The sequence below is a fragment of the Pseudomonas sp. NPDC090592 genome, assembly GCF_044769185.1.
Taxonomy (GTDB): Bacteria; Pseudomonadota; Gammaproteobacteria; order Pseudomonadales; family Pseudomonadaceae; genus Aquipseudomonas.
Map to the genome: position 1 here is coordinate 115,343 of NZ_JBIVXJ010000007.1, position 113,249 is coordinate 228,591.

At 63.5% G+C, this 113,249-nt stretch carries 92 protein-coding genes and 6 pseudogenes (1 of these 98 cut by a window edge); 42 read left to right on the forward strand and 56 right to left on the reverse strand.

Features of this window, described 5'->3' with window-relative positions; genetic code table 11:
- Positions 1 to 1,251: the 3' portion of a 3-dehydroshikimate dehydratase QuiC gene (quiC, locus tag ACIQUI_RS08130; protein ID WP_403196923.1), read on the forward strand. 657 nt of this gene lie to the left of the window's left edge; only the last 1,251 of its 1,908 coding nucleotides appear in the window; its start codon lies beyond the left edge, outside the window; it ends in the stop codon at positions 1,249 to 1,251.
- A 143-nt stretch (positions 1,252 to 1,394) separates the two neighbouring features.
- Here the strand turns inward: quiC and ACIQUI_RS08135 are convergent, their stop codons facing one another.
- From ACIQUI_RS08135 to ACIQUI_RS08145, 3 genes and pseudogenes are all read right to left on the reverse strand, one after another.
- Positions 1,395 to 2,063 carry a class I SAM-dependent methyltransferase gene (locus ACIQUI_RS08135; RefSeq protein WP_403196925.1) on the reverse strand — a complete coding sequence of 223 codons (669 nt, stop codon included), beginning with the start codon at positions 2,061 to 2,063 and terminating at the stop codon, positions 1,395 to 1,397.
- 88 nt (positions 2,064 to 2,151) lie between these two features.
- On the reverse strand, positions 2,152 to 3,015 hold the full coding sequence (locus ACIQUI_RS08140) for a diguanylate cyclase domain-containing protein (protein WP_403196928.1): 864 nt from the start codon (positions 3,013 to 3,015) through the stop codon (positions 2,152 to 2,154).
- Between the two features lie 303 nt (positions 3,016 to 3,318).
- Positions 3,319 to 3,729 (reverse strand): annotated as a pseudogene (locus ACIQUI_RS08145) (TolC family protein); the annotation flags it as partial.
- Here ACIQUI_RS08145 and ACIQUI_RS08150 point away from each other — a divergent pair.
- Positions 3,723 to 5,906 (forward strand): annotated as a pseudogene (locus ACIQUI_RS08150) (heme peroxidase); the annotation flags it as partial. The pseudogenes ACIQUI_RS08145 and ACIQUI_RS08150 overlap by 7 nt on opposite strands.
- 40 nt (positions 5,907 to 5,946) lie before the next feature.
- On the opposite strand, the gene ACIQUI_RS08155 reads toward ACIQUI_RS08150, so the two are convergent.
- From ACIQUI_RS08155 to ACIQUI_RS08165, 3 genes are all read right to left on the reverse strand, one after another.
- Entirely contained in the window at positions 5,947 to 8,364 is a 2,418-nt protein-coding gene (locus ACIQUI_RS08155; RefSeq protein ID WP_403196930.1) for a TonB-dependent siderophore receptor, read from the reverse strand.
- A gap of 95 nt (positions 8,365 to 8,459) precedes the next feature.
- Positions 8,460 to 9,428 (reverse strand): FecR domain-containing protein, encoded by a 969-nt coding sequence (locus ACIQUI_RS08160; protein ID WP_403196932.1) that lies wholly within the window; start codon positions 9,426 to 9,428, stop codon positions 8,460 to 8,462.
- Positions 9,425 to 9,943: a sigma-70 family RNA polymerase sigma factor gene (locus tag ACIQUI_RS08165; protein ID WP_403196935.1), complete on the reverse strand. Its 519-nt coding sequence runs from the start codon at positions 9,941 to 9,943 to the stop codon at positions 9,425 to 9,427. The genes ACIQUI_RS08160 and ACIQUI_RS08165 overlap by 4 nt, the downstream gene beginning before the upstream one ends.
- A 518-nt stretch (positions 9,944 to 10,461) precedes the next feature.
- On the opposite strand from ACIQUI_RS08165, the gene ACIQUI_RS08170 reads away from it, so the two are divergent.
- Positions 10,462 to 12,858, forward strand: a complete 2,397-nt coding sequence (locus ACIQUI_RS08170) for a hypothetical protein (RefSeq protein WP_403196938.1) — start codon at positions 10,462 to 10,464, stop codon at positions 12,856 to 12,858.
- An 85-nt stretch (positions 12,859 to 12,943) separates the two neighbouring features.
- On the opposite strand, the gene ACIQUI_RS08175 is transcribed toward ACIQUI_RS08170, so the two are convergent.
- The 8 genes from ACIQUI_RS08175 to ACIQUI_RS08210 form a co-directional block, all read right to left on the reverse strand.
- The gene (locus ACIQUI_RS08175) at positions 12,944 to 15,391 is read right to left on the reverse strand and encodes a TonB-dependent receptor plug domain-containing protein (RefSeq protein WP_403196940.1); all 2,448 of its coding nucleotides are present in this window, start codon (positions 15,389 to 15,391) and stop codon (positions 12,944 to 12,946) included.
- Positions 15,392 to 15,531: 140 nt separating this feature from the next.
- Positions 15,532 to 17,775 (reverse strand): TonB-dependent receptor, encoded by a 2,244-nt coding sequence (locus tag ACIQUI_RS08180; protein ID WP_403196942.1) that lies wholly within the window; start codon positions 17,773 to 17,775, stop codon positions 15,532 to 15,534.
- A 296-nt stretch (positions 17,776 to 18,071) separates the two neighbouring features.
- Complete coding sequence (locus tag ACIQUI_RS08185) at positions 18,072 to 19,130, reverse strand: ABC transporter substrate-binding protein (protein ID WP_016486035.1); 1,059 nt, start codon at positions 19,128 to 19,130, stop codon at positions 18,072 to 18,074.
- Positions 19,127 to 20,191 (reverse strand): ABC transporter substrate-binding protein, encoded by a 1,065-nt coding sequence (locus ACIQUI_RS08190; RefSeq protein ID WP_403196945.1) that lies wholly within the window; start codon positions 20,189 to 20,191, stop codon positions 19,127 to 19,129. Before ACIQUI_RS08190 ends, ACIQUI_RS08185 begins: the two co-directional genes overlap by 4 nt.
- Positions 20,192 to 20,205: 14 nt before the next feature.
- Positions 20,206 to 21,357, reverse strand: a complete 1,152-nt coding sequence (locus ACIQUI_RS08195; protein ID WP_403196948.1) for an LLM class flavin-dependent oxidoreductase — start codon at positions 21,355 to 21,357, stop codon at positions 20,206 to 20,208.
- A gap of 253 nt (positions 21,358 to 21,610) precedes the next feature.
- Positions 21,611 to 23,461: an ABC transporter ATP-binding protein gene (locus tag ACIQUI_RS08200; RefSeq protein ID WP_403196951.1), complete on the reverse strand. Its 1,851-nt coding sequence runs from the start codon at positions 23,459 to 23,461 to the stop codon at positions 21,611 to 21,613.
- Positions 23,454 to 25,229 (reverse strand): ABC transporter ATP-binding protein, encoded by a 1,776-nt coding sequence (locus ACIQUI_RS08205; protein WP_403196954.1) that lies wholly within the window; start codon positions 25,227 to 25,229, stop codon positions 23,454 to 23,456. Before ACIQUI_RS08205 ends, ACIQUI_RS08200 begins: the two co-directional genes overlap by 8 nt.
- Before the next feature lie 92 nt (positions 25,230 to 25,321).
- Complete coding sequence (locus tag ACIQUI_RS08210) at positions 25,322 to 26,554, reverse strand: acyl-CoA dehydrogenase family protein (RefSeq protein WP_403196957.1); 1,233 nt, start codon at positions 26,552 to 26,554, stop codon at positions 25,322 to 25,324.
- Between the two features lie 367 nt (positions 26,555 to 26,921).
- On the opposite strand from ACIQUI_RS08210, the gene ACIQUI_RS08215 reads away from it, so the two are divergent.
- The 7 genes from ACIQUI_RS08215 to ACIQUI_RS08245 all read left to right on the forward strand — a co-directional run bounded on the left by ACIQUI_RS08215 (position 26,922) and on the right by ACIQUI_RS08245 (position 35,363).
- Complete coding sequence (locus ACIQUI_RS08215; RefSeq protein WP_403196960.1) at positions 26,922 to 27,983, forward strand: ABC transporter substrate-binding protein; 1,062 nt, start codon at positions 26,922 to 26,924, stop codon at positions 27,981 to 27,983.
- 18 nt (positions 27,984 to 28,001) lie between these two features.
- The gene (locus tag ACIQUI_RS08220) at positions 28,002 to 28,733 is read left to right on the forward strand and encodes a class II aldolase/adducin family protein (protein WP_403196962.1); all 732 of its coding nucleotides are present in this window, start codon (positions 28,002 to 28,004) and stop codon (positions 28,731 to 28,733) included.
- Between the two features lie 166 nt (positions 28,734 to 28,899).
- Positions 28,900 to 30,087: an LLM class flavin-dependent oxidoreductase gene (locus ACIQUI_RS08225; RefSeq protein ID WP_403196965.1), complete on the forward strand. Its 1,188-nt coding sequence runs from the start codon at positions 28,900 to 28,902 to the stop codon at positions 30,085 to 30,087.
- A 10-nt stretch (positions 30,088 to 30,097) separates the two neighbouring features.
- Positions 30,098 to 31,672: an ABC transporter substrate-binding protein gene (locus tag ACIQUI_RS08230; RefSeq protein ID WP_403196967.1), complete on the forward strand. Its 1,575-nt coding sequence runs from the start codon at positions 30,098 to 30,100 to the stop codon at positions 31,670 to 31,672.
- A complete protein-coding gene (locus ACIQUI_RS08235) occupies positions 31,665 to 32,741 on the forward strand; it encodes an ABC transporter permease (RefSeq protein ID WP_403196970.1) in 1,077 nt (358 codons plus the stop codon). Before ACIQUI_RS08230 ends, ACIQUI_RS08235 begins: the two co-directional genes overlap by 8 nt.
- Positions 32,734 to 33,561, forward strand: coding sequence for an ABC transporter permease (locus tag ACIQUI_RS08240; RefSeq protein ID WP_403196971.1), 828 nt, complete (start codon positions 32,734 to 32,736; stop codon positions 33,559 to 33,561). Before ACIQUI_RS08235 ends, ACIQUI_RS08240 begins: the two co-directional genes overlap by 8 nt.
- A complete protein-coding gene (locus ACIQUI_RS08245; protein ID WP_403196973.1) occupies positions 33,558 to 35,363 on the forward strand; it encodes a dipeptide ABC transporter ATP-binding protein in 1,806 nt (601 codons plus the stop codon). Before ACIQUI_RS08240 ends, ACIQUI_RS08245 begins: the two co-directional genes overlap by 4 nt.
- A gap of 127 nt (positions 35,364 to 35,490) precedes the next feature.
- Here ACIQUI_RS08245 and ACIQUI_RS08250 read toward each other — a convergent pair whose 3' ends face one another.
- From ACIQUI_RS08250 to ACIQUI_RS08290, 9 genes are all read right to left on the reverse strand, one after another.
- Positions 35,491 to 36,054 carry an NUDIX hydrolase gene (locus tag ACIQUI_RS08250; protein ID WP_403196975.1) on the reverse strand — a complete coding sequence of 188 codons (564 nt, stop codon included), beginning with the start codon at positions 36,052 to 36,054 and terminating at the stop codon, positions 35,491 to 35,493.
- A gap of 21 nt (positions 36,055 to 36,075) precedes the next feature.
- On the reverse strand, positions 36,076 to 36,822 hold the full coding sequence (locus ACIQUI_RS08255; RefSeq protein WP_403196976.1) for a GntR family transcriptional regulator: 747 nt from the start codon (positions 36,820 to 36,822) through the stop codon (positions 36,076 to 36,078).
- Positions 36,823 to 36,910: 88 nt separating this feature from the next.
- Positions 36,911 to 37,300 (reverse strand): carboxymuconolactone decarboxylase family protein, encoded by a 390-nt coding sequence (locus ACIQUI_RS08260; RefSeq protein ID WP_023535056.1) that lies wholly within the window; start codon positions 37,298 to 37,300, stop codon positions 36,911 to 36,913.
- A gap of 188 nt (positions 37,301 to 37,488) precedes the next feature.
- Positions 37,489 to 37,974 carry a flavin reductase family protein gene (locus ACIQUI_RS08265; protein WP_403196978.1) on the reverse strand — a complete coding sequence of 162 codons (486 nt, stop codon included), beginning with the start codon at positions 37,972 to 37,974 and terminating at the stop codon, positions 37,489 to 37,491.
- Between the two features lie 12 nt (positions 37,975 to 37,986).
- Entirely contained in the window at positions 37,987 to 39,468 is a 1,482-nt protein-coding gene (locus ACIQUI_RS08270) for an aldehyde dehydrogenase (RefSeq protein ID WP_403196980.1), read from the reverse strand.
- On the reverse strand, positions 39,465 to 40,298 hold the full coding sequence (locus ACIQUI_RS08275) for an alpha/beta fold hydrolase (RefSeq protein WP_403196983.1): 834 nt from the start codon (positions 40,296 to 40,298) through the stop codon (positions 39,465 to 39,467). Before ACIQUI_RS08275 ends, ACIQUI_RS08270 begins: the two co-directional genes overlap by 4 nt.
- Positions 40,299 to 40,366: 68 nt before the next feature.
- Complete coding sequence (locus ACIQUI_RS08280; protein ID WP_003256068.1) at positions 40,367 to 40,963, reverse strand: amino acid synthesis family protein; 597 nt, start codon at positions 40,961 to 40,963, stop codon at positions 40,367 to 40,369.
- 326 nt (positions 40,964 to 41,289) lie between these two features.
- On the reverse strand, positions 41,290 to 42,330 hold the full coding sequence (locus tag ACIQUI_RS08285; protein ID WP_201203224.1) for an LLM class flavin-dependent oxidoreductase: 1,041 nt from the start codon (positions 42,328 to 42,330) through the stop codon (positions 41,290 to 41,292).
- A 75-nt stretch (positions 42,331 to 42,405) separates the two neighbouring features.
- Complete coding sequence (locus ACIQUI_RS08290) at positions 42,406 to 42,891, reverse strand: flavin reductase family protein (RefSeq protein ID WP_110743159.1); 486 nt, start codon at positions 42,889 to 42,891, stop codon at positions 42,406 to 42,408.
- Positions 42,892 to 43,208: 317 nt separating this feature from the next.
- On the opposite strand from ACIQUI_RS08290, the gene ACIQUI_RS08295 reads away from it, so the two are divergent.
- On the forward strand, positions 43,209 to 44,615 hold the full coding sequence (locus ACIQUI_RS08295; RefSeq protein ID WP_403196987.1) for a purine-cytosine permease family protein: 1,407 nt from the start codon (positions 43,209 to 43,211) through the stop codon (positions 44,613 to 44,615).
- Positions 44,616 to 44,780: 165 nt separating this feature from the next.
- On the opposite strand, the gene ACIQUI_RS08300 is transcribed toward ACIQUI_RS08295, so the two are convergent.
- Positions 44,781 to 46,406, reverse strand: coding sequence for a methyl-accepting chemotaxis protein (locus ACIQUI_RS08300; protein ID WP_403196989.1), 1,626 nt, complete (start codon positions 46,404 to 46,406; stop codon positions 44,781 to 44,783).
- A gap of 232 nt (positions 46,407 to 46,638) precedes the next feature.
- Positions 46,639 to 47,835: an NAD(P)/FAD-dependent oxidoreductase gene (locus ACIQUI_RS08305; protein ID WP_403196992.1), complete on the reverse strand. Its 1,197-nt coding sequence runs from the start codon at positions 47,833 to 47,835 to the stop codon at positions 46,639 to 46,641.
- Between the two features lie 257 nt (positions 47,836 to 48,092).
- Here ACIQUI_RS08305 and ACIQUI_RS08310 point away from each other — a divergent pair, with 257 nt between their 5' ends.
- Both ACIQUI_RS08310 and ACIQUI_RS08315 read left to right on the forward strand, forming a co-directional pair.
- A complete protein-coding gene (locus ACIQUI_RS08310; protein ID WP_403196995.1) occupies positions 48,093 to 48,632 on the forward strand; it encodes an RrF2 family transcriptional regulator in 540 nt (179 codons plus the stop codon).
- Between the two features lie 128 nt (positions 48,633 to 48,760).
- A complete protein-coding gene (locus tag ACIQUI_RS08315) occupies positions 48,761 to 49,054 on the forward strand; it encodes a hypothetical protein (protein ID WP_403196998.1) in 294 nt (97 codons plus the stop codon).
- Here ACIQUI_RS08315 and ACIQUI_RS08320 read toward each other — a convergent pair.
- Positions 49,013 to 49,285 (reverse strand): annotated as a pseudogene (locus tag ACIQUI_RS08320) (transposase); the annotation flags it as partial. The gene ACIQUI_RS08315 and the pseudogene ACIQUI_RS08320 sit on opposite strands and share 42 nt — an antisense overlap.
- Positions 49,286 to 49,685: 400 nt before the next feature.
- Between ACIQUI_RS08320 and ACIQUI_RS08325 the strand changes: the two are divergent.
- Positions 49,686 to 51,824, forward strand: coding sequence for a polysaccharide lyase family 8 super-sandwich domain-containing protein (locus tag ACIQUI_RS08325; protein WP_403196999.1), 2,139 nt, complete (start codon positions 49,686 to 49,688; stop codon positions 51,822 to 51,824).
- 52 nt (positions 51,825 to 51,876) lie between these two features.
- Here ACIQUI_RS08325 and ACIQUI_RS08330 read toward each other — a convergent pair whose 3' ends face one another.
- Entirely contained in the window at positions 51,877 to 52,797 is a 921-nt protein-coding gene (locus tag ACIQUI_RS08330; protein WP_403197002.1) for an AraC family transcriptional regulator, read from the reverse strand.
- Positions 52,798 to 52,899: 102 nt separating this feature from the next.
- Between ACIQUI_RS08330 and ACIQUI_RS08335 the strand changes: the two genes are divergently transcribed.
- From ACIQUI_RS08335 to ACIQUI_RS08355, 5 genes are all read left to right on the forward strand, one after another.
- Entirely contained in the window at positions 52,900 to 53,460 is a 561-nt protein-coding gene (locus ACIQUI_RS08335; protein ID WP_391131771.1) for a carboxymuconolactone decarboxylase family protein, read from the forward strand.
- A gap of 99 nt (positions 53,461 to 53,559) precedes the next feature.
- Positions 53,560 to 54,624 (forward strand): acyl-CoA dehydrogenase family protein, encoded by a 1,065-nt coding sequence (locus tag ACIQUI_RS08340; protein WP_403197005.1) that lies wholly within the window; start codon positions 53,560 to 53,562, stop codon positions 54,622 to 54,624.
- On the forward strand, positions 54,621 to 55,442 hold the full coding sequence (locus tag ACIQUI_RS08345; RefSeq protein ID WP_403197007.1) for an ABC transporter ATP-binding protein: 822 nt from the start codon (positions 54,621 to 54,623) through the stop codon (positions 55,440 to 55,442). Before ACIQUI_RS08340 ends, ACIQUI_RS08345 begins: the two co-directional genes overlap by 4 nt.
- On the forward strand, positions 55,429 to 56,634 hold the full coding sequence (locus ACIQUI_RS08350; protein ID WP_403197010.1) for an ABC transporter substrate-binding protein: 1,206 nt from the start codon (positions 55,429 to 55,431) through the stop codon (positions 56,632 to 56,634). Before ACIQUI_RS08345 ends, ACIQUI_RS08350 begins: the two co-directional genes overlap by 14 nt.
- Positions 56,634 to 57,389: an ABC transporter permease gene (locus ACIQUI_RS08355; protein WP_403197012.1), complete on the forward strand. Its 756-nt coding sequence runs from the start codon at positions 56,634 to 56,636 to the stop codon at positions 57,387 to 57,389. The genes ACIQUI_RS08350 and ACIQUI_RS08355 overlap by 1 nt, the downstream gene beginning before the upstream one ends.
- Positions 57,390 to 57,568: 179 nt before the next feature.
- Here the strand turns inward: ACIQUI_RS08355 and ACIQUI_RS08360 are convergent, their stop codons facing one another.
- A complete protein-coding gene (locus ACIQUI_RS08360) occupies positions 57,569 to 58,255 on the reverse strand; it encodes a GNAT family N-acetyltransferase (RefSeq protein WP_403197015.1) in 687 nt (228 codons plus the stop codon).
- Positions 58,256 to 58,334: 79 nt separating this feature from the next.
- Positions 58,335 to 59,276, reverse strand: coding sequence for an N-acetyl-gamma-glutamyl-phosphate reductase (gene argC, locus ACIQUI_RS08365; RefSeq protein ID WP_403197018.1), 942 nt, complete (start codon positions 59,274 to 59,276; stop codon positions 58,335 to 58,337).
- 216 nt (positions 59,277 to 59,492) lie between these two features.
- Between argC and ACIQUI_RS08370 the strand changes: the two genes are divergently transcribed.
- Entirely contained in the window at positions 59,493 to 60,374 is an 882-nt protein-coding gene (locus ACIQUI_RS08370) for a LysR family transcriptional regulator (protein WP_403197021.1), read from the forward strand.
- Positions 60,375 to 60,621: 247 nt separating this feature from the next.
- Here the strand turns inward: ACIQUI_RS08370 and ACIQUI_RS08375 are convergent.
- Positions 60,622 to 60,827, reverse strand: a pseudogene (locus ACIQUI_RS08375) (4-oxalocrotonate tautomerase family protein).
- An 18-nt stretch (positions 60,828 to 60,845) separates the two neighbouring features.
- Positions 60,846 to 61,340, reverse strand: a pseudogene (locus ACIQUI_RS08380) (SDR family NAD(P)-dependent oxidoreductase); the annotation flags it as partial.
- Between the two features lie 4 nt (positions 61,341 to 61,344).
- On the opposite strand from ACIQUI_RS08380, the pseudogene ACIQUI_RS08385 reads away from it, so the two are divergent.
- Together ACIQUI_RS08385 and ACIQUI_RS08390 are read left to right on the forward strand one after the other, a co-directional pair.
- Positions 61,345 to 61,628: pseudogene (locus ACIQUI_RS08385) on the forward strand (LysR family transcriptional regulator); the annotation flags it as partial.
- Between the two features lie 94 nt (positions 61,629 to 61,722).
- Positions 61,723 to 61,986: a hypothetical protein gene (locus tag ACIQUI_RS08390; RefSeq protein ID WP_403197024.1), complete on the forward strand. Its 264-nt coding sequence runs from the start codon at positions 61,723 to 61,725 to the stop codon at positions 61,984 to 61,986.
- Positions 61,987 to 62,109: 123 nt separating this feature from the next.
- Here the strand turns inward: ACIQUI_RS08390 and ACIQUI_RS08395 are convergent, their stop codons facing one another.
- Positions 62,110 to 62,760: a TIGR04211 family SH3 domain-containing protein gene (locus ACIQUI_RS08395; protein WP_403197027.1), complete on the reverse strand. Its 651-nt coding sequence runs from the start codon at positions 62,758 to 62,760 to the stop codon at positions 62,110 to 62,112.
- A 263-nt stretch (positions 62,761 to 63,023) separates the two neighbouring features.
- Here ACIQUI_RS08395 and ACIQUI_RS08400 point away from each other — a divergent pair, with 263 nt between their 5' ends.
- Both ACIQUI_RS08400 and dddP read left to right on the forward strand, forming a co-directional pair.
- Positions 63,024 to 63,503, forward strand: a complete 480-nt coding sequence (locus ACIQUI_RS08400) for a VOC family protein (protein ID WP_403197028.1) — start codon at positions 63,024 to 63,026, stop codon at positions 63,501 to 63,503.
- A gap of 158 nt (positions 63,504 to 63,661) precedes the next feature.
- Positions 63,662 to 65,008: a dimethylsulfonioproprionate lyase DddP gene (dddP, locus tag ACIQUI_RS08405; protein ID WP_403197030.1), complete on the forward strand. Its 1,347-nt coding sequence runs from the start codon at positions 63,662 to 63,664 to the stop codon at positions 65,006 to 65,008.
- A gap of 158 nt (positions 65,009 to 65,166) precedes the next feature.
- Here the strand turns inward: dddP and ACIQUI_RS08410 are convergent, their stop codons facing one another.
- Genes ACIQUI_RS08410 through ACIQUI_RS08420 form a run of 3 tightly spaced genes read right to left on the reverse strand, consistent with a single transcriptional unit; the run spans position 65,167 to position 70,875 of the window.
- The gene (locus ACIQUI_RS08410) at positions 65,167 to 66,546 is read right to left on the reverse strand and encodes an efflux transporter outer membrane subunit (protein ID WP_403197032.1); all 1,380 of its coding nucleotides are present in this window, start codon (positions 66,544 to 66,546) and stop codon (positions 65,167 to 65,169) included.
- Positions 66,546 to 69,680: an efflux RND transporter permease subunit gene (locus ACIQUI_RS08415; protein ID WP_403197035.1), complete on the reverse strand. Its 3,135-nt coding sequence runs from the start codon at positions 69,678 to 69,680 to the stop codon at positions 66,546 to 66,548. The genes ACIQUI_RS08410 and ACIQUI_RS08415 overlap by 1 nt, the downstream gene beginning before the upstream one ends.
- Before the next feature lies 1 nt (position 69,681).
- Complete coding sequence (locus ACIQUI_RS08420; protein ID WP_403197038.1) at positions 69,682 to 70,875, reverse strand: efflux RND transporter periplasmic adaptor subunit; 1,194 nt, start codon at positions 70,873 to 70,875, stop codon at positions 69,682 to 69,684.
- Positions 70,876 to 71,026: 151 nt separating this feature from the next.
- Between ACIQUI_RS08420 and ACIQUI_RS08425 the strand changes: the two genes are divergently transcribed.
- Together ACIQUI_RS08425 and ACIQUI_RS08430 are read left to right on the forward strand one after the other, a co-directional pair.
- Positions 71,027 to 72,421 (forward strand): ATP-binding protein, encoded by a 1,395-nt coding sequence (locus ACIQUI_RS08425; protein WP_403197040.1) that lies wholly within the window; start codon positions 71,027 to 71,029, stop codon positions 72,419 to 72,421.
- Positions 72,418 to 73,080 carry a response regulator gene (locus ACIQUI_RS08430; RefSeq protein WP_403197042.1) on the forward strand — a complete coding sequence of 221 codons (663 nt, stop codon included), beginning with the start codon at positions 72,418 to 72,420 and terminating at the stop codon, positions 73,078 to 73,080. Before ACIQUI_RS08425 ends, ACIQUI_RS08430 begins: the two co-directional genes overlap by 4 nt.
- A 180-nt stretch (positions 73,081 to 73,260) precedes the next feature.
- Here the strand turns inward: ACIQUI_RS08430 and ACIQUI_RS08435 are convergent, their stop codons facing one another.
- Positions 73,261 to 75,009 carry a BCCT family transporter gene (locus tag ACIQUI_RS08435; RefSeq protein WP_403197044.1) on the reverse strand — a complete coding sequence of 583 codons (1,749 nt, stop codon included), beginning with the start codon at positions 75,007 to 75,009 and terminating at the stop codon, positions 73,261 to 73,263.
- 316 nt (positions 75,010 to 75,325) lie between these two features.
- Between ACIQUI_RS08435 and ACIQUI_RS08440 the strand changes: the two genes are divergently transcribed.
- From ACIQUI_RS08440 to ACIQUI_RS08450, 3 genes are all read left to right on the forward strand, one after another.
- Positions 75,326 to 75,643, forward strand: coding sequence for a hypothetical protein (locus ACIQUI_RS08440; protein WP_403197046.1), 318 nt, complete (start codon positions 75,326 to 75,328; stop codon positions 75,641 to 75,643).
- Positions 75,644 to 75,651: 8 nt separating this feature from the next.
- Positions 75,652 to 75,852, forward strand: a complete 201-nt coding sequence (locus tag ACIQUI_RS08445) for a DUF1289 domain-containing protein (protein ID WP_012271937.1) — start codon at positions 75,652 to 75,654, stop codon at positions 75,850 to 75,852.
- Positions 75,853 to 76,050: 198 nt separating this feature from the next.
- Entirely contained in the window at positions 76,051 to 76,839 is a 789-nt protein-coding gene (locus ACIQUI_RS08450; RefSeq protein ID WP_403197048.1) for a substrate-binding periplasmic protein, read from the forward strand.
- Here ACIQUI_RS08450 and ACIQUI_RS08455 read toward each other — a convergent pair whose 3' ends face one another.
- From ACIQUI_RS08455 to ACIQUI_RS08470, 4 genes are all read right to left on the reverse strand, one after another.
- Entirely contained in the window at positions 76,840 to 77,862 is a 1,023-nt protein-coding gene (locus ACIQUI_RS08455) for an XdhC family protein (protein ID WP_403197050.1), read from the reverse strand.
- Between the two features lie 142 nt (positions 77,863 to 78,004).
- Complete coding sequence (locus ACIQUI_RS08460) at positions 78,005 to 79,348, reverse strand: c-type cytochrome (protein ID WP_403197053.1); 1,344 nt, start codon at positions 79,346 to 79,348, stop codon at positions 78,005 to 78,007.
- Positions 79,349 to 79,365: 17 nt separating this feature from the next.
- Complete coding sequence (locus ACIQUI_RS08465) at positions 79,366 to 81,615, reverse strand: molybdopterin cofactor-binding domain-containing protein (protein WP_403197055.1); 2,250 nt, start codon at positions 81,613 to 81,615, stop codon at positions 79,366 to 79,368.
- A complete protein-coding gene (locus ACIQUI_RS08470) occupies positions 81,615 to 82,070 on the reverse strand; it encodes a (2Fe-2S)-binding protein (RefSeq protein ID WP_403197058.1) in 456 nt (151 codons plus the stop codon). The genes ACIQUI_RS08465 and ACIQUI_RS08470 overlap by 1 nt, the downstream gene beginning before the upstream one ends.
- Positions 82,071 to 82,315: 245 nt before the next feature.
- Here ACIQUI_RS08470 and ACIQUI_RS08475 point away from each other — a divergent pair, with 245 nt between their 5' ends.
- Both ACIQUI_RS08475 and ACIQUI_RS08480 read left to right on the forward strand, forming a co-directional pair.
- On the forward strand, positions 82,316 to 84,502 hold the full coding sequence (locus ACIQUI_RS08475; protein WP_403197061.1) for an OsmC domain/YcaO domain-containing protein: 2,187 nt from the start codon (positions 82,316 to 82,318) through the stop codon (positions 84,500 to 84,502).
- Positions 84,503 to 84,924: 422 nt separating this feature from the next.
- Positions 84,925 to 85,740 carry a class I SAM-dependent methyltransferase gene (locus tag ACIQUI_RS08480; protein ID WP_403197064.1) on the forward strand — a complete coding sequence of 272 codons (816 nt, stop codon included), beginning with the start codon at positions 84,925 to 84,927 and terminating at the stop codon, positions 85,738 to 85,740.
- 16 nt (positions 85,741 to 85,756) lie between these two features.
- On the opposite strand, the gene ACIQUI_RS08485 is transcribed toward ACIQUI_RS08480, so the two are convergent.
- Positions 85,757 to 86,056, reverse strand: coding sequence for a hypothetical protein (locus ACIQUI_RS08485; RefSeq protein ID WP_403197066.1), 300 nt, complete (start codon positions 86,054 to 86,056; stop codon positions 85,757 to 85,759).
- Between the two features lie 161 nt (positions 86,057 to 86,217).
- Between ACIQUI_RS08485 and ACIQUI_RS08490 the strand changes: the two genes are divergently transcribed.
- The 3 genes from ACIQUI_RS08490 to ACIQUI_RS08500 all read left to right on the forward strand — a co-directional run bounded on the left by ACIQUI_RS08490 (position 86,218) and on the right by ACIQUI_RS08500 (position 88,299).
- Positions 86,218 to 86,646, forward strand: coding sequence for a DUF2231 domain-containing protein (locus ACIQUI_RS08490; protein WP_403197069.1), 429 nt, complete (start codon positions 86,218 to 86,220; stop codon positions 86,644 to 86,646).
- On the forward strand, positions 86,643 to 87,932 hold the full coding sequence (locus tag ACIQUI_RS08495; RefSeq protein ID WP_403197071.1) for a PQQ-dependent sugar dehydrogenase: 1,290 nt from the start codon (positions 86,643 to 86,645) through the stop codon (positions 87,930 to 87,932). The genes ACIQUI_RS08490 and ACIQUI_RS08495 overlap by 4 nt, the downstream gene beginning before the upstream one ends.
- 172 nt (positions 87,933 to 88,104) lie before the next feature.
- Complete coding sequence (locus tag ACIQUI_RS08500; protein ID WP_403197136.1) at positions 88,105 to 88,299, forward strand: hypothetical protein; 195 nt, start codon at positions 88,105 to 88,107, stop codon at positions 88,297 to 88,299.
- Between the two features lie 8 nt (positions 88,300 to 88,307).
- On the opposite strand, the gene ACIQUI_RS08505 is transcribed toward ACIQUI_RS08500, so the two are convergent.
- Entirely contained in the window at positions 88,308 to 89,072 is a 765-nt protein-coding gene (locus ACIQUI_RS08505; protein ID WP_403197073.1) for a hypothetical protein, read from the reverse strand.
- Between the two features lie 198 nt (positions 89,073 to 89,270).
- Between ACIQUI_RS08505 and ACIQUI_RS08510 the strand changes: the two genes are divergently transcribed.
- Positions 89,271 to 89,789: a DMT family transporter gene (locus tag ACIQUI_RS08510; RefSeq protein WP_403197076.1), complete on the forward strand. Its 519-nt coding sequence runs from the start codon at positions 89,271 to 89,273 to the stop codon at positions 89,787 to 89,789.
- On the opposite strand, the gene ACIQUI_RS08515 is transcribed toward ACIQUI_RS08510, so the two are convergent.
- Entirely contained in the window at positions 89,790 to 90,698 is a 909-nt protein-coding gene (locus tag ACIQUI_RS08515) for a LysR family transcriptional regulator (RefSeq protein ID WP_403197077.1), read from the reverse strand.
- A 144-nt stretch (positions 90,699 to 90,842) separates the two neighbouring features.
- Between ACIQUI_RS08515 and ACIQUI_RS08520 the strand changes: the two genes are divergently transcribed.
- The 3 genes from ACIQUI_RS08520 to ACIQUI_RS08530 all read left to right on the forward strand — a co-directional run bounded on the left by ACIQUI_RS08520 (position 90,843) and on the right by ACIQUI_RS08530 (position 94,093).
- The gene (locus ACIQUI_RS08520) at positions 90,843 to 92,057 is read left to right on the forward strand and encodes a YeeE/YedE family protein (RefSeq protein WP_403197080.1); all 1,215 of its coding nucleotides are present in this window, start codon (positions 90,843 to 90,845) and stop codon (positions 92,055 to 92,057) included.
- A gap of 113 nt (positions 92,058 to 92,170) precedes the next feature.
- Complete coding sequence (locus ACIQUI_RS08525; RefSeq protein WP_403197082.1) at positions 92,171 to 93,145, forward strand: quinone oxidoreductase family protein; 975 nt, start codon at positions 92,171 to 92,173, stop codon at positions 93,143 to 93,145.
- 27 nt (positions 93,146 to 93,172) lie between these two features.
- Complete coding sequence (locus ACIQUI_RS08530) at positions 93,173 to 94,093, forward strand: LysR family transcriptional regulator (RefSeq protein WP_403197085.1); 921 nt, start codon at positions 93,173 to 93,175, stop codon at positions 94,091 to 94,093.
- 23 nt (positions 94,094 to 94,116) lie between these two features.
- On the opposite strand, the gene ACIQUI_RS08535 is transcribed toward ACIQUI_RS08530, so the two are convergent.
- Positions 94,117 to 94,446: a hypothetical protein gene (locus ACIQUI_RS08535; protein WP_403197088.1), complete on the reverse strand. Its 330-nt coding sequence runs from the start codon at positions 94,444 to 94,446 to the stop codon at positions 94,117 to 94,119.
- Between the two features lie 74 nt (positions 94,447 to 94,520).
- A complete protein-coding gene (locus ACIQUI_RS08540) occupies positions 94,521 to 95,171 on the reverse strand; it encodes a DUF998 domain-containing protein (RefSeq protein WP_403197090.1) in 651 nt (216 codons plus the stop codon).
- Between the two features lie 198 nt (positions 95,172 to 95,369).
- On the opposite strand from ACIQUI_RS08540, the gene ACIQUI_RS08545 reads away from it, so the two are divergent.
- The gene (locus tag ACIQUI_RS08545; protein WP_391134040.1) at positions 95,370 to 96,119 is read left to right on the forward strand and encodes an FCD domain-containing protein; all 750 of its coding nucleotides are present in this window, start codon (positions 95,370 to 95,372) and stop codon (positions 96,117 to 96,119) included.
- 153 nt (positions 96,120 to 96,272) lie between these two features.
- Here ACIQUI_RS08545 and ACIQUI_RS08550 read toward each other — a convergent pair whose 3' ends face one another.
- From ACIQUI_RS08550 to ACIQUI_RS08600, 11 genes are all read right to left on the reverse strand, one after another.
- The gene (locus tag ACIQUI_RS08550; protein WP_403197094.1) at positions 96,273 to 97,853 is read right to left on the reverse strand and encodes an aldehyde dehydrogenase (NADP(+)); all 1,581 of its coding nucleotides are present in this window, start codon (positions 97,851 to 97,853) and stop codon (positions 96,273 to 96,275) included.
- Between the two features lie 156 nt (positions 97,854 to 98,009).
- Entirely contained in the window at positions 98,010 to 99,563 is a 1,554-nt protein-coding gene (garD, locus tag ACIQUI_RS08555) for a galactarate dehydratase (protein WP_403197097.1), read from the reverse strand.
- Positions 99,564 to 99,641: 78 nt separating this feature from the next.
- Positions 99,642 to 101,006 carry an MFS transporter gene (locus tag ACIQUI_RS08560; protein WP_110638092.1) on the reverse strand — a complete coding sequence of 455 codons (1,365 nt, stop codon included), beginning with the start codon at positions 101,004 to 101,006 and terminating at the stop codon, positions 99,642 to 99,644.
- 104 nt (positions 101,007 to 101,110) lie between these two features.
- Positions 101,111 to 102,022, reverse strand: a complete 912-nt coding sequence (kdgD, locus tag ACIQUI_RS08565; protein WP_403197098.1) for a 5-dehydro-4-deoxyglucarate dehydratase — start codon at positions 102,020 to 102,022, stop codon at positions 101,111 to 101,113.
- A 449-nt stretch (positions 102,023 to 102,471) separates the two neighbouring features.
- On the reverse strand, positions 102,472 to 103,281 hold the full coding sequence (locus ACIQUI_RS08570) for a gamma-glutamyl-gamma-aminobutyrate hydrolase family protein (RefSeq protein WP_403197100.1): 810 nt from the start codon (positions 103,279 to 103,281) through the stop codon (positions 102,472 to 102,474).
- A gap of 430 nt (positions 103,282 to 103,711) precedes the next feature.
- A complete protein-coding gene (locus ACIQUI_RS08575) occupies positions 103,712 to 104,494 on the reverse strand; it encodes an amino acid ABC transporter ATP-binding protein (protein ID WP_403197103.1) in 783 nt (260 codons plus the stop codon).
- A gap of 22 nt (positions 104,495 to 104,516) precedes the next feature.
- A complete protein-coding gene (locus tag ACIQUI_RS08580; protein ID WP_403197105.1) occupies positions 104,517 to 105,761 on the reverse strand; it encodes an FAD-dependent oxidoreductase in 1,245 nt (414 codons plus the stop codon).
- Positions 105,762 to 105,777: 16 nt separating this feature from the next.
- Positions 105,778 to 106,488, reverse strand: a complete 711-nt coding sequence (locus ACIQUI_RS08585) for an ABC transporter permease (protein ID WP_403197108.1) — start codon at positions 106,486 to 106,488, stop codon at positions 105,778 to 105,780.
- A complete protein-coding gene (locus tag ACIQUI_RS08590) occupies positions 106,485 to 107,204 on the reverse strand; it encodes an ABC transporter permease (RefSeq protein WP_403197110.1) in 720 nt (239 codons plus the stop codon). Before ACIQUI_RS08590 ends, ACIQUI_RS08585 begins: the two co-directional genes overlap by 4 nt.
- A 144-nt stretch (positions 107,205 to 107,348) precedes the next feature.
- Positions 107,349 to 108,101: a transporter substrate-binding domain-containing protein gene (locus ACIQUI_RS08595; protein ID WP_016499314.1), complete on the reverse strand. Its 753-nt coding sequence runs from the start codon at positions 108,099 to 108,101 to the stop codon at positions 107,349 to 107,351.
- 22 nt (positions 108,102 to 108,123) lie between these two features.
- Positions 108,124 to 108,996 (reverse strand): MurR/RpiR family transcriptional regulator, encoded by an 873-nt coding sequence (locus ACIQUI_RS08600; protein ID WP_403197112.1) that lies wholly within the window; start codon positions 108,994 to 108,996, stop codon positions 108,124 to 108,126.
- Between the two features lie 143 nt (positions 108,997 to 109,139).
- Here ACIQUI_RS08600 and ACIQUI_RS08605 point away from each other — a divergent pair, with 143 nt between their 5' ends.
- From ACIQUI_RS08605 to ACIQUI_RS08615, 3 genes are all read left to right on the forward strand, one after another.
- A complete protein-coding gene (locus tag ACIQUI_RS08605) occupies positions 109,140 to 110,165 on the forward strand; it encodes an Ldh family oxidoreductase (protein WP_403197115.1) in 1,026 nt (341 codons plus the stop codon).
- 225 nt (positions 110,166 to 110,390) lie between these two features.
- Entirely contained in the window at positions 110,391 to 111,587 is a 1,197-nt protein-coding gene (locus ACIQUI_RS08610) for an aromatic amino acid transaminase (RefSeq protein WP_403197118.1), read from the forward strand.
- A gap of 329 nt (positions 111,588 to 111,916) precedes the next feature.
- Positions 111,917 to 113,197, forward strand: a complete 1,281-nt coding sequence (locus ACIQUI_RS08615) for a serine/threonine transporter (protein ID WP_403197121.1) — start codon at positions 111,917 to 111,919, stop codon at positions 113,195 to 113,197.
- Positions 113,198 to 113,249: the final 52 nt, after the last annotated feature.

A 113,249-nucleotide genomic window follows, 5' to 3' on the forward strand; every position in this document is an offset into this window, starting at 1 on the left:
ATGGCCGGCTTCCTGGCGCCAATCCTGGCCACCGGCTACCGTGGGCCGCTGTCGCTGGAAATTTTCAACGATGGTTTCCGCGCCGCGCCACCTCGGCAGAATGCCGCCGACGGCCTGCGTTCGCTGCTGTACCTCGAAGAACAGACCCGCCTGCGCCTGGAGCAGGAGAACACGCCGATCGAGCCCGGCGTGCTGTTCACACCACCGGCGGCAAGCACTTATGACGGCGTGGAGTTTCTTGAGTTTGCGGTCGACGAAGCCGTCGGCGCGCGGTTGGGCAATTGGCTGAAGCGCCTGGGCTTTGCCGAAGCCGGCAAGCACCGCAGCAAGGACGTACAGCTGCTGCGCCAGGGCGATATCAACATTGTGCTGAACGCCGAACCGTATTCTTTTGGCCACAACTTCTTCGAGGCCCATGGCCCGTCGCTGTGCGCCACTGCGCTGCGGGTCAAGGACCAGCAGGCCGCCCTGAAACGTGCAACGGCCTACCGTGGCCAGCCGTTCCGCGGGCTGGTCGGCCCCAATGAATGTGAAGTACCGGCGGTACGTGCCCCGGATGGCAGCCTGCTGTACCTGGTAGAGCAGGGCACCGCCGGCCAGACCCTGTACGACACCGATTTCAGCCTGGACAAGAACGCCACCGCCACCGGCGGCCTGCGCCGCATCGACCACATGGCCCTGGCCCTGCCGGCCGAGTCGCTGGACAGCTGGGTGCTGTTCTACAAGAGCCTGTTCGACTTCGCCGCCGACGACGAAGTGGTGCTGCCCGACCCGTATGGCCTGGTCAAGAGCCGCGCCCTGCGTAGCCAGTGCGGCACCTTGCGCCTGCCGTTGAACATCTCGGAGAACCGCAACACCGCCATCGCCCATGCATTGTCCAGCTACCGCGGTTCGGGGGTGCATCATATCGCCTTCGATTGTGACGACATCTTCCGTGAAGTAGCACGGGCGAAGCTGGCCGGCGTGCCGCTGCTGGAAATCCCGCTCAACTACTACGACGACCTGGCAGCGCGCTTCGATTTCGACGACGAGTTCCTCAGCGAGCTGGCCTACTACAACGTGTTGTACGACCGCGATGCGCAAGGTGGCGAGCTGTTCCACGTGTACACCGAACCGTTCGAGGAGCGCTTCTTCTTCGAGATCATCCAGCGCAAGGGTGGCTATGCGGGGTATGGGGCGGCCAACGTGGCGGTGCGCCTGGCGGCCATGGCCAAGGCCCGCAGCGGCGCGGCGCGCAAGCCGGTGCTCTAAGCCCGACACGGTAAGTGTAGGAGCGGCCTTGTGTCGCGATGGGCCGCAAGGCGGCCCCAGGTTCTTTGTTGCGGCCTCCATTTCTGGGGCCGCTTTGCGGCCCATCGCGACACAAGGCCGCTCCTACACCGACCGTGTATGCCTCAGGGGCGCTCAGCCACCATCAATAGTGACTGCGGCACCGCACTTTGCGGGTGCTGCGGCTCCTGCAAACCGACCAGCCGCCACCCGGCCATGTCCAGCGCATTCAGCCAGCTGGCCAAGGTGCGGAAATACCAGGGCATCGGCTGCCAATCTCCGCCAAACCCGGCAAATGATTCCTCCCGCCAGCCATCCTGATAATCCCCGTCGGCCACGCTCCATGGGTGCAGTGTCTGGATCACCAGTGCGCCACCCGGCACCAGCAGATCATTCATCGCCGCCAACAGCGGAATAATGTCCTGATGCAATAGCGCGAAGTTGGCGCAGACCAGGTCATAACCCTTGCCCACATACACCTGCGCATCGGCCAGCTGCGCATAACTGGCCAGGTGCACCTCGGCCGAGCCCGCAGCGCGCGCGGCATCCACCAGCATCCGGTCACCATCAACGCCCACAGCTTCGATCCCGCGGTCGTGCAGCGCACGCAGCAACCAGCCCTCACCACAGCCCAGGTCCAGTACCCGTCCGGGCTGGCGGCCAAGGATGGTAAGCAGGATGGCCTGGTCGGTGACCTGGCGACGGCTCTCGATGGCACCGTTGCGCACGGCATCAATCCAGGCTTGGGCGTTGTGCTGCCAGCTGTCGAGCAGGGTGTTTTCAAGGTCAGACATGGTGGTTTCCCGGTGGTTGAACTTGCGTTGGGTTGAAACGCTACCTTGCTGTTGAAAAGAGCCAGCGCAGAGGGCAATGGGGGTATGCCTACCCGGTCGCAGTGCGTTTTCGTTTGACCCGGTACATATCCCCATCGGCATGGCGCAGCAGCATGTCGGCATCGTGGCCGTCCTCCGGGAAGCGGGCCACGCCAATGCTGCAGGATGGCGCGTCGATGCCTGGCAATTCGGCGCTGAGCGGTTCGGCCATGGCTGCCAGGATGTTCGCCACATGTTCGCCAATGGCCTCTGTTGACGGGCAATCGGTCAGCAGCACGGTGAACTCGTCACCGCCCATGCGCGCCACCGTGTCGGTGGCGCTTACGCAGCCTTCAAGGCGCCGCGCCAGCGTGCACAGCACCCGGTCGCCCGCGGTATGCCCGTGCACATCGTTGATTTGCTTGAAGTCGTTGATATCCAGAAACAGCAACGCCAGCGTGCGATCGTGGCGCCGGGCGGCGGCAAGGGCAGTGTCCAGCCGTTCATTGAACATGGCGCGGTTGGCCAGCCGGGTCAGCGGGTCATGGTGGGCCAGAAAGCGCAGTTCATCCTCGGCCTGGCGCAGGGCGGTCACATCCCGGGCCACACCGATACGCGCTTGAGCCTCTTCGGACCAGCTGGCTGCCCACAGGATGTGCACGATACCGCCATCCTTGCGCACATAGCGGTTACGGAAGTCGTAATGGGGCTGGCCGTTCATCACCCGCACAATTGACGCGCGCGTGGCCGCCAGGTCGTCGGGGTGCATGTAGTCGGTGATCAGCGTGCCGATCATTTCAGCGGGCTGGTAACCCAGCAGCGCCTCGCAGGCATCGCTGACAAAAGCGATCTGGTTGTCCCTGTCGACCACGAACACGGTGTCCAGCATCAGGTGGATCAACCTGGGGTACAACGCTTGAAGGTCTACGGGCATGGGGCAGGGCGTCCACGGCAGGGTGTCCGATCATAGCGCGAAGAATTGCGTCGCAGCTATGCATAGGCTTCAACGTCAACGTTGCTCATAGAGCCGCACATCACTTACTGATTTAGCAGGGACCCTGTGGGAGCGGGCGTGCCCGCGAACACCGGCGCAGCCGGTGCCATGCACCGCGTTGGATTCTTCGCGGGCACGCCCGCTCCCACAGCGCAGCCCAATGGGCTGAGCAATCCCCCACAAGAATCGCGTCAACCTTCAGATCCCATCAATTGGTCACCAGTAGCTCAGGCCCGAGGTAATCAGCTCCAGCCCGATCGAACTGTAGTGGTTGCGCTGGTCAATCTCGGAAATCGACTGGCTGCTGCCGGCGGTATAACCCGCCACGAAATCCAGGGTAGGGTAGTGCCCGGCGCGGGCGCGTTTCACTTCTTCTTCGGCCAGCTCGTAGTTGTGCCGGCGCGCATGAATCAGCGGGCTGTCCGCCTGGGCTTTCAGCAGCCAGTCCTGCAGGTTGCCTGGCATCAGGGGCGGTGTGGTGAAGCCCGGTTGCAAGGTGATCAGCGAGTCAGGGGTTTCACCGATGTATTCTTCCAGCTTGCGGCGGGCGTTGATCAGGTTGTCCTGAGCCTCGATCAGGTCAGCTTCGGCCAGGTCACGACGGGCTACCGACTCGTCGACGTCGGTGATGGTACCGGCGCCCAGCCGGCAGCGTGCTGACCAACATCAACCTGATCAACGGTTTGTCCAGCCTGCTGGCCGCCGGGGCGACGTTCTACGATGGCGGCAATATCATCCTTGGCGGCAGCGGTAGCGACCTGCTCGAAGGCCGTGGCGGCGACGACATCCCCGACGGTGACAAGTGGCTGAACGTACGCATCAGCGTGCGTGCCAACCATGACGGCACCGGCCCGGAAATCGCCAGCTTCAACAGCATGGAGCCGATGGTGCCGTTCATGCTCAATGGCACCTACAACCCGGGCCAGCTGGTGATCGTGCGGGAAATCCTGAGCGGCACCGACAACTACGACACGGCGGTGTTCTCGGGGGTGGCCACCGACTACAGCGTGGTGGTCGATGGCAACTCGGTGATCGTCACCGACCTGGTGGCGGGGCGTGATGGTGTTGACCACCTCACCGGTATCGAGCGCCTGCAGTTCTCTGACCGTTCGCAGGCGTCTGGTGTGGGTACTGCCGTAAACGCAGGCCCCACGGGGCACCTGGCGATTCTCGACGCGGCCACCGGGCTGCGTGACGACACGCCGGTCAGCGGTCAGCTGCTGCGGGTAACGCCACTGGCGGTACGTGATGCGGACAACGTCAGCGCGGCCAACCCTACCGGCGCAGTCAACGGCCCAGTCGCCTATTACTGGCAAGTCGAAACCCTGCCTGGCTCGGGCGTGTATGAAGACATCACCTTCGTTGCCGCCGGCGAAGTTTCGCGGGCCATCGGTACAACGTACCGCGTAACGGACGATGTGGCCGGCCTGAGCATCCGCGTTCGCGCGGTGTACCAGGACGCCAAGGGCACGCTGGAAATCGTTGACTCGTCGCCGAACAGTGCCCCGAGTGCCGGGCCTGCCGTGACCGGGTTGCTGGTGCAAAACCAGACCCTCACCGCCAACCCGGCGACCATCGTTGATGCCGATGGCCTGAGCAACCCGCAGTTCAGCTTCCAGTGGCAGTCCAACCGGGGTGTGGGCTGGGTCAACATTGTTGGCGCCATCAGCAGCACCTTTGTCCTGACCCAGGCACAAGTGGGGCAGAACATGCGGGTGGTGGTCAGCTACGTGGATGACTTCGGTGTGCAGGAAAGCGTCGCCTCCGACATCCTCGACCCGGTCGCCAACGTCAACGATGCGCCGACCGGTACTGTGGTGATCAGCGACACCACGCCAGACCGGGGCCAGACACTGACCGCACTGACGGGCGGCATAGCCGACCTGGACGGGTTGGGCGCCTTCAGCTTCCAGTGGCAACAGGGCACGGGCGGCACCTTCAGCAACATCGCCGGCGCCACTGCCGCTACCTTCACTCCGGGCTTTGCCCAAGGCAACCAGCAACTGCGGGTGATCGTGCGCTACACCGACGGCTTCGGCACGCTGGAATCGCTGACTTCGTCGGCAACTGCAGCCGTGGTGGTGCCGCCGGGGGTGACGCTGGTTGGCACCAACGCTGCCAACACCCTGACCGGTGGTGCGGGCAACGATGTGATCTCGGGCCTGGGCGGTAATGACACGCTCAATGGCCTGGGCGGCGCCGACCAGTTGTTCGGGGGTGTCGGCAACGACACCCTCAACGGCGACGGCGGCAACGACCAGCTGTTCGGTGGCCTGGGCGCCGACCGCCTGAACGGTGGCGGTGGTGACGACAGCCTCGATGGCGGGGACGGCAGTGACACGCTGCTAGGGGATGCCGGAAACGACACCTTGGTCGGTGGTGCTGGCGATGACAGCCTGGACGGTGGCAACGGCAACGACACCCTGCAGGGCGGCGATGGCAACGACACGCTGTTCGGTGACGTGGGGGCCGACACGTTGTTCGGTGGCGCCGGCAATGACTTCCTCAACGGCTCGGCCGGTAACGATACGGTCGTGGGGGGGGCCGGCAACGACACCATGATGGCCATCGACGGCAATGATGTGTTCCAGTTTGCTGCCGGCTTCGGCAACGACCTGATCATAAGCTTCGATGCCATCGCGGCGGGGGGCCAGAACCGGCTGGACATCACCGCGCTCAACATCACTGCGGCCAACTTTGCCGCCAGCGTCACCATCGCCGATGTAGGCGCGGACACGCTGGTCAGCATTGGCGCTGCCGACTCCATCCGCTTGGTGGGGGTGGCGGATGCGACCACGGTGACTGCCGCGGACTTCATCCTCGCAGGTTGAGGCAGACTACCGGGGCCGCTAGCGGCCCCGGTTTGGTGGCTCAGAAGTCGTAACGCAGGTTCAGCGTGGCATTGCGGGGTGCCCCATAATGCCCATAGTTGCCCGCCAGGCCCGCGTAGTATTTCTTGTCGAACAGGTTCTCCACATTCAAAGTGGCCGCCAGGTTGTCACTGAGCTTGTAGCGCGCCATCAGGCTGGCGACGGCATAGTCTTCCTGTGTGATGCGTGTGTTGCGAGTGGTCAACAGAGATTGTTTGGAGTTCCAGTTCACCCCGCCACCCAAAGTCAGGCGCTGCCACTCACCCGGCAGGCGATAGGTGCTCCACAAACGGAAGGTGTCCAGCGGCAGTTGCGGTGTCAGGCGGTTGCCCTGGACGTTTTCGGTGCGCGAGTGGCTGTACCCGGTATGCACGTTCCAGCCGTTGGCCACTTCGCCGGAAAGCTCAAGGTCGATGCCTTTGGTCTCGGCACCGTCGACGGCACGTGATGCAGTTGAGTTCGCCACGCCAGGAATCGGGAAGCCAGTGTCGTCTTCGGCAAAGTTGTCCCGCTTGATCAGGTAAATCGCCGCGCTGGTATTGAGCCGGCCGTCATAGAATTCGCCCTTCCAGCCCATCTCGTAGTTTTTGCCAATTACCGGGTCCAGCACTTTCCCGGTACGGTCCCTGGCGGTTTGCGGCTTGAAGATATCGGTATAGCTGGCGTACACCGATTGCTCTGCTGTCAGGTCGTAGATCAGCCCTGCATAGGGTACGACTTCGCCACGTTCCTGCATCGTGGACGGCCGGTCGAAACCGCTGGGCAACGATACCTGATGGGCGTCGTAGCTGTAGTTGGTGGTTCGCGCACCCAGAATCAGGTGCAGGTCATCGGTGAAGTTGAGCCGGGTGGCGGCAAAGTATCCGGTCTGACGAATGTTGACGTCGTAATCCAGCACGGGTGTGTAGTTGCCAGGCTGCGGTATGCGGTTGCCCCAGGTGAAGAAGTTGAATGTCGGCGACCCTGCCGATCCGGTCAGGTGATTGTTCCTGTAGTCCAGATAATCGAACCCGACGATCAGGTCATGGGACTGCCCAAACAGCTCGAAAGGCCCCTGCAGGGTGATGTTCATGCCGCGCTGCACCTGGTGCGCCTCGACCTGCAGCAGGTCGAGCGTGCCCAGGCCAGTGTTCTGGTCGAGGGTGGCGACCCCGGCACCGGTGCGGTAGAACGCTGACAGCGAGTCACGGTCGACGTCCATGTAGTTGCCGGCCAGTTTCAGCTGCCAGCCATTGGCAAGCTCCTGGTCCAGGCCAAAAGAGTAGTTCCTGGTCGTGTAATCCTCATACATCCAGCGCGGGCCCGAACTGGTCGAACGGGAAAAGTCGGTGGGCTGGCCGTTGCTGTAGAACAATGGCACGCCGGGCGCGCCATTGGCATTGTAGGTCTGGTAGTCCACCCCCACGCGTGCGGTGGTGGTGTCGGTCAGGTCTGCTTCAAGCACGCCGTATAGCAGGTCACGGTCCTGGCTGTACCAGTCCATGAAACTGTGGTTGGTCTGCTTGGCCGCCACCAGCCGACCGCGCAGCTTGCCATTTTCCACCAGCGGCCCCGAGACATCGGCCTCGGCGCGGTAGTAGTCCCATGAGCCAACCCCGGCCTGAACGTAGGACTGAAACTCGCGTGTAGGGCGTTTGCGCACCATGTTGACCACACCATTGGGCTCACCCGCACCGGTCATCAGGCCAGTGGCCCCACGCACGATCTCGATACGGTCGAAGATGGCCATGTCCATCAGCGTGCTGGGCATGTTGCGGGTCAGGTATTCCTGGACCGTATTGACCCCGTCGAGCTGGTAGGTGCTGATTTCGGAACCGCGCGAGTAGATGTGAAAGCGCTCGCCGCCGTCCTGCGACATGGTAATGCCCGGGTTTTGCTTGAGCACATCGGTGATGCTCGCCAGGTGCTGGTCGTCCATCTGCTGGCGGGTGACCACGCTGATGCTCTGCGGCGTTTCGCGAATAGACAGGTTCATCTTCGTCGCCGTGCTGGTCACCCCGGTGGTATAGGAGCCGGTCCCTTCGGTGGTGGCGCCCAGCCCGAAACTGTTCACGTGGGTTGCCGACAGCTCCATGGCCCCGGGTTCTTCACCGGCAGGGATGATGAACCAGCGCTCGTCACTTTCGCGCATCACCCGCAGGCCACTGCCCGACAACAGCGCCTGCAAGCCCTCGTCGACCCCGTACATGCCCTCCAGCCCCGGCGTCTTGCGGCCTTGCGTGGAGGCCGGGTCGAACGACAGCACAATACCTGCCTGGGTGGCAAAGCGGGTCAGCGCCTGGCCGAGATCGCCCTGGCCGATGTGGTACTCACGGGGTGTGCTGTCGGCCAGGGCCGGGGTGGCAGCGAGCAGCGCCGATACCAGCAGGGCATTGCGAATACCGGCCGCCAGCGGGCGGAGCGGATGATGCGTTTTCATGGAGGGCTTCTCTTATGTTGGCAAGCGGGTCATGCACCCGTTACCCCTGAGTCGGATGAGAAAGAGAAGAAATCTCACTGATACGTAAAAAAGTTTCACGCCTTCTGCAAGGCGCTCACGGTCACCCAGTAGCGGGTGCGACGCATGATGCCAATTGGCAGCACGCTGGCGATCGCGCGCAAGGCTTTGTCGGTGTCGTCCACCGGGAAGGTGCCGCTGACGCGTAGCCTGGCCACAGACGGGTCACAGCGCAGCCAGCCGCTGCGGTAACGGGCCAGTTCGGCGAGTAGCGCGTCCAGCCGTTGCTCGTTCGCTACCAGCAGGCCTTGGGTCCAGGCATCCTGTTCGGCAGGCAGCGGCCTTGCCGGGGTAGCGCCCGTAGAACTGAACTGGCAGTACTGCCCAGGTTGCAGCAGCAAAGGCCGGCCGTTCGCGGGTGTGATGCGGACCTGATGTTCGAACACTGCAACCTGGGTTTCACCGCCCAGCAAGCGTACCGAAAAACGAGTGCCCAGGGCCTGAACCCGACCCTGTGCGGTTTGTACGAAGAAGGGCCGGCCGGCAGGGTCGCCAGCGGTGGTCACCATCACTTCGCCCCGGCGTAAGTGGACCAGGCGTTGGTGCGCGTCATAGCGTACATCCGCCGCGCTGTCGGTGTTGAGCATCAGCTGGCCGCCGTCGGCCAGGACGACGGGCAGCCGCTGGCCAACAGCGGTGTGATAGTCGGCTAGCCAGGCGCCATTTTCGAACTGGTCAACGCCAAGCCAGCCCAGGCTGCTGCCGCCCAGCATCAGCGCCACGCCCTTGAGCACACTGCGACGGGTGTTGTGCTGGGCCTGACCGGCCAGGTCCAGCGTGCGCCCGGCCACTGCAGCAGGCACGCCTTGCAAGCGTCGCTGAAGGCGCTCGATCTGCGCCCAGGCCCACTGGTTGGCTGTGGTCTGTTGCAGCCACTGTTGCCAGCCGAGGTGGTCCTGCGGCCCGGCCGAACCGCTCTGCAACAGGGTGTACCACTGCACGGCCTGCTCCAGTGCCACGCGCTGCGTCGGGTCGGTCACGCTCATTGCAGACCTGCCTCGAGGTTGAACAGCAGGCAGTGGTGCAGCGCCCTGGCCATGTGCCGGTTGACCGTGGACAGCGAGATGCCCAGTTGCTCGGCGATGGCCTTGTACGGCATGCCCTCCAGTTGCGACAGCAGGAACGCCCGGCGCACTTCCAGCCCCAGCCCGGCCAGCATGGTGTCCAGTTCGCACAGGGTTTCCAGCAGTACCGCGCGGTCCTCTTCAGAAATATCCAGCGCCTCGGGCTGTTCGGCCAGGGTCTGCAGCCAGGCCCTCTCCAGGCGCGCGCGGCGGAAGTGGTCGATCATCAGCCGGCGGGCGATGGTGGCCAGGTAGCCCTTGGGTTCGCGAACGGCTTGCAGGCGTTCGGCGGCATTGTCTGCCGTGAGGATACGCACGAATACATCCTGCACCATGTCGGTGGCCAGGTGCTGGCAACTGAGCCGCGGTTGCAGCCAGTTGCGCAGCCAGCGGTGGTGGTCACGGTAAAGGTCATCGACCTGGGCGTGTGCATCCATGCAGGGCTTTTTCATACAGTCGGTTCAAATAAGAATTCTTATCATTATGGTGGTGACTGGCCAAGGGAACAAGAGGGCGCAACGGCCAGGCAGGTTACCTTGCAACGTTCAATTGAGAGTGATTATCACAATTGAAGTAGCGCATTCGCGGGTCAACCCGCTCCCACAAGGCACGCGCAGCGCCCGCAAGCCAGGCACCGTTCAGTGCCCCACCAGCTCCCCCAGCAAACGCTGCTTGTACCCCTGCAACACCCGGCTGTCGCGCTGGCGCGGGTGCGGCAGGTCAATGCGCAGGTCCGTCATGCCCTTTGAATGCTGAGCTTTCCGGCAGGACTGGTGCTGGAGCAACAACAAAGTGCTGCTGCAGCAGCACCGCAGTAACAGCTTCACGGTCTCGCAGGGTGTGGCGCCTGTTAAAACTGCTAGTTGTAGCAAAGCCCCCCCAACGATCAAATGATCGCTACCGGGCTGAGCAGGCGTTCGGCCGTCAGGCTCGCACAACGCACCAGGAGATGATCATGGATTACTCAACTGCAGAACTGGTCAAATGGTTAGGTGATGGAACACGCATGTTGGGATGGGGCGCGATCCTGTTTATCGACGGCGGCAAAATCAACGCAGTGTTGAAGCAAGAGTCGATCAGGCGCACCAAGACAGCCGAAAAGCTACCACCCATCAGTGGATTCATCAGTAATGGGGCAGACCGCCGCTTTGCGTTGTCTGAGTGCAGCCTGGTCTCACCGCGGTTGATGTTTGACGCCGATCTCGCCTCCGACAGAGCGCACCTGCAAATGGGAATTGTGGAGGCGAGTGTTTGGTCGCTTGCGAACGAAAACGGTGGTTGGCACGTGCGTGAGCTGCATGTGATGCACCCCTTGCAAGACGCTACATTAAGTTTGGATATTGACTTGACGCAAGCCGGCGGCACGATAGATGAAAGTAAAGTTATAAAACTCGATCTCAGCAACAGCGAGAAATTTTCCCTTTCCGATTATAAGGGGGATGATCGCTTGTTGACAGAATTTTTCAGGCAGACGTTTTCCGCGATGACGCCTGAACAGCGTCAATTTCCGATTGGCCAGTTTGGGGGGGACGCTGTCGTCATGTATCGGCCAACGGCATTCCAACTGCGCACGCAGGCAAGAAATAGAAGTGGCGAGGATGAAGAAGGGGGGGTAGCGGTGCTGGTACGTCTGGTGGGCTGGCCACACGGTTTGTTCCCTGGTACGAGCTACAAGTATCTGATTCCCAATGACCGGGACTACTCGGCTGCCGCTTTGTTTAATCCCAGATCCTTGAATATTCCAGCAGCGGTTAATTCATTAAGCAGCGTGATTGAGGATGTTGAGTTAGACACTGTGGTGGGCGCGAATGGTAGGTTGCAATGCGCTTGTCGCAAAGGGTTTGTTCGCCTTCAAGAACAGGTTGTAAAAAGGAGTTATGCGCTTCCGATCGGAGCTAAAGTGTATAACATCACGGCCCACTTGCGGATATCCAATACCGTTATTGATATGCGAGACAGGGTGACGGTAGAAGCAGGTAAAGATCATGTCATCACTCACTTGCGGCTATTGGGTAACACAACCGTTCAACTTATGGATTTTGAAGATGAAACTGGCGAGCTGAAGGACATGATGGCGGAGTTAGGGCTTGATATGGACAAGTTCATGGAACCGGCCGATGGTGATTTTGAATATGAGTTTCTGCCTTATTACAGACCTGGGCAGGATGATGAGCTCACTCTCGATGAGGAGCGCTCCTTGTTCAACGAGATTGTGCCATTTCGCCCAGTATTTCGCCCAACAACTCCACCAGCTAACCTTTTTCAAAATGACGGTGGAAGTGCATGGATGTTATTGATTCTTTTGGCTTTTTTTGCGTTGCTCGCTGTTGCTGTGACACAGCTCTGGGTTGGTGCTGCCAGCCCGTTTATCGGGGTTTTGAAAAATGTTATACGTTCGAAGTTGGTTGAAAATTTAAGTGTATTACCCACCTTGGAGGCGGTCACCAGCGATATCCTGAGGCTTAGCTTCGATAACGTCATCAAAGGCACAGACCTGCACCACCTGGTCGACACTGTCTCTTTCGGGCAGGTCAACCCGGCCGCCACCACTTTCACAATCAGCCCGCTGGAGAAAACCGTGCATGCAGCTGCAGTGCAGCCATTCGTGACCGTACCTGCCTCAGGCAACGTGGAGTGGTCCGCTGAGGCAATATCCGGTATCGCGGAGGATGTTCGGCTATCCATTGATACCAACGGTGTATTTACCGCCCCGGCTGCCAGCGACATGACGAAGTCGTTCGCCCAGGTGTTGTTGACGGCAACGAGCAAGACCAACCGGGCGATTCACAGTAGTGCCATGATCACAGTGGTAACCGAGCCACTCCATGCCAACCCATCAATCGTGGTTGCTCCGCCCAACACCCAGGTCAGTTTCAACGCCGGGGCACTCGGCAACCCCCTTGCGTTGGAATGGCAATATCAAGGCGAATCCGTCGGGAAGGGGCAATCTGTGACGGTCACCAGTCCTGCTGACCCTGGCACAGCTGCCTTTACCGTTGAGGAAATTCAGGTGAAGGACCCTGCAAGCGACCAAACCTGCAAGTGTGTGCTTGTCACCGAGATGGGGCTGAAAGTGCCCATGGTTGTCAGTGCCGAAGTTGATTCGGAACTTACAAAAGTTGAACTGGAGGCAAGGGTCAACGGGAGAGTTGTAGCCCGGGAGGACATCGACTGGAAAGTGCTCCACGGCCCTGGTGATGTCGTGGCGGGCACCTATATCCCGGGTGGGGATGGTAAGGACCACTTTGCATTGATCAGCTCAACTTATGATAGTGGTGACTTCGGTATTTTCGAAGGCTACATCATACTGGCCCTGCCACTCGCCGAACACCGGCACATTACGACCTGGTAGGCTGAGCTGCTGTCATGATGATCTTCGCGGCAAAGGCGTTGTTTTTTGCAGGCCTTCACCGCGAAGGGCTTCCTTGCATGTCAGATCAGAAATCGTAACTCACACTGGTGTAGTAGAACGCCCCCTGAGCCCCCTCCGGGCTGGTAATGGAGTACTTCGGCACGCCATACAACTGCGCTCCCTTCGCTTTGTCCGGGTGGCTGTCGAACAGGTTGATCGCGCCCGCCGACAAACTCAGGCCCAGGTCGAAGCGGTACGACACGTCCAGGTCGGTTACCCACTGCGGGCTGAAGGTCTGGTCCAGCGTGGGGTTGGCGGCGTTGCGGTTCTTCCATTCGCCATAACGGCGCTGGGCCACGGTGACGCTCCAGCCGTCATACAGCCAGTTGGCGCTGAGGGTGAGCTTGTCCTCGGGCGTGCCATCCTCGATCAGCCCCTGGGTGTTGCGGCCGATGATCTGGTTGCCGGGGATGCTGCCCACATCGTCCAGCCCGGTAATGCGGGTGTTGTTGCGCGCGTAACCGCCGTTGAAGTCAACACGGCCCCAGCGGCCCACGTCCAGTTGGTAATGGCCGGCCAGTTCGAAACCGTCGGTGCGGGTGTCGGCAATGTTGGTGTAGAACGCCGCGCTCTGGATATTGGCGTAGGGCGTGCCGGCGAAGATCGGGCCCACCACCGCAGCCGGCAGCTGGTCGGACAGGGTGATGCGGTTGTCGATGTCGATGCGGTAGGCATCGAGGGTGACCGAGGCATTGGGCAGTGGTCGCCACACCAGGCCTACCGAGAAGTTGGTCGATTCTTCAGGCTTCAGTGCCTTGCCGCCAAGCAACGCCGCTTCCGGGCTGTCGGCGCGCAGGGTGCGTTGCTGCACCTCGACCCAGTTGCCACTGCCCGGCGGCTGTTCCACCACCTGCACGCTGAACGACGACAGCCCGCTCTGCACCAGCGATGGCGCCCGATAGCCGGTGCTGGCGCTGGCCCGGGCGGCGATCTGCGGGGTGAAGTCGTAACGCAGTGACAGCTTGCCGTTGGTAGTGTCGCCAAAGTCCGAATAATGCTCGCTACGCACAGCCACGCCTGCCTGGAATTTATCGGTCAGTTGGGCTTCGACATCGAAGTAGGCACCGATCACGCGGCGGTCCAGTGACACGGCATCGACCTGGGTGATGCCCGAGTAGTAGCCAGGGATACGCCGCCCGGTAATGGGGTCGATCGTGTTGAACAGGGGGCCGTTGGACCAGCCGGCGGCGTCACCCTCGCTGAGGTCGTAGTTTTCCTGGCGCCAGGCCAGCCCGGCGGAAACGGTCAGCGGCTTGACCAACCAGTCATTGGCAAAGTCGCGGGTCCAGTCCAAGGTCAGGTTGGTCTGGTCGGCTTCGCGGCGGCCGGTGTAGATGGTCGAGGGGCTGGCGGTGCCCCAGCTCGGGTTGATGGCATCGTGGTCGGTTGAGTCGACGCGGTTGTCACCGTAGTTCAATGCCAGATCAAAGTTGCCAAGGGTTTCGTCTTCGAAGCGCAGGCCGCCGGTAACGGCAAAGTCTTCCAGCCCGTAGCGGGTGACCGGCAAGCGGCCGTCCGGGTAGCGCGCCAGGGCTACGCTGCCGTAGTTGTTGCGCAGGGTGGTGGGTGGGTCGAAGAAGTTCTCGGCATCGGTGTTCTTGTGCGCGTAGGTGGCAAAGCCGTAGGCACTCAGCCCTTCACCCAAACCCATTTCGGCGTTGGCGGTGAAGTTGTACTGGTCCGAGACATTGCCCGAACCCCAGCGCCAGTTGCGGTATCGGTTGTTTTGCTCGCGCGCGGTGTCGATGCTGGTGGAACCGGGGTAGAAAATGCGGTTGTCGTCGCGGGTGTCGCTGGCCGGGTCCTGGCTGCCGGCGTCGAAGGCCAGGGTCAGGAAGCCGTCGTTGGGCAGGGCAAAGCCTTTCCAGCCACTGAGCTTGCGTTGCAGGCCGTCGCCTTTCTTGTAGCCGCCGAAGCGGTAGCCGGCGTTACCGCCGTCGTCACGTTCCTTGAGCACGATGTTGATCACCCCGGCGATGGCGTCCGAGCCGTACTGGGCGGCGGCGCCGTCGCGCAGGATTTCAACGCGCTCGATGGCCGACAGCGGGATCAGGCTGAGGTCCACGGCTGCCGCACCGCGGGCGTTGACCAGGCCCTGGCGGGTGACGTTGGCACTGGTGTGGCGACGCTTACCGTTGACCAGCACCAGCACCTGGTCAGAGGCCAGGCCGCGCAGCGAAGCGCCCTGGGCAATGGAACCGGCGAAGGCGCCTTGCGGTGACTGCGGGAAGCTGAACGAGGGCGACAGCGCGGTGAGTGCGGCGGACAGGTCGCTGGCGCCGGTTTCCTGAAGTTTTTCACCGCTCAGGACGTCGACCGGGGCGGCGCTTTGCAAGGCGGTGACGTCGCTGCGGTGGGTGCCGACTACGACCACCGTGTCCAGGCGGTCGTTGGGTTCGGCGGCGAAGGCGGGCACGGCGAGGCCGGCGATGGCCAGGGCGATGGCGCTGGCCAAGGGGGAGTGGTGGGGCATGGTATGTTCCTGCTGAAGAATGTATTGGCAGTTCAGGCCTCATCGCCGGCAAGCCAGCTCCCACAGGTCCCCACACGTTTCACGCCTTGTGCTGTACCTGTGGGAGCTGGCTTGCCGGCGATGAGGCCCTGAAGGGCAGCTCAGAACCGGCTGGTAACGCTGAGCCCGACGGTGCGCGGGTCGCCGTAGGTGATCACATACTGCCCAGCGGTGCCGTTGGGCCGGCCATGCACCTGGTAGCGGCGGTCGGTAAGGTTATTGACGAAGCCGGTCACGCTCAGCTTGTCGTCGTGGCTGAACCAGCTCAGGCGGGCGTTGGCCAGGGTGTAGTGAGGCTGGCTGAGGGTGGCGTCGGCGCTGCTCTGGCGGTCGGCCAGGAAGTACTCCTTGTCACGGAAACTCACGTCGCCCCCTGCCACCAGCTTGCCGCCCACTTCCAGCGGGATGGTGTAGTCGGCACCCAGCGACACCACGTTACGTGGCGAACGCACGAAGCTGTTGCCGCTGTAGTCACCGGTCACCGCGCCGGTGGTGGGGTTGGTGTTCTTGAAGTCGGTGTACTCGGTGTCCAGGAACGACACCGCTGCGCGCAGGTGCAGGCGATCGGTCGGCTGGCCTTCGATCTCCAGCTCCGCGCCCTTGACCTTGCCCTTGGCGCCGTTGGTCAGCGCGGTAGTGAGCACGCCGTTGTTCACCGTCAACAGGTTTACCTGGATGTCGGAGTAGTCGTAGTAGAAAAGGTTGGCGTTGACGGTGAGGCGGCGGTCGAACCACTCCGACTTCAGCCCCAGCTCGTAGGCATCCAGCTCTTCCGGGTCGACCGTGGTCAGCTGCGCCAGGCTGGTCGACAGCCCAGTGTTGAAGCCGCCCGAGCGGAAGCCGTGGGCGTAGCGGAAGAACACCCGCAGGTTGTCGTTGATGCGGTACTCGGGCGTCAGGTCATAAGTCCATGCTTCCCAGGTCTTGTCTTCCTGGCGGTTGCCGTTGGTGCCCACGCCACCCAGCGGAATCAGCGGGCCAGTGGCAGTGGCGCGGGTCAGTTGCACCAGGTCCAGGTCGATGTCCTTTTTCTCCTGGGTCCAGCGCAGGCCCCCGGTGACGCTGAAGGCATCGGTGAAGTCATAGGTCAGGTTGCCGAACAGCGCGTAGCTGTCGGTACGGTGGTCGTAGCCCATATCGCGGAACGCCGTGGTACCCACCTGGTTCGAGCCGCTGCCGTTTGGCGTCGGCCCGGGGGTGACGATGCGTTGTGCCGAGCTGTCCAGTTCTTCATGGAAGTAATGCGCACCCGCCAGCCAGTGCAGCGGGCGGTCTTCCGGCGAGGCCAGGCGCAGCTCTTGCGACCACTGGCGGTAGCTGTTGTCGGTGATCGACGCGCCGTTGACCTCGTAGGGGGTGTAGTCGGCGTCGCTGGTGGACGTGTTGCGGATGTAGTCGTAGGCGCTGATCGAAGTCAGCGTGTAGTCGCCCAGGTACCAGTTGAAGGTCAGCGAGGCGCCGTCGTGGTCCAGGCGATAGTCCTCGTTGACGTTCAGCGAGATGTCACGGCCATGCGGGCGTTCGTAGCCCACGTTGTAGTAGCGGCCCACTGGGAGCGATCCATTGCTGCCGTCGCCCTTGAACTGGCGGCTGTGCAGTTTGAGCAGGGCGTCCAGGTCGGGGTTGAGCTGGGCCAGGAACTGCAGGCGGATGGCTTTCTTGTTCACATCGCCATAGGTGTTGCCGTCGAAATCATTGTTCTGGAAGCCGTCACGCTCCTCGGAATACAACGCGACTCGCCCGGCCAGCTTTTCATCGACCAGCGCGCCGCCGATGGCGCCGGTGACGATGCGCTCGTTCTTGCTGCCAAAACCGACGGTGCCGTAGCCGTCGGTGTCGAAGGTTGGCTTCTTCGAGATCACGTTCACTGCGCCGGCCGTGGTGTTCTTGCCATACAGGGTGCCTTGCGGCCCACGCAGGATTTCGATGCGCTCCAGGTCGAACAGCGGCCCGCCACCGGCGACAGGGGCGTTGAGGTAGACGTCGTCCGCATAGATGCCTACCGGGAATACCGTTGCCGCGCCGGTGTCACCGGTGCCCAGACCGCGGATGTACCAACGCGGGCGACCGTCGCCGTCGGGGTTCTTGGCCGAGGCGTTGGGCACGAAGGTGGTGATATCGCCCATCGAGCGCACACCATCGGCGGTGATGCTGGTGCCTTTGATGGCCGATACGGCTACCGGTACTTCCTGCAAGGTTTGCTCGCGGTGCTGGGCGGTGACGGTGACGGTTTCCAGGGCCGGTTCGTTCTTGTTGTCTTCGTTGGCGGCGATGGCCTGGTGGCCGGTGCCGGCCAGCAGCAGCGCGAGGCTGACCTGGCGGGCGAGTGGATTGAGCTGGTGCATGGTGGATCTCCCCGTATGTAAAGCAGTGTTGGGGAGAGCTAGAGCAGGGACTGTGCCATGTTGGTAAACTATTGATATATAACAATATTATTTGTATTTTTTGACGAAGTTGCAGATTGGGCAGCAGTGGGGTGCTGGGCGGGTGCTGCTGGGGCAGCAGCGGCCAGGCTGAGAATTTTGGGGCTGCTGCGCAGCCCATCGCGACACAAGGCCGCTCCTACAGAGGTCCTGCATACGCCGATCAAATGTAGGAGCGGCCTTGCGTCGCGATGGGCCGCAAAGCGGCCCCAAAAATCTCAAACGGCTAACCGCGAAGTCGAGCCGATCACACTCTCCAGCACGCGAAAATCTATCCACTCGCGCACATCAAAACGCCGCGGTATGAACCCCCACCTGAACAGGAACTCGGTAAAGTCCTGCAGCGCCTCGATCGAGCGGCTATCCAGCGTCGTGCGCAAGCGCCGGTGTGCATCGTCGCCATAGGCCGCCGCCACCCAGTACTCGCTGGTGTTCAGCTCACGCGCCAGAAAGCGCCGGGTTTCCTCGGGATTGGCCCAGGCCCATTGCTCGGTGCGCAGCACGGTGTCGACCAGGGTGCGGCTGGCATCGAAGTGGTTCTCCAGCAAGTGCCGGTCCACGGTCAGCGTGCGCGGGGTGCCGTTGTTGCTGCGGATCAGCGGGTCCGGGTGGCTGCCGGTGTCGACCACCACGCGCAGGCCGAACTCGTGGGCCAGGTGCACCGCATGCGCGCCCTTGAGGAAGATAGCGTCGATGTCGCCGCGCAGCAGGCCGATCAGCTCGTTGTTGCGGCGGCTGAAGCGGCTGGTGTCCAGGCTGACTTCGGCGCCGTACAGGTGCTGCTTGGCATCGTCGCTGTAGGTGCCGCCGTAGGGGTAGTCGACCAACTCCACATCGGCCACTGCCAGGCCTTCGAGTTTCAGGGCATTCTCCAGCCCGCGCAGGGCCTGGGCGCGGGTGAAGTCGATCTGCACGTTGGCCCACTTGGGTATGCCGAAGCGGCGGTTTTTCAGGTCGCGAATGCTGCGTACGCCGCTTTCTTCGGTGGTGAGGATCAACTGCACCTCATCGCTCCACGACAGCCCCAGCACGCGGGTTTCGACGCCGCTGGCGTAGGCCCAGATCGCCGGGATGTTGCCGCCATGGCGCACCGAGTTCTGCAAGTGATGGTCGTAGTGGGCCTCGCGCACCTCGCGTTCGCTGGACTCGCGTAGCGACTGGATATTGGTGCCGAACGGGGTAAAGGCCTCGGCCAGGCGCCCCGACTGCACGGCAATGCCGAGGCCGGTGGGCACCGGGCTGTGGGTGTACCAGAGGGTTTCCAGGGGCTTGGTCATGGGGTTACGGGTTTCCTGTCCATGGGAATGGGGGCCAACAGCTGGTCCAGTGGTTGACGGGTGATCCAGTCGCGTACCTCGAAACGGTGCGGGATGAAGCGCCAGCGTTTGAGAAAGTCGACAAAGTCCTGCAACGCGTCGATGGCCTGTTCGTCCAGGCGCGTGCTCAGGCGCAGGTGGGCGTCTGCGCCGTAGGCCACTTGCACCCAGTATTCGCTGCTGTTGGTTTCCCGCGCCAGGTAGCGGCGGGTTTCGTCGGGGTGCTGGTGGGCCCAGCGTTCGGCGCGCAGCACCGAACCGAGCAGCGTGTGCACCACCTGCGGGTGCTGCGCCAGCAGGTGGCTGTCAACCGCCAGGGTGCGTGGTGTGCCGTTGTTGCTGCGAACGAGTGGGTCGGGGTGGCTGCCGGTGTCGATCACTGTGTGCAGGGCAAACGCGTGGGCCAGTTGCACGGCACTGGCGCCTTTGAGAAAGATCGCGTCGACCTCGCCGCGCAGCAGGCCGGCCAGCTCCAGGTTACGGCCTTCGCCCTGGGTGCTGGACACCGGGGTGCCGGCCACGTTGCGCACCGGGCGGTCGCTGAAGGTGCCGTCGTAGCGGTAGTTGACCAAGTCCACATCGCCGACCTGCAACCCTTCGAGCTTGAGGGCGTTTTCCAGCCCGCGCAGTGCCTGGGCGCGGGTGAAGTCAATCTGTGCCGCGGCCCAGTCGGGCAGGCCAAAGCGGCGGCCCTTGAGGTCTTGTACGGTGTGGATGCCGCTGTCTGGGCGGGTCAGGATCAACTGCGCCTCATCCGCCCACGACAGGCCGATCACGCGGGTGTCGCGGCCTTGGGCGCGGGCCCAGATCGCCGGGATGCTGCCGCCGTGGCGTACCGAATTGAGCAGGCTGTGGTCGAAGTGCGATTCACGCACTGCCTGCTGGTCGGCTTCGCGTAGCGATTGCACCTGGGTGCCGAGGCTGGCCAGGTCGTCTTGCAGCCAGCCTTGCTGCACGGCAATGCCCAGGCCGGTGGGCACCGGACAGCGGGTGTACCACAGGGTATCGAGGGGTTGGCTCATGTTCTTGCTCCTGGTCAGGCACTGGCTTGCAAAGGGGTGGGGATGGCGGCCTGCTGCACCAGCGGCAGCACTTCCTGGCCGATGCGCAGGGCTTCTTCCAGGTGTGGGTTGGCGGCGAGAATGAAGGTACTGAAACCCGCGTCGCGGTACTCGGCCAGGCGTTCGGCGATGTTCTGGTGGCTGCCCACCAGGCCGACGGTGGGGCCGGGTTTGGCCTTGGCAAAACCGGCCCACAGGTTGCGCGCCAGGATCAGCTCGTCAAAGCTTTGCAAGCCTTGGTGATAGGCCGCCTGGCGTGCACCGCCAACGGAATCCGAGCCGGTGACGAAGCCCTTGGCCGAGGCGCTGGCCTTGCCTTCCAGGCGATCGAACTGTTGGCGCAGCTCACGCCAGGCTTGCTCTTCGGTTTCGCGGGCGAACAGGTCGACACGCAGGCCGAAACGCACCGTGCGGCCTTGCTTGTCGGCCAGCTCGCGCACGCGTTCGATGTGCGGCTTGAGCTGGTCGATCGGCTCGGCCCAGTTCAGGTACACATCGGCATGCCGTGCAGCCACGTCCAGCGCGGCATCGGAAAAACCGGAGAAGTACACGCCCGGTTTGCGTTCGAGTTGCAGGCCTGGCGGCAGGCTGCCGTTTTCCAGGCGGTAGATATCGCCTTCGTAGGAGAACCTGTCCTGCGTCCACAGGCCCTCGATCACATCCAGAAATTCGCCAGTGCGCTTATAGCGCAGGTCATGTTCCAGGAAGTCGCCATTGGCCCGTTGGCTGGCCGGGTTGCCGCCGGTGATGATGTTCCAGTCCAGCCGGCCACCGCTGAGGTTCTGCAGGATGGCAGCCTGCTGGGCGGCGTAGGCGGGCAAGGTCCAGGTGGCCTGGAACGCGATCAGAAAACGGATGCGCCGGGTTTCGCGGGCCAGCGCAGCGGCGGCGATCCACGGCTCCGGGCCGGTGGGCAGCAGCGCGCCTTCGAAGCCGGCCAGTTCGGCGGCCTTGGCCACCTGGGCGATGTAGTCGATGTAGGTGAAACCGTCGGCCTGGCCATCGGGCAGGCGGCCGGGGGCGATGTTGCCGGGGCGGTGCGCGGGGTTGCCGCGGTTATGGCGGTCGGTGGACAGCTGCGGGCCGTCAGTGCCCAAGGGCAGGCGCCAGAAGAATTCGGTGGTCATGGGGGCTCCTGAAGGGGGAGGGTGTGCGAGTGGGGAGGGTGGTGCAACGGCTGTGCCATGGCTGGCGCAGGGCCGGTGGTGTGGGTGTTTTCAGGGTGTGCTTGGGGTAGGGTGCTGCTGTGGCAGCAATCGGGCAGCAGTGGATGTTGGGGTAGCAGCATGAGCAGGCCCGGCCTCTTCGCGGGCGAGCCCGCTCCCACAGGTACAGCGCCGGACCTGTGGGAGCGGGCTTGCCCGCGAAGAGGCCGGCAAGTCAGACCTCGATTTCCTCGGTTACAACCTCTCCGGCACTGCGCAGATACGCGTCGTACAGCGCCGCATAAGCCCCACCACGGCTGATCAGCTCGGCATGTGCCCCTTGCTCCACCACCTGCCCATGCTTCACCACGGCAATCCGGTCGGCATCGCGAATGGTGGCCAGCCGATGCGCAATAATGATCGCCGTACGCCCCTGACACAGCCGGCGCAGCGCACGCTGGATGCGCCGCTCGGTATGCACGTCCACCGCCGAGGTGGCTTCGTCCAGCACCAGCACTGCCGGGTCGGCCAAATAGGCCCGCACCAGGCACACCAGTTGGCGCTGGCCGTGGCTCAAGTGGGTGCCCAGCGGGCCGACTTCGGTGTGATAGCGCTGCGGCAGGCGCTCCAGCACTTCGTCGGCACCTAGCTCGCGGGCGGCGGCTACCAATTGCGCATCATCTGCATCGGGCGCGGCCAGGCGCAGGTTGTCGAGGATGCTGCCGCTGAACAGCACGTTGTCTTGCAGCACCACGCCCACGTTGCGCCGCAAGTCATGCTGGGCCAGCGCACGCAGGTCGATACCGTCCAGCTTCACAGCGCCTTGCTGCACTTCATAGAAGCGCGTCAGCAACTGTACCAGCGTGCTTTTGCCATGCCCCGAGGGGCCGACGATGGCCACTACTTCACCGGCACGAATATGCAGGTCGAGCCCGTCGATCACCGGCCGTGGGCTGTTTGGCGCATAGGCGAAGCCGACCGCGTCGAAGTCTACCTGGCCTCGCGCCCTGGCCAGGGTGTGCGGTGTGGGCGGGTCAAGTACCTGCGCACGGGTGTCGAGCAACAGGAAGATGCGCTGGGCCGAGGCACTGCCGGTGGCGTAGCGTTCAAACAGGTCTGACAATTCCTGCAACGGGCCAAGGAACAGAAACACGTAGAACAGGCTCTCGGCTACCTGGCCCACACTGACCTTGCCCTCGGCCAGGCCATGGGCGCCGACCAGCAACAGCACGGCCATGCCGGCGGTGCTCAGCAGTGCGGTAAACGGAGCAAACCAGCCGGCGCGCAGGCTGCCGCGGATCAGCGCCTGGTTGAAGTCTTCCAGCAGGCGCCGGTAGCGAGCCTGGTTACTCTGTTCCTGCCCGCATTGCTGGATCAGCCTCACCCCGCTCACGCTTTCCACCAGGTGCGCGGTGAAGCGGCTGCGTTGCTCGGCCACCTTGGCCCAGTTGCGCTGCGACACCCGCTTGAAACGCCAGGTGGCCAGGGCCAGCAGGGGGACCGTGGCGGCCAGGCTGTAGAAAAAGCCAGGCTCGATGCGCCACAGCATTACCGCTGCCAGGCCGCAGCGCAGCAGCGCGCCCAGCAATTCGGGCGGGCCTTGTACCAGCAGCGGTTCCAGTGCATCCACATCACGGTCGGCACGGGAAATGATGCGCCCGGCACGGGTCTGGTCGAAGTAGCTCACCGACAGCGCCTGCACATGGGCGAACACCTTGACCCGCAGGTCGTTGAGCACGCCGATCGCCGCGCGCCCGGCCAGGAACTGCGATACCCCGGCCAGTAGAAAGCGCGCCAGCCAGCTTGCTGCCAGCCCAAGGCCCAGCCACAGCACCAGGCGCTCGTCGAGCAGCCAGTGGTCGGCGCTGGGCACCAGGCCCTTGTCCAGCAGTTCGCGTACAAACCACGGGCGCAGGAATACGGTGAATACCAACAGCAGTTCGATGCCTGTTACCGCCAGGATCTGCCCGCGAATAGGCCGCAAGAGCGGCAGCAGGCGGTGCAACATGCCCCGCTCCAGCGCCTGGCGGGCCAGCCGTTGCTCGATGTCGATATCGCTGGCGGGGGTGTGCTGCACATCAGTCATGGTCGATCCCCAGCAAGTCACGGTAATGGGCGTTGCTCGCGCACAGTTCGGCATGGCTGCCGCTGGCACTGATGCGGCCGTTTTCCAGCATCAGCACGCGGTCGGCCTGCAGCAGGGTGGACAGGCGGCTGGTGATCAGCAGCAAGGTCGGGCCCTGGCCGCCTGCGCTGTGCAGGTGGCGGAGGCTGTGCAGGACCCGGCGTTCGCCCAAGGCATCCAGGGCGCTGGTGGCGTCATCCAGGCAGAGAATGTCGGGGGCGCCGAGCAACGACCGAGCCAGGCACAGGCGTTGGCGCTGCCCGCCGGACAAAGTCACGCCGCGGTCGCCCAGCGGTGTGTCGAGGCCGTGGGGCAGGCGTTCCAGCACATCCTCGGCAGCCGCCAGGCGTAAACCTTCGCGCAACCGGGCGTCGCTGGCCTGCGGTGCGGCCAGGCGCAAGTTGGCGGCCAGGCTGTCGGAGAACAGGAAGCTCTCCTGCGGCAGTACCTGCACCCGGCGGCGCAGCTCGGCCAGGTCGAGGTCGCGGACGTCGTACCAACCGCTGGCATCGCTGCCAACCTGCACGCTGCCGTGCTCTACCTCGTTCAGGCGTGGCAACAGGCTGGCCAGCAGGCTCTTGCCGGTGCCGGTAGCGCCCACCAGCGCCACGACCTCACCGGGTAACAGGGTCAGCGAGCAGCCCTGCAAGACAGGCCGGCCAGCGTCCGCTGCACTGACCTGCACCTGGTTCAGCTTCAGCCCCAGCGGCCCGGCAGGCAGGGTGGAATGGCCGCAGAGGATGGCCGGGGTTTCGTCCAGCAGTTGCCAGATGCGTTCGGCACTGGCCCGGGCATCGGCGAAGGTCTGCATCACCCGGCCAATGCCTTCGATACGGAACACCAACGTGGTCGCCACCAGCAGCGAGGTGACCAGCTCGCCGATGCCCAGCGCGCCAGCTGCCACGCGGTGGGCGCCGTAGACCAGGATCCACACATGCCCCAATGCCACCACGGCCTGCGGCAGTGGAATGCGCGAGCTGGCGTAGGCGAGGGCAGCACGGGCGTGGCCGGTAAACACCTCGACCTGGCTGGCGAACCGTGCGATGCGCTGGTTTTCCAGGCCGAACGCCTTGATCACGCGTACCCCGCCGATGCCTTCGGCCAGGTCCTGGCTGACCTGGTCATAGGCCGCGCCCACGGCCCGGTCCAGGCTGACCAGCCGATCGGTCTGGACCACGAACAGCCACAACCCGATACCAGTCAGCAGCAACGGCACCAGGCCCAGCAGAGGGTCGTACCAGCTCAGCAAACCCACGGCGGCGAATACCACCAGCGGCGTTTCGATGATCTGCCGCCAGAAGGTGATCAGCGCGTCGCGCACTTTGTCGGCATCGCGCGTGGTGCGGGTCACCAGCTCACCCATGCCGTGGTGCCAGTGGTAGCCCAGGTGCAGGCGCTGCACCTGGTTGAGAATGCGTTCACGCAGGCGCGTGAGCAGGGCCTGGCTGAGCACCAGCGACAGCACGGCAGCGGCGTATTGCAACAGGCCGCGGCCCAGGGCGATGGCCAGCAGCAGCCACAACCAGTGCCAGGCCACGCTGGCGTCCAGGCTGCCATCAGCCAGGCGCAGCACGGCGCGGCCGGCACTGACATCATCGACCGCATGGCCGATCAGCCACTGCTGCCAGGCGAGGCCGAGGTTGCCGGCAATGTACAAGGCTGTGACCAGCGCGAAGCGCCAGGGCATTTCGCGATAGATGGCCAAAGCCCGAAGAAGAGGGTGGTTCATGTAAATGCTCGATCCGAATGCGACACCGCCCCTTGTAGGAGCGGCCTTGTGTCGCGAAAGGGGCGCAAAGCGCCCCCCGTCCAAACCCCGTGTCAACGGCGGGTAGCGCCCTGGTTTTCCTTGGCATTGAGCACCGCCGTGTACTCCCCCGGGTCAGCCCCGTTCAGGTAGTAGTTGCCCACGTTGTGCAGCCGCCAGCGGATCGGGTCGTGGGTGGTGTGCACCCGGGCATTGCGCCAGAAGCGGTCGAGGTTCCACTTGCTCAGCGAAGCGCTGGCCCCCAGCAACGAGAACAGGTCACTGGAAATCTTCAGCGATGCCGCATCGGAATGCGCACGGGCAGTGGCCACCGACAGGATCAGCTCATCCTGCAGCACCTTGTTCTCCGGGTCGCGCTCGTGGTCGTCGAACACCCGCGCTGCCTCACGCAGCACCGCCTCGGCACCGCGCAGCGCCACGGCATATTCGCCGACCTGGCGAATCACATGGGGCTCGTCACTGGCGCGCTCGACACCGCTTTCCACCCAGGCCCGGGCATGCTCGCGCAGGTACTCGACCGCCGCTTGCAATGCGCCTGCGGCGATGCCGGTGTCGATGGCGGCGTGGAGGATCTGCGGGAAGGTCAGGCCGGTGCGTTTCATCGGCCCGCTGCGGCGGGTGAGGTAGCGTTCGTCGAGCACTATGTTGTCGAAGTTGACCGTGCCGCTCACCGAATTCTGCTGGCCGAAGGCCTGCCAGTCATCGACCAGGGTCAGCCCAGGGGTGTCGCGGTGCAGCAGCACGCCGACGCCGCCGTCCTCGCTGGCGGCGGTCAGCGAGATCCACTCGGCGAGGTACGAGCCGGTGGAGTAGAACTTGCTGCCGTTGAGCACCCACTGGCCATCGGCACGGCGCTCGACACGGGTCTTGAGGGCGAACTTGTTCTTGCCGCCGACTTCGGCCAGGGCATTGCCGAAGCGCTTGCCGGCCAGCACGTCGGCGATCAGCCGGTCGCGTACTTCATCCGGGTAGCCAGTGAAGATGCCGCGCAACATCACATTGTGAATCTGCAGCAACTGACCGACGCCGCCGTCGGCGGTAGACACCAGGCGCACGGTTTCGACAACGGTCTGCACCGAGGCACCGAGGCCGCCGAACCGGGCAGGTACCGCGATGGCGGTCAGGCCGCTGCTGGACAACAGCTCGGCTTGGCGGTGGGGGAGCTGGCCGTTGTTGCGCGGGTCGGCGGCCAGTTCGGCGATTTGCGCGGCGACCTGGCGGGCGGTTTCGATGGCTTCGGTTTCGCTGGTCAAGCGGCGGGCGGGGGAGGGTTCTATGGCGCTCATGTGGGGTCTCGGTCTTTTCTGAAAGGGCCAGTGCGCCTGTTTCGCGGGCTCGCCCGCTCCCACAGGAACCAGGGTTGCGCAGGTCCTTGTGGGAGCGGGCATGCCCGCGAATGGCCACACCGCGGTCCCAAGCCCCTGAGCAATATCTTTGCCACCCCTGTTCAGGCCCCATCCTGCGTGGCTTGCGCAACCTCTTGCTGCTCCAGCAGCAGCCACCCTGCTGATCTGGCAGCACCCCGCCCGCAATCCTGCTCCCAGCCAAGCACCCGGCCCTCTTCCAAAACAGCCAATCCCAGGTAAATCAGGGCCTCCAGCGGTTGGCACGCACACTGCAATGGTGCTTGCACGACGCCCAAGGAGCCACCCCATGTCCCTCGTAACCCCCACCGCAAAACGCCTGGCAGACGACCCGTCCGCCCTGGAGCGTATCTGGTTCACGCGCTGCCCCGTGCCCACCGCTTCAGGCATCGCCTACAAGCTCGGCTGGCTGGAGCAGGAATTCGCCGCCGACGGCCTGCCGGTCTCGACCTTGCAGGAGGCCCGCCAGCTGGGCCACCACCACTACGATCACCAACTGCCCGGGCTGTTTCGCGAAGGCGGCAACGTACCGGCCCTGGCCGCACGGGCAGCCGGCTCGCCCAGCCGGCTGATCGGCCTGACCTGGATCGAGGAATGGCAAACCATCCTGGTCCGCCCGGACTCGGGCATTCGCAGCGCCGCCGACCTGCGTGGCAAGCGCCTGGCCTTGCCGGCCTGGGGCGACAGCCGCCCCGGCAGCATTGCCCGCGCCATGAGCCTGCATGGCTACAAAGGTGCCCTGGCCTCGGCCGGCTTGCAGCTGGATGACGTGCAACTGGTGGAAGTGGCGTTGCTGGACCAGGCCGATGCTGCCACCCCGCAGCTGGGTTTACAGCGGCTGTGGTCGGGGCTTGAGTACCTGGCGCGCGGTGACGTCGATGCGGTGTACGTGAAGGGCGCTGCGGCGGCCGATGCAGCACGCCGGCTGGGCCTGGTGGTCGGCGTCGACCTTGACCTGCTGCCTGACCCGCGCCACCGCATCAACAACGGCACGCCGCGGCCGATCACCGTGCACCAGCGCCTGCTCGACAACCATTTCGACCTGGTGGCGCGCTTCCTTGCGCAAACCTTGCGTGCCGCCGAGTGGGCGGCCGAGAACCGCGCCGCGCTCAACCGCATCCTTGAAGAGGAAACCCGCGCCGGCAGCCAGGGCGTAGCCGAGGCCTACCGCGGTGAGTTCCACACCACGCTGGCACCCGACCTGTCCGCGCAACGCTTGGCCTGGCTCGGCACGCAAAAGGATTTCCTCTACCTGCATGGCTTCCTTGAAGCCGATTTCGACATCGCCGACTGGGTCGACCCTCGGCCTCTGCAAGCTGCCCATGAACTGCTGGCCCAGCGCCGCGCCTGACCTGACTGGAGACTGAACATGACCGTACTGACCAACGAACGCCCCGTCACAGCCGAACTGCAGGCTTTCATCGACCAGGTGGTTGCCGAAGCCGAAGCGGCTTTCAGTGTTTTCCGCGAAACCAACACCATTACCGCCAACGGCACGGTTGGCTTCATCGAGCGGGTGCCCGGTGAAGAACTGCTGGTGTCGGTGAACTACGGTGGACCGTGGAACCACCGCAAGCCGTTGCAGGCCACTGTCACTGACTTTGCCGGCAACGTCATCGTCGGCAAGGGCAAAGGAGGACTGGGCCGATACACCAAGCTGTTCCAGGCCCACCCCGACGTCACCACCGTGTCGCACGTGCACAGCCCGTACCTGGGCGCATGGGCGCAAACCCACCGCACCTTGCCGTTCCACTACGTGCCGGTGCAGCGCTACCAGTTGGCCCGCGAGCTGCCGGTGTACATCGACCGGCGCCAGGCAGAGGTGGATTTCATCCTCGAAAAGATTGCCGAGAACCCGTTCAACCTGGCAATCCTTGAAGCCAATGGCGGCGCCACGGTGTGGGGCAAGCAGGGCCTGCGGGCCACGGCGGAATTCATCCTGTTGCTGGAGGAGGGCGCGCAGATCCAGTTGCTGGCTGATGCCCTGGGCGGGTCGCGGCCTTATGGGCCGGGGGTGCTGACCCAGCAATGGAAGATGAGCGGGTTGTATGACCGCGCTACCGAGCTGGGTCTCGTTCCAGGCATTGATCGGCGTAGTTGATCAGAACGCCGGGGGCGCTATGCGCCCCTATCGCGACACAAGGCCGCTCCCACATGGGGCGGCGTACACAGGGCCGTTGTGGGAGCGGCCTTGCGTCGCGATGGGCTGCGCAGCAGCCCCAAGGGCTTGCAGGTAAACCTCTCATTTGAAACAAGGACCCACCGCCATGGCAGTAAAAATCCTCTGGTACCTCACCACCCCCGACGGCCCCTATCCCTGGGAGCCTGAAGGTCGCTGGCACACCGATTTCGAACACCTCAAGCAACTGGCCATCGCCGCCGACCGCCTTGGCTTCTACGGTTCGCTGCTCGGCTCCAGCCCCAACGAAAGCCTGGCCGTGTCGGCGGCGTTGATCGACGCCACCCAGCGCCTGCGCTTTTTGGTCGCCCAGCACCCTGGCGAGCTGTCGCCAGCGGTACTGGCCAAATGGGCGCTCACCTTCGACCAGTTTTCCAATGGCCGCTTGCTGTTCAACGTGGTCAACGGCAATGACGCAGGCCTGGCCACCCTGGGCGTGCATTACCCGCACGATGAACGCTACGACTTCAGCCTGGAATACTGGCGTGCCTTCCAAGGCTTCTACGCAGGCGAAACCGCTGGCTACGACGGCCGCTACGTCAAGCTTGCACCGCGTTCGCCAGCCGCCGCCCATCACCCGCTGGGCGGCTGGCACCCACCCAGGCAAAAGCCCGGCATCCCGCTGTGGGGTGCTGGCACCTCGGCACCGGGCGTCGCCCATTCCGTGCAGTTGCTGGATGTATACCTGAGCTTTGCCGATACCCCGCAAAAGCTCGGTGACAAGTTCCGCCGGGTAGCGGCCGAAGCCGCCAAGGTCGGCCGCGAACTCACCTACGGCACGCGCTTGCAGGTGATCGTGCGCGAGACCGAGGAAGAAGCCTGGGCCCATGCCGAGCGCCTGTTGCAACGCACCTCGCTGGCTACCGCGCGCGCGGCCATCGAGCGCCAGTTGCCCGCGGGGCAAACGTTCGACAGCTACGTCAGCGACGACCCGCGTATCCAGCGGAACCTCGACAGCATCCGCGCCGGGCGCCTGCCCACGGCCCGTGAGCTGGAAATCTACCCCAACGTCTGGCTGGGCCCGAGCCTGTTCGGTTTCAACATTCTCGGCCCGGCTGCTGGCACCTACCTGGTCGGCAGTGCCGAGCAGGTCGCCGAGCGCATCCGCGAATACCAGGCCCAGGGTACGTCGGCGTTCATCCTGTCGGGCTTCCCGCTGATCGACGAGGCGCACCGGGTGGCCGACCTGTTGTTCCCGTTGCTCGACCTGGACCACGGTTTCGAAGTGCCGCGCCTGGGTGCGGCAAGCAAGCCGGTTGTGGCACAGCCAGCATAAGGAGAGGGTGATGAGCGAGCTGTTTTCGCGCCGGGTGTTTCTCGGCAACAGCCTGGCCGTGGGTAGCGGCTTGCTGCTCGGCGGCGGGCTGCTCAGTGGCTGCGACAGTGGCACACCGGCAGTGGCCAGTTCGGCGCTGCCAGGTACGCCAGTGCACGGTGGGCGCTTGCGGGTGGGCATTATCGACGGCGACCAGGCTGGCAACCTCGATGCGCACAAACCGGTAGGTGGCGGCATCATTCGCGGGTGGGCACTGTACGCCAAGTTCTGGGAATGGAATGCCGATGTCAGCACACGCCTGGCATTGGCCGAGTTTGCCGAGCCGAATGCCGATGCCAGCGCCTGGACCATCCGCCTCAAACCGGGGCTGGAGTTCCACCACGGTAAAAGCATCACGGCCGACGACATGCTGTTTTCGATCCTGCGCCTGACCGACCCGCAACTGGCTTCGCCGTTCGCCGGGCTGGTCGGCGCAATCGATCGGCAAGCCTTGCGCAAGCTGGATGAGCGCACCCTGGAGATCCGTTTTAAGCAGGGGCAGAGCTTCTACCCGCTGGATGAAACGCTGATCAGCTTTGGCGGCATCGTGCCCACCGACTACCACCCGGTGTCCAACCCGGTGGGCGCTGGGCCGTACCGGCTGAAGCGCTTCATTCCGGGCCAGCGCTCGCTCTATACCCGTTTTGAAAATTACTACAAACCCGATCGCCCCTATGCGGACGAACTGGAAATCATCGAGTTCAAGGACCAGGTGTCGCGTGCCGCAGCCCTGCGTGCCGGCCAGATCGACGTGGCCAGCGGCGTGCAGGCCGAGCACAGTGCGTTGCTCAAGGCCGACCCGCGGCTGCGGCTGTATGCCTCGCCGACCACCTCGTTCACCGGCTTCAACCTGAATCTGGCCAAAACGCCGTTCCAGGATGTGCGTGTGCGCCAGGCGTTCCGCCTGCTGGCCGACCGGCAGGAACTGGTGACGCGCGGGCTCAATGGTTTTGGCCGGGTGGCCAACGACCTGTATTCGCCCCACGACCCCACCTATAACCATGCCATTGCCCTGCGCCCGTACGACCTGGACCAGGCCCGCTCGCTACTGCGCCAGGCGGGGCATGCGGATTTGCGCGTCGAACTGACCACCACGCCGGGGCCTGGTGTAAACGCGGCACTGGTGTTTGCCCAACAGGCGTTGAAGGCCGGGGTGCAGGTGAAGGTCAACCAGGTGGACGGGTCGGTCTTCAACGGCCCGCAACGTGAGCAATGGCAGCTGTCGCCGGGCTCGACCCCGGCGCGTGGTTTTCTCGCCACGGCGTTGCACAACGATGCGCCACAGGCCATCTACAACCGCAGCAACTTCCACGACCCGCGCTTTACCCAACTGTACCAGCAGGCCCTGGCTCAACCCGACCTGGCACAGCGCAAGGCCTTGGTGCATGAAGCCCAGGCCATCCAGCACGAACGCGGGGGGCTGCTGATCTGGGGGTTTTCCGATGTGCTCGATGCCGCGTCGGCCAAGGTTGGCGGGCTCACTGCGGAACAGACCACCTTCGCCTCCTGGCGCTTCGACGAACTCTGGTTGAACCCTGATGCCTGACACTCGACATACCCCCCGCACGCCGGCCTGGCTGGCCTGGTTCATCGGCCGCCTCGGTTACGGTCTGCTGACGGCCTGGGTGATCAGCCTGGTGGTGTTCATCGCCACCCAGGCACTGCCCTCGGACCCGGCACGGGTGATCCTGGGCCCGGATGCGCCGCTGGAAAGTATCCTCACCCTGCAGCGGCAACTGGGCCTCGACCAGCCGATCCTGGTGCAGTATCTACGCTGGCTGAGCGCGGCGCTACGCGCAGACCTGGGCATTTCACTGGACTCGCAGGTGCCGGTGGCGCAACTGCTGTTTGGCCGCCTGGGCCACACCCTGGCTTTGCTGGCCGGGGTGCTGGCGCTGGTGGTGCCGTTGGCCCTGCTGCTGGGTGTAAGCCTGGCGCTGCGGCGCGACAGCCGGTTGGACCGCTGGGGCTTGTCGGCGTTGATCCTGCTCAAGGCCACGCCGGGTTTTTTACTGGCCATCGGCCTGGTGCTGTTGTTTTCCATGCCCGGCATGAGCTGGCTGCCGGCAGTGTCGATCCTCGACCCGCAGTTGCCATTATGGCGGCAGTGGCCATCACTGGTGCTGCCGGTGCTGGCCCTGAGCCTGACGGCGCTGCCGTACCTGACGCGCATGGTGCGGGCTTCGATGATCGAGGCGCTGGAGTCCGAGTATGTGACCGCCGCGCGCCTGCGCGGTATCCCGGAGCGCCGCATTGTCTGGCGGCACACGTTGCCCAATGCCCTGACCCCGGCGATCCAGGGGGTGGCGCTGACCCTGCGCACGTTGGTCGGCGGTGCGTTGCTGGCTGAGGTCATCTTCAGCTTTCCCGGCATTGGCACCGCGTTGAACGCGGCGATCCAGATGCGCGACCTGCCGATGATTCAGGGTGTGGTGCTGGTCATCACGCTGGCGGTGGTACTGATCAACCTGCTGGCCGACCTGCTCACCGTATTGCTCACCCCCAAGCTGCGCACCGCACGCCGGGTGCGAATGATCCGCCGTGTTCGGCGGGGCATTCGCCCGTGGTGGCGCCGCGCACGCAGCAACCCTGCCCAGGAGGCAACCCATGATTGAATCCCGTTGGCTGGCCGACCCGCAGGTGCGGCGCGGCGCTGTGATTACCTTGCTGCTGGCGCTGCTGGCCGCATTCGGCCCCTGGCTGGCACCACATGCACCTACCGCGATGGTCGGGCCGGTGTATGGCCCGCCGGCTGCCGGTGCACCGTTGGGGTACGACTTTCTTGGCCATGACCTGCTGTCGCGGTTGCTCAGCGGCGGCCTGTCGGTGCTGTGGATGTCGGTGGCAGCGGCCACCCTGGCCTTGCTGGTCGGTGGCAGCCTGGGCTTGTTGGCCGGGTTCTCACGCAGGCGCCTGGACCAGGCGATCAGCTGGGCGGCGGATGTGTCGCTGGCGTTCCCGGACCTGATCCTGGTGCTGCTGATCGTGTCCATGCTCGGCCGGGCGCCGTGGCTGATCGTGCTGACCGTGGCCATTGCCTTCACACCCGGGGTCATTCGCCTGGCCCGTGGCAGCGCGGTGGCGGTTGCCGGGCAGGAGTTTGTCGAGGCGGCGCAGATGATGGGCTATCCGCGTTGGCGCATCCTCTTTCAGGAAATCCTGCCGAATATCCTCACGCCGCTGTTGGTGCACTTCGGCAACATGCTCACCTGGGCGGTGGGCATGCTGTCGGGCCTGAGCTTCCTGGGCTACGGGGTGGCACCACCCGCTGCCGACTGGGGGCTGATGATCAACGAAAACCAGGCCGGCCTGCTGGTGCAGCCCTGGGCCGTACTGGCGCCGGCGCTGCTGATCGGGGTGTTTGCCTATGGCACCAACATCCTGGCCGAAGGCATTGGCCGGGCCAGTGCGCGGGTTGGGGAGAAGCAGCCATGAACGCGCCGTTGAAGAGTACCGGGGAAGTGTTGCGGGTCAGTGACCTGCGGGTGGAGCTGGCCGGGCAGGTGGATGTGCTGGCCGAGGTTTCCTTCAGCGTGGCTGCAGGGGAAATCGTGGGCCTGGTTGGCGAGTCCGGTTCGGGCAAGACCACATTGGCCACGGCCTTGCTGCGCCATGCCAGGCAGGGCGCGCGCATTGCCGGGGGACGCGTTGAAGTGGCAGGGCAATCGCTGCTTGAACTTGAAGGCGAGGCCTTGCGCCTGGCCCGTGGCGGGCTGGTCGGCTACGTGGCGCAGGACCCGGCCACGGCGCTGAACCCGGCACTGCGCCTGGGGGCCTTGTTGCGTGAAACCCTGTTGGCGCACCAGCCCAGGTTGTCGGGGCAAGCCGTGCGCAAGCGCATCGGCGAAACCCTGATAGATGTGGGCCTGCCCGATGACGACGCGTTCCTGCGGCGTTTCCCGCATCAATTGTCTGGCGGGCAGCAGCAGCGGGTGATGCTGGCGTTGGCGTTTGTCCTGAAGCCGAAGCTGATCGTGCTCGACGAACCCACCACGGCACTGGATGTGACCACCCAGGCGCATGTGCTGCACACCCTCAAGGGCCTGTGCCGCGATCAGGGCGTAGCGGCGCTGTATGTCACCCATGACCTGGCCGTCGTACGTGGCCTGGTCGACCGGGTGATGGTGATGTATGCCGGGCGGCTGGTGGAAGTGGCCGGGCGCGAGGCGCTTTTCCGCACGCCAGTACATCCCTACACCCGCGCGCTGCTCGCGGCCATTCCCGACATTGCCCGGCGCCTGCCCTTGCAGGCGATTGCCGGGCATGCGCCAGCACCGGGGCAGCGGCCGGATGGCTGTGCCTTTGCCCCGCGCTGCGCCCGGCGACAGGCGCAATGCGCGGTGATCGAGCCGTCGTTGCTGGCGCATGCACATGGCCATCAGGTGGCGTGTCTGGTGCCCCGGCAGGAGGCCATGGCCTTGGGCGATGCGCCGATCAATACGCTGGCAGCAACGGGTGACGTGCTGTTGGAGGTGCAGGGCCTGGATGTCGCCTATGACCGCCAGGTGCTGTTCGATGTGTCGCTGCAGGTGCGCCAGGGTGAATGCCTGGCATTGGTCGGTGAGTCCGGTTCGGGCAAGACCAGCCTGGCCCGGGCCATCGCCGGGCTGGGGGAGAACGTGCAGGGGGCGCTGCGCTACGCAGGGCAACCTTTGGCTTTTGCCGCCCGGCAACGTGATGCGCAGCTACGGCACCAGATCCAGTATGTGTTCCAGAACCCATACCGGGCATTGAACCCACGGCAAACGGTCGGGCAAACCTTGAGTGCACCGTTGGCGCACTTCTTTGGCGTGCGCGGCAGAGAAGCCCGGCAGCGGGTCGAGGCGGTGCTGGCGCGGGTATCGTTGCCGGCGCGGGTGGCGGACCTTTACCCGCAGGGGCTTTCTGGCGGCGAACGCCAGCGTGTGGCCATTGCCCGGGCGTTGATCTGCGAACCGAAGTTGCTGGTATGTGACGAAGTCACCTCGGCGCTGGATGTGTCGGTACAGGCGTCGATCCTGACGCTGCTGCGGCGCTTGCAGGGCGAGGGGCTGACATTGCTGTTCGTGACCCACGACCTGGGCGTGGTGCGGGCGATTGCCGACCGCGTGCTTGTGCTGCGCCAGGGGCGGGTGTTGGAGCAGGGTAGTGCCGAGCAGGTGCTGGACCGACCGGCTGATGCCTACACCCAAGGGTTGGTGGCGCACATGCCGAGCCTTGGTGGGGATGGCACCGGCTACGCCGGTGTTCGCGGCTAAAGCCGCTCCCACAGGTACTGCATAAGCCTGAGGCCTGCGCGTTCCCTGTGGGAGCGGGCAGGCCCGCGAAGAATCCTGCGCGGTATGGGGCACTGGCTGAAGCCGCTGCTGCAAGGCAGGGGCAGGTCTAGCGAATGAAGTGCACCTTGCCCGTGTCATCATTGCCCATGTAGATGCCATACACGCCGGCCTGCCGCTCCAGGATATAGCGCTCCAGGATTTGCCGGATCGCCGGGTAGTAGATCTCGTCCCAGGGGATTTCGTCCGGTGCGAAAAACTTGTACGCCAACGTCTCCGCCCCGTACTGCCCGGTTTCTTCGGTGGCGATGGCGCGGAAGATGATGTACACCTCGCTGATTTTCGCCACGCTGAAGATCGAGTAGGGCGAGACGATATCGGCCCGCACGCCGCTTTCTTCCCACACCTCGCGCAGTGCCGCCTGCTCGGTCGTCTCGCCGGCCTCCATGAACCCGGCCGGCAAGGTCCAGGTACCCGGGCGTGGCGGGATGGCGCGCTGGCAGAGCAGGTATTTGCCATCGCGCTCAATGATGCAGCCGGCGATGATCTTCGGGTTGACGTAATGGATGTAACCGCAGCCGGTACAGTGCAGGCGTTCGTGGGTGTCGCCTGTGGGAACGCCCCGGGCCAGTTCCGTGGTGCAGTGCGGGCAGTAGCGCGGGGCGTTGGGCATGATCAGCGGCCTATGCGGTTCTTATATACGTGGATCCTTCAGCGCCAGGGGCTCGACCATGTCGCGTACCTTGGCGTTGTCATTTTGCTTCTGGCGCAGGTAGTCCAGGGCTACCTTGGCGGCAGCGCGGACGTGGTCGACCGAGGCCTGGTGGGCCACCAGCGGGTCGCCACCCTTGATCGCCTCGACGATCTTTTCCATTTCGCGGTTGCTGGCGCCACGGCGGTTTTCCTGCGACACCGAGGTGGCACGCAGGTAGCTGATGCGTGCCTGCAACTGGCGCAGTTGCTGGGCCGCCACCTGGTTGCCGGAGCCTTCCAGCAGCACATCGTAGAAACCTTGTACCGAGTCCAGCACCTGTTGCAGCTCGCCTTCTTCGAGGGCCTCGCGGTTGACCTCCAGCGCACGCTCCAGGGCACGGATGTCCTTGGCCTTGGCATTGAGGGTGAACAGCTGCACGATCAGGCCTTCGAGCACGCAACGTAGCTCGTAGATGTCGCGGGCGTCTTCCAGGGTGATGATGGCGACGCGCGGGCCCTTGGCGTCGGCGAACTCCACCAGGCCTTCGGACTCCAGGTGACGCAGGGCTTCACGCACCGACGTGCGGCTGACGCCGAGGCGGTCGCAAAGGTCGCGCTCGACCAGGCGGTCGCCTGGGAGCAGGTGGAAGTTCATGATCGCGGCGCGCAGCTTGTCGAGCACGATTTCACGCAGGGTAACGGGGTTGCGGTTGACCTTGAAGCTGTCGTCGAGTGGCTGGCGTTTCATCAGGTGCGCTCTTTATGAGGCTGTTGCGCCAACATCGTGGACCGCCCCGAACCGAGGCGTTCCATGCAGTGGTTCGAACAGCCCGTTGTTAACGGGTTGACTCCGCATCGGCTTCGGCAAAGGCTTCACGGGCCAGGCGGAAGCTGTCTACCGCCGCAGGTACGCCGCAGTAAATGCCGACCTGGAGCAGAATTTCGCGAATCTGTTCACGGCTCAGGCCATTGCGCAATGCGCCGCGAATGTGCAGCTTGAGTTCGTGGGGCCGGTTGAGCGCGGAAATCATGGCCAAGTTTATCATGCTGCGCTCTTTGAGCGACAAGCCTTCGCGGCCCCAGACATGGCCCCAGCAGTATTCGGTGACCAGTTCCTGCAATGGCTGGGTGAACGCGTCGGCGTTCTGGATCGAGCGGTTGACGTAGTCCTCGCCCAGCACCTGGGTGCGGATCTGCAAGCCTTTCTCGTACTTTTCATTGCTCATGTGCAGTACTCCGGAATAAAACAGGGGCCGCAACCGAGGGTGAGACGATTAGCGCGGCCCCCAAAAACAGGATTATCGGCGTTGGCTGCTTCGCGGGCTTGCCCGCTCCCACAGGTAGTGCACAGGTTTCAGCAACTGCGCGATCCCTGTGGGAGCGGGCGAGCCCGCGAAGAAGCCAATGCGGTCTGTCAGGCCAGCGGCGGCAGGGCGCCCAGCTTGCCTTTGTGGTAAACCATCGGCGTTACCGGCTGCTCGGGCAGCACCAGGTTCTTCACCGCACCCACGATGATCGCGTGGTCCCCGCCGTCATACTCGCGCCACAGTTCGCATTCGATGATCGCCGTGGCCTTGGCCAGCAGCGGGTTGCCCAGCTCGCTCAGGTGCCAGTCGATGCCTTTGGCCTTGTCCTTGCCCTTGCCGGCAAACGCATACGCCTCGGCGGTTTGCTCGGCGGACAGCAGGTGAATCGCGAACTGCTTGCTGTCGCGCAGGATCGGGTAGGTGTCGGAGGCGTAGTTGGGGCAGAACAGCACCAGCGCCGGGTCGATCGACAGCGCGCTGAAGGCGCTGGCGGTGATGCCGACGATGGCGCCGTCGGCGTCCAGGGTGGTGACCACCGTGACGCCGGACGGGAAGGAGCCCATCACGTCTTTGTAGATGCCAGGTTCGATCATCTGGTGTTCCTCTTAACGCATCACGAACGGGTCGGGCATCGGCGCGGTGGACAGGTTGATCCACACGGTCTTCAGCTCGGTATAGGCCAGCACCGAATCGATGCCGCTCTCGCGGCCGTAGCCGCTGTTCTTGAAGCCGCCGATCGGTGCCATGGCCGACACGGCGCGGTAGGTGTTGACCCAGATGATCCCCGAGCGCACGTCGCGGGCCAGCCGGTGGGCACGACCCAGGTCACGGGTCCAGATGCCGGCGGCCAGGCCGAACTGCGAGTCGTTGGCCATCTCCAGCGCCTCTTCCTCGCTCTTGAAGCGGATCACCGCCGCAACCGGGCCGAACACCTCTTCCTGCATGATGGTCATCGAGTTGCTGTCGCACTCGAACAGGGTCGGCTCGTAGAACCAGCCTTCACCCTCGACCTCGGCGCGTTTGCCGCCCATGTGCAGCTTGGCGCCTTCAGCCTTGGCCGCCGCGACCAGGCCTTCGACCACGGCCAGTTGTTGCGCGGTCGCCATCGGGCCCATTTCGCTGGCGTCATCTTGCGGGTTGCCGATGCGAATGCGCTTGGCACGGGCGATCAGGCGTTCGACGAATTCGTCGAAGATCTCGTCCTGCACCAGCAGGCGCGAGCCGGCCACGCAGCTTTGCCCGGAGGCGGCATAGATGCCGGCCACGGCGCCGTTGATGGCGCTGTCCAGGTCGGCGTCGGCGAAGATGATGTTCGGCGACTTGCCGCCCAGTTCCAGCGACAGCTTGGCGAAGTTCTCGGCGCTGCTGCGCACCACGTGGCGGGCGGTGGCGGCGCCGCCGGTGAAGGCGATCTTGCGCACCAGTGGGTGGCGGGTCAGCGCCGCGCCGGTGCTTGGGCCATAGCCGGTGACCACGTTGACCACACCCGCCGGGAAGCCGGCTTCAAGGGCCAGGCGGGCCAGCTCGAGGATGGTCGCCGAGGCGTGCTCGGACGGCTTGAGCACGATGGTGTTGCCAGCGGCCAGGGCAGGGGCCAGCTTGATCGCGGTGAGGTACAGCGGGCTGTTCCATGGAATGATGCCCGCGACTACGCCGATCGGCTCGTGCACGGTGTAGGCGAACAGGTCGGGCTTGTCCAGCGGCAGGGTGCCGCCTTCGATCTTGTCGGCCAGGCCTGCGGTGTAGTGGAAGAACTCTGGCAGGTAGCCGACCTGGCCGCGGGTTTCGCGGATCAGCTTGCCGTTGTCGCGGCTTTCCAGCTGGGCCAGGTGCTCCTTGTTTTCGGCAATCAGGTCGCCCAGGCGACGCAGCAGCTTGCCGCGGGCGGTGGCGGTGATGCTGCGCCATTCCTTGCTGTCGAAGGCACGTTGGGCGGCCTGCACGGCCAGTTCCACATCGGCTTCATCGGCGTCGGGCAGTTGCGCCCAGGCCTGGGCGGTGGCCGGGTTGAGGCTGTCGAAGGTCTTGCCGCTCTGGGCATCGCGCCATTGGCCGTCGATGCACATCTGGAAACGAACGAGGGTCATGCAACTATCCCCTTGGCGGATTCGGTGAGGGTGCGGGCTTGGGCGAGGAAGTCCAGCAGCATCTTGTTGACTTCACGCGGTGCTTCTACCGGCATCATATGCCGTTGTTCGGCGAGGACCACACTGTGTGCACCCGGAATGCTGGCGGCAAGCTGGCGGGTCATGGCCGGGGTAGAGCCCGAGTCGAGTTCGCCGGTGGCGATCAGCGTCGGCACCTGGATGCTGCCCAGGTCGCCTGCGCGATACATGTCCTGGGTGGCGAACAGCGAGTATGTGGTGTGGTAGCCCTGCGGGTCGTTGCTCGCCAGCACCTGGCGAATGGCGGCGACCTGCGCCGGGTTGGCAGCCTTGTACTCACGGCTGAACCAGCGGTCCAGGGCAGCATCGACGTTGGCGTCGGGGCCCAGCTGCGCAGCCTGGGCGGCGCGGGCGATAACGCCGGCACTCTGCTCGGGGGTGCGGTTGAACACGCTGTTCAGTACGACCAGTGCAGCCAGGCGCTGTGGGTAGTGCAGGGCAAATGCCCGGGCAACCAGACCGCCCATGGAGAAGCCGATCACGGTCGCTTGTTGAATTTGCAGGTGGTCGAGCAGTTCGGCGAGCTGGGCGGCATAGCCTTCCAGGCCGGTATCGGCAGCCGGCAGGGCGCTTTGGCCGTGGCCGAGCATGTCGTAGGCGATGACGCGGTAGTCGTTGGCCAGGCCAACGATCTGACCGCCCCACATTTCCTTGTTCAGGCCCACGCCGTGGATCAATACCACGGGTTGGCCCTGGCCGACGGACAGGTAGCTGGTGCCGGCAGGCGTGTGTTCAGCGACAGGCTGAATCATGGAGGGCGCTCCTTGAAGGTCGGGCGCGGCGGGTAAGCACGCCACGCCCCGGCCCGTCTTGGTTGTTGTTATTGAGCGTTGGCTTTTTCGGCAGCCAGTTCTTCCAGGTCGATGTAGCGGTTGCCGATGCGCGGGTGCAGGCGGCCGCCGTCGGCAGCGCCCAGGACCACGACGATTTCATCGGCGCGCGGGGCGTCTTCGATCTGCATTTCCAGGGTGATGTAGTGCGAACGCAGGCCTTCGTCATCCTTCTGCATCATCGGGATCTGGATCGAGGTGCCCGGGCCGCCGCGCTTGTTGGTGAAGCTCAGGTAGCTCTTGGCCTGTACCGCTTCGCGGTAGTGGTTGCCAAAGCGCAGGGTGTGGATCACGGCCGAAGCGTGCTCGATTTCGCCATCGGCGCCGACCACGGCAGCCTTGCCGTAGGCTTCGATCTTGTCGGCACCGCCGATGGCGGCAGTCAGGCGCTCGACCATCAGTGCACCCAGCTCCGAGCAGTTGGCGCGGATTTCCGGCTTCAGATCTTCAACAAAACCGCGACCGGCCCATGGGTTCTTGATCACGACGGCCAGGCCGACCATGGTCACCGGCTTGTCGGTGGCCTTGCCGCCTTCGATGCGGGTCTCTTCGGAGTAGGTGACGATCTTGCGGATTTCGAAACTCATGGGTGGCTCCTGGTGAGGGTTATCAGCTCTTGTTGTCTGATGGTATACCATAATATTTGTTGTGCAAGAGGGGGCTGGAAATTTCTCTTGCGAGGGGACGAAAGGTGGCGTGATGCCTTGATTTCTCTATTACCTGTACTGGCCTCTTCGCGGGCTTGCCCGCTCCCACAGGTACAGCGCACAGCTTGAAATCTGTGGTGGCCCTGTGGGAGCGGGCAAGCCCGCGAAGAGGCCGGCACAGGTTTCACAAAAAAAAGCCCGCTCGCGCGGGCCACAGGGGCCCACGTGAGCGGGCTGCGTCCCGCAATGTTTCAGGCAAAGGGAATTCAGGCGAACGCCGGCACCACTTCCTTGATGAACAGCTCCAGCGACTTCTTCTTCTCGGCGTGGGGCAGGCTGTTGTCGCACCAGAAGCTGAACTCGTCGACGCCCAGTTCCTGGTAGTACTTGATGCGCGCGATGATTTCTTCCGGTGTACCGATCATGGTGTTCTTGCGGATGTTCTCCAGCTGGAACGCCGGCACTTCGGCAAACTTCGACTCCGGGCTTGGCTCAAGGAAGCCATTGACCGGTACGGTCTTGTTGCCAAACCAGGCATCGAACGTGCGGTAGAAGCGCGAGATGGCCTGGGCGCCGACTTTCCAGCCTTCCGGCTCCGCCGGGCTGTGCACGTGGGTATGGCGCAGCACCATCAGTTGCGGGCGCGGTACATCCGGGTTGTTGTCGAGGGCAGCCTGGAACTTGTTCTTGAGGTCCAGCACTTCTTCGTCACCCTTCATCAGCGGGGTAACCATGACGTTGCAGCCGTTGGCCACGGCGAAGTTGTGCGAATCCGGGTCGCGGGCGGCGATCCACATCGGCGGGGTGGCGTTGAACGGCTTCGGCACGCTGGTAGAGGTGGGGAACTTGTAGACTTCGCCTTCATGGGCGTAGTCGCCTTCCCACAGTTTGCGTACCACCGGCACCATCTCGCGCAACGCCTTGCCGCCGTCGGTGGCTGGCATGCCATTGGCCATGCGGTCGAATTCGAACTGGTAGGCGCCACGGGCCAGGCCCACTTCCATGCGGCCGTTGCTGATCACGTCGAGCAGGGCGCATTCACCGGCTACGCGGATAGGGTTCCAGAACGGCGCGATGATGGTGCCTGCGCCCAGGCGAATCTTCTCGGTGCGTGCGGCCAGGTAGGCCAGCAGCGGCATCGGGCTTGGCGAAATGGTGTATTCCATGGCGTGGTGTTCGCCGATCCACACGGTGCTGAAACCGCCGTCTTCGGCCATCAGGGTCAGTTCGGTCAGGTCTTCGAACAGCTGGCGGTGGCTGACCTGTTCATCCCAACGTTCCATGTGCACGAACAACGAAAATTTCATGGGGCATTCCTCAACGCTTGAAAGGGGCTGGCGCCGGGCAGGGGAGGCGCCAGTTGTCTCGATTCAGAATAGGCTTCAGGCAAAGGCCGGCAGGCTGGCCATCTTGCCGCGGCAGTACACCATCGGCCGTGGCGCTTCGGCCGGGACGATCAGGTTGTGTACCTTGCCGACCATGATGGCGTGGTCGCCACCTTCATATTCACGCCACAGTTCGCATTCGATAACGGCGGTGGCACCGGCCAGGATCGGGTTGCCCAGTTCGCTCAGGGTCCACTCGATGCCACTGGCCTTGTCCTTGCCCTTTTTGGCGAACGCATAGGCTTCGGCCTGCTGTTCACCGGAGAGCAGGTGAATGGCGAAGCGCTTCTGCTTGATCAGCACAGGGTAGGAATCGGAGGTGTAGTTGGGGCAGAACAGCACCAGCGGCGGGTCCATCGACAGGGAGGAGAAGGCGCTGGCGGTCAGGCCGACAACCGAGCCGTCGTCGTCCAGGGTGGTGATGACGGTAACGCCGGACGGGAAGGAGCCCAGGACGTTCTTGTAGACGGTTGCGTCGATCATCTTGTGTACCTCTAAAAGGCTGCGGTGGTCCGCGGTTTTTATCGTTGATGTGTCTGATGGTATACCGTAATACCTATTTTGCAAGCGGAATTTTCAACCCTGATTTTTCACGATGAACGGCTCAAGGCCACGTAATTAGCGGCTTTGAGCGGTGAGGCGGTTTGTCGCAGGGGTTTCGCGAGCAGATCAGCGGGCGTTTTTTCGTGCGGATCAGTGTTGTCAAAAGTTTGGAATACCATAATATGGTCCGCAGCTGAGAGGCCGCCCTGGATGCGGTTTCCTTACAAAGATAAAAACGACCTTTCGAGCTGAATCCTATGTCCCAACCGTCATCGCAACACCAGTTTGTCGAGAATCACACGGTCGATTACGTTCCACCTGCCGAGCGCCACGGGAAGGCGCGCGACCTGTTTACCCTCTGGTTCAGTACCAACATTGCACCACTGCCCATCGTCACCGGTGCCATGGTGGTCCAGGTGTTCCACCTGAACCTGTTGTGGGGGCTGATCGCCATCGTGCTGGGCCATCTGGTCGGGGGCGTGGTCATCGCCCTGGCTTCTGCGCAGGGACCGCAGCTGGGCATTCCACAGATGGTGCAGAGCCGTGGCCAGTTCGGCCGTTACGGCGCCTTGCTGATTGTGTTCTTCACTGCGCTGATCTATGTCGGCTTCTTCATTTCCAACATCGTGCTGGCAGGCAAGACCATTCACGGCATCGCCCCGAGCGTGCCGATGCCGGGCGCGATCGTGATCGGTGCGCTGAGTGCTACTGCCATTGGCGTAATCGGCTACCGCTTCATCCACATCCTCAACCGTATCGGTACCTGGGTGATGGGTTCGGCATTGCTTGCCGGCTTCATCATGATGTTCATCCAGGAACTGCCGGCCGACTTCTTCAACCGTGGCGCGTTCAACCTGTCGGGCTTCATTGCCACCGTGTCGCTGGGCACCATCTGGCAGATCAGCTTCTCGCCATACACCTCTGACTACTCGCGTTACCTGCCGCGTGAAGTTGGCATCGCCAAGCCGTTCTGGGCGACCTACTTCGGCGCTACCCTGGGCACAATCCTGTGCTTCAGCTTTGGCGCGGTAGCGGTGCTGTGCGTACCGGAAGGCACCGACGCCATGGACGCGGTGAAACAGGCTACCGGCTGGCTGGGCCCGATCCTGATGGTGCTGTTCCTGCTTAACATCATCAGCCACAACGCCCTCAACCTGTATGGCGCGGTGTTGTCGATCGTCACTGCGATCCAGACCTTCATGGCCGACTGGACGCCGAGCATCAAGGTGCGGGTGATCCTGGCATCGGTGATCCTGGTGGGCTGCGGGATGGTCGCACTGAACGCTTCGGCGGGCTTCATCGGCCAGTTCATCGGCCTGATCCTGGCGCTGCTGCTGGTGCTGGTGCCGTGGGCGTCGATCAACCTGATCGACTTCTACCTGATCAAGAAGGGGCAGTACAACATTGCGTCGATCTTCCGTGCTGATGGCGGTATCTATGGCCGCTTCAACCACCACGCGATCATCGCCTATGCCTGCGGCATTCTGGTGCAGTTGCCGTTTGCCAATACGTCGTTGTATGTGGGGCCGTACTCGAACATTGTCGAAGGGGCGGATCTTTCGTGGCTGTTCGGCTTGATCGTGACAGTGCCGCTGTATTACTGCCTGGCTACTCGCGGCAAGGCTGCCGAGAAGGCGGGGCGGGTTGTGAGTGTGAATGACTGATATACAAGTGTTGCTGTAACAGGGGCTGCTTCGCAGCCCATCGCAGCGGTTCGTCGCCACGACAAGCCAGCTCCTACAGGTACAGCGCAAGCCTTGGCCTTGGCGCAATCTCTGTGGGAGCTGGCTTGCCTGCGATGGGCCGCAACGCGGCCCGGCTATTTCAGATCAAACCTTGAACTGCGCCACCATGCCATTCAGGTCCACGGCAAGGCGCGACAGATCCTGCGCCGCCGCACTGGTCTGGTTGGCCCCCGCCGATGTCTGCATCGCCAGGTCACGGATGTTCACCAGGTTACGGTCCACCTCCCGCGCCACCTGCGCCTGCTGCTCCGAGGCACTGGCAATCACCAGGTTGCGCTGGTTGATCGACGCAATCGCTTCGGCAATCACTTCCAGCGCCTGACCAGCACCTTGCGCCACATCCAGCGTGCTGGTGGCACGCCCCTGGCTGCTGTGCATTGCCGTCACTGCCCGCTCGGTTCCATTCTGGATACCCGCGATCATCTGCTCGATCTCGGCTGTCGACTGCTGGGTGCGGTGGGCGAGGGCACGCACTTCGTCCGCCACCACGGCGAAGCCACGGCCCGCTTCGCCGGCACGTGCAGCTTCAATGGCGGCATTGAGCGCCAGCAGGTTGGTTTGCCCGGCAATCGCGCCAATCACATCCAGCACGCGGCTGATCTCGTTGGCATTGCTGGCCAGCTGTTCGATCTCGGCCGAGGTGCCAGTTACGTCAGCCACCAGATGCTGAATGGACGCCAGCGCCTGATTGACCCGGTCACGGCCATCGCGAGTGGTCTGGTCGGCGCCTTTGGAGGCATCGGCAGTGCTGACAGCATTGGTCGCTACTTCTTCGACGGCGGCGGTCATCTGGTTGACGGCGGTGGCCGCCTGGTCGATTTCCGCGCTCTGCTGGTGCAATCCACGGCTGGTGTCTTCGGTGACGGTGTGCAGCTCTTCCGAGGCCGAAGCCAGTTGGTCGGAAGACGCCGCGATCTTGCGAATGGTATCGCGCAAGCTCTCCTGCATGCGGCTCAGGGCACGCAACAGCAAGGCTGGCTCGTCGCTGCCGGAAGCGCGAATTTCCCGTGTAAGGTCGCCGGTGGCTACACGTTCGGCGACAGCCACGGCATCGGCCAGCGGCACCACGATGCTGCGGGTAAGCACGACGGCAATGGCGGCCAGGGCGAGCATGATGATCACCAGCGACGCGATGACTGCGGTGAAGGCTTCGTCGGCCACGTCACTGCTGCGCTGCGAGGCATCCTCGGCGCCTTTGCCGTTATAGGCTATCAGCGCTGCCATTGCCTTCATCATGGTGTCGGCGTATTGAGTGAGGGGGCCGCTGATCTGCTGCTTCGCCTCGTCCATGCGGCTGGCGGCAATAGCCTGCAGTACGCGCGATTGCAGGTCGAGGTATTGCTGGTGGGCAGCATTGAAGGCGTTGAACAGGGCTCGGTCATCGGCGGCGATGATGGTGTCTTCGTAATCCTTGAGGCCGCCTTTGAGCTGCTCGTTGATGCCCTTGAGCATCTCGATGTTGCGTGCACGTTCGCCGGGGTTGTCATCCAGCGCGGCGCGCAGGGTGACGGCGCGGGCACGGCCGAGGTTGGTGCTGATTTCACTGAGGGCGACCACGGCGGGCATCCAGGTGACCCGGATCTCGTCGGTGGCCTTGTCCATCTGCCGGGTTTCATGGATTGCGATAAGGCCCATGGCCAGGACCAGTACGCCCAACAGGGCGAATACGCTGGCAGCGCGAATGCCGATCTTCATATTCCGTAACTGCATGGAAGGCTCCTTGACGGTGGCGTGCAGGCGTCAGGAGCTTGGTCGGAAAGCCGGGTCACCGGAATGGCGCCAGGCTCTTGATGCGCTGCGGATTAGTAGTTGTGCCTCACCCTCTTGAATACTTTTTTGATTTTGATGATGCCATATGGCCATCATTGTTGAACAGTCCAACAATGTAACGGCATGATTGACAAAACCGCCATTTGTTGACGGTTTTGTCAGGATCTTGCGGTTAAACGATCGCAATCATCGGATCGGCAGCGGCCAGAGCCACGGCACGATCAGCCGCTGGCGGGTAGATCCACACCGAGTTGATCTGGCGTTTCAGGTTCTTGCCTTCCTGGCCCTGAAGTTTCAGTTCCCGCTCCCAACCTTCGCTGTATGCCGCGCCCCATTCGCCCAGGTCAAGGCAGGTAACGTACTTTGGCTGGCGGTAAACGACCGGCGCCACCCCGAGCAGATCGGCCATGGCATTGTTGCCACTGTGGCGGCCCATCGGAATGGCGTGCTGGCAGGTCATCAGGGCGTGGTTGCCGATCTCGTCGACGGCCGCCCAGGCGGTATCACCGGTGGCATAGATGTGCTGCTGGCCCACCACTTTCAGGTGGTCGTCGACCTTGAGCCGGCCGAAGTCGTCACGCTCGCCGGCAACCTGCGCGGTCAGCGGGCTGGCCTTGACGCCGACGGTCCAGATTACCGTGTTGCTGGCGATGTACTCGCCGTTGTCCAGGGTCACGCCGCCGGCATCCACCGCCACAACCGAGGTGCCGGTCAGCCATTCGACGCCAGCGTGCTGCGATGCTGCGACGATCGACGGTTTGATGCCTGCGCCCAGTGCCGCGCCGATGCTGGTACCACGCTCAACCAGCAGTACCCGGACATCGTCGCCCAGGATGGCGCGCAGCCGGGCGGGCATTTCGGTGGCGGTTTCGATGCCGGTGAAGCCACCGCCACAGACCACCACGGTGTTGCGGGCAGGCGAAGCGGGCAGGGCGGCCAGGCCCATCAGGTGCTGCTCCAGGCGCACCGCCGACTCCATCTGGTCGACATCGAACGTGTGCTCGGCCAAACCCGGGACTGCCGGGCGCGCTACCTGGCTGCCCGCGGCGAGGATCAGGCGGTCGTAGGCGATCTGCTGGCGCTGGCCGTGGCTGTCGATGTAGCTGACGCTGCGTGCGTCGGCGTCGATGGCCTCGGCATTACCGGTAATGAAGCGCACGCCTACGGCTTCGAACAGTTCACCCACAGGGGCCTTCAGGGTATGGGCATTGGCTTCGTAGAAGCGCGGGCGAATGTGCAGTTCCGCTTGCGGGGCGAGCACGCTGATGCTCAGGTCGTCGCGCTGGGCCTGGTCCAGCAGGCGGGCGGCGCTCAGTGCGCTCCAGACACCGGCAAAGCCGGCGCCGATGATGAGGATGTTCGATTTCATGTAGGTGCTCCGCAAGGTTCGAAGAGGGCTCCGAGGGCGGGTAGGTGCCGCTCGAATAACTACGACTGTATTGATCGTAGTTAAAGGGTGCAAGTCTTTTTTCAGAAACGGCGCAGCATCGTGCCGCCGATTCTTGGCTTTGATAAAGGTATTTCGTGGGTTTAAGCCTTTGGAAGAACCGACAAGCGGCAATGTCCTGCTTTGCGGTAGGCAGTCAATCGGCGTATTATTTGCGACAAGATTGGTCGGAGATTGATATGTCGCTCTACAGTGCTGGCGTCGAATACGGCATCCATTGCCTACTGTTCCTGGTGGACGAGCGTGGCGACTCGCGTGAGTCCAGCGTGCGTGACCTGGCAGAGTTGCAGGGTGTGCCCCAAGAGTATCTGGCCAAGGTGTTTACCAAGCTGGCCCGGGCCGGGTTGGTGGCGGCCACCGAAGGCGTGCGCGGCGGTTTCCGGTTGGCGCGGCCGTCGGACGAAATCACGGTGCTGGATATCGTCAATGCCATCGACGGGCCAAAAAAGATTTTCGACTGCCGCGAGGTGCGTGAGCGTTGCAGCCTGTTTGACGGCTCGCCGCCCGGATGGGCGACTGAAGGCACCTGTGCGATCCATGCGGTGATGCTGGGCGCGCAGAAGCGCATGGAAGAGGCGTTGGCCCAGCAGACCATTCTGGACCTGGCGCGGCGGTTCGGGCGCAAGGCGCCGGCCGAGTTCGGGCAGCAGGTCAATGCCTGGATCGGCGAACGGCGTGAAGGCAAGGGGGCAGTGGAAATAATTGCAACTCAATCCTAAAGAATCAAAAAAATTACTGCTAGTTTTGAGAGTATCGAGAATAGGTCATCGCCGGTAATCTCCATTTCCTGAAGACTGTGAGGGCCGCCCAGAAAGCGGTCCATTTCACTGCTGAAAAGGAGATGACCATGAAAAGTTTTATCGATGCACGTGATTACGTCGATGATGTCATGGTTTCCATCTCGTCCAATGAAACCCCGCTCGAGCGGGCAGTCAAGGCCGCTGGCGTAAATAAAGCCCGACTGATTACAACCTCCGCGCCGATCGTTCGCATCATCGGAGCGAAAGGGCAGCATATATTCATCCAGCACGCCAGCCATGTTGAAGTTTTTGGGGACGGTGGCAACCGCGTCGACTACTCCTGTGCATACTCGACCTATCCCGGCACCAGAAGAGGCTCGGGTTGCGCGTACAGCGGTTGAGTCGATCATCCAGGTTTGCAGATCGATCAGGCCTTGCTCATTCAATCTCAGATGCAAGCGTTTGAGCATCTGATCGAACGTGCCCTGGTTTCGCCAACCCCGGAACCGCTGTTAGACCGTTGACCATGGGCCGGAGCGTTCCGGCATATCTCGCCACGCAGCGCCTGAACAAAGCACCCAGAGCACGCCATCGAGCATCAGTCGGTCGCTCAGGCGTGGCCTCCCTTCCTTTCCGTCGATGGCGTGGGACTCGACAAAAACTCAGCGTTCAAGGGGTGCCGATTGGGTTTCTCGGGATTTCGTACAGAGCCTAGCGGTTCGCCAGTGATCGCATCATGCACATGGAAAGTACGTACCGCTTTGTTCCACTTGGCGTGTGTTGCAGGGTTGCCATGCGGCTGCACGGGTAGCTTCCGACGACGGTTGCGTTGTAGCAGGCATGGCGTAAGTCCTCTTGATAAGAGTTCTCTTTTTAGGCGGGCACTCGGCAATCCACAACTGTCATTTTTGTCAGTTGCCGCCTGGCCTCGGTTCGCCCACGCTAATGGGCATGGGCAATTTTCTCTAATGATTATCCGAGTGCAGTCAAAAGGCCGCCCCGTTGCCTGTAATTACAATCAGGAGTAGGAACATGAACCTCAGTGATGCGTGGGTTGAAGAGGCCAATCGGAGTATAAAGGCGGCCCCGTCGGCCTGGCTGGCCGATGCAGCGAAAATGCTGGATTATCTGGTAGCTCGCGAAACCACCGCAGCCACCGAGGCAACAGTCAGTAAATGGAAGGCCGACTATAAAGACGGGAAATTCAAAGATATTATCTATCCGCAAAAACAGTCAGGCAGGAATACGGCCCCTCTGTATGAGCACCTGGAACGTGTACAGATGCTTGCCAGTTTCGCTGTGAAGCACAATGACGATGCAAGCGGGGAATGTGCGGCTGAAGCGTTACGATTTTATACGGCACAGGAATATGCCACCGCCAATTGGTATCAATTGAAGGTGGGTCTTGCGTCGCAAGTGGCGCGTTGCCTGATGCTCCTGTCTGTTAGAGGCAATGCACCTCTCGAAAGTATTAAATATGTTCAGGCGCTTACTAATGTTGATCAACAGCAGTACGCAGCCAATCAGGTCGAGTTTGCATATGTTCAGCTTTTGTGGTCACTTGCCGGCTGGAAAAATACATCGGATGTGACCTACCTGGCGCAGGCCTATGCAGCCTCAAGGGCTGTCTCAAAGTGCTGTGAGTTCGCCAGCCTGTCAGCCCCGACCTGGGGGGAGGGCATCAGGACGGACTACAGTTTCAGTCAACATAACCCCTTCGTGATACGTGATAAGTCCGTGTGCTCGCAATTGTATGCAGGCAGTTACGGTTTCGTGTTTCTGGAGACGGTGTTCAAGTTCAAATCCGCGCTGGTCGGGGTCTTCGGCTTGACATCAGCCAGCCTGGAAAATATCGAACTTCATTTGACCGAGGGCTTGGCATGGTGCGCTTATGCCGGGCGTTATGATTTTCATGCTCTGGGAAGAGCCATCAGCCGTAGCCGCGGCGGCGGCACATCAGCGTGGTCGAGGTGGTGTGGAGCACTGCTGCCGACCGCCAAAAATCCTGACCGATTACGCGAGATGAAAGAGTTGGGGAGTGGAAAAGTAATGACGGGTCCAGGCTTCAGAGGGAGTCGAGCATTTTGGACCAATGACTACCTGTCGCACCTTGACAATGATTTCGCCGTTTTTTGCAAAGTGATCTCCACGCGAACTGTTGGCACCGAAACGGGGAATGGTGAAAATCTCAAGGGGTATTACATGGGCGGGGGGAGCTATTTTGTTCATACCCATGGTAAAGAATACGAGGGCATCCAGCCCGTGTGGAACTGGCAGTATTTGCCTGGGACCACGGTGGAAGAAGATCCTCATTTCGAGTATCCAGAGTTGCGATTCGGTCGCAACGGCTGGGGCAGTCATGATTTTGCAGGGGTTCTCAGCGATGGCACAGTAGGTGTCGCGACCATGATCCTGTCGCGGCAAAACATCAACACCTCCCGTAAAACAATCATCACGTTGGCCGGCGAGGTTTATTGTCTTGGCCTCACAGGGGACCTGTCGGGCGTGTCTCATAATGTGCACACCACAGTAAATCAGTGCTGGCATGACACACGGCACGTGCGCTCAGAAACCAGTACTGGAGGGCATAGCATCAATTCTGGGACAATCAGGCGGTCAGATATCTCTGAAGTGAGGCACGACGGTGTCGTCTATCAGTTCTTACTGCCAGCCGACGTGACTGTAGAGCTAACCACCAGTCGGGGTTCATGGAAATCCATTAACGGTGACCAGTCTGCCGAACCCGTAAGCGGCGGTACATTTTCGCTGTGGATCAATCACGGTAGAGTAAGTGAAGATAGGTATGCGTATGTAATTCGAAAGGCGGGCTCGGTTGGAAGTCAACCTTCTTTTGTATGCTCCGCCACGTCGCAATACATTGTTTCGAGTACAAAAGACCTAGCGGCCGGATCGGTCTTCAGCCCGTCGGTCGACATTGATCTGGAGGAAGTAAAGATCACGCCCAAGGCACCACTGGTATTTGTCGCGCTGTTAAAGGACGCTAAGCTTACCCTGACGATTAGCGACCCGACACAAAAGCTTGATGCTATCGAAGTTCAACTGAAGTGGAAGAACCGCACCTACAATCATAAAATCATACTGCCGACCGACTTGGACTACCGGGGTAAAGGTGTCACCGTCGAGCTTACGGAAAAGGGTGTGAGCGCGTAATTGCGCAGCACTCTTCAGCGGGTAGTGTCAGCTGATAGTGGAGCAATCCTCCTCACAGCTTACTGTGACCCTGGTGCCGCCGCCGGTACGCCCCCGGCTGCACCCCCACCGCCTTGGCGAACGCCCGGGTAAACGCCGCCACCGACTGATACCCCACCTGTGCCCCCACTTGCTCCACGGTATTCCCCGCCCGCAGCAACTGGCTGGCATGGCGCATGCGCAGCGCCAGCAGCACTTGCCCCGGGGATTGCCCGGCCAGTTCATTGAACCGTTTGAAAAACGCCGACCGCGACAAGCCGGTGCAGGCGGCCATGCTCTCCAGTGTCCAGGCTTGCCCCGGTTGCTCGATCAACTGTTCCAGCAGCCCGGCAAACGCCGGCTGGCGGGCGAGGGCAACCAGCCCGCCCAGTGACTGGCCGGCATTCACCTGCTGGCGCAGCACATACAGGAACAACAGGTGCGTCAGCCGCTCCAGCAACGCCTGCGAAGGGCCTGCGGCACGTCGGCACTCCTCCAGAATCAACGCGAACAGCGCCCGCGCCGCACTGCCGGCGGGCTCGTCGGCGCGCAGCAAGATCCAGTCAGCCAGGCCCTCGACAATCAGAGAAGACAGGCCGCTGTGGAAGTGGAAGAAGCCGCAGACCAGCCCAACGCCATCGCTCGCCTCGCTATCCAGCGTTTGCATGGTTTGACGCGGCTGGGCACAGGCGTCGACCGGGTCCTGATCGCTGGACAGACGATAGGCCAAGTCGCGCAACAGGAACACCGCATCTCCCTTTTCCAGCAGTACCGACTGCGGTTGGCCGTCAACGTGCAACCAGCAATGGCCCTGCAACACCAGATGGAAACTGGCCCGGCCCATACCCTGGGTGCTGGCGTGCCAGCCACCGCAGTAACGGCCCACATGGAACAGGCTGGCATCAAGCTCCAGGCCTTCTAATAACCAATCGACAAGGTGGCTGGACGAAATCATCTAATGCAAACACTCAGGAGCAAGGAAAGGCGACTGATGAATATGGAGGGTAATTCTTATAACCAACAGACTGTAGTGACACCCATCAAAGGAGACCACTCCATGTCCTCGCGTATTACTTTACACACGCTGCAGAGCGCTCCGGAAGCGGCACGTCCGTTCCTCGAAAATGCACAGAAAAACTCAGGCTTCATCCCCAACCTGCTCGGCGTACTGGCCAATGCACCGGCGGCACTGGAAACCTACGTGACCGTTTCGGCGCTCAACGGCAAGTCCGAATTGAGCCTGGCTGAACGCGAAGTGGTGCAGCTGATTGCCGCCACTCAGCATGGTTGCGACTTCTGCGTGGCCGGCCACACTGCCGTGGCGCTGAACAAGGCCAAGCTGCCACAAGAGGTGGTCGATGCCCTGCGTGCCCGTGGCGAGCTGCCTGATGCCCGTTACGAAACCCTGGCCGCATTCGCCCGCGAAGTGATCGCCACCCGTGGCAATGTGAGCGAAGCAACCTACCAGGCTTTCCGTGAAGCCGGCTTCAGCGAAGGCAACGCACTGGAGGTGATTCTTGGAGTCAGCCTCGCAACCCTGTGCAACTTTGCTAATGTTTTCGCCCAGACGCCGCTCAACGACGAGCTTGGCAAATACCGCTGGCAGCCTTCGGCGTAACCCACGTGTGATAGCGGCCCTGACGCGGTCGTTGTAGGTGCGGCCTGGTGCCGCGAATGGGCCGCAAGGCGGCCCCGGCGTTCCCAAAGGAGCAAGACCATGCAAGATTGCGCATTTCGACACTGGCTGGATGCCAATGCCGAGGCCATCGACCGGGGCCTGTGCGAACCGCAGCAGGTGCTGGCACAGATCGCCGAATCACAGCTGCTGCGTATCGGTGTCGATCCGGCCTTGGGCGGCACCGGCGGGCAAGTAACCGACGCGGTCGAGGCGATTGCCGCCATTGCCAGCCGCTCGTTGGCGTCAGCCTTCGTCTGCTGGGGCCAGCGTGCCTTTATCGAATACCTGCTGCACAGCCCCAACCAGGCGCTGCGTGAGCGCTTGCTGCCACGACTGCTGACCGGCGAACTGGCCGGCGCCACCGGGCTGTCCAACGCCATGAAGTTCCTGTCTGGCATCGAAGCGCTACAGGTGCGCGGTCGCCCTGCAAGCGATGGCTGGAACCTGGAAGGGCGCCTGCACTGGGTGACCAACCTGCGCAAAAGCGGTTTTGTGGTGGCGGCGGCCATCGAGGACGAAGCCGGTGGCGCGCCGTTCATACTGGCCATTCCTTCCGATGCCCAGGGCCTGGAGCGCTCCGATGACCTGCAACTGATGGGCCTGCAGTCGAGCAACACGGCGGCACTGGCCTTCCACCAGGTGCCGTTGGCGCGTGACTGGCTGCTGCACGAGAATGCCCGCGAGTTCCTGCCACGGGTGCGCCCGGCGTTCCTGGCGCTGCAATGTGGCATGGCCATCGGCCTGGCGCGACGGGCACTGGAAGAGGTTCAGGGGCACCTGCATGGGCGTGCCTCGTTCCTCGACGAGGCACGGCAGGTGCTCAGCGAACGCCTGGAAAACACCGTCAGCGAGCTCAAGCAGGGTTTGCTCGATGGCCGCTTCCAGCAACAGCCGGCAGCCTTGTTCAAGCTGCGCATCACCCTGGCCGAAAGTGCCGCCGATGCCGTGCAGCTGGAATTGCAGGCCAGCGGTGGCAAGGCCTACCTCAGCGAGTATGGCGAAGGGTTTGCCCGCCGCTGGCGTGAATCGGCCTTTGTACCGATCGTCACGCCCAGCCTGGTGCAATTGCGCGCCGAACTGCAACGCCAGGCGGGCGCGGCATGAGTTCAGTGTTGCTCGAAGCCCGCGATATCAGCCTGGGCTACCCGCGCGAGGGTGGCTGGCAGCAGGTGCTGGCCCAGTTTGACCTGCAATTGGCGCCGGGCGAAGTGGTGAGCATTCTTGGCCCCAGTGGCGTGGGCAAGTCCAGCCTGCTGCGCGTGTTGGCAGGCCTGCAAGCACCCCGTGGCGGCAGCGTGACCTTGCACGGCCAGGCGCTGGAGGGGCCGCACCCGCGGCTGGCGGTGGCCTTCCAGGACCCGAGCCTGCTGCCCTGGCTGAGCCTGGAGAAGAACGTCGCCTTTGGCCTGGACTTCGCCCGCCAGCCCAGGCTGGCTGCGGCCGAGCGGCGCGCGCGCATCGACCATGCGATTGCCGCTGTGGGCCTGGCCCACGCCCGTGGCCAGTACCCGGCGCAATTGTCTGGCGGTATGGCCCAGCGCACAGCGCTGGCCCGCTGCCTGGCGCGCCAGCCTGAAGTGCTGCTGCTGGACGAGCCCTTCGGCGCGCTGGATGAAGTGACCCGGGCCGACATGCAGCAACTGCTGCTGCAACTGATCGCCACCCACAACACGGCGGCGGTGCTTATCACCCACGATATCGACGAAGCCCTGCTGTTGTCCGACCGGGTTCTGCTACTGGGCAACCACCCGGCGCACATCCTCGGCCAATGGCACATCGACCTGCCGCAACCGCGTACCCACCGGGTTGAGGAACTGGGGGTGTTGCGTATCGAAATCCTCAAAACCCTTCGGCGGGCAAGCCGCACAGTCGAACCTACCCCAACCCCGTTGCCCTCGGAGGCTGTCCATGTGCATGGATGACTGCTGTTCCTCTTCTTCGCGTCGCGATTTCCTCAAGCTCGGCGCCATGCTCACGGCCGCCGGTGCGCTGCCGTTGCTCTCAAGCCTGCAAGCCCGTGCCGCTTCCGAGCCGGACGCGCCAGTGCGCATTGGCTACCTGCCGATCACCGACGCCACGCCTTTGCTGGTGGCGCACAATAACGGCCTGTTCGAAGCCGAAGGCATCAAGGCCGAGCGCCCGGTGCTGCTGCGCAGCTGGGCGCAGGTGATCGAGGCGTTCATCTCGGGCCAGGTCAACGTCATTCACCTGCTTTCACCCATGACGGTGTGGGCGCGCTACGCCAGCAAGGTACCCGCCAAGGTGGTGGCCTGGAACCACGTCGGCGGTTCGGGCCTGACCGTGGCCCCGGACATCACCGACATGCAGCAACTTGGCGGCAAGACTGTGGCCATCCCGTTCTGGTATTCGATCCATAACGTGGTGTTGCAGCAGATGCTCAACGACAACGGCCTGACGCCGGTGTCGAAGCCAGCCAACGCGCAGCTGGCTGCCACCGAAGTCAACCTGCTGGTGCTGCCGCCCTCCGACATGCCGCCAGCCCTGGCCAGCAAACGCATCGCTGGCTACATCGTTGCCGAGCCGTTCAATGCCCTGGCCGAGAACCTCAAGGTGGGCCGCGTGCAGCGTTTTACCGGCGATGTATGGCGCAACCACGCCTGCTGCGTGGTGTTCATGCACGAGCACGACCTGAACAACCGCCCGGAATGGTCGCAAAAGGTGGTCAACGCCATCGTCAAGGCCCAGCACTGGACCCGTGACCACCGCGCCGAAGCCGCGGCCTTGCTGTCCAAGGCCGGCCCCAACAAGTACACGCCTCACGAGCCAGCGGTGCTGACCAAGGTGCTGGCGCCGGCCGCCGAGGACCGTGCCAGCTACATTGCCAGTGGCGCCATACGCCATCAGCAGTGGGATGAAAAACGCATCGACTTCCAGCCATACCCGTTCCCCAGCTATACCGAAGAGCTGGTCAGGCGCCTGAAAACCACCTTGATCGAGGGCGACAATGCGTTCCTTGCCGGGCTTGACCCGGTGCAAACCGCTCGCGACCTGGTCGACGATCGCTTCGTGCGCAATGCCATTGCTGCGGTCGGTGGGCCGTCGGTGTTCGGCATTTCCGACAACTTCGAGCGTAGCGAGGAGTTTGCGGTCTGATGCGCACGTATGTCGTACATGCCGGCCTTGGGCTGGCCGGGTTACTGGGTTTGTTGCTGTTGTGGTGGGCCGGGGTTGCCGTGTTCGGCCAGGCTGACGGCCTGTCTGCACGTTTTTCGCCGGCCGCTACCCTGGCCAGCCTGGTCGAGTTGCTGGGGCAGGGCGAGGTCTACGGGCATATCTGGGTCAGCCTCAAGCGCATCCTGGTCGGGCTGTTGCTGGCATTGCTCATCGGCGTGCCGCTGGGCTTGCTGGTGGGCAGTTACCGGCACCTGGAGGCGGCGACCACGCCAGCGTTCCAGTTCCTGCGCATGATCTCGCCGCTGTCGTGGATGCCGGTGGTGGTGATGGTGATGGGCGTGGGTGACCAGCCGATCTACTTCTTGCTGGCGTTCGCTGCGTTATGGCCGATCCTGCTCAACACGGCGGCCGGGGTGAGGCAGCTGGACCCACGCTGGTTGCAACTGAGCCGCAGCTTGAGTGCCACGCGCTGGGAAACCCTGTGCAAGGTGATCGTGCCGGGGGTGATCGGTCATGTGCTGACTGGCGTGCGTCTGGCCATCGGCATTCTGTGGATCGTGCTGGTGCCGTGCGAAATGCTGGGGGTGAGTGCGGGGTTGGGGTATTTCATCCTCGATACACGTGACCGGCTGGCGTATTCCGAGCTGATGGCGATGGTGCTGTTGATTGGCGTGCTGGGGTTCATGCTCGATGCACTGGCTCGTGGGTTGCATCGGCGCTGGGTACATGGCTGAAGCTTCCAGGCCTGCACTGGCCCCTGTAGGAGCGGCCTTGTGTCGCGAAAGGGCCGCAAAGCGGCCCCGGAAATTCTGCACTGATGCTGCAATCCTGGGGGCGCTTCGCACCCCTTTCGCGACACAAGGCCGCTCCTACAGGGATTTCACAAGGCCTGGGTGGTGTTGCACCTGTGGGGTCAATGCACCGTCTTGCGCTGCCGCACACATGCCTGGGCTTGAACGGTCAACTCGTCCAGCCGCTCATCGCGCGTCTGTTCCGCGTCGATCATCGCATCTTCACCCTGCTGGTTAAGCAGGTAGGTATGAATCTGCAGCACTTCTGCCGTCTGGTAGATCGGCGCAATGTCCAACCGCCCGATCAGCGCGCCACTGGCCTGCCCGGTACTGCTCATCAGTACCTGCGGCCCACTGGCGGCCACCACTTGCATGCCCATCGCTTCAAACCATGGCACCTGGCTGGCAAAGGCATTGAGCTCCACACAGGCATGGCGTGCCTGCAGGTCACCCAGCAGGGCGCGGGCGATACCTTGGCGGCGATGGCTGGCGCGCACGGCAAGAAATGCCAATGCGCATGCCTGCTCATCGTCCTCGGCCGGCAGCGACAGGGCAAAGCCCAGCAACTGGTCCGGCGCTTCGGCATCCAGCGCCAGGGTCAGCGCCACGGCCAGGCCGCGGGTGCCGTCCAGCGCTTGCAGGTACTGGTGCACCTCCATGCCGACGCCGTACTGATACAGCGGGTACAGCGGGTTGTCGGCGGTGATGGCAACACTGCTCAGGTCGCCGACATTGTGGATGACCAGCTCGCGGATCTGGTTCTGGAAAGATTCGGGCGGCACGCTGTCGAGGCGGCTCAGGATGAACATCGGGGACGGGCTCCGGCGGGTGGGTATACAGGCCGCGCCAGGCTGGCGTGGGCTGCACAGTTTAACCGGTTTTGTCGTATCAGCCTTGCACCTGTATTGCACCGAGCATCAGGTCAAGGTTTTGCACCGCCGCCCCCGAGGCACCTTTGCCCAGGTTGTCGAACACTGCGGTGAGCAAAACCTGGCCATGTTCGGGGTTGGCATACAGCGCCAGGCGCAGGTCGTTGCTGTCGTTCAATGCCTCGGGGTCGAGGTTGGCGGCTGCACCTTGCTGATGCAGCGGCATGACCTGGACGTGGCGGGCGCCCTGGTAGTGCTGTTCAAGGCAGGCCTGCAACTGTTCAGCGCTGACCTGGCCGGGCAGCAGGCGCAATTGCAGCGGGATGCTCAGCACGATGCCCTGCCGGTAGGCGCCGTAACCGGGCATGAACACCGGCCGCGCCGACAGCCCGGCATGCTGCTGGATTTCGGGCACATGCTTGTGCGCCAGGTCCAGCCCATAGAGTTGCAATGTCGGCGCCTTGTCGGCACCCGCCTGTTCGTGGCGCTCGACCGCGGTGCGGCCACCGCCGGAGTAGCCGGAAATGGCATGGATGCCCAGCGGGTAGTCGGCCGGGAGCAACCCTGCGTTGACCAGTGGGCGTAGCAGGGCAATGGCGCCGGTGGGGTAGCAGCCCGGGTTGCTGACACGCTTGCTTTGGGCGATACGTTCGGCTTGCTGCTCGTCGAGTTCCGGCAGGCCGTAGACCCAACCCGGGGTGGTGCGGTGCGCGGAGCTGGCGTCGATTACCCGCACCTGCGGATTGTGGATCGCCGCCACGGCCGCGCGCGCGGCGTCGTCAGGCAGGCAAAGCAGGGCAATGTCGGCGCTGTTGATGGCCTCGCGGCGGCGCTGCGGGTCCTTGCGCTCGGCTTCGGGCAGAGTGAGCAGGCGCAGGTCGCTGCGGCCTTGCAGGCGGGCATGGATCTGCAGGCCGGTGGTGCCTTGGTCGCCGTCGATGAAAACAACAGGGGTGTGCATGGTCGGGGTCCGGTCGGGGAGGGATGACCTATGCTCGCCTATGGCCTTAGTAATGAAAATTTGAATATGATGATCGATATGTTCAGGTTTTCTGAATGAGCTTTTATGTGCCGGCCCTTTCGCGGGTAAACCCGCTCCCACAGGGGCGGCACCGTTCATGAGTATGGTGGTGAACCTGTGGGAGCGGGTTTACCCGCGAAAGGGCCAGCACAGACCATGCGTGAAATCAGCCTCGACCGCCTGCGCACCCTGGTGGTCATCAGTGACCTTGGCTCCTTTGCCGAAGCTGCCCGCCAGCTCAACCTGGCACCGCCCACCATCAGCCTGCATGTGGCTGAACTGGAAGCGCGTATCGGCGCTCCATTGCTTGGCCGCACCCGCGGCCAGGTGCGTCCTACGGCCATCGGTGAAACGCTGCTGGCCCGTGCCCGGCGCCTGCTGGCCGACGCTGATCTGGCACTGGATGAAGTGCGCCGCCAGGTCGAAGGGTTGACTGGCCGGGTACGCCTGGGTGCGTCTACCGGCGCCATTGCCCACTTGCTGCCACAGGCGCTGGCGCACCTGCGAGTGGAGCATCCGGGGGTTGATGTGCAGGTGCAGGTGCTGACGTCCCAGGCATCACTGGTACGTTTGCGTGAGGGCACACTGGATATCGGCCTGGTGGCCTTGCCGCAGGTGGCCGGCAAAGGGCTGACCGTCACCCCCTGGCGGCGCGACCCGATCCTGGCTTATGTGCCGGCCGACTGGCAGCCGCCTGCCAGGGTCACGCCGGCCTGGCTTGCCCAGCGGGCATTGATCCTCAACGACAGCAGCACCCAGTTGTCGCGGGTGACAGGGGAGTGGTTCGCGGCAGCGGGGTTGTACCCCGAGCCGCGCATCGAGCTGAACTACAACGATGCGATCAAGAGCCTGGTAGGCGCCGGGTACGGCGCTACCTTGTTGCCGCAGGAAGGCGAGGCGACTGAACTGGACCAGCGCATCGCGCGCCGGCCTCTGCGGCCGGGGTTGTGGCGGCAGCTGGGAATCGCCTGCCGGGAGGGGCAGGTGGAACGTGCCACGGGGTATGTGTTGCAAGCGTTGGAGCGGTTGCGGCAGTGAGGGCTCTGGGGGCCGCTTTGCGGCCCTTTCGCGACACAAGGCCCCACAGATACCGCGTTAACTCGAAGCCAACGCAGTCCCTGTGGGAGCGGGCATGCCCGCGAAACAGGCGACGCGGTGGATGGCACCGGCTTTGCCGGTGTTCGCGGGCGCGCCCGCTCCCACAGGTATTGCGTTGATTTCAGCTGATGCGCTGTACCTGTGGAGCGGCCTTGTGTCGCGAAAGGGCTGCAGGGCAGCCCCCGGTTCAACCTCGCTCTCGCGCCCGGACTGCAGTCACCGTCTCCCCACCTACCCCCAGTTATCGGTTGGCACCTCTTCGATCACCACAAAGGTACTGGCTGGCGGCTTGCCCAGCACCTCCTGCAAAAGGCGCGTCGTCCCTTCGATCAGCTGGCGCTTGTGCTCGGCAGTAACCCCTTCATCGGTTACGCGAATATGTACATAAGGCATGGTTGTACGCTCCTCAGGTCAGTGCCAGGTGCCAGCGGTACTGCCGCCATCCACGGGCAGGATGACACCACTGACAAAGCGTGAATCAACCAGGTACAGCACGGCGTCTACCACATCCTGGGGCGTGCCGGTGCGGCCACTGGGCGACAACACGCCCATCCCCTGCACCGTGTCGCCATGCAGCGGTGTAGCAATGATCCCCGGCGCCACGGCATTCACCTGCACGCCGCTGGCCGCCAGTTCCAGCGCCAGGCCCTTGACCGCCTGGTTCAGGCCGCCCTTGACCAATACTGGCAGCAAAGCTGGTACGCGCGTGTCCGGTTGCAGTGCAATGGACGCGGTGATGGCGATGATCTGCCCGTGCCCTTGTTGGCTCATGATCCGCGCCGCTTCCTGGGCCGGATAGAAAAAGCCCTTGAGGTTGGTGCCCACCAGGGCGTCGACATCGGCCTCGCTGTATTCGGCAAAGGGTTTGGCAATGAAGATGCCGGCATTGTTGATCAGGATGTCCACGCTGCTGGCCCGTGCCGGCATACCGCTGGTGCCGCAGGACTTGCAGCAGCACGAGTGCATCCAGTTCGAAATGCCCAGCAGCGGCCGCCGCCCGCCGTGGAGCTTTCGCCAGGATGGCCGCCAGGTTGAAATCGAAACCCAAGGCGCATTTACCTGGAAGTGCTTGCCGAGTTTGGCGGGACGACACGGCCGTTCATGCTGATCTACCCGCATGCCCCACACATGCCATTGCGGGTGCGGGTGTTCATTGATTTCCTGTTTGCCGAAGGGGCACGGCACCCAGGCTGATCCAAGGCGCAGGGGCGCATGGCCGACTATGCTCTTTGCTGCGTCGAGCCAATGTCATCTCGACGACCCTTCCGATTTCCCAGGAGAACACTCCATGAAGTCCATCGTACTGCTGGTGATTGCTTCTGTGTTGAGTTTTGCTGCCCATGCCGACCCGGCAAGCAACTGTGCAGCCAAGATCAAGGAACTTGAGGATTTCCACAAGGCCAGTGGCCAGGCGATGCATGGCGGTATGGCCCATGACTTCAAGGTCCACATGCAAAATGCCAAGGATGCCCAGGCCAAGGGTGACTATACCCAGTGCCAGGCCTCGTCGGACCAAGCCAAGACTATCTATAACAAGGCGCGTAGCAAGTAAGCCCTTGCCGGCGCCTTCGCGGGTAAACCCGCTCCCACAGGTACTGCACAGTTTTCAAAAACAGTGAGATCCCTGTGGGAGCGGGTGCACCCGCGAAGAGGCCAGTGCAGGATGACCCCGCTGTCAGAACCAGCGATCGTTCTTCTTCCGCCCCCGAGTCAGCGCCGGCAAGATCAACCCCGCCAGCAACCCCGCCCCGGCAATGCTGCCGCCATACACCATGTAGCGCATCATCACCTGCTTGTTCTCGTCACCCAGGCGGGCCTGGGTATCGCGCAGCTCCGATTGGCTCTGGTCAAGCTGCTCGTTCAGCGCCTTGTTGCGTGCTTCCAGTTCGTCGTTCAGCTTCTTGCGTGAATCGAGGGTTTCCTGCATGCCCTGCACGCGGTTCTTCCAGCTGTCGTCGATGGTCTTCAACTGCCCGGTCAGCTCTGCCACCTGGGCATCGAGCTGCGGCAGGCGCTCGTTCTGCCCCGGCACGGCCTGCAGGTCGTTGCTGAGTATCCACACCACATCGCCATTCTGCCCGCGCACCTGGCTGTAGTTGCCCTGGGTACCGAGCAGGGTCAGTTGCTGCCCGGACTTCAGCGTACCGACAATGCGGTGGCCATCGGTCGGGCCGCTGCGCACATAGGTGCTCAGGCTGTCGCTGACCCAGCGTGCGTCACTGGCGGGCGCTTCGGCGTGCACGGGTAGGGCGAGGGCTACCAGGGCGGCAATCAGGCCACCGCGCAGGGCAGGGAGGGCGGAAGCGGTTGGGCGGGAATCGGGCATGTTGGGTCTTCGCTGAAACAGGACAAAAGTAGGCCCGGTGACTGGGCCGATGAACCGGTCGGTGAGTTGACCGTCAGCGAAAGACCGTTTTTTTGTCAGCAGGTTCACTACCTGATATCGGAAATGTCTGCAGGATGTTGCAGAACCCTTCCCAGAGCGCTTCCTTGCCGATGCTGTTCTGGCGCTGCGTATGGGGCGCTTTTTTTGAGCGGCAAAGCTGCGACTAGACTCAATGGCTCCACACCTTTTCATGGAGCAAGGCCATGACTGCCAAGAACACCATCTGCCTCTGGTACGACAACGATGCCGAGCAGGCTGCCAACTTCTACGCCAGCGTGTTCCCGGATAGCGAAGTGCTCGCGCTGCACAAGGCGCCGAGTGATTACCCCTCGGGCAAGGAGGGCGACGTGATCACCGTCGAATTCACCGTCATGGGCATCCCCTGCGTAGGGCTCAACGGTGGCAAGGCCTTCACGCACTGTGAGGCGTTCTCGTTCCAGGTCAGTACCGAGGACCAGGCTGAAACCGACCGCTTGTGGGATGCGATTGTCGGTAACGGCGGCGAGGCCAGCGTGTGCGGCTGGTGCAAGGATAAATGGGGGATTTCCTGGCAGATCACCCCTCGCATCCTGATCGAAGCCATCGGCCATCCCGACCGCGCGGCGGCCAAGCGGGCGTTCGATGCCATGATGCAGATGGGCAAGATCGACGTGGCCACAATCGCGGCGGCATTGAAGGGGTGATCCCTGCGCTGTGGCTTGCCCTTTCATACGCTGCGGTTATCTGTTTGCCCTGGAAAATATCGCTTACCGAGCCGTGCCGCTGTTCCTAAACTCAGGTGGCGGCCCCCGGTTCAAACGCTGTTTTCCACACAACAATAACCAACGGAATACCGCCAGCCATGATGACATCGCCGTTCTCGATCCCCGCGCACACCCGCCGCATCGACCCTTCGCGCCAGCGCGCCGCCGCGCTCAAGGCCGATGGCTCGGTGGATGACAATGACCGCACCGAAATCGGCCCTACGCCGCTGGCCTTCGCGGAATGGGCAGCACTCGGCCTGCAGGCGCCGCATTTGCCAACCCTGCGCGCATACCGCCTGCAACGCATTCGTGAACAGCTGGTGGCCCGTGACCTGGGCGGCATCCTGCTGTTCGACCCGCTGAACATCCGCTACGCCACCGACACCACCAACATGCAGCTATGGACCACCCATAACCCGGCCCGCGCCTGCTTCGTCGCCGCCAGCGGGCATGTGGTGCTGTGGGACTTTCATGGCTGCGACCATTTGTCTGCGCACTTGCCGTTGGTCAGCGAGCTGCGCAGTGGCGCATCGTTCTTCTACTTCGAAACCGGCGACCGCACCGACGAGCACGCCCGGCGCTTCTGCGCCCAGGTCGACGAATTGCTGCGCACCCACGCCGGCAACAACCGCCGCCTGGCCGTGGACCGCATCGAAGTGGCCGGCCTGCGCGCGCTCGATGCCTTGGGCGTGCAGGTGCACAACGGCCAGGCCGTCACCGAGTTCGCCCGGCTGATCAAGGGCCCTGACGAAATCCTGGCGATGCGCTGTGCGGTGGCCTCTTGCGAGGCCTCGGTTGCCGAAATGCGCCAGGCCATGCGTGCGGGTGCTACCGAGAACGATGTCTGGGCAGCGCTGCACAGCGGCAATATCCGCCGCGGTGGCGAATGGATCGAAACCCGCATCCTCAGTTCCGGGCCACGCACCAACCCCTGGTTCCAGGAGTCAGGGCCACGGGTGCTCAGCGATGGCGACCTGTTGTCGTTCGACACCGACCTGATCGGTGTGTATGGCATTTGCGTAGACATGTCGCGGAGCTGGATCTGTGGTGGCCTGGAACCTACGGCCGAGCAGAAGCGTTTGTACCGGATCGCCCACGAGCATATCCACTTCAATGCCGCGATGGTCAAGCCTGGCGTGCGTTTCACAGAACTCACCCGTAACGGCCACCGCCTGCCGGAAAGCTGCCGCGAGCAACGCTACGGCGTAATGTTCCATGGCGTGGGGCTGTGCGACGAGTACCCGTGCATTCGTTACCCGGAAGACCTTGAGTCCTATGGCTACGAAGGTGAGCTGCAGCCGGGCATGGCCTTGTGTGTGGAGGCTTATGTAGGGGAGGTGGGTGGGCGTGACGGCATCAAGCTGGAGAACCAGTTGCTGGTGACCGAGGACGGGTATGAGCTGTTGACCCATTACCCGTTCGAGGAGAGCTTCCTGCGCGATTGATTGGCACAGGACAGAAGATTTTCTGAAGGTGGCCAGGATCTCTGTGGGAGCGGGCGTGCCCGCGAACACCGGCGCAGCCGTTGCCATGCACCGCGTTGGATTCTTCGCGGGCGCGCCCGCTCCCACAAGGGGGGATGCGTCGGGTCAGGATTGCGGGTTCAACCTTGCCACCCTCCGCCTAGCACCTTGTACAACGTCACCCGGTTCTGCTGCTCGGCCAGCTCCAGGCTGATCAGCGTCTGCTGCGCCGAGTACAGCGACCGCTGCGCATCCAGCACCTCCAAAAAGCTCTCCGACCCTTGCTTGTACAACGCCAGCGACAGGTCACGACTTTTCTCGGTGGCGTTGGTCAGGCCACGCTGCGCATCCAGCCGCTCATTGATGTGCCCCCGCACCGCCAACGCATCGGCCACTTCACTGAAGGCGGTCTGCAAGGTCTTCTCATACGTGGCAAGCTCGATCTCGCGGTTGACCTTGGCCGCATCCAGTGCCGCCCGGTTGCTGCCGGCATTGAAGATCGGCAGGTTGATTGACGGCGCAAAGCTCCAGGCGCGGCTGCCGCCAGCAAACAACCCGGCCAGCTCGCTGCTGGCGCTGCCACCGCTGGCAGTCAGGGTGACGCTGGGGAAGAACGCCGCCCGCGCCGCGCCAATGTCGGCATTGGCAGCTTTGAGCGTGTGCTCGGCGGACAATACATCCGGGCGCCGCTGCAACAGGCTCGAAGGCAGGCCAGCCGGCACGCCGACCAACAGCGCCGCATCCAGGCGGGCATCGCCCGGCAACAGTGTGTCGTCCAGGCGCCGGCCCACCAGCAACTCAAGGGCATTGCGGTCCTGCTCCACCTGGCTTTGGTAAGTGGCCACATCGGCCCGTGCCGACTCCACGGTACTCAGCGCCTGCGCCAGGCTCAGGCCAGACTCGCCACCCAGCGCGTGGCTTTGCTGCACCAGCGTGTGGGTTTGCTGCTGGCTGGCGTAGGTTTGCCGGGCCAGTGCCAGCAGTTGCTGGTCGGCAGCCAGGGTCATCCACGCACTGGCCACTTCGGCCACCAGGCTGATCTGCGTGCTCCGCCGGGTCTGCTCCAGCGCCAGGTAGTCTTGCAGCGCAGCGTCCTTGAGGTTGCCGAGGCGGCCGAACAGGTCCAGCTCGTAACTGCTTACGCCCAGGCCGACGCTGTACTGGCTGCTGACCGCGTTGCTGGTATCGCTCACGCTGCGCTGGCGGGTGCCATCTGCCGTGGCGGAAACGGACGGGAACAGTGCCGCACGCTGGATCCGGTATTGCGCACGTTGGTACTCGACGTTCAATGCCGCCACCCGCAGGTCGCGGTTGTTGGCCAAGGCCAGGGCCACCGTTTCGCGCAGGCGGGTATCGACAAACAAGGCCTGCCAGGCAATGTCGGCGCTGTTGCTGCTGCTGGCCGTGGTGCCCGGCCATTGCCCGGAAACAGGGGCGCTCGGGCGTTGGTAGTCCGGTGCCAGGTTGACGCAACCGGCCAGGGCCATTACCAGCACCAAGGGAAGGGGGGACAGGCGCATCAGGCTTCTCCTGCAACAACGACAGTGCGTGGGGCGTTGCGGCGTGCAGCCAGGCGCTGCACCAGCACATAGAACAAGGGGATGAAGAACAGGCCGAGCACGGTGGCGGCAAGCATGCCGCCCAGCACGCCGGTACCGATCGCCTGGCGCCCGCCGGCACCGGCACCGCTGCTCAGGGCCAGTGGCAGTACGCCGAGGATGAACGCCAGCGAGGTCATCAGCACCGGGCGCAGGCGAATGCGCACGGCCTCCAGGGTGGCAGCCAGCAGGTCCTGGCCGCGTTCGTAGCCTTCCTTGGCGAACTCGACGATCAGGATCGCGTTCTTCGCCGCCAGGCCTACGGTGGTCAGCAGGCCGACCTGGAAGTACACATCGTTGTCCAGGCCGCGCAACCCGGTCAGCACCAGCGCGCCGAGGATGCCCACCGGCACCACCAGCATCACCGCGAACGGCACCGACCAGCTTTCATACAGCGCCGCCAGGCACAGGAACACGAACAGGATGGAAATGGCATACAGCAACGGTGCCTGGTTGCCCGCCAGGCGTTCCTGATAGGACTGGCCCGCCCAGGCATAGCCGATACCTTCCGGCAGTTGCGCCATGACCTGCTCGACCGCCGCCATGGCGTCGCCAGAGCTGACGCCGCTGGCCGGTTCGCCAACCAGTTCGTACGCGCCAAAGCCATTGAAGCGCTCCAGCAGCGGCGAGGCCGTGCTCCACGAGGTGCTGGTGAATGCCGACATCGGCACCATGGCATCGCTGTCGTTGCGCACGTACCAGGCGCCGATGTCCTCGGCCAGCATGCGTTTGTCGGCCTCGCCCTGCAGGTACACCTTCTTCACCCGCCCGGCATCGACGAAGTCGTTGACGTAGCTGCCGCCCATCACCGTGCTGAGGGTGGCGTTGATGTCACTGGCAGCGACGCCCATGGCACCGGCTTTGCGGTCGTCGATGGCAATGTTCAGTTGGGGCGTGTCTTCCAGGCCCTGGGCCCGCACATTGGCCAGGCGCGGGTCCTGGGCGGCAAGGGTGATGAACTGGTCACGCGCCTTGAGCAGCTCGGCATGGCCCAGGCCTGCCAGGTCCTGCAACTGAATGTCGAACCCCGAACTCTGGCCCAGGCCCTGAATGGCCGGCGGCGCCATGACGAACACGTTGGCGTCGAGAATGTTCGACAATGCCAGGTTGGACCGGCGTGCCACGGCAGCGGCGCTGTGCGCTTGGCCCTGGCGTTCGCTCCAGTCCTTCAGCTTGATAAAGCCGCGCCCCGAGTTCTGCGCGTTGCCGCCATTGCCCAGGCCGCGAACGGTCAGGATCGAGGCCACTTCCGGTTGTTGCAGCATGTAGGCCTGCACCTGGCTGCTCACCGCTTGCAGGCGCTCGTCGGTGCCACCCCCCGGCAGGGTCATCTGCATCATCAGCATGCCCTGGTCTTCTTCGGGCAGGAACGCCGACGGCAGTTTGTGGAACATCAGCGCTACACCGCCCAGCACCAGGGCGTACACCAGCAGGCCACGCAGTGGCCGCGCCAGCACCTTGCCGACCGCCTGCTGGTAACGCCAGGACATGCGCTCGAAGTGGCGGTTGAACCAGCCGAAGAAACCGCGGCGCGCTTCGCCATGGGCTGAAACGGGTTTGAGCAGGGTGGCGCACAGCGCCGGGGTGAGGGTCATGGCCACCAGCACCGACAGCGTCATTGCCGCCACCAGGGTGACCGAGAACTGCTTGTAGATCACCCCGGTGGAGCCACCAAAGAACGCCATGGGCACGAACACCGCCGACAGCACCACGGCAATGCCGACCAGCGCGCCACTGATTTCGCCCATCGACTGGCGCGTCGCCTCGCGTGGGGGCAGGCCTTTTTCAGCCATGATGCGTTCGACGTTTTCCACCACCACGATGGCGTCGTCCACCAGCAGGCCGATGGCCAGCACCATGCCGAACATGGTCAGGGTGTTGATCGAGTAGCCGAGCAGGGCCAGCACACCAAAGGTGCCCAGCAGCACCACCGGCACGGCGATGGCCGGGATCAGCGTGGCGCGCAGGTTCTGCATGAACAGGTACATGATCAGTACCACCAGGGCGATGGCCTCGAACAGGGTCTTGACCACTTCCTCGATGGAAATCTTAACGAACGGCGCGGTGTTGTAGGCCACTTCACTGCGCAACTGCAGCTTGCCGGGGAAGAACTGCTCCAGCTCGGCAAGCTTGGCCTGCACCGCCTCGGACACGTCCAGCGCGTTGGCGCCCGTCGCCAGGCTGACTGCCAGGCCGCCGGAGGGGCGGCCATTGTGTTCGGCGACCACGTCATAGCTTTCACTGCCCAGCTCCACACGGGCCACGTCCGCCAGCGTCACCACCGCGCCTGCGCTGTTGTGCTTGAGCACCAGCTCGCGGAACTGCGCGGCGGTCTGCAGCTTGCTGCGGGCGTTGATGGTGGCGTTGAGCTGTTGCCCGGCGCGGGCGGGCAGGGCGCCCAGCTGGCCGGCGGAGGTGTCGACGTTCTGCGCCTGCAGGGCGCTGCTCACGTCCGAGGGCATCAGTGCGTACTGCTTGAGTTTGTCTGGGTCGAGCCAGATGCGCATGGCATAGCTCGACCCCAGGGTGGTGACCTGGCCGACACCGCTGACCCGGCTGATCTGGTCATAGAGAGTGCTGGAGATGAAGTCGCTGATGTCGGTGGCGCTGACATCGGGGTTGTCCGACACCAGCGAAAGAATGATCAAGAAGTCGCTGGCGGAGTTGTGAATCTCGATGCCTTGTTGCTGCACGGCTTCGGGCAAGCGTGCCTTGGCCTGCTCCAGCTTGGTCTGCACCAGCATCTGCGCGGTGTTGATGTCGGTACCGGCCTCGAAGGTAAGGGTGATCGAGGCACTGCCCGCCGAGCTGCTGCTTGACGACATGTAGGTGAGGCCGTCCAGGCCGGTCATCTGCTGCTCGATCACCTGGGTTACCGAGTCTTCCATGGTTTTGGCCGAGGCGCCGGTGTAGGTGGCGCTGAGGCTGATTTGCGGCGGGGCGATGTTGGGGTACTGCGCCAGCGGCAGCTGGAAGATGGCCAGGCCGCCGCCGAGCATCACCAGGATGGCGATGACCCAGGCGAAGATTGGCCGGTCGATGAAGAAACGTGCCATGTCATTCGCCTCGCTTGCTGTCGTTGCGGGCGGTCAGGGCGTTGTCCCGCACTTGGACTTGCTGGCCGACGCGCACCTTTTGCAGGCCCTGTACGATCAGCTGGTCACCGGCAGCCAGGCCCTGGCTGACCCACCAGCGGTTGCCCACCGCACGGGCCAGGGTCAGCTCGCGCTGCTGCACCTTGCCATCGACCACTACCAGGGCGGTGGCGTCGCCACGTTCATCGCGGCTTACGCCTTGTTGCGGTACCAGGATGGCGCCTGCCTGCACACCTTCCTGCACGGTGGCCTTGAGGTACATGCCCGGCATCAGCAGGCCATCGGGGTTGGGCACCACGGCGCGGAAGGTCACGCTGCCGGTGCTTTCATCCACGCTCACCCCGTTGAAGGTAAGCGTACCGGCATGGGCGTAGGTGCTGCCGTCTTCCAGCTCCAGGCTGATACGCGTGGCGTCCTGCTGGGTGCTGGGCGCCAGCTTGCCTTCGGCCAGTTCGCGTTTCAGGCGTAGCAGCGTGCTGCTGGGCTGGGTGAAATCGACGTAGATCGGGTCCAGTTGCTGCACGGTGGTCAGCGCCGTGGTCTGCTCGGCCGTAACCAGCGCGCCAGGGGTGACCGACGAGGTGGCGGTGCGGCCATCGATCGGGGCATTGATGCGGGTGTAGTCAAGGTTGATGCGTGCGGTTCGCTGTGCGGCCTGGGCCGACTGCTGGCTGGCGCGGGCCTGCAGCAGTGCGGCCTGGGCGCTTTCGTTGTCTTCGGCGCTGATGGCGTCGATCTTTACCAGTTGCGCATCACGTTTGGCCTTCAGCTCGGCGGCCTTGAGCGTGGCGCGGGCCGAACTGACAGTGGCCTCGGCCTGGGCCAGCGTGGCCTGGTAAGGCTGCGGGTCGATCTGGTACAGCGCCTGGCCGGCCTTGACCGTAGCGCCCTCGTTGAACAGGCGCTTCTGGATGATGCCGCCGACCTGTGGGCGAATCTCTGCAATCAGGTGGGCACTGGCGCGGCCGGGCAGGGTGGTGGTCAGGGCCTGGGCGGCGGTGGTTACCTCGTACACCGCAACTTCTTGCACGGGGGGCGTCATGGCGGCCGTTTCGGCCTCGCGGCAACCGCCAATGGCCAGCAGGCCGGCACCCAGCAACAGGGCACGTGCCAAGGGCGAGCGGGCAAACATCAGGGAGTGGAATAAAGTAGGCATCGCAGGCTCCGAGCCAATGGATTTCGATGCCGCCAGCCTGCGCGGCAATTGTGCAGGCAATGTGCAGAAACCGTGGAGATTGCCCAGCGAGCCTTGCGGCACCTGGGCCTGCGCGCTTCAATACGGGCAATTCCAATGTGCCGGCGGTGCCATGAAAGTCAGCCTTTCACGCAAATTCTTCTTCGCCATGCTCGCGGTGTGCGCGTTTGCCGTGCTGGGCATGGTGTTTGCCGCCTACCTGAGCTTGAAGTACGGCTTTCTGGGTTACCTCAACCAGCAGGCCGAAGAACGCATGGAGCGCATCGTGCCGAGGGTCGAGCAGGCCTTTGCGCGCAATGGCAGCTGGGACTTCATCCGCCGCGACAAGGACCAGTGGTTCGAGCTGCTGCGCCCGGAAGACGTGCTGCCCGAAGCGCGTTTCGACGCCAGCCTGCTGACAGTTTCCGACCTGACCGGCGCGTTTGTGCGTTTTGCCCTGCTCGATGCGCAACGCCAGCCGATCATCGGCTACCAGGGGGCCCTTGCCGACATGCTGTTGCGCCCTATCCACCACCAGGGCCAGGTGGTAGGCTGGATGGCTCTGGCACCCTTGCAGTCGGTGACCAGCATCGGCGACCAGCGTTTTCAGCTCAACCAGCTGCGCTCCAGCCTGCTGATCGGCCTGGCTTGCTTGCTGGCCACGGCGGTTATCGCCTGGTGGCTGACCCGTGCCTTGCTACGGCCCATCCGCGAAGTGGCGAGCGCCACTCACCGCCTGGCAGCAGGCGATTACGCCATCCAGCTGCCGGTGCGCTCGGCAGACGAAGCCGGGCAACTGGCCGGTGACTTCAACCGCATGGCTGCAACCCTGGCCAGCAACGAGCGCCTGCGTCGCGATTTCATGGCAGATATCTCCCACGAATTGCGCACGCCGCTGGCGGTGATGCGGGCCGAACTGGAAGCCATGGAAGACGGCATTCGCCCCATCGACGGCAATGCCTTGCGCTCACTGCAGGGTGAGGTAGCTGCGCTGAGCAAACTGGTCGACGACCTGTTTGACCTGTCGTTGGCGGAAGTCGGTGGCCCCACCTACCGCCGCGAGCGCATCGACCTGTGCGTGCTGTTGCCCGTGGTGGCGCAAGCTTTTCAGGCCGGCTTCGCCGAACGTGGCCTGCAATTGCGCCTGGAACTGCCCGGGCAGCCGTTGTGGGTGCTGGGCGACGAGTCGCGTCTGGGCCAGTTGCTGCACAACCTGCTGGAGAACAGCCGCCGCTATACCGATGCGGGTGGCCGTACCGTCTTGCGTGCGTTTAAGGAGGGCGACCAGGTGCTGGTGCAATGTGAAGACACCGCCCCGGGCGTTGACAGCGCATCGTTGGCGCGCCTGTTTGAGCGCTTCTACCGCGCCGAGCGCTCGCGCAACCGGGCCAGCGGTGGCACCGGGCTGGGCCTGGCGATCTGCCGCGGTATTGCTGAGGTGCATGGTGGCCGGCTGACAGCCAAGGCGTCGCCCATGGGTGGGCTGCTGCTGGCGTTGGCGCTGCCGGTTGCAGGAGAACACGCATGAACCGGATTTTGCTGGTGGAAGACGAGCCCAAGCTCGCCGCCCTGGTGGGTGATTATCTGCGTGTTGGCGGGTATGTCGTCGACCATTGGGTCGACGGCCTGGCAGTGATCCCGGCCATTCGCCAGGGCCAGTACGACCTGATGCTGCTCGACCTGATGCTGCCGGGCCGTGATGGCCTGGATATCTGCCGGGAGTTGCGCGGTTTCAGCCGCCTGCCGCTGATCATGATGACCGCCCGCGTGGACGAGATCGACCGCTTGCTGGGCCTGGAACTGGGTGCGGATGACTACATCTGCAAGCCGTTCTCGCCGCGGGAACTGGTAGCCCGGGTCAAGGCGGTGTTGCGCCGCAGTGGTGAGCAGCCATGCAACCCGGGCCTGGAGCTGGATGCCCGCGCATTCCAGGCGCGCTATCGGGGTGTGGCACTGGAGCTGACACCGGTAGAGTTCCGCATGCTGGCAGCACTGGCGGTGCGCCCGGGGCAGGTGCTGTCGCGGGACCAGTTGATGAACCACATCTATCAGGACCACCGGGTGGTGGCTGACCGCACTGTGGACAGCCATGTGAAGAACCTGCGGCGCAAGCTGGAGGCGGTAACCCCTGGGCATGACCCGATCCGTTCGGTGTATGGGGTGGGGTATAGCCTGGAGTTCGAATAATCGGCGCTGCGCGGCTTCGTGTGGGAGCAACTGTATTGTTCAAGATCTGAAAGCGTGTGCAATCCCTTTGGGAGCGGGCGCGTCGAGGCGTCGAACCGCCGCGAACACCGGCAAAGCCGGTGCCATCCAACGCGTTGCCTGCTTCGCGGGCATGTCCGCTCCCACAAAGTTGACTGCCCCTCAGATTTCGGATGCTTCGCTCGCTGCTGCTGCCGCCTTCACCGAAGCCTTCTTCTCCTGCACCACAATGTAAAACTCCTCGCCATGTTTCACCGCCCCATACAGCACGGCCTTCTCGATCAGCTCGTTACCGCGCAGGTGGCGCAGCATCATCGGGTCTTTACGCAGGTCGCGGTACAGGGCCAGGCACAACAGCACCATCACCACCACAAAGGGCAGGGCCACGACGATGGTCAGGTTCTGCAGCCCCGTCAGCGCCTCGCCCGGGTCCCGTGGGTCGCCAATCGCCAGCATGATCGCGGCCACCGTGCCGGTCAGCGCACCCCAGAAAATCACCGTGCGCCGTGAGGGCGCGGTGGTGCCGTGTTCCGACAACGTGCCCATCACCAGCGACGCCGCATCGGCACCGGAAATGAAGAAGATGCCCACCAGGATCATCACCAGCACCGAAGTAGCCGACGCCAGCGGGTAGCTGTCCAGCAGTTGGTAAAGCGCGTGGTTGCTGTTGACCGCACCATTGGCCAACTGGAAGGCGCCTTCACGCACGGCATCGATAGCCGCACCGCCAAAAACGGTGAACCACACCAGGCTGACCAGGCTCGGCACCAGCAATACCCCGGTCACGAACTGGCGGATGGTGCGGCCGCGGCTGATGCGGGCGATGAACATGCCCACGAATGGTGTCCAGGAAATCCACCAGGCCCAGTAGAATACGGTCCAGCCGGCCAGCCAGCTGTTCATCTGTTCACCGCCGCTGGCGTTGGTGCGGGCCATCATTTCCGGCAGCGTCTTGATGTAGATGCCGATCGAGGTTGGCAGCAGGTTGAGCATCAGCAAGGTCGGGCCGACCATGAACACGAACACCGCCAGTACCAGCGCCAGCACCATGTTGGTGTTGGACAACCACTGGATGCCCTTGCCGATGCCCGACACAGCCGAAGTGACAAAGGCAATGGTCAGCAGGGTGATGATCGCGATGTAGAACAGCTTGCCGGGGCTCTCGATCCAGCCGTTGTACTCCAGGCCACCGGCAATCTGCAGGGCCCCCAGGCCCAGCGAGGCCGCCGAGCCGAACAGCGTGGCGAAAATCGCCATCATGTCGATCAGGCGCCCGAGCGGGCCATTGGCGTGCCTGCCGATCAATGGCCGGAAGGCCGCGGATATCAGCTGCGAGCGGCCACGGCGGAAGGTGCCATAGGCAATCACCAGGCCGACGATGGCATACATGGCCCAGGGGTGCAGGGTCCAGTGGAACAGGGTGGTGGCCATCGCCACCTGCATCGCCTCGCTGGTCTGCCCGGTGGCTGAACCCGGTGGCGGCGACACATAGTGCGACAGCGGCTCGGCAACACCGAAGAACATCAGGCCGATGCCCATGCCGGCGCTGAACATCATCGCCACCCAGGACACCGTGCGAAATTCAGGCTGTTCGCCATCACGCCCCAATGGCACCCGGCCATAACGGCTGGCGGCCAACCACAGCACGAACACCACGAACAGGGTGGAAGTGAGTACGAAGAACCAGCCGAAGTTGAGAATGACCCAGGATTGTGCGCTGGAAGCACTGCTGGCCAGGCTGGCCTGGTTGAGGAAGCCCCAGAGCACGAAGGCGATTGCCAGGAGGCTGGTGAACCCAAAGACGACCCAGTCGAGCTTGCCCTCGAAACGTCGGTCCTGGCGGGCTTCTGCGGTTTTCGAGGGGTCCGTCACGCCAAGGTCGAGCGTTTCGGTGATGTGTTCCTTTGCCATGAATGATGAGGCCCCTTTGTGGCTTACCTGCGCGCGCAGGCTTGTTGTTGTATGGGCTACCGAGTTCGATGACGGCCTCGGCGGGGTGCAATGCTGGCGCGATTATCCTGCGCGGGAAGAGGCGCCCCCTGTCTCGATAACGCCCTGGGGCGTCCATTGCACGACTTGGCAAATACTTTTAGTTCTGGGGGCAATAGCCCTTTCTGCCTCGGGTTGTGGTAACCTGATGGGTATTACCCGGGCCCGCTCATCCGAGCACCGTAGAAGCGCTGCTGCTTGCGGACCTGGCCGTACCAGGAAACGGAGATTCGTCAAAATGGCCACTGATCGTGTGAGCCTGATTCATTTCGATAAATTGAGCATGAGCCCTGCCGCTGCCGATCGGTTCCAGAACGCCCTCGACGCGCTGGCGGCGCTCAAGCTGCAGGACCGTAACGTGTACCTCATCGCTCCCTATCTGGGTGATATTGCTGACGCGTCTGACGCCGCGCAACTGGACACCGCCCTGGGCCAGTGCATTCGTGTGATCGACGAGCTGCTGGAGGGCAACTCGGTCAGCAAGGTCAAGGCCGAGGAAGTGCGCCAGGTGTTCCAAAGCGCTGCCGACCGTACACGGGCAGAACTGCCTGGCTGAGTGGTGGCATGGCCAAAGACATCGACAACCCCTGCGTTTCGTTATGCCAGCTCAACAGCGAGTTGTGCGTAAGCTGTGGCCGCACCCGTGACGAAATCCGCAAATGGCGGGGCATGAAACGGCCGGAAAAGATGGCCACCGTGCAGCGGGCGGCAACGCGGATGAAGGCTATCGCCAAGAAGGCAGCCAAGCGACAGAATGCCGACTGAACCCTCGCGCCCTGTACAGGGCCTTTGCTGATCACTGATGGTTGCCATGGGCTGGCCGATGAAAGGCCACCCCGGTGGCCACCCATGGTCCAGACTGTCTACAGCACGCGCAGATGAATGCTGCAGTCGACCACAGGATGTGGCAGCCTTTGGCCACCACACCGGGTCACCGGATGTAACTTGTGCCGAGGGTTGTAGATGATCGAGCGTTGCTTTCGCCACGCCTTGCTCCTGTTGTCGTGCCTGCTGCTGCCATTGCCTGCGGTAGCGCAAGAGCCTTGCCGGCGGCTGACCGCCACCGGCAACCCGGAATACCCCCCATACCTGTGGCGCGACCCGCAAAACCCCCAGCAACTGATCGGGGCCAACGCTGACCTGCTCAAGTACCTGGGCAAGCAGTTGGGGCTGGAGATCGAGGTGGTTTACGGCGGGCCGTGGTCGCGTGCCCAGGAAGAGGTGCGCACCGGCCGGATCGACTTGATGGCCGGGTACTTCATGACCCAGCCCCGGCAGCAACAGATGGACTTCATCACCCCGCCATTCCTGCACACGCCCAGCGTGGTCTGGGTACGCCAGGACAACGCCTTTGCCTACCACCAATGGGCAGACCTGAAAGGTCGCAAGGGCGGGACCTTGGTCAACAACAGCCATGGGCAGCAGTTCGACGACTTTGCCAGGGCCAACCTCACCCTCGAAGCAGTACCCAGTGCCAGGCAGGCATTCGAAAAACTCATGCACAAACGCAGCGACTATGTCGTGTACGAGCAGTACCCCGGCATGGCGCTGGCGCGCACCTTGGGTATTGCCAGCTCTGTGCGGGTGTTGGAGCCGCCAATCTCCAGCGAAGGGCTGTACCTGGCGCTTTCGCATGATTCGCCCTGCAATCAGCCGCATTTGCGTGAAGCGCTGGCGCGGGAAATGGAAAAGATCGTGGCCGGGGCGTTGCCGCAGCAGTTGCTGCAGCAGAACCTGGAGCGGTGGCAGTAATCAGCGAGGAAGGTGCGCGGCCTCCCGTGCGTGCTTGGCCCGGGTCACGTTGACTGCGCCAGGCAGGGTGACGTCGTTCTTCGCCGCGAGGATCTCGGCCATGACGCTGACGGCGATCTCGGCCGGGGTCTTGCTGCCGATGTAGATGCCAATCGGACCGTGCAAACGTTGCAGCGACGCCTCGCTTTCGCCGAAGTGCTCGATCAGGCGTTCACGGCGTAGCTGGCTGTTGCGCCGCGAGCCGATGGCGCCAATGTAGAACGCCGGGCTGTGCAACGCTTCGAGCAGGGCCAGATCATCCAGCCTGGGGTCGTGGCTGACGGCCACGATGGCGCTGCGCAGGTCCGCAGCGAAGCCGCGGACCACGTCGTCGGGCATGCCGGCCAGCAGGTTGACGCCGGGCACGCTCCAGCCTGCGGTGTACTCAGGGCGTGGGTCGCACAGCGAAACGTTGAAACCATTGAACAGGGCCATGGTGGCCAGGTACTCGGCCAGTGCGCCACCACCGATCAGCAGTAGACGGTAGCCCGGACCAAGGGTGCTGAGCATGTGTTGGCCATCGAAGCTGAACAGGTCAGGCGTGCTGGTGGGGGTCAGGCTGATATCACCGTTGTGCAGGTTTAGCCCTCGGCGTACCAGGCTGCCCTTGTCGAGGCAGGCCAGCAGTCGGGAGAGGTGCTGCAGCGGCGGTGCGAACTCCAGCACAAGCTCCAGTGTGCCGCCACAGGGCAGGCCGAAACGGTGTGCTTCATCGGCGCTGACGCCGTAACGCACCACTTGGGGCAGGCCGTTGGGCATGCCGGGGCCGCCGTAGGCGGTGGTGTAACGGTGAATGAGGTCGTCCTCGATACAGCCACCGGAGACACTGCCGACCACCCGGCCGTCACTGCGCAAGGCCATCATCGAGCCCACCGGGCGCGGAGAGGAACCCCAGGTGCGGGCGACCGTGGCCAGCAGGACGCGGTGGCCGGCGGCGAGCCAGTCTCGGGTGGTGCGCAGTACCAGCAGGTCGATGCTTTCCATGGGGCTCCTTTAAACCTGAAGGTTGTGAGTGGCCTCTTCGCGGGCTCGCCCGCTCCCACAGGATTTTCGACAGTTTCGAATCCGGTGCGGTACCTGTGGGAGCGGGCAAGCCCGCGAAGAGGCCGGCACAGGCACCCCTGTCTCAGCGCATATGCAAGATGATCGGGCTACTGCTGGCCGGGTCGGTATGCCCACGCAACTTGCCCACCGCCTGCGCATCCACGCTACCGCCATGATTACCCCAGCCCGCGCGCACGAAGCTCAGCACATCGGCAATCTCGTGGTCACTCAGTTGCTCCCGGAACGCCGGCATGCGGTAGGCATCAGGCAACCCCGCCGTCACCACCCGCTGCGAACCGTTCAAGGTAATGTTGATCGCAGAAGCGTGTTCTTTCGCCAGCGCCGAGGTAGCCCCGGCCAACGGCGGCATCCACTGGTCCTGGCCTTTGCCGTCCAGCCCGTGGCACGACGCGCAGCGGGTCACGTAGGTATGCGCGCCCGGGCTGTCGAGCTGTGTTGCTGCCGACTGGGCCACGTACTGCCACGGCGCCCCATCGCGCTGCGGGTCGCCGGGAAGCGACTTCAGGTAGTGGGCGATGGCCGCCAGGTCATCGTCGCTCATGAACTGCGTGGAGTTGTTGAACGCCTCGGTCATCGAGCCGAACACCACGGCATGGCGGTTGCGGCCGGTCTTGAGAAACTGCGCAATCTCGTCTTCGCTCCAGCGCCCCAGGCCAGTGTTGTGGTCGCCGCGCAAACTGGGCGCGTACCAACCATCGAGCAGGGCGCCGGCCAGGAAGGGCTTGCCACTGTCATCCAGCGCCTTTTCGTTGAATGCCAGGCCGCGTGGCGTATGGCAGCTGCCGCAGTGGCCAGGGCCCTGAACGATATAGGCGCCGCGATTCCATTGCGCATCCTGCCCAGGTTTATCGGCGTATGGCGTGGTGGCGGCGAACAGGCCGTTCCACAGGGCAATGGGCCAGCGCAGGTTCAGCGGCCAGGGGATGTCGCTGGCCAGGTTGGCCTGCCGGGCCGGTTGCACGCCGTGCATGAAGAATGCGTATAGCGCCTTTACATCGTCGTCACTGAGTTTGGCGTAGGACGGGTAGGGCATGGCCGGATACAGCCGCCGGCCACCGGGCGCTACGCCATGGCGCACGGCCCGGTCAAAGTCGGCCAGGCTGTAGCTGCCAATGCCGTTTTCACGGTCGGGGGTGATGTTGGTGGCGTGAATAGCCCCTAGCGGGGTAGCCATTTCCAGCCCGCCAGCGAACGGCTTGCCCTCTGGCAGGCTGTGGCAGGCCACGCAGTCGCTGAGCCGGGCCACGTATTCGCCACGGCTGACCAGTGCCGGGTCAGCGGCAGTGGCCTGTGCGTCCACAAACGGCGAGGCGGGCTCGCGGGTGACATACCAGGCCAGCAGGCCTGCCGCGACCAGGCACGGCAGCGCCAGCCAGCCAGCGGTTCTTGCGAAACGATGGGTCATGGGGCGTTCCTTGTGCGCTAGCTGAAGGTATGGCGGCTCAACGGCAGGCTGCGTACACGCTGGCCGGTCAGTTGCGCGACCGCGTTGGCTACCGCCGGGGCCACGGCTGGCAGCGGTGGCTCGCCAATGCCGCCCATCTTCGCTCCGCTTTCGACGATGCGCACATGCACCCGGGCCATGCGCGAAGGTGGCAGGATCGGGTACAGGTCGTAGTTGCGCGCCCGCGGCTTGCCATCCACGTACACCGCTTCTTCCACCAGCGTCTGCGACAAGCCCAGGGCGACGGCGCCATTCACCTGATGCTCGATGATCGCCGGGTTGACGATGCTGCCCGGGTCGATGGCCTGCCAGATATCGTGCACCTTGACCTGGCCATTTTCGATCGACACTTCGGCAATGACTACCGCCTCCGAGCCGAAGGGCGATGCCATGGCCACGCCGCGTGCGCGTTTGCTGCCATCCTCGGCGGTGAACGGGCCGCGCTTCCAGCCACCGGACAGGTCGGCGACCGCGTTCAGCAGGTTGGTCAGGCGCGGGTTGTCGCGCAACAGGTGCAGGCGCAGTTCGAAGGGGTCCTTGCCGCCTTTGTCGGCAAGTTCGTCGAGAAACGACTCATAGAAGAAGTCGTTCAGCGAATTGCCCACCGAGCGCCAGTAGCCAAGCATGGCCGGGCCTTTCACGTAGATCTGGGCGATGCGCTTGTTGGCGATGGCGTAGGCCTTGCCCGACAGCCCTTCAAGCGCGGTCGGGTCGATTTTTTCGCCTTGCTTGCCGGCCAGTGCTTCGGTCGGGCCTTCGGTGGCACTGACTGCTTCCAGGGCAACCGGAAAACCGTCTGCATCCAGGCCGGCGCGGAACTTGACCACGGCAACCGGGCGCAGCACATCGCGCAGGAATTCTTCTTCACGGCTCCAGATAAGTTTCACCGGCCGCCCCACTGCCTTGGCCAAGGCAATGGCCTGGGGGTAGGGGTTGGCCGAGTCGTACAGGAAGTGGCGACCAAAGAAGCCGCCCAACAGCGGCGAGTGCAGGTTGATTTGCGCGGTTTCCAGGCCGGTGCGCCTGGCAATGTCGTCGCGGAACATGTCCGGCGCCTGGTTGGGCAGCCACACGTCCAGCGTCCCGTCCGGGTTGAAGCGGGCAAGGGCAGAAGGTGGCTCCAGCTGAGCATGGTTCAGGTACTGGTTGTGGTAGCTGGCCTCGACCTTGGTCTTGGCGTTGCTCAAGGCGCCCGCAGTGTCGCCTTGGTTTTCTTCATCGCGGGCCGGGCCTTCGACCGTGGCCAGGTGCTCGCGCCAGCCATCGCTGGAGAAGTCTGCCGGCATCGTTCGCACCGTGGCGTCGGCAGCGGCCTCTTGCCAGTCAACCTGAATTGCCTCCACCGCACGCTTGGCATGCCACCAGCGCTCGGCGACCACGGCCACGGCGCCCGGTAACTGATGCACCGAATGCACGCCTTTCATGGCCTTGACCTGCGCTTCGTTGCGCAGGCTGCCCACGGTCATGCCCAGGCGTGGCGCGTGTTGCACGGCGGCGTGGAGCATGCCGTCGACCTTGATGTCGATGCAGTACTGGGCCTTGCCGGTAGACTTGTCGTAGGCGTCCAGGCGGCGCACGGGCTTGCCGATCCAGCGGAACTGGTTGGGGTCGCGCAGCTTGACGCTGGCCGGGTCGGGTACTGGCAGATCCATGGCGCGGCCGGCAAGTTCGCCATAGGGGATGGAGCGCCCGGTCGTGGTATGTACCACGTTGCCCGGTGTGGTCGAGAGTTCTTCAACCGGCACGCCCAACTGCTGGGCACCGGCCTGCAGCAGCATGGCGCGGGCGAGGGCGCCCAGGCGGCGCATGGTCGGGTAGCTCATGCGCACCGACATGCTGCCGCCGGTAATGCGCATGCCGTTTTCCATTACCACGTAGGCTTCGCCCGGTGGCGCACTGTCGACCACGAAATGGGCAGGGTCGACATCCAGCTCTTCACCGACGATTTGTGCCATGGCGGTGAAGGGGCCTTGCCCACCCTCCATGAACGGACTGAGCAGGCGCACCGTACCATCCGGGCGGATCTCCAGAAACGCCGGCACCTGAGTGCCCCGTTCCGCGGTTGCAGCAGCTGCGGCCTGCACCCGGCCCGACCCCATGGGCAGGCCAAAACCCAGCACCAGGGCACCGACCGCCGTGCTGGCAAGAAAGCGCCGCCGTGACAGGTTGACGGTCTCGCCCAGTTGCAGCTTGAGCAATTCGACAGGCGTATCGACGGGCGTGTTCATCAGGCCTGCTCCCCTTGAGCCAGGCCGTGCACGGCGGCATGGATGGCGTTGTAGGTGCCGCAGCGGCACAGGTTGACCATGGCGGCGTCGATCTGCGCGTCACAGGGCTTGGGGGTGTGCTTGAGCAGCGCCGTGGCCGCCATCACCTGGCCGGACTGGCAGTAGCCGCACTGGGCCACCTGGTGCTCGACCCAGGCCGCGACCACCCGTTTGCCGACGGCATCGGCCTCGATCGCCTCGATGGTGGTCACCTCACGCCCTGCCACGCCAGCCACAGGGGTAACGCAGGCGCGCACCACATTGCCGTCTACCAGCACCGAGCAGGCGCCGCACTGGGCGAGGCCACAGCCATACTTGGTGCCAGTCAGCCCCAGGTCATCGCGGATTACCCACAGCAGGGGCGTATCGGCGTCCACCTCGACCTGGTAGGTCTTCTGGTTGATGCGTAGTTCCATGGTTCACCTGCCAATCATCGGTTGCTGTCGCAGTAATTATTCTGTGTGGGGAATACGGTGTTCCCCAGAGAAGAAACGCTAGCACAGGGGGATGACCGCTGGTCCGGTGGCGGGGGCAGGCCCGGAGAATCAGGCAAGCAATCCGCTGGAATGCGCAAGCGACGAGGTAAACAGGACTTCCGGGCTGAAAACCCGGATAATGCCGGCCAATTTCGTTTTGCACGCTTAAATCACGGTAATCCCGCATGGAAATCAAGGTCAATTTTCTCGACAATCTCCGTCTCGAAGCCAAGTTCGACGACTTCACGGTGATCGCCGACCAACCGATCCGCTACAAGGGTGATGGTTCGGCCCCTGGGCCGTTCGATTATTTCCTGGCGTCGTCGGCCTTGTGCGCGGCTTACTTCGTCAAGCTGTACTGCCAGACCCGCGACATCCCCACCGAAAACATTCGCCTGTCGCAGAACAACATCGTCGACCCGGAAAACCGCTACAACCAGATCTTCAAGATCCAGGTCGAGCTGCCCGAAGACATTTCCGAGAAGGACCGCCAGGGTATCCTGCGCTCCATCGACCGCTGCACCGTGAAGAAAGTGGTGCAGACCGGCCCCGAGTTCGTGATCGAAACGGTCGAAAACCTCGACGCCGATGCCCAGGGCCTGCTGATGCCGGTAGCGGACAGCAGCACCTACATCCCCGGCAAGGACCTGCCGCTGGAGCAGACCATCGCCAACATGTCCGGCATCCTCGCCGGGCTGGGGATGAAGATCGAGATTGCCTCGTGGCGCAACATCGTGCCCAACGTGTGGTCGCTGCACGTGCGCGATGCGCAGTCGCCGATGTGCTTCACCAACGGCAAGGGCGCTACCAAGGAAGCGGCGCTGGCTTCGGCACTGGGGGAGTTCATCGAGCGGCTGAACTGCAACTTCTTCTACAACGACCAGTTCTGGGGCGAGGAGCTGGCCAACGCGCCGTTCGTGCATTACCCCAACGAGCAGTGGTTCAAGCCTGGCCCGCGCGACGCACTGCCGGCCGAGATCCTCGACGAGCACTGCCTGGCAATCTACAACCCGGACGGTGAGTTGCGGGGTTCGCACTTGTACGACACCAACTCGGGCAACACGGCGCGCGGCATCTGCTCGCTGCCGTTCGTGCGCCAGTCGGATGAGCAGGTGGTGTACTTCCCGTCCAACCTGATCGAAAACCTGTTCCTCAGCAACGGCATGAGCGCCGGCAACACCCTGGCCGAGGCGCAGGTGCAGTGCCTGTCGGAAATCTTCGAGCGGGCGGTGAAGCGCGAAATCCTCGAAGGCGAGCTGTGCCTGCCGGACGTGCCGCAGGAAGTGCTGGCCAAGTACCCGGCCATCGTTGCCGGTATCCAGGGGCTGGAAGAGCAGGGCTTCCCGGTGCTGGTTAAGGATGCTTCGCTGGGCGGCGAGTTCCCGGTCATGTGCGTGACCTTGATGAACCCGCGTACCGGCGGTGTATTCGCCTCGTTCGGCGCCCACCCAAGCCTTGAAGTGGCACTGGAGCGCAGCCTCACCGAATTGCTGCAAGGCCGCAGCTTCGAGGGCCTGAACGACCTGCCGCAGCCGACCTTCGAAAGCCATGCGCTGACCGAGCCGAACAATTTTGTCGAACACTTCATCGACTCCAGCGGCGTGGTGTCGTGGCGCTTCTTCAGTGCCAAGGCTGACTTCGAGTTCGTCGAGTGGGACTTCTCGGGGCATGGCGAGGACTCCAACGTGCAGGAGGCAGCAACCCTTTTCGGCATCCTCGAAGACCTGGGCAAGGAGGTGTACATGGCGGTGTACGACAACCTCGGCGCCACCGCCTGCCGCATCCTGGTGCCGGGCTACTCGGAAATCTACCCGGTCGAGGACCTGATCTGGGACAACACCAACCGTGCCCTGTCGTTCCGTGCCGACATTCTCAACCTGCACAACCTCGAGAGCCGCCCGCTGAAGCTGCTGCTCAAGCGCCTGGACAACTGCGATGTGGATGACTACACCACCATTACCACATTGATTGGCGTGGAGTTCGACGAGAACACGGTGTGGGGCCAGCTGACCATCCTGGAACTGAAGCTGTTGATCTGCCTGGCAGTGCAGCGCTTCGAGGAGGCCAAGGAACTGGTCGAGGCGTTCCTGCAGTTCAACGACAACACCGTCGAGCGCGGGCTGTTCTACCAGGCATTGAATGTGGTGCTGGAAGTGGTGTTGGATGATGAGCTGGAAATGGACGACTACGAGCCCAACTTCCGCCGCATGTTCGGCAACGCGCGCATGGACGCGGTGCTGGGCTCGGTGGACGGCAGCGTTCGCTTCCATGGCCTGACCCCGACCAGCATGAAGCTCGAGGGCCTTGATCGCCACCTGCGCCTGATCGAAAGCTACAAGAAGCTGCACGCCGCGCGGGCCAGGTTCGCCTGAATACGCAGTATCGAGCAGGGCAAATAGCCCTGCTCGATACCAAGGCGTGTAAGTGATCCTAGGCTGCGCTGTCGCGCAGAGAACTGACCCCGGGCGCAGCGCGTACCCTGTGGGAGCGGGCAAGCCCGCGAAGCTGGCGACTCGGTGCATGGCACCGGCTGCGCCGGTGTTCGCGGGCTTGCCCGCTCCCACAGGGTCCCTGCTAAATCAGTAAGTGATGTGCAGTTCTATGAGTGGGCGCGTCGAGGCGTCGAACCGCCGCGAAGAATCCAACGCGGTGCCATATATCGCTTTGATCACGGCCCTATCCCCAATTCGCCTTTCCGCTTCGCCTGGCAGGCGCGTAAAATTCTGCTCCCCAAATCCATGGCGCGTGAACCGCCAGAAGGACCTCGGCCGCGCACAACAAGAAGGCGCAGACCATGAGCACCCCTTTGGATACCAATGCCCTTAAAACCCGCCAGCAAGCCGCCTGGGCCAGCGGTGACTACGCCGTGATCGGCACCACCCTGCAGCTGGTTGGCGAGCGCCTGGCCGAAGCCTGCGACCTACGCTGGGACGAACACGTGCTGGATGTTGCCGCCGGCAATGGCAATGCCACCCTGGCGGCCGCCCGGCGCGGTTGCCGTGTGACCTCCACCGACTATGTACCCGAACTGCTCAAGCGCGGCGAAGAACGGGCCCGTGCCGAACACCTGAATGTGCTGTTCCAGGCCGCCGATGCCGAAGCGCTGCCGTTTGCCGATGGCACGTATGATGCCGTGCTTTCCACCTTTGGCGTGATGTTCGCCCCGGATCAGGCCCAGGCCGCGCGCGAACTGGCGCGGGTATGCCGGCCAGGTGGCCGCATCGGCCTGGCCAACTGGACCCCACAAGGCTTTGTCGGGCAGATGTTCAAGACCCTTGGCCGGCATGTGCCGCCACCCACCGGGGCCCTTGCGCCTTCGCGGTGGGGCGATGAGGAACAGTTGCGGGTGATGTTCGAAGGTACGCTGGGTGAACTTCAGGTCAGCCACCAGTTCTTCAACTTCCGCTACCGCTCGGCGGCGCATTTCATCGAGGTGTTCCGCACCTGGTACGGGCCGGTGCACAAGGCGTTTGCGTCGTTGGACGCGCAGGGGGCCAGTGCCCTGGAGCGAGACCTTACCCAGTTGCTGGATGAGAACAACGAGGGCGGTGCTTCATCGTTGGTGGTGCCGAGTGAATACCTTGAGGTGGTGATCATTCGAGGGCGTTAGCGGGCACGATAAACGCCTAGTTCTTGCACTTAGCCATCACTACCTGGCAGGTCCTTGGGGTGCCCCCCGACCGGCTGGCATAACGCACGCAGTTGTTCAACGATTTTTGCCGCGCAATGCTCAGTGTATTACCCCATGCCAGGCCGCCTTCACCGGTTGTGGGCACGGCTTTGGCAAAGCAATTGGAGCCGACTGGGGAAGCCGCGTAGCGTGCCTTGCTGTTTTTGCTGGAACAGCCCGCAGTGAGTGCCAGGCATAGGGCGAGCAGGGTGGTCAGTGCAAAGCAAGCGTGCGCGTCTTTCATTTTGCTGCTCATGTCCGTTCCAATGGCACCTCGCGAATACCTTGCAGGATATTTCATTGAAGCGAAACGGTGAACTATCGCGTTCACAAGGGGCTCCTTTGCATAGCGCAGACTGCGCGCATCTGGTGGCTCACGCCATCAGCCCTTGGGTCACTGAATGAAAAGGAGGCACTGTGACCACACCTGACCAAACCTTCTACCGCCATACGCCAAGCCCGCTCCACGCCCTGTTGCTGGCAGGCAGTGTGCCGTTGTTTCTCGGTGGGTTGCTAAGCGACATAGCCTACTTCAACAGCTACCAGATCCAATGGAGCAACTTTGCCGCCTGGTTGATCGCCGGGGGCTTGGTGTTCTGCGGGCTGGCGCTGTTGTTCGCGCTAGCCAACCTGGTCCGTGCAGAGCGCAAAAGTGGGCGGCCGACGTTGTACTTCGTGCTGTTATTGGTGACCTGGGTGCTTGGCTTTATCAATGCGTTCGAACATGCCAAGGACGCCTGGGCAGTGATGCCGGCGGGGTTGGTGCTGTCGGTAATCGTGACGGTGCTTGCGCTGATGGCTGCCTGGACCGGTTTGAGCAACCTGCGCTCGGGAGGTGCGGTATGAAGCCCTTGCACGCGTTGAGCCTGTTGAGCGTGGCGTTGTTACTGAATGCCTGCGGCGGAGATGGCGAGGCGACCCAGGCCCTGGGCCCGGACCCGAAGTTGCCAGCGCCTCAGCGCGGCTTGCTGCCGAGCATGAAGATTGCCGAGCCGGTTGCCTGGGGTAAACAGAAGCCGACGGTGCCTGAAGGCTTCAGCATCACCGCCATCGCCACCGACCTGAAGATTCCGCGGCAGAGCCTGGTATTGCCCAATGGCGACATTCTGGTAGCGGAGGGGCGGGGCGGGAGTGCGGCCAAGCTCAAGCCCAAGGATGTGATCGCCAGCCAGATCAAGGCCAAGGGTAATACCCAGGTCAAAGGTGGCAATCGGTTGACCTTGCTGCGCGATGCCGACGGCGATGGCACCTACGAGGTGCAGACGGTGTTCGCGGAAAACCTCAATGCGCCCTACGGCCTGGCCTTTACCAACGGCAAGCTGTATGTGGCCAACCAGGATGCGTTGGTTCGTTTCGACTACCGCGACGGCCAGACCAAGGCAGACGGGCCGCCCACCAAGGTCACTGATCTTCCAGCCGAGATCAATCACCACTGGACCAAGGCGCTGACGGTCAGCCCGGACGGTCGTTACCTGTATGTGGGCATCGGCTCGAACAGCAACATCACCGAGCGTGGCCTGGAGGCAGAGGTCGACCGCGCCATGGTCTGGCAGGTCGATGCCCAAACCGGCGCCCACCGGCCTTATGCCACCGGCTTGCGCAACCCGACGGCATTGACCATCCAGCCGCAGACCGGGCAACTGTGGGCGGTGGTCAACGAGCGCGATGAGCTAGGCCCCGATCTGGTCCCGGATTACCTGACGTCGGTGCGTGAGGGTGGCTTCTATGGATGGCCCTACAGCTATTGGGGGCAGAACGTGGACGAGCGGGTGCGGCCACAGAACCCGGACAAGGTGGCGGCGGCGATCAAGCCGGATTACAGCCTGGGTTCGCATGTGGCTGCGTTGGGTGTCGATTTCTCGATACCGGCCATGGGCGAGCGTTTCGCCGACGGTGTGTTCGTGGGTGAGCACGGCAGCTGGAACCGCCCCGACCCGGTGGGCTACAAGGTGATCTTCGTGCCGTTCAGCAATGGCAGGCCGGCTGGGGAACCCGTCGACTTCGCCACCGGCTTCCGGGGTGAGGATGGCAAGACGCGTGGCCGACCGGTGGGGGTGACGGTGGACCCGCGTGGGGCGTTGATCATTGCCGATGACCTGGCGAATACGGTGTGGCGGGTGACGCGTCTGTAGGAGATAGCCCAGCACTTGGGGCTGCGCTGTCACGCAGAGAACTCTGTGGGAGCGGGCACGCCCGCGGTACAAACCGGAGACATCGTTTACATTCCAAACCGGGGACATGGTTTACAGGCTAATACGCATGATCAGGAGGTATCTGATCATGCCCTGGAACCAAGAGTCCCCTATGGATCAACGAATCAGACTGGTCAGTGAGTGGCTTTCCGGTGATTACACCAAGAGCCAGCTGCCGCCGGAAGGCACGTTGCAGGTGGTCAAGGTCGAAAACCCGGACCTGCAGGCGCGCATGAAGAACCTCAAGGTCGGTCAGACGGTCGATGCGATCTACACCGAAGTGCTGCGCATCGAGACCTCGCGCTAACGCCCCTGTTATCGAGGCAAGCTACGGGTTGCCCGCGTATGGATCCGCCGTGAGGCCTTGCACGACGGCCGATGCTCATCGAACAGCCGGGTCACCCAGTCGGGCCGGGTTTTGCTGGCATCATTGAGCCAGTTGGCAACCGAGTCCTGGGCGTACTTGTCGGCTTCGGCCAGCCGGGGTATCAGCAAGGGCTCGGCCACTTCCGGTGTTTGCTTGAGTGTGGCGATGTGCTCACACCACACGCCACGGGGGCGCAGTACCTCGATGCAGAAGCGACGTACCAGCGGGTCTGGGTCGCCGGCATGTTGGCCGAGCACGGCAAGGGCATGCTCCAGCTCCCGGCTCAGGCGTGGCCGTAATGCCATCCAGGCCCATTCGCGCACGCCAAAATGTTCATCGCGGGCGAAGCGCAGTTGCGCCCGCAGCGCCGCCTCCAGGTCCTGCGTGCGTGACAGGTAGGCCTGGGCGAAGCTCGCCCAGCTGCGTACGGTATCGCTGGTGTGCACGCTGCACTGATCGAACACGTGCTGGCTTACTGGTGAAGGTGCTTGCTCCAGCCACTGCCCCAAGGTTTGCCCAATGGCGGCAATTTTCTTCGAGAGGCCAAGTGGCCGGGTTTGTTCGGCGCAGGCAGCCAAAGGCTCTTTCAGCTCGGCGGGTAATTCGTCTGCCAATGCCTCCACCAAGGCGCTTTGGTCCACTGCCAGGCATTCGGCGAGGTTGCGAGTTGGCAATTGCCCGTTATTGATCCGGTTTGTGCGTTCATCTGTCATCGAATGTGCTCCATCACATACGGTTTGGTCCCGTCTCTGCCATGGGTGCGTGCCGTGGCCGGGAAGCATCCTGGCACAATCGGCAGGCATCGCAAGACATATCCATTTGGCGAATGAGGTTTGTGCATACTTTGGATTTCCATAGATGTAGCGAATTTTTAGATGATGGCCTCCTGTTTTTCGAGAATGAGGTCTGCCATGTTCAGTAAAACCCTGTGCCTTGTGGCACTACCCTTTGCCTTGGCGTTGCTCGCCGGCGCCGTGCTGCCGTTCCAGGCCGCGGGTAACGCTGCCGTAGGCCGGGCGTTGGGGCATTGGCTGTGGGGTGCGTTCACGTCGTTGGCGGTGAGCTCATTGGTGGTGATCGCCGCGTTGCTGATCTTGCGGGTGCCGGCACCGGACATGAGCAAGGCCCTGCAAGGGCCTTGGTGGTTGTGGATCGGCGGCGTGCTGGGGGCCATGTATGTGGCGGGTGCGGCAGCGCTCACGCCGAAACTGGGCGCGGCGGGGTTCCTGGTGCTGGTGGTGGCGGGGCAAATCATCACGGCCGTGCTTGCCGACCATTTCGGCGTGATGGGCCTGGGTGGCAAACCACTCAACCTGGCCAGGTTGGCGGGTGTGGTGCTGATCCTGTGCGGTGTACTGCTGGTGCAGGGCACTTGGGCGCCCACCTCGCCGGCCAGTGGTGCGGCCGTGATGAAGCAGCCGCAGGGTTGATCAGCGCCCCGGTTGGCTGCAGGCCCACACGGCTTCGCGCAGCCATCGATGGCCGGAGTCGTTGTTTTTGCGGCTGTGCCAGGCTTGCTGGTAGTCGAAAGAGGGAATTGGCAGTGGCGGTTCGAACTGGCGTAACGCCTTGTGCTGCTGCAACGAGCCAACCGCTCGGCTGGCTACGGTAAGGATCAGGTCGGTACCGGCCAGTACCTCGACCGCCGCGCTCCAGTGCGGCAAGGCCAGGGCGATTCGGCGGCGCAGGCCTTGGGCCGCCAGCGCACGTTCTATTTCATCGAAAGCATCGGGGCGCATGGCCATCAGCACATGCGGGCGTGACAGCCAGTCTTCCAGTGCCAGGTCGGCGTTGGCGGGCAAAACGTGGTGGTCGGCAACGCTGATGAAACGGTCGGCAAACAGCGGTTGGGCCGTGATGTCCTGGGGCAGGTCCGGGAAGATGCCCAGTGCCAGGTCCAGTTCGCCGTCGAGCAGCTGGGCCTGCATGGTTTCGCGGCTGGCCTGGCTGATGGCCAGGTCCACCCCGGGCGCGACCTGGCGCAAATGGCGCATCAGCGGTGGAAGGATGATGCGCGACGAGTAATCGGATAGCGACAGCCTGAAACGCCGCTGAGCCTTGGCTGGCTCGAACAGGGGTGTGGCCAGTAGCCCGTCAAGGCTGCCCAGGGCGTCCTGCAACGGGCTGGCCAGCGACTGGGCGAGGGTGGTGAGGGCCATGCGGCCGTTCTGGCGCACCAGCAAGGGGTCGTCGAAGTGCTTGCGCAGCTGCGCCAACGCATGGCTTACCGCTGGTTGGCTGCGGTGCAGGCGCAAGGCGGCGCGGGTCACGTGTTTCTCGCTGAGCAGCGCGTGCAGGGCGAGCAGCAGGTTGAGGTCGATCTTGCGCAGTTCATCCATGGGGTGAATGGCCTTGGTTGTTTCTGGCGGTGTGGATCAGCTTAACAAATGATCTGCCTGCAACGCTCTCATGCTGTAAGGCATGGCGGGTGTGCTGTCCGGGGTTATAATCGCCGTCCGTTTGACTGTTATCCGAGTATTCCGATGGGTCTTTCTGCAACTGCAACACCCGAACCGCGCCGCCTGGGCGCTCCGTTGATCGCCATGGCCCTGCTGCTGGCCGGCGCCTGGTTTCTCAACCTCAATGCCGGTTTCAAACAGGTATTGCTGCTGCTCGTTGGCGCGGCACTGGGCCTGACCCTGTACCACGCCGCCTTCGGCTTCACCTCGGCCTGGCGGGTGTTCATCAACGAGCGTCGTGGCGCAGGCCTGCGTGCGCAGATGGTCATGCTGAGCCTGGCGGTGCTGTTGTTTTTCCCGGCGCTGTCGGCCGGCAGCCTGTTCGGTAACCCGGTCACTGGCTTGGTAGCACCTGCGGGCGTGTCGGTGGTGTTCGGTGCATTCATCTTCGGCATCGGCATGCAACTGGGTGGCGGCTGCGCGTCGGGCACGCTGTTCACCGTGGGCGGTGGCAATGCGCGCATGCTGGTGACCCTGCTGTTCTTCATCATCGGCTCGGTGAGCGCCACGCATCATGCCGACTGGTGGTTTGCCTTGCCGTCGTTCCCGGCGACCTCGATCGTGCAGGCCTGGGGCGTGGGGCCGGCACTGCTGGTGAGCCTGGCGGTGTTCGGGCTGATCGCCTGGGCCACCGTGATGCTGGAAAAACGCCGTCACGGCGCGCTGGAGGCGCCGCTTGCCAGCGAGCATCAGGGCCTGCGTCGCTTCCTGCGCGGCCCATGGCCGCTGCTGTGGGGTGCCATTGCCCTGGCCCTGCTGAACTACGCCACCCTGGCGCTGGCGGGGCGGCCTTGGGGCATTACCTCGGCCTTTGCCTTGTGGGGGGCCAAGGTCCTCAATGGGCTGGGCGTGGAAGTCGGCAGCTGGGTGTTCTGGCAGGCGCCAGCCAATGCCAAGGCCTTGGCCTCGCCGCTGTGGCAAGACATCACCACAGTGATGGACCTGGGCATTGTGCTGGGGGCGCTGTTGGCAGCTGGCCTGGCCGGGCGCTTTGCGCCAAGCCTGAAGATCCCGCTACCGTCGCTGGTGGCGGCAGTGATTGGCGGCCTGCTGCTGGGCTACGGTTCGCGCTTGGCCTATGGTTGCAATATTGGGGCGTACTTCAGTGGCATTGCATCGGGCAGCGTACATGGCTGGCTGTGGCTGGTGGCCGCCTATGCCGGCAACCTGATCGGTGTGCGCCTGCGCCCGCTGTTCTTCGCCGGTGAGCGGCGCCCCGCAGTGCTGACGGGCTGCTGAAGCGCTGAATGTATTGCTGCAAGAGGTGCAGGAATTATCTGCACCTCGCCTGATTGTTCAATATTCCCTACCTGATTAGCCTGAATCGCTCTCCCAACCAACAGGATTCGATCATGGCTACCCGCATTATGCTTGACCGCACCGGCAGCGCCGATGTCATGCAGATTGAACACTTTCAAGCACCAGCCCCAGGGCCCGGACAGGTCTGGCTGGAGCAGACTGCCATGGGGGTGAACCCGCTCGACCTGTTGCAGCGCAAGGGCGGTGCGCCCTTGGCCTTGCCATCTGGCCTGGGCCTGGAAGGCGCAGGCAGGGTCAAGGCCGTGGGCGATGGGGTGCACAACGTGCAAGTGGGTGACCGGGTCGCCTACGCCATGGGGCCGGTCGGGGCCTATGCCAGCGGCCGGCTGTTCCCGGCCGAGCGACTGGTCAAGTTGCCGGCGCAGCTGGATGACCAGGCTGGCGCCGCGGTGCTGTTCAAAGGCATTACTGCGCAGTACCTGCTGAAAACCACCTATGCCGTGGGCCCCGGTACCCAAGTGCTGTTGTACGGCGCTGCCGGTGCCTTGGGCCAGCTGATGGCGCCGTGGGCCCGGCACCTTGGGGCGACGGTGATTGGCGTGGTATCGCGCCCGCAGAGTGTGGCGAGAGCGCAAGCGGCTGGCTGCCACCATGTGCTGGTGTTCGATGCGGCAACACTGGCAGGTCAAGTGCGAGAGCTGACCCAGGGGCAGGGCGTGGACGTGGTGTATGACTGTGTCGGCAAGGTGTCGCTGGAGGCATCGCTGGACAGCCTGCGGGTGCGCGGCCTGCTGGTGTCGTTTGGCGGTACGTCCGGTGCCCCGGCGGCAATCGAGGTTGCCACGCTGAATGCCAAAGGCTCGTTGTACCTGACCCGGCCGTCGCTGGCAGCACACACGCGCACGGTTGACGAGTACCAGCAGCGCGCCGCCGATGTGCTGGCCGCCGTCGCCGAGGGTATCATCCAGCCTCGGGTCTGGCGCAGCTACCCGTTGGCCGAAGCGGCCAGGGCTCACCGGGACCTGGAGCAAGGGCTGTCGGAGGGCGCGCTGGTCCTGACCGCCTGATACCCGACCTCGCCACCGAGCCTTGCCATGGATGCCTTTGACAGCCGCCGCGCCGATGAACTTGCCACCTTGCTGGCCCTGCACGAGCAGGGGTCGTTTGCGGCTGCCGGGCGGCAGTTGCAGCGCCACCCTACGGTGCTGTCCAAGCGCCTGAGTGCACTGGAGGCACGCCTGGGCATTCGCCTGGTGGAGCGCAGCACGCGGCAGCTGCGTTTTACCGATGAGGGCGAGCGCTTGGTAGCCAAAGTGCGCGAGGCCAACCGCCTGATCGCCGAAGCGGAACAGGAAGCTGCCGAAGGTGCTGCAACGATTCGCGGGCGCTTGCGCCTGGCGCTGCCGGCGGCCATGGGCCGGCGCTGGTTGAGCGGGATGCTGGCTGACTTTGTACTGGCCTATCCGCAGGTGACGGTGGAAGCCGAGTACGCCGACCGTTTCGTCGACCTGATCGGTGAGGGTTTTGACGCCGCCATTCGCATTGGTGAACTGGCGGACAATCGCCTGGTGGCCAGTAAGCTCTGCGATCACGTGCGCATCCTGTGTGCGTCGCCGGAGTACCGCGCTCGCCAGGGCGCGCCTGCCCGGCCGGAACACCTGGTCGACCATAATTGCCTGGGGTTCAGTGGTTTACGTTCATTTCCCGAATGGCGGCTAATGAATGCCGGGGAGCAGGTGAGCGTCAGGGTGGCAGGCAACTTGCGCAGCAATGACAACGAAGCACTGCTGGAAGCGGCGCGGCGTGGTGTGGGCATTCTTGCCGGCGGCGACTGGCTGATGGGTGAAGACCTTGCCAGCGGGCGGCTGGTGAGGGTGCTGGCGCAGTGGCAGCTGGATGTGGCTGCGGGCATCTACCTGGTGCGGCCGACCGCGCGCCTCAATACAGCCGCCCTGGGGGCCTTCAAGGCCTGGCTGGAGGCACACTTTGAAGCCGGCGCGCCGTGGCGAGGCTGAGGCGGCCTGCGCAGTGCTCCGGCTTAGCGTCTTGCAACAGCATGCTGAACGCACTGCTCGTAGTACGTTTGCTTGATCGCTGCTGGCTTGAGCCGCGAGCGGCTGTTGTAGGTCTGTTCGGTTATGCCAAAGGCGGTCATGCGCATCCACGGTTTGGGGAATTTGCGTACCTGCAGCTTCTTGCGCGTGGCATACAGGGTCACCCCGGAAAGCTTGGCCTGCTGGGCCTCGGCAGCTATCTGCGCACCCCAGCCGCAGGTGTGGCGATCGTTCTGGTTCAGCGCGCGGGCCTGGGCGCCAAAAGCGAGCGTGGCCAGCACACAGCCGGCCATCGTAGCTAGAAGTACTCGCATGTTGCTGTCCTAAGCATCTGAAGAAAAAGGGAGTTTGCCTTCCATTTCAGCGGCTGGGGGCCAGCAAATTGCCGTCAGTTCACGGCCATGCGCAGCGGGCTGGCGGCAGGCCTGCGCAGGCTGGCCCAGGCCAGGCTGGCAACCCAGATCACCGACACGCCGTAGTTCAGGCGTTGGTACAGGCCGAACAGCTGGCCGCTTTGCACGGCCTGGCCCATCAGTGCAACCGTTACGATAGCCAGTACCACACAGACCAGGGAGAACAGCGCGAGGGCGCGCGACCCGGCAATGCGATTGCCCAGCCAGGCCCAGAGTGCGCTGGCCAGGGTCAGCGAAAGGAACATCAGCAGCCCGAACAGGTTATGCAGTTGCTGCGAGGTGGAGGGCTGTGCGGGTGCGCAACCCTGGTCGCAAGGGAACCAGCCGGTACCCAGGCTGCCGACACCATGCAGCAGCACCAGGCCCGCACTCAGCAAGGCCAGTTTCGAGCCACGCCAGCGCCGCGCCAGGCCCCAGGCAAACAGTGCGAACAAAACGGCCAGGGGGAAGTTGTTGAGCAGCGGCGACCAGCTGTGGGTAGGCGAGCCTGTGGCGCCGAGCTGGCTCATGGCCTGTTGCAGGTGGTCGTAGCCGGGGTAGGCCTGGGCGGTGAGCCACACACCTGCCAGCAACCAGAGCGGTATCAGCAACCCGCAGGCGAGCAACAGGCGGTCGAGACGTTTCATGCTGCGTTTTCCTTCCATGGATGAATGAGCGTGAAGGTGCACATTACAGCCTTGCGAAGGCTCTGGGCCAGCACTTGTGCCGTTTTTTCGAGCGGTTTGGTCTACAGGGGTGAGGAATAAATACCGCACCGGGTGTATGTGATCGTACAACCGCTTGCGCTATGATGAGCGCTGTCTTTCAAGGTGAAACACAGGGCAATGACAGAGCAGCAGGTACAGGCAAGGACCCGGCGCAAGCCGCGTAGTCTGGCCCAGGAACTGGTCACAGTGCTGACCGAACGCATTCGCAGCGGGCAACTCAAGCGCGGCGACAAGCTGCCAACCGAATCGCAGATCATGGCCGAGGAGGGCGTCAGCCGCACCGTGGTGCGTGAGGCGATCTCGCGGCTGCAGGCCGCCGGGCAGGTCGAGACTCGCCACGGCATCGGTACCTTCGTACTGGACGCGCCGGCTTCGGGCGGTTTCCGTATCGACCCGGCCACCGTGGTTACCCTGCGTGAAGTGCTGGCGGTGCTGGAATTGCGCATTGCCCTGGAAATCGAGTCCGCAGGGCTGGCCGCGCAGCGGCGTAGCGATGAAGAGCTGGCAGGCATGCGTGCGGCGCTGGACGAACTGAACGAAGGGGCAGCGCATGCCAATGATGCGGTGTCGGCGGATTTCCAGTTCCACCTGCGTATTGCCCAGGCCAGTGGCAACCATTACTTCGCCGATATCATCAACCACCTGGGCACCAGCATCATCCCGCGTACCCGGCTGAATTCGGCGCGCCTGGCCCATGATGACCAGGCCCATTACATGAGCCGGTTGATGCATGAGCACGAGGCGATTTATGAAGCCATTGCCCGGCGTGACAGCGAAGGAGCAAAGATGGCCATGCGCATGCACCTGAGCAATAGCCGCGAGCGCTTGCGTCAGGCACATCAAGAAGCTGAGGCGCAGGGGGCCTGAGGCCACTGCAAGCAGGGCCGGCCCCTTCGCGGGCAAGCCCGCTCCCACAGGTACTGCGCGATCTCTGTGGGAGCGGGCTTGCCCGCGAAGAGGCCGGTACAGGCAAAAGAAAAGCCCCGCCATGCGCGGGGCTTTCCTGTTTCAGGCAATCGATCAGATCGCCCCGTCACTCCACTGCCCGTTCACCAGGCGGCGCAGCCCCAGCGGGTTACCGTCACGCAGCGCCTCAGGCAGCAATGCCTGCGGGTAGTTCTGGTAGCACACCGGGCGCAGGAAACGGTCGATGGCCAAGGTGCCGACCGAGGTGCCGCGGGCGTCGGAAGTGGCCGGGTAAGGGCCGCCATGGACCATTGCGTCGCACACTTCGACGCCGGTCGGGTAACCATTGATCAGGATGCGACCGACTTTCTCTTCCAGCAGCGGTACCAGCCAGGCATAGGCTTCGAAGTCTTCCGCTTCGCCGATCAGGGTGGCGGTCAGCTGACCACGCAGGCCGAGCAGGGCGGTGCGCAGTTGCTCGTTATCCTGCACTTCGACGGCCACGGTGGTAGGGCCGAACACTTCTTCCTGCAGCAGCGGGTCGGCATTGACCAGCAGGCTGGCGTCGGCCTTGAACAGCTGGGCGCGGGCCTGGCTGCCTTGCTGAGCCTGGCCGGCCAGGTGCTGGATACCGGCGTGGGCGTGCAGGTGCTCCAGGCCGCCGATGTAGCTGCGCAGGCCGCCGGCGTTGAGCATGGTCTGGCCTGCCTGGGCGTCCAGGTGTTGGCCGAGCTCGGCCAGTAGCTGGCTGAACTGTGGCGACTGCAAGCCGATGACCATGCCTGGGTTGGTGCAGAACTGGCCTGCGCCCATGCACACCGAGCCGGCCAGCTCGCGGGCGATGCTCTCGCCACGCTTGGCCAGGGCACCCGGCAGGATGATGACCGGGTTGATGCTGGACATCTCGGCAAACACCGGAATCGGTTGCGGGCGTTGCGCGGCCATGCGGCACAGGGCGTCGCCGCCTTTGAGCGAACCGGTAAAGCCGACGGCCTGGATGGCCGGGTGCTTGACCAGCCACTCACCCACGCCGCCACCGAATACCATGTTGAATACGCCCTTGGGCATGCCGGTACGCTCGGCAGCGCGCACGATCGCGCAGCCGACCAGGTCGGCGGTGGCCATGTGGCCGCTGTGGGCCTTGAATACCACCGGGCAACCGGCAGCGAGGGCGGCGGCGGTATCACCCCCGGCAGTGGAGAAGGCCAGCGGGAAGTTGCTGGCGCCGAACACGGCGACCGGGCCGACGCCGATGCGCATCTGGCGCAGGTCTACGCGTGGCAGCGGCTGGCGCTGCGGCAAGGCCAGGTCGATGCGGGCACCCAGGTAGTCACCACGGCGCAGCACCTGGGCGAACAGGCGCATCTGGCCGCTGGTGCGGCCGCGCTCGCCCTGGATGCGGGCCGCCGGCAGGGCGGTTTCGCGGCAGACGATGGCGACGAAGGCGTCGTCCAGCTCATCCAGTTCAGCAGCGATGGCCTCGAGGAACTCGGCGCGACGGGCCGGGGCGAGTTGGCGGAATTCGGCGAAGGCTGCGGCTGCGGCCTTGGCGGCCTGGTCCACTTCGCTTTCGGTGGCCTGGGCAAAGCTGTAAGGCAGGGCTTCGCCAGTGCTGGCGTCCAGGCTCTGCAGGCGCTGGGCGCCAGCGGCGCTGCGCTGGCCGGCGATGAAGTTGTGGCCGAGGATTTCAGGCATGGGGTGCTCCTGTAGGTTGAGAGGAAATCTGTGTGGGAGCGGGCGCGCCCGCGAAGCAGCCGACTCGGTGCAGGGCACCGGCTTCGCCGGTGTTCGCGGGCATGCCCGCTCCCACAATGACCGCGTGGCATCGTTGAATCGGGCAAGGCCTTGGCATCAGGTAATAGGTGCCGGGTTGAACAGGGTGATGTCGTTGTGCAAACGGTGCTGCTCGGCCCAGGTCTGCTTGCGGCCGCTGGCCACGTCCAGGTAGTAATGGAACAGTTCCCAGCCCAGCTCTTCGATAGTCGAACGGCCTGTGGCGATGCGCCCGGCGTCGATGTCGATCAGGTCGGGCCAACGTTGCGCCAGTTCGCTGCGGGTGCACACCTTGACCACTGGTGCCATGGCCAGGCCATACGGGGTGCCACGGCCGGTAGTGAACACATGCAGGTTCATGCCGGCGGCCAGTTGCAGGGTGCCGCAGACGAAGTCGCTGGCCGGGGTGGCGCAGAACATCAGGCCTTTGCGCGTAACCCGCTCGCCAGGGCCAAGCACGCCCTGGATGGCGCCGCTGCCGGACTTGACGATCGAACCCAGCGACTTCTCGACGATATTGGACAGGCCACCTTTCTTGTTGCCCGGCGTGGTGTTGGCGCTGCGGTCGGCGGCGCCTTGTTCCAGGTAACGGTCGTACCAGTCCATTTCCCGTATCAGTGCACCGGCAACCTCCTGGTTTTCGGCGCGTGAGGTCAGCATGTAGATGGCATCGCGCACCTCGGTCACCTCCGAGAACAGCACGGTGGCGCCAGCGCGTACCAGCAGGTCGGAGGCATAGCCCAGCGCCGGGTTGGCGGTAATGCCCGAGAAGGCGTCGCTACCGCCACACTGCATGCCAAGTATCAATTCACTGGCTGGTACTGTTTCGCGGCGGCGTTGGTTGAGCTTCTTCAGGCGGGTTTCGGCCAGGTCCATGATCTGCTCGATCATTTCCACAAAGCCCAGGCTGGCGTCCTGCAGGCGGTACAGCCACGGGTCGCTGAGGTCCACCGATGGATCGTTGTCGTGCATCACCTGGCCGGCCTGCAGCTTTTCACAGCCCAGGCTGATGACCAGTGCCTCGCCGCCCAGGTTGGGGTTGCGGGCCAGGTTGCGCACGGTGCGGATCGGGATGTAGGCGTCGCGTGCGTTGATCGCCACGCCGCAGCCGTAGCTGTGGGTGATGGCCACCACGTCATCGACGTTGGGGTACTTGGGCAGCAGTTCGCTGCGGATACGCTTTACCGCGTGCTCCAGCACGCCGGTCACGCATTGCACGGTCGTGGTGATGCCAAGGATGTTGCGTGTACCGACAGTGCCGTCAGCGTTGCGGTAGCCTTCGAATGTGAAGCCTTCCAGCGGCGGCAAGGGCTGTGGGACCGCGTCGCAGCGCGGCAGGCTGTCCAGTGCCGGGGCGCTCGGCATGGCCAGTTGGCTTTCCTGCACCCAGCTGCCTTGGCGCAAGTCTTCCAGCGCATAGCCGATGATTTGCCCATAACGGCGCACAGCTTCACCCTTGGCGATGGCGACGGTGGCCACCTTGTGGCTTTGCGGCACACCTTCGACCAAGGTCAGGCCGTCGGCGAAACGGGCGCCTTCGCCCAGGCCGCCGTCGTTGACGACCACCACGACGTTGTCGTCGTCGTGCAGGCGGACGTAGCGGGGCGAGTCGGAATGTTCGATCAACTGCATGTTGGGGCCCTACTTGTCAGGTTCTCAGGCTTTTTGTACATCCGCCCGCACCGGGTAGCCCGGCGCGGGCGTGTTCACTCAGTGGCGCGAGCTTGCCAGTTCGCCGTTGGCGGCGGGCTCAGGCTGTGGCTTTGGGGCATCGTCACGTAGCTCGATACGTTTGATCGGGCCGACAATCACCAGGTAGCTGAACACCGCCACCAGGGCGTTGGCACCCACGTACACCAGCGCCCACTTGAACGAACCGGTGGCACTGATGATGTAGCCGATCACGATGGGGGTGGTGATCGAGGCGATGTTGCCAAAGGTATTGAACAGGCCACCGGACAGCCCGGCGATCTGTTTGGGCGAGGTGTCTGCCACCACCGCCCAGCCCAGTGCGCCAATGCCCTTGCCGAAGAACGCCAGGGTCATGAAGCCAACCACCATCCACTCGGCGTCGACGTAGTTGCAGAACACCATGGTGGTGGACAGCAGCAGGCCACACACGATCGGCAGTTTGCGCGAGAAGGTCAGCGAGTTGCCGCGGCGCAGCAGCCAGTCCGAGATCACCCCACCCAGCACACCGCCAATGAAGCCGCAGACCGCCGGCAGCGAGGCGATGAAGCCCGCCTTGAGGATGGTCATGCCGCGCTCCTGCACCAGGTACACCGGGAACCAGGTGAGGAAGAAGTAGGTGATGGCGTTGATGCAGTATTGGCCCAGGTACACGCCCAGCAGCATGCGGCTGGTCAGCAGTTGCTTGATGTAGCCCCATTTCGGGCCGTCGTTGCCGCGCTTCTGGTCCATGTCCACCAGGCCGCCGTTCTGCTCGATGTGTTCGAGTTCGCTTTGGCTGATGCGTGGGTGTTGGCGCGGGTTGTGGATGGTCTTGAGCCATACCATGGAGAACACGATGCCCAGTGCACCCATGACCACGAATACGTGCTCCCAGCCGAAGCTGAACACGATCCAGCCCATGATCGGGGCGAACAGTGCAGTGGCGAAGTACTGCGCCGAGTTGAAGATGGCCGAGGCTGTGCCGCGTTCCTGGGTCGGGAACCAGGCGGCGACGATGCGCGCGTTACCCGGGAACGACGGGGCTTCGGCGAAGCCAACCAGAAAGCGCAGGGTGAACAGGGTCACGACGGCCCAGGCCACCGGCAGGCCACCGACAAAGCCCTGCAGCAGGGTGAACAGCGACCAGGTGAAGATGCTGAAGGCGTAGACGTTCTTGGAGCCGAAACGATCGAGCAGCCAGCCACCAGGTATCTGGCCAGCCACGTAAGCCCATCCGAAGGCAGAGAAGATATAACCGAGGGTAACGGCGTCAATGCCGAGATCTTTCTGCAGGCTGGAACCTGCGATTGCAATGGTAGCGCGGTCGGCATAGTTGATCGTGGTCACCAGGAACAGCATGAACAAGATCAGGTAGCGCACATGCGTCTTCTTAGTCGCTTGCATGCTGGTAATACTCCCACTAGTTATTTTTGTGCGGGCTCACGAATTGTAACCGGAGTGGGGGCTTCCCACTCCGGGTGCGGCAAGGGCAGGCCGCAGGGGTACGCTTACTGCGGACCCATCTTGTCCATCAGGGCTGCGAGCATTTCGTATTCTTCGGCCGTCAGGTCGGTCAGCGGCGTGCGCACCGGGCCTGCGTCGTAACCGGCGATTTTGGCACCCGCCTTGACGATGCTCACGGCGTAGCCGGCCTTGCGGTTGCGGATGTCCAGGTACGGCAGGAAGAAATCGTCGATCAGCTTGGCCACGGCAGCGTGGTCGTCACGGGCGATGGCGTTGTAGAAGTCCATGGCGGTCTTCGGCACGAAGTTGAACACTGCGGAGGAGTACACCGGCACGCCCAGGGCCTTGTAGGCAGCAGCATACACTTCGGCGGTTGGCAGGCCACCCAGGTAGCTGAAGCGCTCGCCCAGGCGGCGACGGATCGACACCATCAGTTCGATGTCACCCAGGCCGTCTTTGTAGCCGATCAGGTTCGGGCAGCGTTCGGCCAGTTTTTCCAGCAGGTCGGCATTCAGGCGGCAGACGTTGCGGTTGTACACCACCACGCCGATTTTTACCGATTTGCACACCGCTTCAACGTGGGCGGCGACGCCGTCCTGGCTGGCTTCGGTCAGGTAGTGAGGCAGCAGGAGCAGGCCTTTGGCACCCAGGCGCTCGGCTTCTTGCGCGTATTCGATGGCCTGGCGTGTAGAACCACCCACGCCGGCGAGGATAGGTACCGAAGTAGCGCAGGTGTCGACGGCGGTCTTGATCACCTGGCTGTATTCGCTGGCGGCCAGGGAGAAGAACTCACCGGTGCCGCCAGCAGCGAACAGGGCGCTGGCGCCGTACGGGGCCAGCCATTCCAGGCGTTTGATGTAGCCAGCCTGGTTGAAGTCGCCCTGGGCGTTGAAGTCGGTGACCGGGAAAGACAGCAGGCCGTGGGAGAGGATGGATTTAAGTTCTTGTGGATTCATTGTTGTAGGCATCCTGTGGCGCTTGGGTGAAGGGTGTTGTTCTGCGTTGGAGGTAAGTTATCGTACAACTTGTGCGATGACTAGTCCCTGCTTGAGATTTTTTTGCGGCGGGGAAGGATAAAGGTGTTATTCCCTGTGCCGGCCTCTTCGCGGGCGCGCCCGCTCCCACAGGACCGCGCTCCCTTCAAGATCTGCGGAGATACTCGTGGGAGCGGGCGTGCCCGCGAAGAGGCCGGCACAGGCAGCATTAATGGATGCAGGAGACACCGATGGCAGACTATCCGCATCAGTCATCGTATCTCTTGGTAGGAAGGGGAAAAACGATCGCGGAGACAGGCACAAGGCCGCCGCCCGATTCCACGGGAAGTGTTCTGGGACCAGCAGAGGGTGACCGGGGAAACGGGGGCGGCGTTGCGCCGCCCCGCGATCAAAGCAGAGGCAACTGAAGGTCAGGCAGCTTGCTGGCGCTTGATCTGCGCCTTGCGTACCTGGGCGCGGCAAGCATCGCCGAACGCCTGGAAAATCTTGATCGAATCAGGGTTCTTCGCGGCTTGCCACTCAGGGTGCCACTGCACGGCGAACAGGAACGGCGAAATGCTCGGGGCGTGAATGGCTTCGACCAGGCCGTCTTCGGCGTGGGCGATGGCTTCGATACCGGCGCCGAGCTTGTGCAGCCCTTGGCCATGCAGGGAGTTGACGCGAATCTCGTCGGTACCCAGGGTGTCTTGCAGCCAGCTGCCCGGCTTGATCTTCACCCCATGCACCTGGGCGTACTGTACTTCAACCGGGTCTTCCGGGTTTTCCCGGTGGTCGTTGAAGCCAGGCTCGGCGTAAACCTTCTGGTAAATGTCGCCGCCCAAGGCCACGTTGATCTCTTGCATGCCGCGGCAGATGCCGAAGATTGGCAGGCCACGCTTGATCGCCGCCTTGACCAGTGGGATGTCGAACAAGTCGCGGTTCTGGTCCTGGCCTTTGCCTGGGGTCTGGTTTTCCTGGCCGTACAGGGCCGGGTCGATGTTGCTGCCGGCACCGGTCAGGTACACGCCGTCGGCCATGTCCAGGTAGGTCTCGAGGTCTTCAGTGCCGCAGCAGGTAGGCACCAGTACCGGGACGCAATCGGAGAACTCGACCAGCGGGGTAATGTATTTGTGGGTCATGACCTGATAGTCATGGCCTTTGCGCTCTTGGCTGCCCATGGTCATCAGGACGACGGGTTTGCGCAGGGAAGGTTGCTTGTTGCCAATGTTGCTGTTGGACATATGTCACCTTGGGACAGGTTCAACCTGTCGTTGTTGTGCAGGTGCACGGCGCGGGGCCCTGGGTGCAGCCTGTAGCTCCGAGCACTGCCGGCTCGTCAGAGGCGACGATTCCGGTCGGGGCATGTAGATAGCTTGCCAGAGCCGTTCGATATGTCAAACGACTGAAGAGGGCTTTAATGCGGGGAATGCGCCGGTTTTTGGGGGCTGAAACCGATGCGGGCCTGTGGCGGCGTGGGTTTGGCGGGGGTGTTGGTCAATAATATTTAACGACGCAGTTGGGTCTTTGCAGCGGTGCAATGAATGTGGCGCAGGTACTAGCCAGTTTCGGCCTCTTCGCGGGCACGCCCGCTCCCACAGGTACATCACAGGTCTCGAAGCCCGAGGTAATCCTGTGGGAGCGGGCGTGCCCGCGAAGAGGCCAGAACAGGGTTCAGTGCAGTATCTGCGCCAGAAACGCCTTGGCCCGCTCGGTGCGCGGCTGGTTGAAGAACACCTGCGGTGGGCTGTCCTCGATGATCTGCCCGCCCTCAAGGAACAGCACCCGCTCGGCCACCTGCCGGGCAAACCCCATTTCATGGGTGACACACAGCATGGTCATGCCGGTGCCAGCCAACTGCACCAGCACATCCAGCACTTCGGCAACCATTTCCGGGTCCAGGGCCGAGGTAGGCTCGTCAAACAGCATGATCCGCGGCTTCATGCACAGCGCCCGGGCAATCGCCACGCGCTGCTGCTGGCCGCCTGACAATTGGCTGGGGTACTTGTGCGCCTGGCTTTCGATACCGACCTTGCTCAGGTACATGCGCGCCCGCTCTTCGGCATCCTTGCGCGACAGCCCGCGCACGCTGGTGGGGGCCAGCAGGCAGTTGTCGAGCACGCTCATGTGTGGGAACAGGTTGAAGTGCTGGAACACCATGCCGATGTCGCTGCGCACTTGCGCCGCCTCACGGGTGGTGGCGGCCAGGTCGATGCCGCCCACCTGGATGCTGCCCTGCTGGGCCACTTCCAGGCGGTTGATGCAGCGGATCAACGTCGACTTGCCCGAGCCGGACGGCCCGCACAGCACAATGCGTTCGCCTTCGCGCACCTGCAGGTCAATGTTGCGCAGTACGTGGAATTCGCCGTAGTGCTTGTTCAGGCCTTCGATGCGGATAAGCACCTGGCGTGGGTCGGGCTCGGGGGCAAGGCTGGCAAGGCTCAGTGATGCGGTCATGTTGTTTTTCTCCCGCGTGGGTTCAGTCGAAACGGGTCGCGCTGTAGGGCGCGGGGTCGGTAAAGGGGCGTTCGCCAGTGACCAGTTCAGCCAGCAGCCGGCCGCTGACCGGGCCCAGGGTGAGGCCGTGGTGGGCGTGGCCGAAGTTGAACCACAGCCCCGGGTGGCGCGGCGCAGGGCCGATCACCGGGCGCATGTCGGGCAGGCACGGGCGGCGGCCCAGCCACGGCGTGTCGTCCAGGCGTTCGCCCAAGGCCGGGAACAGCTTGCGCGCCAGGGCCTCGCAGCGGCCAAGCTGAATCTGGTTGCCGGGCGCAGTGGGGGCGTCGAACTCGATGCCGGTGGTCAGGCGCACGCCACGCGCCATCGGTGCCAGTACGTAGCCGCCCTGGGTGTCACAGATGGAGTGCTCAAGCACAGCGCCGTCACGGGTGCTGTAATGCATGTGGTAGCCGCGCTTGATCGCCAGCGGAATCTGGTAGCCCAGGCCACTGAACAGGTCGGCTGACTGCGGGCCGAGGCAGGCGACCACCTCGTCCGCGGTGATCGGGCCGCGACGGCTGTCTATCTGCCATTGGCCGTCGGCCTGGCGCAGGCTGCGCGCATCGCCATGCAGGAACTGCCCGCCACGTTGCAGGAACAGCGCCGCATAGCCCCGGGTAAGGGCGCCGGGGTTGTTCACGGTCTTGGGGTCGAGCCAGTGAATACCGCCCACCACGGTGGCGTCCAGCTGGTGCTCGCGAGCCTGCAGCTGGCCGCATTCCAGGATCTCGAATTGCAGGCCATAGCGGCTCAGGCCCTTGGCGTCGGCCTTGGCTTGCTCGAACAGCGCCGGGGCGCGGAACACTTCGATCCAGCCTTTGGCCTGCACCAGGCCTTCAAGGCCGCCTGCCTTGATCAGCGCGTCGTGCTCTTCGACGCAGCGCTGCACCAGCGGCAACATGTCAGCGGCAGCCCCGGCCAGGCGCCCCGGGGCCGACTGGCGCCAGTAGCGCCACAGCCACGGTGCGGCTTTGGGCAAGTGCGCCAGGCTGTAGCGCACGTCGGGCTGGCGGTTCAGGCCGTAGCGCAGCAGCGCGCCAAGCTGCCTGGGGAATGCGTAGGGGATGACGCTGGAGCGCTCTATCAGCCCGGCGTTGCCGTGGCTGGTGCCGCTGCCCGGTTCGTCGCGGTCGATCAGGACGACCTGGCGCCCGCGGGCCTGCAAGTGCAGGGCAGTGCTGACGCCGACGATGCCGGCGCCGAGAACAAGGGTCTGGCAATGCATGGAACGTATCCTTCGGTCAGTTCAGGTGGCGGCCCAGGCGGCCTTCCAGGTGTTTGAGCAGGCGCCGCACCAGTTCGACGATCACCAGGTAGAGCACAGCGGCCCACAGGTAGATCTGGAAGTCGAAACTGCGCGAGAAGGCCAGTTTGGTCACGCCCATCAGGTCGTAGATGGTCACCAGCGAGGCGATGGCGCTGGCCTTGATCATCAGAATCAGTTCGTTGCCCAGCGGGCCGATGGCCACCAGCAGCGATTGCGGCAGGATCACCTTGAAGAAGGTGGTCGAGCGTTTCAGGTTCAGCGCCCGCGCCGCCTCATGCTGGCCGGGGGCGACGGCCAGCAGGCTGCCGCGGAAGATCTCGGCCTGGTAGGCGGCGGTGTTCAGGGTGAACGCCAACAAAGTGCAGAACCACGCCTCGCGGAAGAACCACCACAGCCCTACGTCCTGCCAGAAGCCCTTGAGCGAGCCCAGGCCGTAATAAAGCAGGAATAGCTGAGCCAGCAGTGGCGAGCCGCGGAAGAAGTACACGTAGCCTGCCGCCATGCGTTGCAGTACCAGGCTACGTGACATGCGCGCCAGCGCCAGCAACAAGCCAAGCACCGCGCCCAGGCTGAACGAGATCGCCACCAGTTTGGCAGTAACCAGCAGGCCATCGAGGAAGCGCGGGCCGTAACGTTCCAGCAGGTCCGGGTCGAGCACCAGTGCCAGCAGTTGATCGAGGCTCATGCGCGTGCTCCTAGCAGGTGGCGGTTGCTGCGCCGTTCGATGAAGGCAAACACACGCCCGGAAATTGCCGCGAACAGCAGGTAACCCAGGCAAGCGACGCCATAGAAGAACATCGGCTCTTTGGTCACGCTGACGGCCAGGTTGGTCTGACGCATCAGGTCGACCAGCGAAATGGTCGATACCAGCGAAGTGTCCTTGAGCAGCGACAGCCAGTTATTGGACAAGCCGGGCAGGGCGATGCGGGTAAGTTGCGGCAGCAGCACCTTGAAGAAGCCGGTACGTTTGCTCAGGCCCAGGGCCGAGCAGGCTTCCAGTTGGCCCTTGGGCAGGGTCTTGAAGGCCGCCAGCCAGATCTCGCTGGAGAACGCAGCGAACACCAGGCTGAAGGCGATCATTGCGGCGAGGAAGGTGTTGATCAGGAACTCACCCTCGTAGCCCATGGCCGCAAGGATTTTCTGTGCGGCGATCTGGCAGCCGTAATAGATGATCAGCAGTGTGAGCAGTTCGGGCAGGCCGCGGAACACCGTAGAGAACGTGGTGGCCCAGGCCCGTGGCAGGCGCTTGCGCGAGCGCGCCGCCAGGGCGACCAGCAGGCCCAGTGGCAGGCCGATGGGCAGGCAGGCCAGGGCCAGCGAAACGGTAACCAGCGCGCCGGCCAGCAGCGCCTGGCCCCAGCCTCCGCTGGCGAAGGACAGCAAGGACAATTGATCGAGCATGACGAACACCTTGTGTTGACCTCACCGGCCTTATCGCCGGCAAGCCAGCTCCCACAGGGACTGCGCATCCTTCAGGCCTTGTGCGGTCCTGTGGGAGCTGGCTTGCCGGCGATAGGGCCCGGTCAGGCGATGCGGGCTCTAAGGTCAGTTGTAGATATCGAAAGCAAAGTACTTGCTGGCGATCTTCTGGTAGGTACCGTTGGCCACGATCTGTTGCAGCGCGGTGTTCAGGCGCTGGCGCAGGGCCTCGTCGTCCTTGCGCACGGCAATGGCGGCATCGGCCTTGGTGTCGGCCACGTCGCCGAGGATCTTGCAGCAGTCCCCGCCGTTCTTGGTCATCCACTCATGCAGCGGGAACTTGTCGGCAATCACCCCGTCCAGGCGCCCGGCAGCCAGGTCGGCGTTGGCTTCGTCCATGGTCGGGTACAACTTCACATCGGCACCGGCCTTGCCGTACACGTCTTCGGCGTAGATGGCCTGGGTGGACGATGACTGGGCGCCGACGGTGTAGCCGACAAAGTCGGTCTGGGCGCTGTCGATCTTGCTGTCCTTGGCTACCGCAACGGTCAGCGGGGTGCGGTAGTAGTGGTCGGTGAAGGCGATTTTCTTGCGCCGTTCTTCGGTGTTGATCATCGAAGCGACAACAGCGTCGTACTTGCGCGCCATCAGGGCAGGGATGATGCCTTCCCAGTCCTGGGCCACCAGTGTGCACTCGACTTTCATCTGTTCGCACAGGGCATGGGTGATGTCGATGTCGAAACCGTGCAGCTTGTTATCGGCGTCGACATAGTTGAAGGGCGGGTACGCGCCCTCGGTGGCGAAGCGCAGGGTTTCGGCACTGGCGGCACCCGTCAGCAGCAGGGCGCACGCACCCACCAAGGCCATGGTCTTGTTCATCTCGCACCTCATTGCACTCTTGCTATTGTTGTTTGCCCGTCGACCACGAGGTGTAGCCGACGAACTCGTTATGTAGAGCGGCAGTCGCTTCCAAGCGTTTTTCAACATCAGGCCCGAGTTTCTTGCAGACCTCGTTGACCATCAGGTGTACCCACGACAGCATCGTCGAGGTGGATTCCCAGAACAGATTGAACTCGGTGGGGATGCGGAACACCTCATCGGCGTTGGCATCGGCCCAGTCACAGAAGGTGTCGGTCACCAGGGTGACCGCAATGCCTGCCTCGCGTGCCTTCTGGCACAGCAACAGGGCGTGGCGGGAATAACGGCGCGCTTCGAACACCACCAGGGCACTGTCCTCGGTGCGGCCCAGCAGCACGTCGCCAAAGTGCCCGGCGCTGATATCCACCAGGTGCACGCCATCGCGCAGGTATTGCAGCAAGTGGCTCATGCACATGGCGATGCCACGCTCGGTCTGGAAACCGGCAACAAACACCCGTGGCTTGCTCGCCAGGCGTTGCGCCACGCTGTGCCAGGTGGGGCTTTGGCGGTACTCGTGCACGCGCATTAAGGCGGCGATTTCCAGCTCCAGGCTGCCGGCGTTGTCACTGGCGTCCTGGTTCTGGCGGTAATCTTGCAGGCGGTCGCCCACCAGCCACGGGCCATCGCCCAGGTCGTTCTGCAGGTCTTGTTTTAATGCCTTGAGGTGGGCATAACCCAATGAACGGCAAAAGCGCCCGACGCTGGATTCGCTCACACCCAGCTTGGCCGCGATGCTGGCCGAGGTCTGAAACGGCAGTTCGTGCAGGTTGGCAAGCATGTAGGTAGCGATCTTGCGGCCCGAAGCAGCGGCCCCTTCGAGGCTGTTTTCCAGGCGTTGCTTGATCGGTTGGCTCATGCTGTGGCTCCAGGGCGTAAGGCTTGGGGAGAAAATGAATGTTTTCTGTCATCAAGTCAACATTTGACAGATTGCTGTCACATGCAGGAAAGTTTTTGTCGTTGCAACGCTGTAGCCATTCCAATACCAACAAGGAGCTTCAGATGTCCGCACCTTCCACCAGCACTGTTGTGCGTGTGCCTTTTACCGAACTGCAGGGCCTGTTGCAGGCTGTCTTCCAGCGTCATGGCTGCAGCGAACGCGTGGCCGGGGTGCTGGCTCACAACTGCGCCAGTGCCCAGCGTGATGGCGCGCACAGCCATGGGGTATTCCGCATGCCTGGGTATGTATCGACCCTGGCCAGTGGCTGGGTCGACGGCCAGGCCACGCCAAAGGTCAGCGATGTAGCTGCTGGCTATGTCAGTGTCGATGCCGCTGGCGGCTTCGCCCAGCCGGCGCTGGCTGCGGCCCGCGAGCTGTTGGTGGCCAAGGCGGTCAATGCCGGCATTGCCGTGCTGGCAATTCACAACTCGCACCACTTCGCGGCACTGTGGCCAGATGTTGAACCGTTTGCCGAAGAGGGCCTGGTGGCCCTGAGCGTGGTCAACAGCATGACCTGCGTGGTGCCGCATGGCGCCCGCAAGCCACTGTTCGGCACCAACCCCATTGCGTTTGCTGCGCCTTGCGCCGAACACGACCCGATCGTCTTCGACATGGCTACCAGCGCCATGGCGCACGGCGATGTACAGATTGCCGCACGTGCCGGCCAGCAACTGCCGGAAGGCATGGGGGTGAATGCCAATGGCGAACCGACCACCGACCCGCTGGCCATCCTGGAGGGCGGCGCCTTGCTGCCGTTTGGCGGGCACAAAGGCTCGGCGCTGTCGATGATGGTCGAGTTGCTGGCGGCGGCGCTGACCGGCGGTAACTTCTCCTGGGAGTTCGACTGGTCCGGGCACCCGGGGGCGAAAACGCCATGGACGGGGCAGCTGATCATCGTCATCGACCCGCACAAGGCCGAGGGCGAGCGGTTTGCCCAGCGCAGCCGTGAGCTGGTGGAGCAGATGCAGGCGGTGGGGTTGACGCGCATGCCGGGTGAGCGGCGTTATCGCGAGCGTGAGGTGGCCGAGGAGGAGGGGGTGGCGGTGACCGAGCAGGAGTTGCAGGGCCTGAAAGCGCTGCTTGGCTGAGCCGGCCTTTTCGCGGGCACGCCCGCTCCCACAGGGATATCACCGCCCTTGAGGCCTGTGCAGTACCTGTGGGAGCGGGCATGCCCGCGAAGAATCCAGCACAAGTTTTCGGCCATGCAATGTTGCATAGACAACCTTGCACAATGGTGGATGTTCCTGAGCCCGCACTCCGGGTATGCTCAGGGCTGCCTTTTCGAACTGTCCTGATCCAAGGAGCTGCACGCTGTGTTCAAACATGTCGATGCCTATGCCGGCGACCCGATCCTCTCGCTGATGGAAACCTTCAAGGCCGACCCGCGCGCCAACAAGGTCAACCTGAGTATCGGCCTGTATTACGATGAGGCTGGCGTAGTGCCGCAACTGGCGGCTGTGGATGCGGTGGAAAAACGCATCGCCGGCCAAGACCACGAAGCATCCCTTTACCTGCCGATGGAAGGCCTGGCCAGCTACCGCCAGGCCATTCAGGCGCTGCTGTTCGGTTCCGATCACCCCGCCGTGACCGGCGGCCGCGTGGCCACCGTGCAGACCGTGGGTGGTTCCGGTGCGCTGAAAGTCGGTGCCGACTTCCTCAAGCGCTATTTCCCGCAGTCCGAAGTCTGGGTCAGCAACCCGACCTGGGACAACCACCGCGCCATCTTCGAAGGTGCCGGCTTCAAGGTGCACACCTACCCGTACTTCGACCAGGCCACCCGTGGCGTGGACTTCGACGGCATGCTGGCCACCCTGCAAAGCCTGCCAGCCAACAGCGTGGTACTGCTGCACCCTTGCTGCCACAACCCCACCGGCGCCGACCTGGAACAACACCAGTGGCAACAGGTGGTTGAAGTGGTCAAGGCGCGCCAGCTGATCCCGTTCCTCGACATCGCCTACCAGGGCTTTGCCGAAGGCCTGGTGGAAGACGCCTACGCCATCCGCGAAATGGCCCGTGCCGGCGTGCCGTGCCTGGTCAGCAACTCGTTCTCGAAAATCTTCTCGCTGTACGGCGAGCGGGTAGGCGGCCTGTCGGTGGTGTGTGATGACGACGCCACTGCCCAGAGCGTACTGGGCCAGCTCAAGGCCACCGTACGTCGCAACTACTCCAGCCCGCCCGCCTTCGGCGCCCAGCTGGTTGCAGGCGTGCTCGGCGATGCCGGCCTCAATGCCCAGTGGGCCGAAGAGGTCGAAGTGATGCGCAAGCGTATCCTCGACATGCGCCAGGCGCTGGTCGATGCCCTGGCGGTGCTGCTGCCAGGCCAGGACTTCCAGTTCTTCCTGCGCCAGCGCGGCATGTTCAGCTACACCGGCTTCAGCGTCGAGCAGGTGCGCCGCCTGCGTGACGAGTTCGGTGTCTACCTGATCGACAGCGGCCGCGTGTGCATGTCAGGCCTGCGCCCAGCCAACCTGCAACAGGTTGCCGAAGCGTTCGCTGCTGTTCAAAAGTAGGCCTACCGGGCCTGGTCGGCCTGGAATGCGGCCTTGTAGGAGCGGCCTTGCGTCGCGATCGGGGTGCGAAGCGCCCCCGGAATTTGCAGCTTCGCCGCGAATAATGCCGGGGCCGCTTCGCGGCCCTTTCGCGACGCAAGGCCGCTCCTACATTTACCGCGCGATTTCTTCCGCTTGTAAAGACAAGTGCAACCGCTCCTCGGAAAAGGGCTTCGCAAGTGCAACCTTTCCGTGCACAATCGCGCCCCTCTTCCCCGGTTGAGTTGGGCGAAACGTCTATTTCGCCATTCTCAGCCTGTTGCAGTCTTGCGAGTGGAGCTTCACCCGGAATGAATGAGCAGGCCCCAAGCGTTGAACAACGCTTTGCAGAATCGACCCCCGCCACCCTTGGCAGCTGGGCGCGTCACGACACTACCTGGATGCTGGGCCTGTTTGGCACAGCCATCGGCGCCGGAACCCTGTTCCTGCCGATCAACGCCGGCCTTGGCGGTTTCTGGCCGCTGCTGATCCTGGCCATCCTGGCCTTCCCGATGACGTACTTTGCCCACCGCGGGCTGACCCGTTTCGTGCTTTCCGGGCGCAACGATGGCGACATCACCGAGGTGGTCAAGGAGCACTTCGGCAGCTCCGCCGGTACCGCGATCACCGTGTTGTACTTCTTCGCGATCTTCCCCATCCTGCTTATCTATAGCGTGGCGCTGACCAACACGGTTTCCAGTTTCATGGAGCACCAGTTGCACATGGAGCCACCACCACGGGCCATCCTGTCGTTCGTGCTGATCCTCGGGCTGCTGGCCATCGTGCGCTGCGGTGAACAGGCCACGGTCAAGGTCATGAGCCTGCTGGTGTACCCGTTCATCGTCGCCCTGGCATTGCTGGGCCTGTACCTGGTGCCGCACTGGACCGGTGGCATCCTCGACAGCGCCACCCAGGTGCCGCCGGCTTCGGCCTTCCTGCACACCCTGTGGCTGGCCATCCCGGTGATGGTGTTCTCGTTCAACCACTCGCCGATCATCTCGGCGTTTGCAGTGGACCAGAAGCGCCGCTACGGCGAGCACGCCGATGAGCGCAGCGGCCAGATCCTGCGCCGTGCCCACCTGCTGATGGTGGTGATGGTGCTGTTCTTCGTGTTCAGCTGCGTGCTCACCCTCAGCAGCGCCCAGCTGGCCGAAGCCAAGGCACAGAACCTGTCGATCCTGTCGTACCTGGCTAACCACTTCAGCAACCCGACCATCGCGTTCGCGGCGCCGCTGATCGCGTTCGTGGCCATCGCCAAGTCGTTCCTGGGTCACTACATTGGCGCCAGCGAAGGCCTGAAGGGCATCATCGCCAAGACCGGCGCGCGCCCGGGTGCCAAGGCCCTGGACCGCGTGGTTGCTGCGTTGATGCTGGTGGTGTGCTGGATCGTTGCCACCCTCAACCCGAGCATCCTCGGCATGATCGAGTCGCTCGGCGGCCCGATTCTCGCGGTACTGCTGTTCCTGATGCCTATGTATGCCATTCGTCGTGTACCGTCGATGCGCAAATACAGCGGTGCAGCCTCCAACGTGTTCGTGGTGGTGGTTGGCCTGGTTGCGTTGACCTCGGTGGTGTACGGCTTGCTGAGCTGATTCGCCGCTTGAAATAAAGAGTGCCCGGGTTGTCTGTCGCAACCTGGGCATT

Excerpts from the sequence above, each read along its gene's own strand:
- ACIQUI_RS08135 (WP_403196925.1), bottom strand. The coding sequence starts at position 2,063 with ATGTCTGACCTTGAAAACACCCTGCTCGACAGCTGGCAGCACAACGCC.
- ACIQUI_RS08140 (WP_403196928.1), bottom strand. The coding sequence starts at position 3,015 with ATGCCCGTAGACCTTCAAGCGTTGTACCCCAGGTTGATCCACCTGATG.
- ACIQUI_RS08155 (WP_403196930.1), bottom strand. The coding sequence starts at position 8,364 with ATGAAAACGCATCATCCGCTCCGCCCGCTGGCGGCCGGTATTCGCAAT.
- ACIQUI_RS08160 (WP_403196932.1), bottom strand. The coding sequence starts at position 9,428 with ATGAGCGTGACCGACCCGACGCAGCGCGTGGCACTGGAGCAGGCCGTG.
- ACIQUI_RS08165 (WP_403196935.1), bottom strand. The coding sequence starts at position 9,943 with ATGGATGCACACGCCCAGGTCGATGACCTTTACCGTGACCACCACCGC.
- ACIQUI_RS08170 (WP_403196938.1), top strand. The coding sequence starts at position 10,462 with ATGGATTACTCAACTGCAGAACTGGTCAAATGGTTAGGTGATGGAACA.
- ACIQUI_RS08175 (WP_403196940.1), bottom strand. The coding sequence starts at position 15,391 with ATGCCCCACCACTCCCCCTTGGCCAGCGCCATCGCCCTGGCCATCGCC.
- ACIQUI_RS08180 (WP_403196942.1), bottom strand. The coding sequence starts at position 17,775 with ATGCACCAGCTCAATCCACTCGCCCGCCAGGTCAGCCTCGCGCTGCTG.
- ACIQUI_RS08185 (WP_016486035.1), bottom strand. The coding sequence starts at position 19,130 with ATGACCAAGCCCCTGGAAACCCTCTGGTACACCCACAGCCCGGTGCCC.
- ACIQUI_RS08190 (WP_403196945.1), bottom strand. The coding sequence starts at position 20,191 with ATGAGCCAACCCCTCGATACCCTGTGGTACACCCGCTGTCCGGTGCCC.
- ACIQUI_RS08195 (WP_403196948.1), bottom strand. The coding sequence starts at position 21,357 with ATGACCACCGAATTCTTCTGGCGCCTGCCCTTGGGCACTGACGGCCCG.
- ACIQUI_RS08200 (WP_403196951.1), bottom strand. The coding sequence starts at position 23,461 with ATGACTGATGTGCAGCACACCCCCGCCAGCGATATCGACATCGAGCAA.
- ACIQUI_RS08205 (WP_403196954.1), bottom strand. The coding sequence starts at position 25,229 with ATGAACCACCCTCTTCTTCGGGCTTTGGCCATCTATCGCGAAATGCCC.
- ACIQUI_RS08210 (WP_403196957.1), bottom strand. The coding sequence starts at position 26,554 with ATGAGCGCCATAGAACCCTCCCCCGCCCGCCGCTTGACCAGCGAAACC.
- ACIQUI_RS08215 (WP_403196960.1), top strand. The coding sequence starts at position 26,922 with ATGTCCCTCGTAACCCCCACCGCAAAACGCCTGGCAGACGACCCGTCC.
- ACIQUI_RS08220 (WP_403196962.1), top strand. The coding sequence starts at position 28,002 with ATGACCGTACTGACCAACGAACGCCCCGTCACAGCCGAACTGCAGGCT.
- ACIQUI_RS08225 (WP_403196965.1), top strand. The coding sequence starts at position 28,900 with ATGGCAGTAAAAATCCTCTGGTACCTCACCACCCCCGACGGCCCCTAT.
- ACIQUI_RS08230 (WP_403196967.1), top strand. The coding sequence starts at position 30,098 with ATGAGCGAGCTGTTTTCGCGCCGGGTGTTTCTCGGCAACAGCCTGGCC.
- ACIQUI_RS08235 (WP_403196970.1), top strand. The coding sequence starts at position 31,665 with ATGCCTGACACTCGACATACCCCCCGCACGCCGGCCTGGCTGGCCTGG.
- ACIQUI_RS08240 (WP_403196971.1), top strand. The coding sequence starts at position 32,734 with ATGATTGAATCCCGTTGGCTGGCCGACCCGCAGGTGCGGCGCGGCGCT.
- ACIQUI_RS08245 (WP_403196973.1), top strand. The coding sequence starts at position 33,558 with ATGAACGCGCCGTTGAAGAGTACCGGGGAAGTGTTGCGGGTCAGTGAC.
- ACIQUI_RS08250 (WP_403196975.1), bottom strand. The coding sequence starts at position 36,054 with ATGCCCAACGCCCCGCGCTACTGCCCGCACTGCACCACGGAACTGGCC.
- ACIQUI_RS08255 (WP_403196976.1), bottom strand. The coding sequence starts at position 36,822 with ATGAAACGCCAGCCACTCGACGACAGCTTCAAGGTCAACCGCAACCCC.
- ACIQUI_RS08260 (WP_023535056.1), bottom strand. The coding sequence starts at position 37,300 with ATGAGCAATGAAAAGTACGAGAAAGGCTTGCAGATCCGCACCCAGGTG.
- ACIQUI_RS08265 (WP_403196978.1), bottom strand. The coding sequence starts at position 37,974 with ATGATCGAACCTGGCATCTACAAAGACGTGATGGGCTCCTTCCCGTCC.
- ACIQUI_RS08270 (WP_403196980.1), bottom strand. The coding sequence starts at position 39,468 with ATGACCCTCGTTCGTTTCCAGATGTGCATCGACGGCCAATGGCGCGAT.
- ACIQUI_RS08275 (WP_403196983.1), bottom strand. The coding sequence starts at position 40,298 with ATGATTCAGCCTGTCGCTGAACACACGCCTGCCGGCACCAGCTACCTG.
- ACIQUI_RS08280 (WP_003256068.1), bottom strand. The coding sequence starts at position 40,963 with ATGAGTTTCGAAATCCGCAAGATCGTCACCTACTCCGAAGAGACCCGC.
- ACIQUI_RS08285 (WP_201203224.1), bottom strand. The coding sequence starts at position 42,330 with ATGAAATTTTCGTTGTTCGTGCACATGGAACGTTGGGATGAACAGGTC.
- ACIQUI_RS08290 (WP_110743159.1), bottom strand. The coding sequence starts at position 42,891 with ATGATCGACGCAACCGTCTACAAGAACGTCCTGGGCTCCTTCCCGTCC.
- ACIQUI_RS08295 (WP_403196987.1), top strand. The coding sequence starts at position 43,209 with ATGTCCCAACCGTCATCGCAACACCAGTTTGTCGAGAATCACACGGTC.
- ACIQUI_RS08300 (WP_403196989.1), bottom strand. The coding sequence starts at position 46,406 with ATGCAGTTACGGAATATGAAGATCGGCATTCGCGCTGCCAGCGTATTC.
- ACIQUI_RS08305 (WP_403196992.1), bottom strand. The coding sequence starts at position 47,835 with ATGAAATCGAACATCCTCATCATCGGCGCCGGCTTTGCCGGTGTCTGG.
- ACIQUI_RS08310 (WP_403196995.1), top strand. The coding sequence starts at position 48,093 with ATGTCGCTCTACAGTGCTGGCGTCGAATACGGCATCCATTGCCTACTG.
- ACIQUI_RS08315 (WP_403196998.1), top strand. The coding sequence starts at position 48,761 with ATGAAAAGTTTTATCGATGCACGTGATTACGTCGATGATGTCATGGTT.
- ACIQUI_RS08325 (WP_403196999.1), top strand. The coding sequence starts at position 49,686 with ATGAACCTCAGTGATGCGTGGGTTGAAGAGGCCAATCGGAGTATAAAG.
- ACIQUI_RS08330 (WP_403197002.1), bottom strand. The coding sequence starts at position 52,797 with ATGATTTCGTCCAGCCACCTTGTCGATTGGTTATTAGAAGGCCTGGAG.
- ACIQUI_RS08335 (WP_391131771.1), top strand. The coding sequence starts at position 52,900 with ATGTCCTCGCGTATTACTTTACACACGCTGCAGAGCGCTCCGGAAGCG.
- ACIQUI_RS08340 (WP_403197005.1), top strand. The coding sequence starts at position 53,560 with ATGCAAGATTGCGCATTTCGACACTGGCTGGATGCCAATGCCGAGGCC.
- ACIQUI_RS08345 (WP_403197007.1), top strand. The coding sequence starts at position 54,621 with ATGAGTTCAGTGTTGCTCGAAGCCCGCGATATCAGCCTGGGCTACCCG.
- ACIQUI_RS08350 (WP_403197010.1), top strand. The coding sequence starts at position 55,429 with ATGTGCATGGATGACTGCTGTTCCTCTTCTTCGCGTCGCGATTTCCTC.
- ACIQUI_RS08355 (WP_403197012.1), top strand. The coding sequence starts at position 56,634 with ATGCGCACGTATGTCGTACATGCCGGCCTTGGGCTGGCCGGGTTACTG.
- ACIQUI_RS08360 (WP_403197015.1), bottom strand. The coding sequence starts at position 58,255 with ATGTTCATCCTGAGCCGCCTCGACAGCGTGCCGCCCGAATCTTTCCAG.
- argC (WP_403197018.1), bottom strand. The coding sequence starts at position 59,276 with ATGCACACCCCTGTTGTTTTCATCGACGGCGACCAAGGCACCACCGGC.
- ACIQUI_RS08370 (WP_403197021.1), top strand. The coding sequence starts at position 59,493 with ATGCGTGAAATCAGCCTCGACCGCCTGCGCACCCTGGTGGTCATCAGT.
- ACIQUI_RS08390 (WP_403197024.1), top strand. The coding sequence starts at position 61,723 with ATGAAGTCCATCGTACTGCTGGTGATTGCTTCTGTGTTGAGTTTTGCT.
- ACIQUI_RS08395 (WP_403197027.1), bottom strand. The coding sequence starts at position 62,760 with ATGCCCGATTCCCGCCCAACCGCTTCCGCCCTCCCTGCCCTGCGCGGT.
- ACIQUI_RS08400 (WP_403197028.1), top strand. The coding sequence starts at position 63,024 with ATGACTGCCAAGAACACCATCTGCCTCTGGTACGACAACGATGCCGAG.
- dddP (WP_403197030.1), top strand. The coding sequence starts at position 63,662 with ATGATGACATCGCCGTTCTCGATCCCCGCGCACACCCGCCGCATCGAC.
- ACIQUI_RS08410 (WP_403197032.1), bottom strand. The coding sequence starts at position 66,546 with ATGCGCCTGTCCCCCCTTCCCTTGGTGCTGGTAATGGCCCTGGCCGGT.
- ACIQUI_RS08415 (WP_403197035.1), bottom strand. The coding sequence starts at position 69,680 with ATGGCACGTTTCTTCATCGACCGGCCAATCTTCGCCTGGGTCATCGCC.
- ACIQUI_RS08420 (WP_403197038.1), bottom strand. The coding sequence starts at position 70,875 with ATGCCTACTTTATTCCACTCCCTGATGTTTGCCCGCTCGCCCTTGGCA.
- ACIQUI_RS08425 (WP_403197040.1), top strand. The coding sequence starts at position 71,027 with ATGAAAGTCAGCCTTTCACGCAAATTCTTCTTCGCCATGCTCGCGGTG.
- ACIQUI_RS08430 (WP_403197042.1), top strand. The coding sequence starts at position 72,418 with ATGAACCGGATTTTGCTGGTGGAAGACGAGCCCAAGCTCGCCGCCCTG.
- ACIQUI_RS08435 (WP_403197044.1), bottom strand. The coding sequence starts at position 75,009 with ATGGCAAAGGAACACATCACCGAAACGCTCGACCTTGGCGTGACGGAC.
- ACIQUI_RS08440 (WP_403197046.1), top strand. The coding sequence starts at position 75,326 with ATGGCCACTGATCGTGTGAGCCTGATTCATTTCGATAAATTGAGCATG.
- ACIQUI_RS08445 (WP_012271937.1), top strand. The coding sequence starts at position 75,652 with ATGGCCAAAGACATCGACAACCCCTGCGTTTCGTTATGCCAGCTCAAC.
- ACIQUI_RS08450 (WP_403197048.1), top strand. The coding sequence starts at position 76,051 with ATGATCGAGCGTTGCTTTCGCCACGCCTTGCTCCTGTTGTCGTGCCTG.
- ACIQUI_RS08455 (WP_403197050.1), bottom strand. The coding sequence starts at position 77,862 with ATGGAAAGCATCGACCTGCTGGTACTGCGCACCACCCGAGACTGGCTC.
- ACIQUI_RS08460 (WP_403197053.1), bottom strand. The coding sequence starts at position 79,348 with ATGACCCATCGTTTCGCAAGAACCGCTGGCTGGCTGGCGCTGCCGTGC.
- ACIQUI_RS08465 (WP_403197055.1), bottom strand. The coding sequence starts at position 81,615 with ATGAACACGCCCGTCGATACGCCTGTCGAATTGCTCAAGCTGCAACTG.
- ACIQUI_RS08470 (WP_403197058.1), bottom strand. The coding sequence starts at position 82,070 with ATGGAACTACGCATCAACCAGAAGACCTACCAGGTCGAGGTGGACGCC.
- ACIQUI_RS08475 (WP_403197061.1), top strand. The coding sequence starts at position 82,316 with ATGGAAATCAAGGTCAATTTTCTCGACAATCTCCGTCTCGAAGCCAAG.
- ACIQUI_RS08480 (WP_403197064.1), top strand. The coding sequence starts at position 84,925 with ATGAGCACCCCTTTGGATACCAATGCCCTTAAAACCCGCCAGCAAGCC.
- ACIQUI_RS08485 (WP_403197066.1), bottom strand. The coding sequence starts at position 86,056 with ATGAGCAGCAAAATGAAAGACGCGCACGCTTGCTTTGCACTGACCACC.
- ACIQUI_RS08495 (WP_403197071.1), top strand. The coding sequence starts at position 86,643 with ATGAAGCCCTTGCACGCGTTGAGCCTGTTGAGCGTGGCGTTGTTACTG.
- ACIQUI_RS08500 (WP_403197136.1), top strand. The coding sequence starts at position 88,105 with ATGGATCAACGAATCAGACTGGTCAGTGAGTGGCTTTCCGGTGATTAC.
- ACIQUI_RS08505 (WP_403197073.1), bottom strand. The coding sequence starts at position 89,072 with ATGACAGATGAACGCACAAACCGGATCAATAACGGGCAATTGCCAACT.
- ACIQUI_RS08510 (WP_403197076.1), top strand. The coding sequence starts at position 89,271 with ATGTTCAGTAAAACCCTGTGCCTTGTGGCACTACCCTTTGCCTTGGCG.
- ACIQUI_RS08515 (WP_403197077.1), bottom strand. The coding sequence starts at position 90,698 with ATGGATGAACTGCGCAAGATCGACCTCAACCTGCTGCTCGCCCTGCAC.
- ACIQUI_RS08520 (WP_403197080.1), top strand. The coding sequence starts at position 90,843 with ATGGGTCTTTCTGCAACTGCAACACCCGAACCGCGCCGCCTGGGCGCT.
- ACIQUI_RS08525 (WP_403197082.1), top strand. The coding sequence starts at position 92,171 with ATGGCTACCCGCATTATGCTTGACCGCACCGGCAGCGCCGATGTCATG.
- ACIQUI_RS08530 (WP_403197085.1), top strand. The coding sequence starts at position 93,173 with ATGGATGCCTTTGACAGCCGCCGCGCCGATGAACTTGCCACCTTGCTG.
- ACIQUI_RS08535 (WP_403197088.1), bottom strand. The coding sequence starts at position 94,446 with ATGCGAGTACTTCTAGCTACGATGGCCGGCTGTGTGCTGGCCACGCTC.
- ACIQUI_RS08540 (WP_403197090.1), bottom strand. The coding sequence starts at position 95,171 with ATGAAACGTCTCGACCGCCTGTTGCTCGCCTGCGGGTTGCTGATACCG.
- ACIQUI_RS08545 (WP_391134040.1), top strand. The coding sequence starts at position 95,370 with ATGACAGAGCAGCAGGTACAGGCAAGGACCCGGCGCAAGCCGCGTAGT.
- ACIQUI_RS08550 (WP_403197094.1), bottom strand. The coding sequence starts at position 97,853 with ATGCCTGAAATCCTCGGCCACAACTTCATCGCCGGCCAGCGCAGCGCC.
- garD (WP_403197097.1), bottom strand. The coding sequence starts at position 99,563 with ATGCAGTTGATCGAACATTCCGACTCGCCCCGCTACGTCCGCCTGCAC.
- ACIQUI_RS08560 (WP_110638092.1), bottom strand. The coding sequence starts at position 101,006 with ATGCAAGCGACTAAGAAGACGCATGTGCGCTACCTGATCTTGTTCATG.
- kdgD (WP_403197098.1), bottom strand. The coding sequence starts at position 102,022 with ATGAATCCACAAGAACTTAAATCCATCCTCTCCCACGGCCTGCTGTCT.
- ACIQUI_RS08570 (WP_403197100.1), bottom strand. The coding sequence starts at position 103,281 with ATGTCCAACAGCAACATTGGCAACAAGCAACCTTCCCTGCGCAAACCC.
- ACIQUI_RS08575 (WP_403197103.1), bottom strand. The coding sequence starts at position 104,494 with ATGACCGCATCACTGAGCCTTGCCAGCCTTGCCCCCGAGCCCGACCCA.
- ACIQUI_RS08580 (WP_403197105.1), bottom strand. The coding sequence starts at position 105,761 with ATGCATTGCCAGACCCTTGTTCTCGGCGCCGGCATCGTCGGCGTCAGC.
- ACIQUI_RS08585 (WP_403197108.1), bottom strand. The coding sequence starts at position 106,488 with ATGAGCCTCGATCAACTGCTGGCACTGGTGCTCGACCCGGACCTGCTG.
- ACIQUI_RS08590 (WP_403197110.1), bottom strand. The coding sequence starts at position 107,204 with ATGCTCGATCAATTGTCCTTGCTGTCCTTCGCCAGCGGAGGCTGGGGC.
- ACIQUI_RS08595 (WP_016499314.1), bottom strand. The coding sequence starts at position 108,101 with ATGAACAAGACCATGGCCTTGGTGGGTGCGTGCGCCCTGCTGCTGACG.
- ACIQUI_RS08600 (WP_403197112.1), bottom strand. The coding sequence starts at position 108,996 with ATGAGCCAACCGATCAAGCAACGCCTGGAAAACAGCCTCGAAGGGGCC.
- ACIQUI_RS08605 (WP_403197115.1), top strand. The coding sequence starts at position 109,140 with ATGTCCGCACCTTCCACCAGCACTGTTGTGCGTGTGCCTTTTACCGAA.
- ACIQUI_RS08615 (WP_403197121.1), top strand. The coding sequence starts at position 111,917 with ATGAATGAGCAGGCCCCAAGCGTTGAACAACGCTTTGCAGAATCGACC.